Source organism: Endobacterium cereale, assembly GCF_009617585.1.
In the GTDB taxonomy this organism is placed as follows: domain Bacteria; phylum Pseudomonadota; class Alphaproteobacteria; order Rhizobiales; family Rhizobiaceae; genus Neorhizobium; species Neorhizobium cereale.
Genome location: NZ_WIXI01000022.1, coordinates 341,073 through 455,038 on the forward strand (window position 1 = coordinate 341,073; position 113,966 = coordinate 455,038).

The following is a 113,966-nucleotide window of genomic DNA, read 5'->3' on the forward strand; positions in this document are numbered from 1 at the left end:
TGTAATGCAGGCGGACGGTCTGGGCCTTGATGGTGATGCCGCGCTCGCGCTCGATATCCATCGAATCAAGGACCTGCTCGGACATGTCGCGTTCGGCAAGGCCGCCGGTCGTCTGGATCAGACGGTCGGCCAGCGTTGACTTGCCGTGGTCGATATGGGCCACGATCGAGAAGTTGCGGATATGGTCAAGCGGTGTGCGGGAATTGGTGCTCATGGTTCGCGCATATATCAGTGACAATCCCCGCCGCAAAGGGGGGACGATAACCTTTCGTTGAGTATGAGGCCCGGATTTATGCCTATGGCAGCTTGGTTTCCGGGGTGATGCCGCCTTCGGGATCGGTGATGATGGATGCGTTCGGCATCTGGGCCGTTTTCATGCCAAAGTTTTCGCGCTCGTCCATCGGCACCGGCTCGCGTTCCTTGAGGCGCCAGATGACGTAACCGCCATAGGCGGACGCCACTAGAATGATGGCATAAATAAACGTCTGCTGGCCGAGAACGGGGGCGAGAAAGGTGATGCCGAGCGGTACGATCGTCGCCGATGTGGACCATGCGACCAGCAGCGTCGATGACAGCGGCACGAAATCGCCGGGGTCGGCACGGTCGTTGGCATGGGCATTAGCGACCGAATAAACGGTTTCGATGGCACCGCCGAAGACGAGAAAGACGATCATCAGCAGCATGAAGGTTGTGAAGGAGACCATCAGCGCCGCCACGCCAGAAACGACGATGAGGCCGCAAGTGAACAGCAGGATGACGCGGCGATCGATGCGATCGGACATCAGGCCGAGCGGGTACTGGATGAACAGCAGGCCCGTCTGCATGACAAGCATGAGCAGTGCCACTTCGCCCTGGCTGACCCCGTTCAGCGTCGCATAGATCGGCGTAAACCCCTGCACGACCATGGACAGGCCGCCCGAGGCGAGAACGCCGATCAGGCCGACGGGGGAGATGCGCCATGCCATTTTGACATCAACACTGACGCTGGCCGGCGGCGGCGGGTTCGGCAGGCGGGTCAAGCCGATCGGGATGATGGAAAGGGCCGTAACAAAAACGACGATCAGTGGAGCGAGATTACCCTCCGCCGGCACCTGCCCGAACAGCCATGCGCCAAAACCCAGACCGAGGATAAAGCACATGTAGAAAAACGACATGGCCCGGCCGCGCCATTCATTCGATGAAGCGTGGTTGAGCCAACTCTGGCAGATGATGAAATTGACGTTGGAGGCGGCGCCATAGATAGCGCGGGCAAGCACCCACCAAACCGGCGGCAGGTCGGCCGCCACCAGCACGGCGCCGATGATGACCATGGCCATGGAGCAGGCGAACAGCCGCGCATGCCCGACGCGTCGGATGAGCGGCCCGGCCAGAACACAGCCGAGCAGGCCACCGAAGGCAAGCGCCGGCACCGCCAGCCTCGCGGCCCATGTGGCACCCTGGCTGGTGAGCACGAAGGGCACGTAGGTGGCCATGATGCCGCTGCCGATAGCGGCAATGGTCATGGATATTACGATGCTGGCGATGGAGAAGGGCGAAGCGGTTATGGCAGGCGTTTCGCTTGCCGTCGTGTTGGCAGTCGTGCTCGAAGTCATGCTCTGGCTCATTCCTTGGGCAGGCAACGTCATGCTTGGTATGTCCGGATGATCTCGACAGAAGCCCTCCGTCGCCGGCCTCCTTACAAAGCTGGGTGATATCGGAAAACTGCTTTGCGATTGTGGAAACATTAACGCAGGCTTGCGACGGAAAGCTATCCGGTGAGCGGCATTCGCAGCGCCAATTTCGAAATAATCTTCCGCGCGCTTTACCGCTTGATTCCTCTATAGGGGATAAGTATTCTCAAATGATGGAATTTCGTGATCAGCAGTTTGAAGGCGAGGTCGGCGAACGGGCGAAAACCCTGCGCAGTGGTGCGGGTTTGACGCTCGATGAACTCGCGAGACGCTCCGGTGTCAGCCGGGCAATGATCTCCCGCATAGAACGTGGCGAGGCAAGCCCGACGGCCGCCCTTCTTGCACGATTGTGTGAAGGGCTGGGACTTTCGCTTTCCGCCTTTTTTGCAACCGACGATGCTGCCCCCTCCCCGATATCCCGGCGCGAGCGGCAACGGCTGTGGCGCGATCCGCATGCCGGTTACCTGCGCCGCTCGGTCTCGCCGGCAGGCACGCGATCGAAGGTCGATATCGTCGAGGTGGAGTTTCCGGCCGGTGCGCGCGTTGCCTTTCCGCCGCGCGAGGAAAGCCGGGTGATGACCCAGCATGTCTGGCTGTTCGAAGGCGTGCTGGAAATGGTGTTTGAAACCGAAACGATCCGGCTGGAACCGGGCGACTGCCTGTTCATGGATATCGGCGACGCTTTCGAATTTCACAATCCGTCCGACAAGCCTGCCCGTTATGCAGTGATCCTTGATCGCGGCCGCTAGATATTGTCCTGTTTTCCTGAGGATTTTTCGATGACCGATATCCGCATTCTCGACGCCGAGGCAGCCCGGTCCGCCATTCCCGATCTCTGCGAAATTCTGTCCGACGGCATCAATAGTGGCGCATCGCTTGGCTTCATGCTGCCCTTTACGCCGGGTAACGCTGTGACTTACTGGCGCGAGATTGCCGATGCGGTGGCAGCGGGCAGCATCATCCTGGCGGTTGCCGAACATGAAGGCCGGATTGTTGGCACCGTGCAGGTGGGACTGGCTTCGAAACCGAACCAGCCGCATCGTGGTGACTTGATGAAACTGCTGGTGCATCGCTCGGCACGCGGGCTTGGCCTGTCGCGAAAATTGATGGCGGCAGTGGAAGAAGAAGCCGCAAGACGTGGCCGCACGCTGCTGGTTCTGGACACTGCGACGGGCAGCGAAGCCGAAGCGATCTATCCACGCTTCGGCTGGGAACGTGTCGGTGTCATTCCCGACTATGCGCTATGGCCGCAGGGCGGCTATTGCGGCACGACGCTGTTTTACAAGCGCATCGGATAGGGTGACGGGAGGTCTTCACCTCCCGCCCCGCCTTTTCAGTTGCCAGGCTTCAGATCGCGCTCGAAAGCGTCGATAATGAGCCGGCTCAGTTCTTCGTGGATTTCCGCGCGCGGCCGGGCGGTTTCCTCGCAGATCGGGTCGTTTTCTTCGAAAGACTTCAGGAATGCAGCCGCGTCCGGCTGGCAGACCGGCAAAAAGCTGTAGTGATCGGAATCCGTGACGCGGTGGAACGTGGCGTTGGGAAGCTCCTTCGACAACTGTTCGGCCTGTACCGCCAGCGGCACCTTGCCCTCGTTGCCAAGATTGATGAGCGTGACCGGAACGCCCACCTTCGCAACACTTTCAGGCTTCATCAGCGTACCGAGCCCCGGATCGACGGCAACCACTGCGTTGATACGCGGCTCATGGTTGGATTGCTCAAAAAGCTTACGGTCGATTTCGCGCAGATCGAATGGCTCGACCTTGACGAAGGCGCCGTCCGCATAACCACGACCGCCGCGGAACCAGCTGCAATCCAGAGCGCCCGGCGGGTGTTCATCGCAATAACGGATGAAGCCATCGAGGTCCGGTATCGCTCCTGCCAGCTCAAGCGCCGTGCTGCCGCCAAGGGAAAAGCCGAGAATGCCGATACGGCGTTGATCAATCGAATTCTGCCAACGCTGGTTCCTGGAAAAGGCGGTGATGAGCACGGACATATCCTGCGCCCGCTCCCAGATTTTTGGCGTGGCGGCAGGCAGGGAATCGCCGCTGGTCGTACCGGGATGGTTGGGAGCGGCGACGATGTAACCGGCCTTGGCCAGTTCGACGCCGATCCAGCCCATGCCTTCACCACGCGAACCCGAACCGTGCGACATCAGAATCAACGGAAAATGGCCTTCGCGGATGGTGGCACCGGTATTGGCGGTCGATGCCTGAAAAACCTTGTCACTGGTGGAAACGGCGGGCTGCCCGTCTCCTTTTGACGGATACCAAACTGTAACCGCCAATGGCCTCGGATAATCCTGCATAACCACGCTAATCTTCTGAACCCCCACCGGTTCGGCGGCGTGAAGTGCAGTAGCAACAGCGCAAAGAGAAAGCGTGAGAAGAAGTTTTGTCGGTCTCATAGAAAACCTCGTCGGGTTGAAGAACGAGGCGAGGATGAAACGGACAGGGCGTGGCATTCGACCTCGAACACGATCGAGGTCGTTTTTCTTTATGCGACCTTATCGTTGGCTTCGGATTTCCGCCAAAGCTGTTTCCAGCATCATGCTTGGCTGCCATTGCACGGCTGCCCAGCCGCATTGCCGGGCGGCTTCGATATTTTTGCCGGCATCGTCGATGAAACCGATATCGGCAGGATCGACGCCGGCCTGCCGAGTGGCGATTTCGAAGAATGCGGCGCTCGGCTTCTTGTGACCGAGTGCAGCCGAATAAAAGATTCCGTCAAAACGATCGACGAAGCCCAGATGCTGCATCAGCCAGCCAGCGCGGCGATGCTCCTGATTGGTGGCAAGGTAGAGTTTTGTGCCCGCCGCCCGAAGCGTTGCCAGATCATCGAGCAGGCGCCGATCCAGCCGACTGTCGTTTTCGAACCAGTAGCGCAGCACCTCTTCGACATCCAGATGTGGGGCCACCTCCGACAGCACGGCTCGCAAGCGTGGTTCGATCGGCTCACGACCGCTGACGATATCGGCCCAATAAGGCGTGAAGAAATGCAGCTGCAGTCTATTCATGTCGAGACCGAGATCGCGTTCTGCATCGGTAAAGGCCGGCTTGCCATCGGACGGACGACCGCTGACCAGAACACCATCGACATCGACCATAAGGATTTTCATCAGACTTGCGCCCCCGCAAATATCTGGATGGTTATGGCATGGTTCGACCGTGGCCGAGGAGAAATGCCGCAAAATCCTCTGAAAAATCTCGCCTCCCCTGTCGGCAACCGTCCAGCAAGCGCGTCCTTGTCGGTATCGACAACGTGGAGTAGCGTCGATCGCGGCGCTTTGGGAGGTTTGGCATGAAAACATCCTATCAATGGGTCATCGTGGCCGCGGGCGGCCTCATGGGCTGCGTGGCGGCCGGCGCCATGTTTTCGCTGGCGATATTTCTGCAGCCGATAGTAACGACGACCGGCTGGTCGCATGCAGGCGTTTCCCTGGCGATGACGCTGAATTTCATCGTCATGGGGCTCGGCGGCTTCATGTGGGGGATGGCGAGCGATCGTTTTGGCGCACGCATCGTCGTCTTGACGGGCAGCCTGCTTCTGGGGCTAGCACTGGTTCTGGGTTCTATGGCGACCAGCCTTCCGGCCTTTCAACTCATCTATGGCGGCATACTGGGGCTTGCAACCAGTGCATTTTTTGCACCGCTGATTGCGCTCACCATGGCGTGGTTCGACAAACATCGCAGCATTGCCGTGTCGCTCGTATCCGCCGGGATCGGCGTGGCACCGATGACGATATCGCCGCTGGCTCGCTTTCTCGTCTCCTATTATGGCGACTGGCGCCCGGCCATGCTGGCGATCGGTATCGGCTGCTGGATCATTCTGCCGCCTCTGGCGCTGTTGATGCGGCCGGCGCCGAAGACCGCCTCGGATGAGCAACGACCAGCGGAAACTGGTTCAGGCGGGCAGGAGTGGTCGCTGGCCAAAATCGTCAGCTCACCGAAATTCCTTGTCCTCGCCTTCACCTATTTCGCCTGTTGCGCCGCTCATTCGGGGCCGATTTTTCATATGGTCAGCTATGCCATGGCCTGCGGCATCGCGCCGATGGCAGCCGTCAGCATTTACAGCGTGGAAGGCGCAGCCGGGCTTGGTGGGCGTGTTCTTCTCGGGCTGCTCGGCGACCGGTTTGGGGCCAAACCGGTTTTGATCTGCGGGCTGCTGGTGCAGGCGTTGGTGATTTCCGCCTATACGCAGGCAAGCGCACTTCCCGGCTTCTATGCTTTAGCCATCATTTTTGGCGCTGCCTATGGCGGCGTCATGCCGCTGTATGCGGTGCTTGCGCATGACTATTTTCCGCCGCAGGTGATGGGCACCGTGCTCGGCGGCATCACGCTGTTTTCCTCGGCCGGCATGGCGCTCGGGCCGGTGGCAGGCGGTTGGGCCTTCGACCATTTTGCCGGTTACGAATGGATGTTCATAGGCTCTTCGCTGATTGGACTGGCGGCGGTGGCGATTGCACTCGCCTTTCCCAAACCGGGGAACACGCAGCCACCGGCAGTGCCGGCGGCTGCGTGAAGTATCAGGCCTTTGCCCGCTTTTCCGTGAGGAAATAGAGGAAGGCGACGATCGGTAGGGCAATGCCGATCGATGATGCCAGCGACCAGCCACCCTTCGCATAAGCCCAGGCACCGATGGCCGAACCGAGCGCACCGCCGACGAAGAAGGCTGCCATGAACAGGCCGTTGAGGCGGCTGCGCAGGCTGGGGTTGAGGCCATAGATAGCGCGCTGGCTGATGACCAAGGTGGTGGAGACCCCGAAATCGATCAGGATGGCGGCAAGCGTGAGCAACCCGAGCGCCAACCAGGACCCTTCCGGCGCGATATGCGTGATCAGGTAGCCCACGACCAGCGCGGCAATGCCGAGGGCCGTGGCAGGACGGCCGAGATCACGATCGGCGAGACGTCCCGCAATTGGCGAGGCAATGGCGCCAGCAACACCGGCGAGTGCAAACAGCGCGATACCGGCCTGGCTGAGCCCGAAGGCCGGGCCGGCCAGCAGGAGCGGGGTAACCGTCCAGAACAGGCTGAAGCTGGCGAACTGGCCGAACTGATAGGCGGCGCGCCGACGCAAGATCGGCTGAGTCAGTGCGAGCGAAACCATGGAGCCGAGCAGCGACAGATAGTTGAGACTGGTTTCCGGCCGGCGTTTGGGCAGTTTGATCGCCAGCACGACGCCGAGCACGACCATCACGGCAGCGGAGAGATAAAACACCGTGTGCCAGGAGGAAAACTGGGCGATGAAGCTGGAGACCGGCCGTGCCAACATGATGCCGAGCATCAAGCCGCTGACGACATTGCCGACGACACGACCACGGCTTTCATCCGGCGCAAGGCTGGCGGCGAAGGGCACGATCATCTGCACCGCAACCGAACCGAGGCCGATCATCAACGAGGCGGCGAGGAATGGAGCGGGCGTGGAGGAAACGGCGGCGGCAAGAAGCGCCACGGTAACGATGGCGATCATGATCACGATCAGCCGGCGATTTTCCACCAGATCACCCAGCGGCACGACAAAGAGAAGCCCGAGGCCATAGCCGATCTGGGTCAGCGTGACGATCAGACCGGTCGCTTCCGCCGGCAGACCGATGGCGGCGGCGATCGGGCCGGCGAGCGGTTGGGCATAATAGATATTGGCGCAGATGAGGCCCACGGCTGCGGCCATGAGAAAGGTCATGGCCGTCGAAATGCCGGCCGACTTTTGCTGTTCGTCCGGTTCGGAAAACGCGGTGTTTTCCTCGGTGGCTTGGAGGGTCATAAAAACTCCCGGGAGGCTGGAGGTATAAAAATCAATCGAGGATCTTCAGGGCGGCATCGGCGATCGACAGGGCGCGGGCAAAATCCTGCCCGCCCTTGCCGATGACACGCATGCCCTGGATGACGGCGTAGAGAAGACGGGCGGTGATCGGCGGATCGATATGTGCACCGATCGAACCATCGGTCTGGCCCTCGCGAACCAGACGTTCGAACAGCGTCTCGAACCCGGCCTGCGAGCGGGCGACGCGGGCATCGGCCTCGGCATCGAACAGCGCGAGTTCAACGGCTGCACCAACGACGAGGCAGCCACGGCGGCCCATCTCGCCATGGGCGCCATCGGCATAAAAATGCAGCAGCAGACGGATGCGTTCACGGCCGTTTCTGCCGGGCGCGATCGCTTCGTCACGACAGGCATTGCGCACCAGTTTGTAACGATCGAAGGCGGCGAGAAAGATCGCCTTCTTGTCGGCGAAGGCCTTGTAGAGGCTGCCGGAGGTCACGCCCATGGCGGTACTGAGATCACCAATCGAAGTGCCATGATAACCGCGCTCGGTAAAGACGACGATGGCCTTGTCGAGCGCGGCATCCATGTCGAATTCACGCGGCCGACCGACGGGGCGCTGCGTTGCCGGAGCTACATCTAAGGCGGTCATGATTGACGAAACCATATTCGGAAATGATCGTTCCCAAATATGCCTGATACCCGCCATGGTCAACCGGTTTGTTCGAAAAATTCGGAACATATGCCGCCGACATGGGTTGATTTCCTGCCACTACCCCAAAAGATGGAGGCAGATCATGAGCAAGAGTGACGTGGATAAAGCCATCAAACGCGCAAAGCGCCAGGTGGAAAACACCAGTTCAGGCGGCCACCTTGGCGGCACCTATTACGGTCAGGAGGCGGACGGCAAGACGTCGTCAACCAACAGCAAGGTCGGCGACAACCGCCCGAATACCTGAACCTGATGGTATAACGTCGCGTTTGCATTCGTGTGCTTGCGCACAATACGCGCGAAAAAGTTGCAATCACATAGGTTCTATTTAGTATTTCTACCTTTGAACTGGCGACTTGCGAACATTTTGAAGATCAAACGAAAGCCCCGCTCCCGCGCGGGGCTTTTTTTTAACGTTCTTTGGCTACCACAGCCATGTTTTGTGCGATTTGCGCCACAGAATCGCCCAGCCTGCCTGCTTGACGGATAGGCGAGCGGTTTCGCCAGGGGGCAACCCACAAGTTTATATTAGGACTTTGATTACGTCGCGACCAAGAGATGTGAACTGATGATCGACCCTTACGACATTCTTGGAGTGACCCGTGATGCCGATGGCACCGCCATCAAGGGCGCCTATCGCAAACAGGCAAAGACCTCACATCCTGATGCAGGCGGCGACGTGGAAACCTTCAGCAAACTGACCAATTCCTACGAACTGCTGATCGATCCGATCCGCCGCAAGGTCTATGACGATACGGGTTATGACCCAGCCCTTGCCGATACCAAAGATCTCGAAAGCGTACTGGTCCTCGAAACGCTGATGAACGAACTCATCCTCGATGAACGCGAGCCGGGCAGTTTCGATCCCGTTGCAGCCATGCGTCGCAAGCTGACCGACCAGATCGTCAGCGCCCGTTTCCACATTCTTGAAATGGAGCGCCATCGCGGCCGCATCCGCAACCATCTCGACCGTATCGGCAAGCGCCCAGAAGCTGACATTCTCGGCCGCATGTTCCGCGCCCGCACCGATACGATCGGCGAGGCCATCACCAAGTCCGAAGCACAGATAGACTCGATAGAACGCGCTTATGCGATGCTGGAGGGTTATTCCTACGAGATGGTGGAAATCGTGCAGAACGCCGCCGAGTAAGCGCCGATCGCAGCAAGTCCATTCAAACAAAAGCCCGCCGTTGATGAAACGGCGGGCTTTCGTTATTCGGCAATCGCCCGATCAGGCGCGCAGAACGCCACCGGTGGTCTTTTCAACATTGGCGACGATCTTCTTCGTCAGCGCCTCGAAATCTTCGTCAGTCAGTGTCTTGTCGACCGGCTGGATCAGCACTTCGATGGCGACCGACTTCTTGTCCTCGCCAAGCGATGCGCCGGCAAAGACGTCAAAAACGTTGACGCCGGTGATCAGCTTGCGATCGGCGGTCTGGGCCGCCTTGATGATGGCGCCGGCTTCGATGTCCGAACCGACCACGAAGGCAAAGTCGCGCTTGACCACCTGGAAGGGCGAAAGCTCAAGACCCGGCTTGGTGCGGGTGGCCTTCTTCTTCGGCTCGGCCATGGCATCGAGATAGATCTCGAAACCGCAAAGCGCGCCGGAGACATCGAGCGTATCCAGCGTCTTCGGATGGAACTCGCCAAACGTGCCGAGAATGATTTTCGGACCCATCTTGATCGTGCCGGAACGGCCCGGATGGTACCATGCGGGGCCGCCCTGTTCGATCTGGACATTGCCCATCGGCAGCCCGCAGGCTTCGATCACGGCAAGCGCGTCGGCCTTGGCATCATAAACATCGACCGGCTTGCCGCCGCCCTTGGCGGTGTTCGACCACATGCGGCCGGCACCATTGATGGAGGCGGTACCGCGACGAATGCCGCCGGCGACACGACGCTGGCCTTCCGGCGTATCGGTCTCGTAGGTGCCCGACACTTCGAAGATTGCCACATCGCCAAAACCCTTGTCGGCATTGCGCTGGGCAGCCGTCAGCAGACCCGGCAGAAGCGACGGGCGCATGTCGGACATGTCGGCCGCGATAGGGTTGGCCAGCTTCAGCGACGGCGAACCGCCGCCAAAAAGTTTTGCCTGATCTTCCGGGATGAAGGACCAGGTGACGGCTTCCAGCATGCCGCGCGAGGCAAGCGCACGCTTGGCAGTGCGGGTGCGGATCTGCAGTGTCGTCAGAATACGGCTGTTGATAGCAGACAGCTTTTCAAGCGGTTCCGGCTTGATCTGGTCGACGCCGTGGATACGCATGACCTCTTCGACGAGATCGGCCTTGCCATCGACGTCAGGACGCCAGGACGGCACCTTGACGGACACACGCTCGCCAGAACCTTCGACCGTGAAGCCTAGGCGGGTGAGGATGTCGCGGCTTTCATCGGTGGAGATGCCGAGGCCGGTGAGGCGCTTGACTTCGGCATAGGGGAAATCGACCGACTTGGCTTCGTAACCCTTGTAACCGACAATCTTGGCTTCCGCCGGGGTGCCGCCGCAGAGGTCCAGAACCAGCTGCGTGGTGCGGTCGAGGCCGGGAACCATGTATTCCGGATCAACGCCACGTTCGAAACGATAACGCGCATCGGTGATGATGCCGAGCGTGCGGCCCGACTTGGCGATATTGATCGGGTCCCAGAGCGCCGATTCAATCAACACGTCGACGGTGTTTTCGTCGCAGCCGGAATGTTCGCCACCCATGATGCCGCCGATCGACTCGACGCCGTTGTCATCGGCGATGACGACATTGTTCGGGCCCAGCTTGTATTCGCGGGTATCGAGCGCCAACACCGTTTCACCGTCAGTGGCGCGACGAACCACGAGATCGCCCTTAACCTTCGCCGCGTCGAAGACGTGCATCGGGCGGCCCTGGTCGAAGGTCATGTAATTGGTGATATCGACCAGCGCATTGATCGGGCGAAGGCCGATGGCCTTGAGGCGCGTCTGCATCCATGCCGGGCTCGGGCCGTTCTTGACACCGCGCACAAGACGCAGGCCGAAACCGGGGCAAAGTCTTTGGTCATCGAGATCGATCGTCAGGCTGACAGACGTCTCGCCTTCAAGCTTCAGCGCCGGGGCAACTGGTGCCTTCAGCGTGCCGAGACCGGAAGCGGCCAGATCACGGGCGATACCGTAGATCGAGGTACAGTCCGGGCGGTTCGGCGTCAGGTTGATCTCGATCATCGGATCGTCGATGCCGGCATAGGCCGCAAACGACGTGCCGATCGGCGCATCGGCCGGAAGATCGATGATGCCGTTATGATCTTCCGACATGTTGAGCTCTTTTTCCGAGCACATCATGCCATGGCTTTCGACACCGCGGATCTTTCCGACCGACAGCGTCACATCGATGCCCGGGACATAATCGCCCGGACGCGCCAATGCGCCGACCAGACCGGCGCGAGCATTCGGCGCGCCACAGACGATCTGTAGCGGCTTGCCGCCATTGACGTCAGGACCGGCATCGACCGACAGAACCTTGAGGCGATCTGCCTCGGGGTGTTTTTCCGCCGAGAGAACTTTTGCGATGACGAAAGGCTTGTAGGCCGCCTTATCGTCGACATCCTCGACTTCGAGACCGATCGCCGTCAGGCGCTCGCAGATCTGCTCGAGTGTGGCGTCGGTCTCAAGATGATCCTTGAGCCAGGAAAGCGTGAATTTCATTGGTTTTCTCCTGAAGGCCTCGGCACGGTCATGGTTTCCATCCGTGGGAGGCCGTCATCGACATGGAAGAAGGGAAGCTGCTCGCGCACATAGCCGTGCACGCGCGGCGGATAATTTTCCGGCGCATCCATGGCGCCGAGCATGAAGAAAATGCGGTCGGAAAGCCGTTCGTCCGTATAGGCGATCGGCGCACCGCAAGTGCCGCAAAAGCTGCGGTTGACGGGAGCTACGCCGTAAGTGGCGGCGCTTGCTCCTTCAAACGTCACATCTGCGGCATGAAAACCCACGAAAGCTGCAACAGGAGCACCGCTTGCACGCCGGCAATCACCGCAATGGCAATAGCTGGCATAGATTGGATCAGCCGTCGCCTCGAAGCGGATGGCGCCGCAACGACATCCGCCCCGATGAAGATTTTGCTGCTGCACTGCCATCTCGCTCATGGATGATCCTGTTCGCAAGCGCTCCGAATTACTGGCTCAAACCACCGAATAGCGTCGGCATGTCGAGCGGGCGGAAACCATAGTGGTTCATCCAACGCACATCGGCGTTGAAGAAATCGCGCAGGTCCGGCATGCCGTATTTCAGCATGGCGATACGATCGAGGCCCATGCCCCAGGCAAAACCCTGATATTCGTCCGGATCGAGACCGCCGGAGCGCAGCACGTTCGGATGAACCATGCCGCAGCCGAGAATTTCCATCCAGTCACTGCCCTCGCCGAATTTGACGATCGGGCCGGAACGGTCGCACTGGATGTCCACTTCGAAGGACGGCTCGGTGAACGGGAAGAAGGACGGGCGGAAACGCATGACGACGCTGTCGACCTCGAAGAAGGTCTTGCAGAATTCTTCCAGAACCCAGCGCAGATTTCCGACATGCGCCTTCTTGTCGATGACGAGACCTTCGACCTGATGGAACATCGGCGAATGGGTGGCATCACTGTCTTGACGGTAGGTCTTGCCGGGGATGACGATACGGATCGGCGGTTCCTGCGCTTCCATCGTGCGCACCTGAACCGGCGAGGTATGGGTGCGCAGCACCTTGCGCTCGCCCTTCTCGTCCGGCTGGAAGAAGAAGGTATCGTGCATTTCGCGGGCCGGGTGGCCTTCGGGGAAATTCAGGGCGGTGAAGTTGTAATAGTCGGTTTCGACATCCGGCCCTTCGGCGATTGAGAAACCCATATCGGCGAAGATGGCGGTGATTTCGTCGGTGATCTGGCTGATCGGATGGATACGGCCACGCTCGGCCGGCGACGAGCGCACTGGCAGTGATACGTCCAGCGTTTCGGCTTTCAGGCGGGCATTGATCGCCGCATCCTTCAAAAGCGTCTTGCGCTCGGTAATGGCGTCAGTGATCTCGGTCTTCAGCGCATTGATGGCCGCGCCACGATTTTGGCGCTCTTCCGGCGTCATCGAACCCAGCGTTTTCAGGAGCTCGGAAACCGACCCCTTCTTGCCAAGCGCCGAAACGCGGACAGCTTCGATGGCCGCTTCGTCGTCGGCACCGGCGATCTCGGCAAGGAGAGCGCTCTTCAGTGTATCGAGTTCCGTCATGATGTCCTGCTCTGTCGGCCACGTCAGCCGGGAAATACTGTTGTCAGATAGGCGGTGGCCAGAATGAATTGTCGCAAATCTCTACCCATGTGAATCCGGCCAATCAACCGGGCAAGCCATAAAAAGCGCCCGAGCTGCCGCGTCATGGCGTGCAGTTCGACAATCGCGGCCTGCGGCGCCGATGTGACCCATGCCGCATAGGCACGATCCTGCACTTGGGCACGCGCGATGGCGCGGTCGCTCAACTGCAGGAACAGCAGCCAGAGATCGCGCGCCTGGGCCGTGGCGAGCGGCATCACCGCTTCCGGTTCTTCCTCAAAATCGATATAGCCGAGGCGCCCGTCGTTCACGAAAATATCGCGCGGGAAAGGTCGGCCGTGACACAGACCTGCACGGTGAAGATGACCGAGTTCCGCGCTGCAGAAAACGAGAAGATCGTCATGCGCGGCCGGATCATGCTCTTTCAATTCCCGAAGGCGGCGCTCCACTGTCGGCGCAATATCGCTCAGCACGATGGCATTGCCGCATGTGTAGAGGATTGCGGCCGTCGGAATATTGCTGCCGGCAAAACGCGCCATGCGGCGCAAATCGCGCGACACCATGCCCTCGCCGGTTTCAGCCGGTGACGGGCGCATGAAGGATAGACGCAATACGCTCGCAAGTGCCGCCTGTACCGCGACGATCGCGCGGCGGCTCTTGTCGCCATGCCGCTTGATCCAGACCGTGCCGCAGGACAGAGAAACCACCTGCACGCGCGCGCGATCCGACACAAGTGCCGCCAGCAGCGGAGCGATATCTTCGGCGGGCAGGTTCGGCCCGCTCCTCATGTCGATAACGTCATCAGCCACCTCAGCGCTCCTTAACACCTCTGGGGTTCCGATCCGGTTCCGATAATAGGCCATAAGCCAAAAAAGAAAAAACCCGCGCAGCAACGCCGCGCGGGTCTTTTTTTGGTTCAGAAAAAGTCCAGCGCTTACTTAACGGCGCTTTCAAATTCGTTCTTGGTGCCGGCGTCCTTGAGGTAGGACAGAGCCTTTTTCGAGGCTTCAACCAGGGCGCCGAATGCTTCCGGCTCATGGATGGCCATGTCGGACAGAACCTTGCGGTCGACTTCGATGCCAGCCTTGTTGAGGCCGTCGATGAAGCGGCCGTAGGTCAGGCCGGATTCGCGGACGGCAGCGTTGATACGCTGAATCCACAGAGCGCGGAAATTACGCTTCTTGACCTTGCGGTCGCGGGTAGCGAACTGACGCGAACGATCAACAGCAGCCTTTGCGGCGCGGATCGTATTCTTGCGGCGGCCGTAGAAGCCCTTGGCTGCCTTGAGTGTCTTGGTGTGCTTGGCGCGGGAAGTTACGCCACGTTTTACGCGTGCCATGTCATGATCTCCTTAAAACTGTTCCAGGTCGTCGATTAGTCTTAAAGACCGTTCGGCAGGTAGTTCTTGATAACCTTCTTGCCGTCAGCTTCGGCCAGAACCATCGTACCGCGTGCATCGCGGATGAACTTGTTGGAACGCTTGATCATGCCGTGGCGCTTGCCGGCGGCAGCTGCGAGAACCTTGCCGGTCGCCGTAACCTTGAACCGCTTCTTAGCAGCGGATTTCGTCTTCATCTTGGGCATTTTGCTACTCCAGTTTTGTATCGAAACAGCAGACGAGGCTGTTTCAAGCATTAACAACGGCCACGGCATGCCCTGCCGGACCGTTCGGACGCGCGCTTATAATCATAGTCCGATTGAAAGCGCAATGGGGGAAACTGCCGAAAAGCCCACGTTTGCGGGCACGAGAGGCGAGAAACACCCCACTCATCGGCAAAAGAGCAGTGGCGGCGCCTTAACGGGGCGCCAACACCATCATCATCTGGCGGCCTTCGAGCTTGGGCTCGGCTTCCACCTTGGCGATCTCGGCCGTGTCTTCCTTGACCTGAAGCAGCAGCTTCATGCCGAGTTCCTGGTGGGCCATTTCGCGGCCACGGAAACGCAGCGTCACGCGAACCTTGTCACCCTCATCGAAGAAACGCAGGATCGCCTTCATCTTCACCTCATAGTCATGGGTGTCGATGTTCGGACGCATCTTGATTTCTTTGATTTCGACGACCTTCTGCTTCTTGCGAGCTTCGGCCGCCTTCTTCTGGTTGGCATATTTGAGCCTGCCCAGATCGAGGATCTTGCATACCGGCGGATCGTTGTTGGGCGAGATCTCTACGAGGTCAAGTCCCGCGTCCTCGGCCATCTTGAGGGCCTGGTCGGTGGGTATGTTACCGAGATTCTGGCCTTCGGCATCGATAAGCTGGACCCTGGGAACACGGATTTCCCGGTTTGAGCGCGGGCCCTCTTTGACAGGGGCATCGGCTTTGAAAGGTCTGCGAATGGTCGTGTACTCCTGAATTTTTTCAATTTGCGGTGGCGAGCATAAGCGTCGCAATTGCAATTGCGGGCCAATGTCGTCATCGACGCGGTGAAGTCAATAGCATATCGCGCCGGAAAGATCACCTGCCGTTGGCATGTCAGCTATATGTTTTATGACGGCGCAGCTATAAGCCCCGTACAATAGATAGGAATAAACGAAGGAGCAGACAATGGACGCGACGACACACAGCGAGATGGCTCGACTGACGGTCGGCACCGGCAGTCACGCACGTGAGATTGCCTATGTGCACCGCGCGGCAGCGCACAGGGATGCTCCGACACTCGTCTGGCTTGGTGGCTATCGCTCCGACATGGGCGGCACCAAGGCGCTGGAAATGGAAGCGCAGGCCGCGACACAGGGCGTGGCCGCTCTGCGACTGGATTATTCCGGCCACGGCCAGTCCGGCGGCGATTTCAACGACGGCACGATTTCACGCTGGCTGGAAGAGTCGGTTGCCGTCATCGATCATGTCGCGCCGCAGCGCGTGATCCTTGTCGGCTCTTCGATGGGGGGCTGGATCGCGCTGCGCATGGTGCAGGAACTGGCAAGACGCGGGAACACTCCCAAGGTCGACGGACTGGTTCTCATCGCCCCTGCCCCGGATTTCACCCACGACCTGATCGAACCGGCACTGAGCGAGAAGGAACGCCAGTCTTTGACCGAACGCGGCTATTTCGAGGAAATATCCGAATACAGCCCGGAGCCGAACATTTTTACCGCCAAACTGATTGAGGACGGTCGGACCAACCGCGTTCTGACCGGCATTATCGAGACCGGCTGCCCCGTACATATCCTCCAGGGTATGAAAGACGCCGACGTACCGTATCAACACGCATTGAAGCTGGTCGAATTCCTTCCGGCGGACGACGTGGTGCTGACACTCATCCGAGATGGTGACCACCGTCTGTCGCGCCCACAGGACCTGCAGAAAATGCGCTCCGTAATAGCCACTCTCGTAAATGAGGGCTGAAAATAAGCTGATGCTGAAATGCACCGATCTTAACCATAAGCGCCAATAGTTACATGTTTACGGATTGGTAATAATTGACTCTGTGCCCGCCTCGCTCTTAACCTTTCGTTAAGAATTTGAAGGACGGGCATATGACGATTGCAGTGAAGGTACGGTTCCTGGCCGTGATCCTCGGGGTCACCCTCGCGTCGGCAACCTCCGCCATTCCGGCGCCGAAAACCCTTGCCAGCATGGTCACGGGTTCGGTCACTTCCCAGCCGATCGGCCATTACGAATTCTGCCAGAGGCATAAAGACGAGTGTGGTATCAAGACACGTCCCGCTCCGGCACCAAAGGTGACGGAATACGGCTGGACTGCCATTCACGACATCAATTCCTCCGTCAACAACCGCATTATGGCCCGCACAGACATGCAGGTTTACGGTCGCGAAGAATATTGGGAATACCCGGTCGATGCCGGTGATTGCGAAGACTACGCCCTGCAGAAGCGCAAGGAACTTTCAGAACGCGGCTTTGCTCTTTCCGATCTGCTGATCACCGTGGTGCGCAAGCCCGACGGCGAAGGCCATGCGGTTCTGACCGTGCGCACCTCCAAAGGCGATTTCATTCTCGACAACCTGAACTCCGACGTGAAGCTGTGGTCGGATACCGACTATACCTTTCTCAAGCGCCAGGCATCTTTCGATACCGGCCGTTGGGTGACGATCGAAGACGGTCGCGATCTGGTGGTTGGCGCGCTGCGCTGATCGATCATGCACGGATCTGAAAGCGGCTCCCAACGAGCCGCTTTCCTGCATTCAGGTGGAAAGCAACACCGATCCTGACGTTACAGATGCTGTTCGAGAAAACTGCGGATCATCTGCGCGATTTCGCTGCAGTGTGTTTCCAGAGCAAAGTGCCCCGTATCGAGCAGATGCACATGTGCGGCCGGCAGGTCCCGCTTGTAGGCTTCAGCACCTGCAGGAATGAATGCCGGATCATGCCGCCCCCAAACCGCGAGTAACGGCGGCTGATATTTGCGGAAATAGGCCTGGAATTCCGGATAGCGATCAAGGTTGCTGCGATAATCGAGAATGAGATCGAGCTGGATCTCTTCCGCTCCCGGCCGCGACATCAAGGCGATGTCGAGCATGTATCCATCCGGGCCGAGACGTGTGGAATCCGCACCCGTCCGATATTGCCAGTTTTCGATTACATCGGCAGATAACGTGACCCTGCAGGCTTCGCGCGTTTCGGCGCTTGGATTGCGCCAATATTCCTCCCACGCAGTCCATTGATCGCTGAAGCCATCCAGATACGCGTTGCCGTTCTGACTGATGATGGCGGTTACCCTTTCAGGATGCGCCATCGCCAGACGATACCCCGTCGGCGCGCCGTAGTCGAAAACGTAAAGCGCGTATTTATTTAACGACAGGGCTTGCGTAAATTCATCAACGACGGCGGCTAGATTATCGAAGCTGTAATCGAATTCGCCACGCGGGGGCGCCTGCGTATAGCCGAATCCCGGCAAATCCGGAGCAATGACACGGTACGTGCCTGCAAGCTGCGGGATCAGATCACGAAACATGTGGCTGGATGATGGGAAGCCATGCAGAAGCAACAGGACAGGTGCATTTTTGGGTCCCGCTTCGCGGTAAAATACGTTCACCTTACCCACTTGCTGGTATTTGTAGCTGATTGTCATGGACAGTCTCCTGGACGTTTCCTTCCGCGGAAGGCGGCACAAAAACGGGCCACCGGTTCGCATCACAAAATACTACCGATCGGTCGTTTGTAAATAGTGCATAGTCGTGTTACTGCGAATTGTCGCATTCCAGAATGGGATCAAAGCGAACAAGATAGAGAGACTGCGATGAAGGTCAGCAAGGACGAGATCATCTTGGCGGCACGCGAGCTTTTTCGCGAAAAAGGCTATGCTGGCGCGTCGATGCAAGACCTTGCCGATCGGGTGGGCTTGCGAAAGGCCTCCCTTTATATGCGCTTCCCGAACAAGGAGGCGCTTGTTCCCGAAGTGCTGGAAATGACGTTGAACACGACGTTCTCCCAGCCGGGCATAAGCAGCCCTGACTGGAAGACCGCATATGAGGCCGTGATCCGTTCGATCGCCGCTGCATTGACGGATCGGCATCGCTGCGTCGGATTTCATCTCGCTTACGGGATAGGAGACGACACGCCACTGGCGAAGCAGGCCGTGCGCGATTTCTTCCGGTCTCACCTCGACCGCATGACCGACATTCTGGCAAGGGCGATGCCACGCGAAACAGCGACCATTATCGCAGCCGACGATCTTGCTCGTCTCGAAGGCGCAACACTGCATCTGGCTCTGTTCGATGATCCAACGTCCATGAAACGCGCTGTAGACCTTGCTCTGGGCCCTGTTCGATCACATTGAGCAATTCCAGCCCATCGACTTAGGATGAGACCAGGCTGCGATATGAAGCACCTGTCCCGCCCGTTCTCTTTGGCTCAGCGTTTTCCGGACTGCGATCGATTGACCGGATAGACTACTACAGCTTTGCCCGACCGCGCCTCAGCTATTACCGATCAAAATACCGGCGGCTAGGACCAGCGATCCGCCCAGAACGACCTGAAACACTGCCCGCAGAAACGGCGTTTCCATGTAACGGTTCTGGATGAAGGCAATCGCCCAGAGCTCGACGAAAACGACGATGGCGGCAATGGCGGTGGCCGTCCAGAAATCGGGAATGAGGTATGGCAGCGCATGCCCCAAGCCACCGACCGCCGTCATGATGCCGGACGCAAGGCCGCGCTTGACCGGCGAGCCGCGCCCGGAAATTTTCCCGTCGTCATGAGCAGCCTCGGTAAAGCCCATGGAGATGCCGGCCCCCACAGAAGCCGATAGTCCGATCAGGAAAGTCGACCATGTATCGCCGGTGGCGAAAGCGGCCGCAAAGATCGGCGCCAGCGTCGAAACGGAACCATCCATCAAACCGGCAAGGCCCGGCTGAACATAGGTCAGCACGAACTGGCGATGGGCGTTTTCATCCTCAGCGGATTTCACATTCTCCGGCACATGCTTTTCCTCCAGCATGGCGGCGATATCGCTGTGGCCCTGTTCAGCCAGAGCCAGATCGCCCAGCAATGCCCTTGTCGAGGCATCACCGACACGCTTTGTGGCCTCCGTGTAGAAGCGAAAGGCCTGCGCCTCCATCGCCTCGGCCTGCGCCCTGATCGTGTCCAGCGGCAGGTTCTTCACCAGCCAATCCGGTTGGCGTTCATAAAAACCACTGACATGTTCGCGCCTGATCAGCGGTATGCGCTCGCCAAAGCGCTGGCGAAACTGCGAGATCAGCATGTTGCGATGGCTTTGTTCGACTTCCGCCATATCCTCGAACACCTTTGCCGAGGCCGGAGCGTTGTCCCTGAGACCATCGGCATAGGCGAGATAGATGCGCGCATCCTCTTCTTCCGAGGCAATGGCAAGCGCGAGGATTTCTTCCTCGCTCAAGGAATTGAAGCTACGCTTACGTGAGAAGGAGAGACGCCAGAACATCTGAAAGACACCTTATCTAGAATTATTCTAATTCTAAATTCGTGCAATCAAAAAGCAACCATCTTTCTCTAAACATTACCATGAAAAACGGAAAAGCGGCTTTGGCGCAACTTTCGGAAACAAAACATCAGGTTTTGCGAAAGTTCAAAAAAGCCAAACTTGCATGGCGCGCAACAAACAAGTATGGCGCGCATCAGCATCTGGAGGATATGCGAACCCATGACCCAACCGACCGACAAACCGCACCTCGACCGCCGCTCGTTTTTCCGCAAGGCCGGTGCTGCCGGCGCCGGTGCGGCAGCGGCGGCCACGCTTGCTGCGCCCGCGATTGCTCAGGAAAGCCCACAGGTAACCTGGCGCCTGACCTCGTCCTTCCCGAAAAGCCTCGATATCATCTACGGTGCCGCGACCGATATCGCCGCCAGCGTCAACGAGGCGTCCGACGGCAAGTTCAGGATCGACAGCTATGCGGCCGGTGAAATTGTGCCCGCTCTACAGGCGGCCGATGCGGTAGCGGCCGGCACGGTCGAGATGGCGCATACCTGCTCCTACTACTATGTCGGCAAGGATCCGACCTTCGCGCTCGGCACAGCCATTCCCTTCGGTCTCAATGCCCGCCTGACAAATTCCTGGTTCACGGTCGGCGGCGGCAATGATCTGCTCAACGAATTCCTGTCCGGCCACGGTCTTTATGCGCTCCCGGCTGGCAATACCGGTGCTCAGATGGGTGGTTGGTTCCGAAAGGAAATCAAGACGATCGACGACCTCAAGGGCCTGAAGATGCGCATTGCCGGCCTCACCGGCCAAGTGATGAGCAAGCTCGGCGTGACCCCGCAGCAGATCGCCGGCGGTGACGTTTATGCGGCACTGGAGAAGGGCACGATCGACGCCACCGAATTTGTCGGTCCTTATGACGATCAGAAGCTTGGCTTCGTGAAGGTCGCAAAATTTTATTATTACCCGGCATGGTGGGAAGGCGGCCCGACGGTTCACGCCTTCTTCAACCTGAACAAGTTCAACGGCCTTCCGAAAGCCTATCAGCGCATGCTGAAAGATGCCTGCGCAAATGCCAACATGAACATGCTGGCAAAATACGACGCTCATAACGCCAAGGCATTGAAGCAGCTTGTAGCCGAAGGCGCGGTGCTAAAACCGTTCAGCCAGGACATTCTCGACGCCAGCTACAAGGCAGCCCAGGATACCTACGCGGAAATCTCTGCCAAGAACCCGGCCTTCAAGAAGATCTTTGACAGCCAGCAGGCCTTCAAGCGTGACGGTTACCTGTGGGCGCAGATCGCCGAATACAGCTACGACACGTTCATGATGATCCAGCAGCGCAACGGCAAGCTCTGAGCTTTATTCGCTGAGCACGATAAAGGCCCGACCGCATAGCGTTCCGGGCCTTTTCTATTGCAGTCCACCGCCTTACGCTTCCAACCACCAAAACGTTGCGGTGGCCGGAGGCAATCATGCGCAAGCCGAATTCGATGAAGGGTCTGGAAGATCTCGGCCGAGCGCGGCTGTCCCAAAACTTCTTCCTGCGCGACTTTCTGCATTCCGAAATTGCCGAATTCTATTGTATTCCGAATATTCCAGAGGACCCGGACCTCGCTATCGAAGCAGGACAACATCTGTGCAAGGAATTGCTGGAGCCGCTGCAAGACACGTTCGGGCGACTGCATATCCGCTCCGGTTACCGCTCGCCAGACGTCAACGAATTCGGCAACCGCAACAATCTCAACTGCTCCACCAACGCGGCGACCGCGGCCGACCATATCTGGGACCGGCGCGATGCCGACGGTTTTATCGGCGCGACGGCCTGTATCGTTGTGCCCTGGTTGATCGACAATCACGACCGCGAAGGCGACTGGCAAAAAATGGCGTGGTGGATCCACGACCACCTGCCCTATGCCTCGCTGTGCTTCTTCCCCAAATTATGGGCGTTCAACATCCAGTGGCACGAAAGGCCGGCGCGACGGATCATGAGCTATGTGGCGCCACGCGGCGTGCTGACGAAGGCCGGAATGGCCAACAATGAAGGTGACCATTCCGAACGGTATCAGGGATTTCCGGACTTGCGGCGTTAGTTACTTCTTCGGTGTCCAGGCCATGGCCTGCGCCGCGTAACGGGCACCGGCGATCTTTTCCGGTGCCAGCATGTCATCGAGCTTCTGCACCTCGTCCGCCGTCAGCTCAACATCAACCGCGGCAGCATTCTGCTCCAGATTGGGGATCTTTCGCGCACCAGGGATCGGCACGATGAAATCGCCCTTGGCGAGAACCCAGGCGAGTGCCAGCTGCGCGGCGGCGATGCCCTTCTGTTCGGCCATTTCTTCAACCAATCGCACGAGCGCCAGATTGGCCTCCATGTTTTCCGCTTCGAAACGTGGCAGGCCGCGGCGCATGTCGCCTTCCGACATGTCCGCCGTGCTCTTGATCTTGCCCGTCAGAAAACCGCGACCAAGCGGACTGAATGGCACGAAACCGATACCGAGCTCGCGGCAGGTATCGAGGATGTCGCCCTCCGGATCGCGGGTCCAAAGCGAATATTCGCTTTGCAAAGCCGCAATGGGATGAACCGCATGAGCACGCCGGAGGATATCTGCAGAGGCTTCCGAGAGGCCGAGCGCACGCACCTTGCCTTCCTTCACCAGATCCGCCATCGCGCCGACCGTCTCCTCGATCGGCACGTTCGGATCGACACGGTGTTGGTAGAACAGGTCGATGACCTCGATGCCTAGACGTTTGAGCGAGGCTTCGGCCACCTCGCGAACATGTTCGGGGCGGCTGTCGAGACCTGACATGGCGCTGGCGTCACGTTTTTCGAGATCGATCTTGAAGCCGAATTTGGTGGCGATGACGACCTTGTCACGGTGCGGTTTCAGCGCCTTGCCGACCAATTCCTCGTTGACAAAAGGACCATAAACTTCAGCCGTATCGAAGAAATTGACGCCAAGTTCGACAGCGTGATGCAATGTTCTGATCGAGGTTGCCTCATCCTGACCGCCATAAGCGTGGCTCATGCCCATGCAGCCGAGGCCGATGGCCGAGACGCTGAGTTCTTTTCCGAGTTTGCGTGTTTTCACGATCATCATCCTTGCTGAAATCGAAGAGCCGGGCGAACCGGCAACCTGAAAAACATAGAACGGTGCTAAGCCGGAGAAAACTGCTGCAAATCCAGCAAGCCTGTTCTAAAATTTAGAACAATGGACAGAACAAAGCTTTCCCAACTTGCTGTGTTTGCCGCCGTTGCCGAAGCCGGCAGCTTTCGCGGTGCGGCGCGCGAACTCAACATAGCACCCTCCGCGATCAGCCATGCCGTTTCTTCATTGGAAGCAAGCCTCAACCTGCGGCTTCTGTCGCGCACTACACGCAGCGTGGCGCCGACAGAGGAAGGCCAGCGACTGCTGGAAACGCTGGCGCCGGCGCTCGACAATATCAGCGCGGCACTGGGCAGCCTTGCCGAAAAGGCAGGCCGTCCGGCCGGACCGTTGCGGGTAACGATGACCCGGTTGGCGGCGGAAGATCTGATCGTCCCCCGGATAGGCGAATTCCTGCGGCTTTACCCGGAAATCGAACTGGATTTGAGGGCCGACGACCGTTTCGAGGATGTCGTTGCCGGCGGTTACGATGCCGGTCTGCGGTTGGGCGAGCATCTGGAACCGGACATGATCGCCGTGCGCGCCGGCCCACCGCTGAGCGGTGCCATTGTAGCGTCTCCGAGTTACTTCGAGGATCATCCGATCCCGCTCCAGCCGCAGGATCTTCTGAGCCACCGCTGTATTCGCCGGCGGTTTGGTAGCGGGCGCATCTACCGCTGGGAACTGGAAAAACAGGGCAAGACTGTCGTCGTTGATGTGCGCGGACCGTTGATCCTCAGCGATCAGACGCTGATCAGGACAGCCGCACTGGATGGCGCCGGATTGGCTTTCATTTTCGACGAACGCATCATGCAGGATGTGCGGCAAGGCCGACTGGTGCGTGTGCTGGAGGACTGGTGCGAGCCGTTCGACGGCTTCTACATCTATTACCCTTCGCGTCAGCAGATGCGGCCGGCGCTGCGGGCCTTCGTCGATTTTTTCCGCGTTAAGACCTGACCGACGAAAGACGCGTTGTCTCGCGCCTTTCGTCGGAGCCTTGATCAAGCGCTGGCGTCGTTCAACTGCTTCATCTGATCATCCGACAGTTTCAGATTGCCGGCGGCAATCATCGTATCCAGCTGGCGCAAACTGGTGGCGCTGGCGATCGGGGCGGTAACGCCGGGGCGCTGGGCGATCCAGGCAAGCGCGACCGAAGCCGGCTGAGAATGGGTTTCGGCTGCGACCTCATCCAGCGCCGACAGGATGCGGGTGCCACGCTCATCAAAATACCTTGCGACCATGCCGCCGCGATTTTTGTTGGATTCGGCATCCGCCTTGCTTTTGTATTTGCCGGTTAAAAAGCCTGAAGCGAGGCTGAAATAGGTAATGACACCGATATCCTTGGCCTTGCAGAGATCGGCAAGCGCACCATCGAAACCGGAGCGGTCATAGAGATTGTATTCCGGTTCCAGCACATCGTAACGCGGCAGGCCGGCCTTTTCGGCAGCGTCGAAGGACGCCTGCAACTGTGTAGCGTCATAATTCGAGCAGCCGATGGCACGGATCTTTCCCTGCTCTTTCAGAGTGGCGAAGGCAGCAAGCGTTTCCTCGTGAGGGGTTTTTGGGTCGGGCCAATGGGAGAGATAGAGATCGATATGATCGGTCTGCAGGCGGCGCAGCGACTCCTCGACCTTTTCGATCACGCGAGCCTTGGCGAGACCGCCTTCCATGGCAGAACCTTGCGGCGTAGAGCCGACCTTGGTGATGACGATTGCCTTGTCGCGCGCACGACCTGACTGCTTCAGCCATTTGCCGATGATGGCTTCGGACTCTCCGCCTGCATTGCCCGACACCCAGCCGGAATAGCAATCGGCGGTATCGATGGTGTTGAAACCGGCGTCAAAAAACTTGTCGAGCAATGCGAATGACGTTTTCTCATCAGCCGTCCAGCCAAACACGTTGCCCCCGAAAACGACGGGCGAGATGGAAAGTCCGGTGCGGCCGAGCGAGCGGTTGTCCATGAAGGTCTCCAATATCGGTAACGTGAAAAATCCGGCGAGTGCCGACTGGCTTTCATGTAGGCAGGACGACGCGAGCGTCAAACCGCGCCGTCCTTCAAAACAATGTGTCGCCCGAACCGTCAGCCGGCTTCGTTGAGCAGCTTCATCTGCGCATCGGAAAGCTCAAGCTTGCCGGCGGCGATGATGGCATCAAGCTGATTGAGGCTGGTGGCGCTGGCGATCGGCGCGGTGATGCCTGGCCGTTTGCCGGCCCAGGCAATGGCAATCGCGGCGAGGCTGGCACCGGTTTCCGCCGATACCTGATCGAGTGCCGAAAGAATTTTCAGCCCCTTGTCGTTGATGTAATCCGGGATGCGGTAACCACGTGCCTTGCCTTCAGCATCCTCCGGCTTGCGATATTTGCCCGTCAGGAACCCGGCGGCGAGCGCATAGTAACTGATCACGCCGATATCCTCGGCAATGCACAGATCAGCAAGTGCGCCCTCGAATTTTTCACGGGTATAGAGATTGTATTCCGGTTGCAGCACATCGTAACGCGGCAGGCCGTTCTTCTCCGCGGCCTCGAGCGAGGCTTTCAGCTGCTCGGCGCTGAAATTTGAGCAGCCGATCGACCGAACTTTTCCCGCATCCTTCAGTTTCTGGAACGCGCCGAGCGTTTCTTCATGCGGCGTGCTGTCGTCGGGAAAATGCGAAAGATAGAGATCGATATAATCGGTCTGCAGGCGAGAAAGAGACCTGTCGACGGCCTCGGCAATCCAGGCAGCCTTGAGCTTGCGATCATCCATGTTCGGATGGCCGACCTTGGTGACGATGACGGCCTTGTCGCGCGCAACGGTACCGCGCTTCAGCCATTTGCCTATGACGGTTTCGCTTTCGCCGCCGGAATGGCCGTCCACCCATTTCGAATAGACATCCGCCGTATCGATCGTATTGAAACCCGCCTCGAAAAACCGGTCGAGCAGATCGAAGGACGTCTTTTCATCCGCCGTCCAGCCAAACACGTTGCCGCCGAACACGACGGGGGAAATGGAAAGGCCTGTCCGGCCGAGTGTGCGCAACGCCATGGCATTCTCCAGATTTGCGGATTGTCTGTTCTCGGGTGGAAATTACAGGCTAACCGAATATCGATGGGATGCCATCCATTAGTTTGAGCAGGATCATGCTTTTTCCAGAATACCGGATAAGCCGCATTGAAGCCGAAAGAGCGCCACCCTAATCTTCGCCTTGCATTTCAAGAGGAGAGATCAATGCTGCGTTTCGGGATTCTGTCCACCGCCAAGATCGGCCGCGATGCCGTGGTGCCTGCCATTCAGGATGCCGAAAACTGCGTGGTGACAGCCATTGCCAGCCGCGACCTATCAAAAGCGCGGGCGATGGCGGATCGTTTCTCCGTGCCGCACGCCTTCGGCTCCTACGAGGAGATGCTGACATCCGATCTCATCGACGCCGTCTATATTCCACTGCCGACGAGCCAGCATGTGGAATGGACGTCCAAGGCGGCGGAATCCGGCAAACATGTCTTGTGCGAAAAGCCCATTGCTCTGAAGGCAGCGGATATCGAGCGCCTGATTGCCGCCCGCGATTCCAACAAGGTGCTGATCTGCGAAGCTTTCATGATCGCCTATGCGCCAGTCTGGCATAAGGTGCGCGAATTGCTGGCAGATGGCGCGATCGGCACGCTGAAACATGTGCAGGGCGCATTCACCTATTTCAACCGTGACGCCGGCAACATGCGCAACATCCCCGAACTCGGCGGTGGCGGGTTGCCCGATATCGGCGTCTATCCGGCGATGGCGACGCGCATGGTGACGGGCAAGGAGCCGGTCAGGGTGCAGGCGACAACCGAGCGCGACCCGGAATTCGGCACCGATATCTATTCCAGCGTGAAGGCGGATTTCGGCTCGTTCGACATGTCCTTCTACATCGCCACCCAGATGGGCAACCGGCAGGTCATGGTGTTCCACGGCACCGAAGGTTTCATCGAAGTGAAATCGCCCTTTAATGCTGATCGCTGGGGCGCGGAAGAAATCGAGCTGACCAACCAGAAACACACGGTTTCGCAGGTCTTCCGTTTTCAGGACAGCAGGCAATACCGGCGGCAGGCCGAAAGCTTTGCCCGCGCTGCCGTGGGAGAGAGCGCCGAGGTGGTGACGTTGGAAAATTCTCTTCTCAACCAGCGTTTCATCGATGCCATCTACCGGGCCAGCGACAAGGACGGCTGGGAACCGGTGTAAACCCGTCGCCTAGTGGCGACGACGGAAGACGAAACGGGCGTAGCCGAAATAGCTGTAGAGCGTGGCCGAAGCCGAGGCGAGGATCAGCGCAAAGATCGGCCGCAGCATCGGCATGCTCAATAGCAGGCCGGAATAGATCGCATAGTTCAGAAGTGACGAGGTAATGCCAACCGAACCGTAGAGCACACCTTCACGCACGACATGATGGCCGGACTTACCGAAGGTGAAATTGCGATTACAGAACCACGTGCACATAAGCGCCAGCACGATCGCCACCGCACGCGCCGTGAACGGGCCGAAAAAGCCCGTTGCCAAGAGACCGAGCGTGACACCGGCATCGACCACAAAGCCGATGCCGCCAACCATCATGAACCGCAAAAAACGTGTCATGCCGCCGATGCACCCGAACGCTTGTTTTCGGTCTCGACCACGTCATCCGGCACTTTCACGAAGGCCGGCGCATCGCGATAAAAACGCGGCGGGCGGGCGTGCAGGCCCATGTAATGGATACGCAACTGCTCGGCGCGACCACGCGATACGGAATCAAGGATAATGCCAGCGGTGAAGACCAGAAGCGACACCATCAGAAGCGACATGGACAACATCCATGTGGGCATGCGGCTGACGAGACCGGTCTCGAAATATTCGGTCAGGACCGGCGCCATGAACGCAAGGCTGACGCCGAAGATGGCGGCGCTGATGATGCCGAAAAACGCGAAAGGCCGGGTTTCCTTCATCAGCATGGCGAACATCCAGAGGATTTTTGCGCCATCACGATAGGTGGAGAGTTTCGAATGCGAACCTTCCGGCCGACGTCCGTAATCGAGTTCCAGCTCGATCACCGGAAGCTTGAGGCGCGAGGCGTGGACGGACATTTCCGTCTCGATTTCGAAACCACCGGAAACAGCCGGAAAACTTTTGACGAAACGGCGCGAGAAAACGCGGTAACCGGAAAAGATGTCGGTGAAATCGCGGCCGAACATCGAGCGGTATAGAATGTTGAAAAGGCGGTTGCCGGCGGCATGCCCCTGGCGACCCGCATCGTCATGCACACCACGGCGGGTGCCGACCACCATGTCGGCGCGCTCGGTCAGCATGGTGCGGATCAGTTCTTCGGCATCGGACGGTGCGTAGGTGCCGTCACCGTCGGCCATGATGTAGATATCGGCCTCGATATCGGCAAACATGCGGCGTACGACGTAACCCTTTCCCTGACGACGTTCACGCATGACATGCGCGCCCGCCAGCATGGCTTGCAGGGCCGTGCCATCGGTCGAATTGTTATCATAGACGTAGACTTTCGCGGTCGGCAGCGCCTCGCGGAAACCGCGGACGACCGACGCGATCGTGGTTGCTTCATTGTAACACGGCAAGAGAACAGCGATCTCAAGGTCACTGCTGATGGCTTCGTCCATGATTTCCACTCGATACACGGTAAATCATCGGAAAAACGCTCCGACGGCGGAGATTTTACTATTTCTTGAGAAGGTTAAATCTAGGTTTCGGCAAGTGAAAAACATGCGGGACGACTATGAAGACTTCGATGGCGAGCAAAGGCGGCGGTGACCTGACAGGACAGCCGGCGCGACCAGCACTGTTGCGACCTCTCCTGTTCTATTGCCTTGCCGTCGTCCTCGCCATCCTGGTCTCGACACTGCCGAATGCCGTCGACTATGTCGGCCAGGACAATGACGACATCATGCGTCTGGTGGAGATTCGGGACTGGCTTGGCGGTCAGCACTGGTTCGACATGCAGCAATACCGTCTGGGGCTTGATGGCGGCACATTGATGCACTGGTCACGGTTCGTGGACTTGCCGATCGGCGCGATGATCCGCTTCTTTTCGCTCTTCACGGCCAACCAGCAGGCAGAGGCGATTGCGCTTGCCATCTGGCCGCTGCTGATGGCCGTTGTCTTTCTTGCGGCTGTCGGCATCGCCGCCCGTCGCGTGGGCAATGGCGCAACCATGCATATCGCGCTCGGCCTTGCTTCGCTTTACGTCTACACCTCCATACGCTTCCACCCCGGCTCCATCGATCACCACAATGTCCAGATCGCCCTGATCATGATGATGGCCGCCATGCTGCTCGATCCGCTTTACCGGTCGCGAAGCTACATTATTGCCGGCCTTGCAGCAGCATTTGCCATCGCGATCGGCGCGGAAACGGTGCCGATGGTCGCCATCGCCTGCCTGTGCGTGACGTTACAATGGGTCTGGCACGGTCATGCGTTTCGATATGCCGCTCGCGCCTTCGGCCTGACCCTGGCCATGGCGATTACGGCAGCGTTCCTGATAACCGTACCGCCGCGTCTTTATTCCGCCGTCACCTGCGATAATCTTTCCCTCGGTTTCCTCGCTCCGACAGCGCTGGGAGGCGCCGGGCTGTTTCTCTGCAGCCTGTTGCCGGAACGGGCAGGCCTGCGCATGCGTATTGGCGCCATGATCATGCTTGGCATGCTGGTTCTGGTCGCAACGAAACTGATTGCACCGGAATGCCTTGGCAGCCCGCTCGCCAATCTCGACCCCATGCTTGTCAAGCTCTGGCTCAACAATGTGACCGAGGCACAATCCATCCTCGCGGAAATCCGCGGCGAACCCTACATGCTCGGCTATTTTTATGCCGTCGGCCTGTTTGCGCTCGCCGTTTGCGGTTTCGAAATCATGCGTGGCGAACGCACCGAGTTTCACCTGATCATGCTGGCATTGATCGCGACAGCCTGGGGAGTGGCACTGATCCAGCTGCGCTCGTCATTCTTTTCCAACGCGCTCAGCATCCTGCCGCTGGCCGTGGTGATTACCGGGCTCAGGCATCATGCCGGCAAGGAGCCGGAAAACATGAATGCCGGCGTTGCCTATATTCTTGGTGTTCTGGCCTCCGTGCCGGTCATCTGGGGCTTTGTCGGCATCGTGGCTCAGGAAGGCGTGCGCAATTCCTTCAATCTGTCAGCCATTTCCAGATCCGGCACGCCAAGCGCCGAGGTGGGCGAATGCGGCAGCCCTGCCGAATGGCAGGCTCTGGCGATGCTTCCGGCGGGCCTCGTCGTATCGCCATCCAACAGCGGCGCAGAAATCCTTCGCTTCACACATCACCGGGCCATCTCCGCGCCCTATCACCGCAATCAGGGCGGAATGCTGACCGAACTGCACATCGGCCTTGCAACCCCTTCTGAAGCCGAGGCATTTTTCCGCGGCTCCAATGCCTCGATCCTCGCCTTCTGCAAGAATGATCCGCAAACGGAGAACCTGATAGAGATGAAGCCCGACGGGCTTTACGCCGCCCTCGCCGCGGGCAAGGTGCCAACCTATCTCGAACCACTGCCCTCCCCAGATCCGAAAGGCTTCATGTTCTTTCGCTACGCCGGCCAATGATCGACAAACAGAAAAGCCCGCGAACTGATTACAGTTTGCGGGCTTTCGAACGGTATGAGGCAAATTCCACCCGCAGATCAGCGGGTGATATCGAATTCAGGCTTCGGCACTGCGGCGTGAAAACACCAGCATTCCGGCAACAAGCCCGAAAATCCCGATATTGTAACCACCGAGTACAATGGCGAGATCGATGAAGGACACCGGGCCCGTCAATGCCGCCGCGCCGAATGCGGCAACGATCAGGACGGCAACGAGTGCCATGGAGAAGGCCGAACGCAGCATGGCTGCACAAAGGCCCAAGCTTACAGCGGTCAGAAACAGCACCGATTTTCTCCTGTTACTTTCTTTTTATGTCCTCAAGCGTAAGGCGAACTTGCTAAGAAAGATTACCGAGACAATGTCCGACTTCTCATCGATTGAAACTAGGTTTAATCATTGCTGAACGGGTCGTTTCAATTTCTAGGCAGTCATCCTCTGGGGTCACGAGACTTGGTCACGAACATCTGACCTACAATGCGCCTGCCATACGCCCGGCGATTTGATTTGCGCTAAAAACCCACTAATTTCGCGGCATGAACAGAATGTCTGCTGGCGATTCGCCCTCCAACCTCACCGAGTTTTCGGTTTCCGAACTGTCCGGCTCGATCAAGCGGACTGTGGAGACGGCATTCGATCACGTGCGCGTGCGCGGTGAAATTTCCGGCTATCGCGGCCCGCACTCCTCCGGCCATGCCTATTTCTCGCTGAAGGATGACCGCGCCCGCATCGATGCGGTGATCTGGAAGGGTTCGTTCTCGCGGATAAAGTTCCGGCCCGAAGAGGGCATGGAAGTGATCGCCACCGGCAAGATCACCACGTTTCCGGGCTCCTCCAAATACCAGATCGTCATCGAGGCAATGGAGCCCGCAGGCGCCGGCGCGCTGATGGCGCTTCTGGAAGAGCGCAAGCGCAAGCTGGGCGCCGAGGGCCTGTTCGATCAGGCGCGAAAACGCCCCCTGCCCTTCATGCCGCAGGTGATCGGCGTTGTGACCTCGCCGACTGGCGCCGTCATCCGCGACATTCTCCACCGCATCACCGATCGGTTTCCGGTGCATGTCATCGTCTGGCCCGTGAAGGTTCAGGGCGAGGGATCGGGCGACGAGGTGGCCAATGCCATCCGCGGCTTCAACGCCGTTGATCCGAATGGCCCGATGCGCCGGCCGGACGTGCTGATCGTAGCGCGCGGTGGCGGCAGCCTTGAAGATCTCTGGAGTTTCAACGACGAGGCCGTGGTTCGCGCCGCTGCCGAAAGCGTTATCCCGTTGATTTCAGCCGTCGGACACGAGACCGACTGGACACTGCTCGATTACGCCGCCGATATGCGCGCGCCGACGCCGACAGGTGCCGCCGAAATGGCTGTGCCCGTCAAAGCCGACATGGAAGCGCAGCTTGCTGGGCTTGGCGCGCGGTTGCGCGGAAGTGCCTCACGCCAGATGGACAATCGCCGCCAGTTCCTGCGCTCGCTGATGCGCGCCCTTCCCTCGATTGACCAGTTGCTTGCCCTGCCGCGCCGCCGGTTCGATGAGGCGGCAAGCGGCCTTGGACGGGGACTGGAGCGCACGGCGATCGCCAAGCGCCGCACATTCGAGCAGGCAAGTGCAGGCCTGCGCCTCGACATCCTGACCAACCGGATCGCCACGCAGCGTCGACACATTGCCGAACAGGCCTTGCGCGCCGACAACATGCTGGAGCGACGTCTGCTCAAAGAGCATGGCCGCATTCAGCGGGCGTCTGCCTCGCTCGCAGCACTTCCCGCCCAGCTGCGCGGCCAGCTGCAACGCGAGGGCCAGCGAGTGCTGACGCTTTCGCAAAGGGCCGATTCTGCGGTCACCCATGCCATGGCGCGTCGTCATTCGGCAATTTCCGCACAGGACCGTGTGCTGCAATCGCTCTCCTACAAGAACGTGCTCAAGCGCGGTTACGCGGTGATCCGCGGTGAGGACGACATGCCACTGACGCGCGCCGCCGGCATAACGGCAGGCCAGGCGATCTCGGTGGAATTCGCCGATGGCCGTATTGCTGCCGTGACCGGCGAAGCCGGGCCTCCGGATACAGGTGGTTCACCGCAAAAGAAGCGATCCGCCACCAAACCTGCGATCGCGGATGAAAAAACCTCGGAGCCGCCCAAGCAGGGCAATCTGTTCTGACCGGCTGATGGGCAAGGATTTTTGACATGACCGATTCAACCACTGCCCCGACTCAAACCGCCCGCCCGCGCATCACCATCCTATACTGCACCCAGTGCAACTGGCTGCTGCGCGCCGCATGGATGGCACAGGAACTGCTGCAGACCTTTGGGCAGGATATCGGTGAAGTGGCGCTCATTCCCGGCACCGGTGGTCATTTCGAAATCCACTGCAACGGCGACTTGATATGGGAACGCAAACGCGATGGCGGCTTTCCCGGTCCGAAGGAATTGAAGCAGCGGCTGCGGGACAGGATCTGGCCGGAGCGCGATCTCGGGCATACCGACCGGACCTCGAATGTGGAAATCCCCGACGAAAAAGGGCCTTCCGAAACCCCTGCCTGACGCGCCGCACAATTTTTTTCGCAACTGACACAGAAACTTCAAAAACGCTGTTGACTTCCCCCGCCTGCCCCCGTACATCGCTCCTCGTCGCCCAGATGGCGGAATTGGTAGACGCGCCAGCTTCAGGTGCTGGTACCCGAAAGGGTGTGGAGGTTCGAGTCCTCTTCTGGGCACCATTCCCATTGAAAATCAGAGAGTTATCGGCCACTTGGCCGATATGACGCGAGACCGGTAAATACCGATCTGACGGCGCCTCTCTGATCTTTTCAATAGTTTTACCGAGAATTTCGGCAGGCCTCAACGAACGCGCTTGATGTTCCGCGTCTACGGCTGACGTTCCCTTTATGACGGCATTATTACGCGATCCTCAACCGATCTAGCCCCAAGTTCAGGAGCGCGTAGAGCAGGCAGATACCACTCTTCAGTTTTCGGGCAGGAATTGCGGATTGAGACCCGGCACCCAAGGGCGGTTGGGCGGCAGGTCGGTGCCCGTGTAGGTGAAACCGTTGCTTTCGCAACGATAGACCTGAGTCGGGAAGTCGCGGCCAAACGCGTCGTTGCGCCAGCCGCGATAGTTACGAACATAACCCACCCCGGATTCGCAGCGAACACTGTCGCCTTCACCACCATTATCCGCCGTCACACGGCTTTTTTCCGGAACGACACCCGGCAGATCTTTGAAAACAGGCGAACGGTCCTGCGCCATCGCAAGTGCCGGCAATAAAACCAGCACCATCACAAGCGGCAATATCCAGGCACCTTTAAACATGATCAGTCTCCGTATCCGCCCCTACAGATAAGGATGGATCGTCATCGATGCCATAGCGGTCGCGCCACGTTCACGTGATCGCTGTCCGCCCGGCGATCAGAGAATGCGGCGATAACCGGTGGGCTGTTCGTAAAGCCAACCGATACGTTTGACGGCCGCCTCGAAGTTTTCGCGCGCCACCGTCATCGTGTGGCCATTGGCATGCAGAAGCGTTTCGGCATCCTCCATGATGCCGACATGGCCTTTCCAGAAAACGAGATCTCCACGGCGCAAGTCTTCACGCGTAATCGCGGTACCGACCTTGGCCTGCATGTCGGTGTCACGCGGAAATTTCCTTCCCGCCATCATCAGCGCAAGCTGGGTCAGGCCCGAACAATCGATGCCGGTGCCGGAACGGCCGCCCCAGAGATAGGGCGTTTCGATGAAGCGTGTGGCAGCGGCTACATAGTCATCAAGATCCTCTGCAATCGGCTGGCAGTGGCTTGACATCACAGCCATGCCATCTGCGAGCACATGGTAATGATTGCCACGGGTTTCCGCCTTACCGACAATCTTCAGGCGACTGCCCATGGAAAGGACCGCGACATGCGGCTTGCGCAGTTCCGGCTCGGGATAGAGAAAACTGCGCGGAACGATGATGCGATGGGTCGGGGCATCGACCGGTCCGATATGCGTTTCGGGAAGGTATCCGACATAACCATCTTCATCCGCCTTCACCCAGGCCCAGCCGTTAGCACGATCGAAGACCTGAACGGTTTCGCCAATCAGCAATTCGGTATCGATGCCGCGCGCAGGATCGGGTGCCGGGCGCAGCGCCGCTATCGGCACGGTGATCTGTGCCGGTTCACCCGAAACGAACCGTTCAGCCTCGACCTGGCCCTGCAAGGTCACATCGGCGAGGTCGGGACGGAATGCATGGAGACGACGGTCGAGCGTGCTGGTCATGGTGCCTCAGACATTGAGCTTGCGGCCCTCGCCAATGACGAGGTCGCCGAATTTTTCCAGATAAAGCGCCCCGGCCAGCGTGCGCTTTATGACGACATTACGACGATCCCTGTCATCACGCACGCGGTCTATCAGCGTCATCGCGCCCATCGTATCGAGCGCGCGGGTAATGACCGGCTTGGTGACGCCAAGCGTTGCCGCAAGCCCCCGCACCGTATGCGGCGGCGGCACCATATAGACGTGCAACAGGATCGACAGTTGCCGCAGCGTCAGGTCCGGTTCGTCACGACGCACCTGTTCCAGCGTTACATTCTGCCACAGGCCCAGCGCCTCACTGGCCGTCATTTCTACAGGCATGCCTACTCCAGACCTCAGGGCATCCACTTTCCGCGCAAATGAAAACGGGCGCAAGAGAGCGCCCGTCCACATGGTTTATCGCCTTCTCTTTCCGAATCAGGCCTTTGTGGCGATTTCACGGATGTGAGTGTAAAGCGCGCGAATAGCCTGTGCTTCACCGCCAACGGGCGCATGCGGGCGCTCCGCCGGGCACCAGCCATAGATATCGAAATGTGCCCAGCTTTTGGCCTGCGAGACAAAACGCTTCAGGAAGAGGGCCGCGGTAATGGCGCCGGCCATGCCACCACCCGGCGCATTGGTGATTTCGGCTGCGCGGGAACGGATATCCTTTTCATAGCCCTTGAAGAGCGGCAGGCGCCAGATCGGGTCGTCGGCTTGCGCACTTGCCGCAGGGAGAGCAGACGCCAGCGCCTCGTCATCGGTGAAGAAGGGCGGCAGATCGGGACCGAGCGCCACACGGGCAGCACCCGTCAGCGTCGCCATGTCGATCATCAGGTCCGGCGCGTCCTCATCGGCATAGGCCAGTGCATCGGCAAGAACCAGGCGGCCTTCGGCATCGGTATTGTCTATCTGCACCGTAATACCCTTGCGGCTGCGATAGATGTCGCTCGGGCGAAAAGCATTTGCCGAGATGGAGTTTTCGACGGCCGGCACCAGCACGTGCAGATCGACATCGAGGCCGGCATCCATGATCATCAGCGCCAGCGCCAGAACATTGGCGGCACCGCCCATATCCTTCTTCATAAGCAGCATGGAAGCGGCCGGCTTGATATCGAGGCCACCCGTATCGAAGCAGACACCCTTGCCGACCAGCGTGATGGTTTTGGCGCCCTTGCGGCCCCAGCGCATTTCGAGCAGGCGCGGAGCCTGCGCGCTGGCGCGACCGACCGTGTGGATCAGCGGAAAATTCCGGGCCAGCAGATCTTCACCGACGATGGCCGAGACCTCCGCATCATAATGCTTGCCGAGCGCGCGGAAAGCCGCTTCGAGGTTTTCCGGCCCCATGTCGTTGGTCGGCGTGTTGATCAGATCGCGCGCAAGGAAGACCGCTGCAAGCTGGCGATCGAGATCGGCGGCATCGACATCCTGTCCAAGGGCAAGCTTTGCCTCCTGCGGCTTGTCCTTCAGGTAGCGGTTAAAGGAATAGCTCCCTAGACCGAAACCAAAAGCGAGCTTTTCGGCCGCAAGTGCGCTCGATTCGATATACCACTCCCCTGCCGGCAGCGAACGGGCCAGCTTGCCCGTCGCGTAGGGCGCATCGGCCGGCTCGCTGCCGAGGCCGAACAGCGCCGAGGCCAGTTCGCCGGATGCACCGGGCACCAGCAGGAAGGCACCTGATTCTGCCTTGAAACCTGCCGACCTTGCCCAGTTGCTCGCCTCCGTCGGCAGTGAACCGGCTTCCAGATCAGCGGGGGTTACCGCGTAGACAGGGCGGGAGGCGGCGGTTTTTGCGACAAAGGGAGAGGGGCGATCGGTGAATTGATAAGGGGACATGACTGCCTTCAGATGATGCTTAACGGTCTGTTAGGGTTAACAGACTATTGCTTGAGACAAGATTGCGCCACCCATGTTCGTAACCCTTTCAGTCGCAGGGGCGCCGGTTCTCGAGAGATTATCGCCATGCCCGCTTGCCTGTTCGTTTCCACCCACAAAAACCGCCTTGCCCGCACAGCAGCGCTGGTTCTCGTCACGCTTTCCGTTGCCGGCTGCAACAGCACCGGCCGCAACGCAGACCGCCTGACAACGGGCTCGATATCAAGCCAGAGCACGGCGCGTTCCGAATCCTTCGACGGCATGAATGCAGCTCAGCTTTCCGCAGCAGAACAGCGCATCGGCGCGGCTTATGAAAAGAGCCCGAAGGATCGCAATACCGGCCTGAACTACGCCAATATCCTGCGCATGACCGGCAAGGGAACGCAATCGCTCGCCGTCATGCAACAGGTTGCGATCGCCAACCCGTCAGATCGCGACGTGCTCGCGGCCTATGGCAAGGCGCAGGCAGCAGCCGGCCAGCTGGAGCAGGCGCTTAACACCCTTGCCCGCGCCCAGACTCCCGATCGGCCGGACTGGCGACTGTATTCCGCCGAGGGCGCGGTGCTTGATCAACTGGGCCGCTCGGAAGAGGCCCGTGCAAAATATCGCGATGCACTGGGCGCTCAGCCGAACGAACCGACCGTGGTCTCCAACATGGGCATGTCCTATGTGCTTTCGGGGGACCTGAAGACAGCCGAGAATTATCTTCGCAATGCATCCGGTCAGCCGACCGCAGACAGCCGTGTGCGCCAGAATCTCGCATTGGTCGTAGGGCTGCAGGGCCGCTTTTCGGAAGCGGAAGACATTGCACGCAAGGAGCTCTCGCAGACCCAGGCCGATGCCAATGTGGCCTATCTGCGCTCCATGCTGTCCCAGCAGAATTCGTGGGCGAAGCTCGCCGACAAGGACGGCAAGCCCAAAAAACAGACGAACTGAAGACACAGCTCTGATACACCAATACAAAATAACCCGGTTCCGCCATCACGGAACCGGGTTATTTCGTTAGCCTGTGCTTTTCGTTGTTCTGACTTGCGTCAGAAGCGGTCGGCGACCTGCATCATGGCCGGTCCGAGAATGACGGCGATCAGGACGGGCAGGAAGAACAGGATCATCGGAACGGTCAGTTTCGGCGGCAGGGCCGCAGCCTTCTTTTCGGCCGCGTTCATGCGTTCGTCACGGCCTTCCTGGGCCAGAACACGCAGTGCCTGCGACAACGGCGTACCGTAACGTTCGGCCTGGATCAGCGCCGTCGTCACCGCCTTGACGATATCGAGCTGGGTACGGATGCCGAGGTTTTCGAGCGCCACACGGCGATCCGGCAGGAAGGATAGTTCTGCCGTGGTCAAAACCATTTCCTCTGCCAGTTCAGGGGACTGGGCCGCCATTTCCTCTGAAACGCGGCGCATCGCGGCCTCGATCGATGTTCCCGATTCCACGCATATCAGCATGAGGTCGAGCGCATCGGGCCAGGCGCGCTTGATGGAAGCCTGCCGCTTGCCGATCCTGTTGCTGATGTAGATGTTCGGCGCATAAAACCCGATATATCCGACGACGATTGCCGCCAGCATACGGATGGCGAAAGAGTAATCCGCCAACTTGTCCAGGCCGAAAATATAAAGTGCGGCAAGGGCCAGAAACAGGAAGGGCAGAAGAAAGCGCGCGACGAGAAACATGTTCAGCGCATTGGCGGATCGCAAGCCCGCAGCCCTCAGCCTGTTGACGGTATTGTCGTCAACAAGTGCCTTTCGCAGGTTGAAACGCTCGACGATCTGCCGCACAGGCTGGTTGTTCTGGGCACGCAAACTGCCGCGCGACTGGTCCGCATTCATGCGCGAACGCTCGCGGGCGCGGATCATTTCGCGTTCGGTGGAGACCGCCTTCATGCGCTTGTTGAGATTGTCACCCTCGAGATAGGGGGCCGCCAGCGAATAGAATGTCGCAAAGACAGCCACTGCCACCAGCACGGCGATCAGCATTGTGGGGTCTGTCAGGGTGGCTGCAAGTTCCGACGACATTATCGCGACCTCATATGTCGAAGTTGATCATGTTGCGCATGACGAAAATACCGATCGACATCCAGATGCCGGAACCGAGCATGATCAGGTGGCCGCGCGGATCGGTGAACAGATGTGCCATGTAATCCGGCGAGGTTATGGAAACGAGCGTGGCCACGATGAACGGCAAGGCGCCGATAATGACGGCCGATGCCTTGGCTTCCATGGACAGGGCGCTGACCTTGGCCCTCATCTTGCGGCGCTCGCGCAGGACCTTCGACAGGTTGCCGATGGCTTCGGAAAGATTGCCGCCGGCCTGGCCCTGCAATGCAATAACGATGGCGAAAAAGTTGATCTCCGACAGAGGCATTGTCTGCGCCATGCGGGCGCAGGCTTCGGGAATGCTCAGGCCGACCTGCTGCGATTCGATCACGCGACGGAACTCGCCCTTGACCGGCTCCTGGCCATCGCTGGCAATCAAGCGCATCGCATCGTTGAGCGGCAGGCCGGACTTGATGGAACGGACCATCACATCAAGCGCATTTGGAAACTCTTCAAGAAATTTGTTCTGGCGGCGTTTGACGACGTAGCCTACCACCCAGCGCGGCAGGCCGGCACCGGCCACGAAACCGGCACCGAGCGCTGCGTAGATCGGCAGGCCGAAGACGATCATGATCAGCGACAGAAACAGGGCGAGACCAACGCTGATCATGTAAAACTGAGGTACAGTCAGCGACAGACCGGATTGCGCCAGCCTGCTCTTAACGCTCTTATCCGCTCTCTTGCGGGAATCTTCCTGCTGCTTCTTTTCCAGCTCTTTCAGAGAGTCCTGTACCGACTTGCGGCGTTTCGACATCTCCTGCACCCGGTCACGTGCGGCTTTGACACGTCCCATGTCCGTCTCTGCCGCCTTGACGCGATTGAGACGGGTGGCGGTCTTTTTCTCCGCTTCGAGTCGACCGAAGAGAACACCGTAGGCTACCGCTCCCGCCGCGATGGCGACAAGAGCGACGACGCCCAGCATCATGGGATCCAGACCGAACATATCAAGCCGACTTCTTTTCCATCTCGTCCAGCGCAGCGGCCAGACGACGATCCTCGTTGAAATAGCGGGCACGATCCCAGAAATGCGGTTTGACGATGCCGGTCGACATGTGACGGCCGATCAGGCGGCCATTCGCATCTTCGCCTTCGATCTCGTAGCGCATCAGATCCTGGGTGATGATGACATCGCCTTCCATGCCGATCACTTCGGTGATGTGGGTAATACGGCGCGAACCGTCACGCAGACGGGCGGCCTGCACGATGACGTCGATCGAGCCGGCGATGATTTCGCGCACGGTCTTGGCCGGCAGCGTGAAACCGCCCATGGCGATCATCGATTCCATACGGCTGAGGCATTCTCGCGGGGTGTTGGCGTGGATCGTACCCATCGAACCGTCGTGACCGGTGTTCATGGCCTGCAAGAGGTCAAAAACCTCCGGTCCGCGCACTTCACCTACGATGATACGTTCAGGGCGCATACGCAGGCAGTTCTTGACGAGATCACGCATGGTGACCTCGCCTTCGCCTTCGATATTCGGCGGGCGGGTTTCAAGACGCACGACATGCGGCTGCTGCAGCTGAAGTTCGGCCGTATCCTCGCAAGTGATGACACGCTCGTCGACATCGATATAACCGGTGAGGCAGTTCAGAAGCGTGGTCTTACCCGAACCGGTACCGCCGGAAATGACGACGTTGCAGCGGACGCGGCCGATAATCTGCAGGACAGTGGCGCCTTCCGGGCTGATCGAGCCGAACTTGACCAGCTGATCGAGCTTGAGCTTGTCCTTCTTGAATTTACGAATGGTAAGAGCCGGCCCATCGATGGCGAGCGGTGGGGCGATGACGTTGACACGCGATCCGTCCGGCAGACGGGCGTCGCAAATCGGCGACGATTCATCAACACGACGGCCAACCTGGCTGACGATGCGCTGGCAGATCGACAAAAGCTGCTGGTTGTCACGAAAGCGGATTTCCGACTCAATTGTCTTGCCGCCGACTTCGATAAAGGTCTGGCCGGAACCATTGACCATAATATCGGCGATGTCGTCACGCGCCAGAAGTGGTTCCAGCGGGCCGTAACCGAGAACATCGTTGCAGATATCTTCGAGCAGTTCCTCCTGCTCGGAGATCGACATCGCAAAATTCTTGATGGTGATGATGTCGTTGACGATGTCGCGGATTTCTTCGCGTGCGCTCTCACCATCCAGCTTTGCGAGCTGCGACAGATCGATCGTGTCGATAAGGGCCGAGAAAACCTGGCTCTTGGTGTCGTAATAACCCTCGGTGCGGTTTTGGCGCTTGCGGGCGGCAGGCGGCGGCGCGACCGGTGCACGCGTGATGGTATTGGTCGGGCTTTCGGCCAGAACCTCGGGAACGCTGGGGCGCACGGCTGCCGGCTCCGACTGAGCAACAAGTGGCGGCACAACCGGCGGCGGGCTGCTGCCCGCCTTGCCAAAGCCTTCGTTTCCGCGTTTTCCAAACATTCTACGATCCAGTCGTTACGACGTGTTACAGATCAACCGCGACGGAAGCGGCCAAGCACATTGCCAATGCCGCCTTTCTTGGCGCGTTTGACCGCAGCCCTGCCGGTGACGATGTGGGAGATCTGGGAAAAGGTTTCGGCTGCGGCCGACTTGGGATCGACCTCGGCAATCATGCGGCCACTGTTTGCTGCATTGCCGAACAATTGCGTATCGAACGGAATGATGGCGATCGGCTGCAGTTCGAGCGGCTCGACAAAATCCGCCGGAGCGATTTCCGGTCTCTTCAGCATGCCGACCTGATTGAGGACAAGATGCGGCGGGCGGTCATTGGGCCGCAATTTCTTCAACGCATCCAGCATGTTCTTGGTATTTCGCAGATTGGCAAGATCCGGAACCGCCGTGATGACGACTTCATCGGCCTCGGCCAATACTGAACGCGTCCACTCCGACCAGGCATGCGGTACGTCGAGAACAGCAACGGGAGCCGTCCGCTGCAAGACTTCCATGACCGGGCGGAATGCCGCACTTTCGAAATCATAGGCACGATCAAGCAGCGACGGCGCGGACAATAGCGACAGATGCTGCGAACATTTGGTCAACAGACGATCAAGAAACACCTCGTCCAGTCGCTCGGGCGCAAATACTGCCTCGGCGATACCCTGGGCCGGATCCTGGTCGAAATCGATATTGGCGGTGCCATAGGCCAGATCGAGGTCGGCGAGAATGGTTTCGGTCGAAAACAGCGACGAGATGCCGAATGCGCAATTATGGGCAATGGTCGACGAACCGGAACCACCCTTGGCACCAATGAAAGCGATCGATTTTCCCAGTGGCTCGGCATCCGGATCGACAAAAATTGCCGAAACCGCACCCAACAGGTCTGCCATCGAAACCGGCGCAACCATGTATTCCGAAATGCCGTTGCGGATAAGATCGCGATAAAGGCTGATGTCGTTGTAACGTCCAATCAGGATGACACGCGTCGACGGATCGCAGACTTGGGCCAGTGGAGCCAGTTCCTGCAGAAGGTTACGAGGCTCCGCCTGGGTTTCCAGAATGATGAGGTTAGGCGTGGGTGCCTGCGAGAACATCTGCGCCGCCGCATCGACACTGCCGCTGGTGATGCGCAGATTGACCTTTGCCATGCGGCGATCGTTGGCGAGGCGCTCCATGACACGGTGCAGGCCGTCGCTTTCACAAAAGACATGGATGGAGATGCGCGGCAGCGGCCGCATCATTTCGAGTTCAGACTCGCGCGTTGGCTCGTCTTCGGCCTGTGCCGAAGCCGAATTAACGCGATATTCCACGGACCCAATCATATTTTGGTCTCCCTCGTGACGCTCTTCGTCATCAATCGCCCATATCCTTCAGCTCGACATAGGCATCGCGATAGCGATCCATCGCCTTGCCCCGCTGCTCAGCATCCGGAGGCGTCATGCGGCGCGGTCCCAAAAGGTCATGCGGGTTGGCGATCTGAGCCGCGAGGTTACGTTGGCTGGCGCAGCCGAAGTTGTAATAATTGTCGTTCTGGCTGGTATTCAGCGTCATGTCCGCCGGCCATTCGCCGCACGGGCTGGTCTGAGCCGTCACGGCGCTGTAAGTCAGCCTAAGCGGCGCCGGCTCACCCGGACCCGCTGCGAAATTCACATGCAGGATCTTGCTTTTCGGCACGCCCATGCGGACCATGAGGCGACGGACCTCACCGGCTGCGGATGCTGCGGCGCCGTCATTGATCGAGCCTTTCGGCGTCATGATCTGAATGATCCCCGTCGATGCGCGGCGATACTCGTCCACGAAACCGGCGATAACCTCACGCTGTCCACGCGTCAGGCCGTCGTCGCTGCGGGCAACCGGAATATCGATGGACTTCTGGCCTTCGGCAACCACGATCGGATGACGGGTGCGATAGTCATCAGGTACGGATCCCGTGACGACGCGATCAGCGCAACCGGTCACAAGGATCGCCACGCCGAGAGCGGCGGCAACAACTGGAAGACGGCCTGCAAAAGCTGCGGGTGAAAAGGTTCTGGCCTTGGTCATGGATCGGCGTCTTTCCTGTGCGCTGCCTGCCGGGATGATTGGAGTGAAAAGCTTCTCGGTCATTTGTAAATGAACCCGACATTGCCGTGATAAGGTTCGCTCGGTGGTGCCGTCTCCCGGCGACCGTAGATCTTGTTTACGTGGCCGAGAAACACGCTTGCGGCATCGCTCGCCGGATTGAAATTGTCGTCCGGACGGGAGAGTTCGTTGCGCGCGACCGGGCGAACGAGATAGGGGGTGGCGATGATGACGAGTTCCGTCTCCGTGCGCTCCAGTGCCTTTTGGCGGAAAGCAGCACCAAGGACGGGAATTTTCGACGCACCCGGCGTGCCGTCCATGGTCTGTTGAATATCATCCCGGATCAGGCCGGCCAGCGCAATCGAACCACCGGAGGGAAGCTCCAAGACGGTTTCCGCTCTGCGTTTGCGGTACTCCGCCCCACCCGTTGCATTCGCGATCGGCTCGGACACCGTGGTCTGAATACGCAGGCTGATACGACCAGACGACAGGACCGTCGGCGTAAAGCCAAGGCCGATACCGTATTCGTAAGGGGTAACGGTGGTCACGCCATCGACGCCCGTGGTGGTGTAGAGTTTCTCACCACCGGAATTGAACGTGGCAGACTGACCGGAAATGGCGGTCAGTGTCGGTTCTGCGAGCGTACGGATGGCGTTGGCCCGTTCCAGAGCGCTCAGAACCATCTGGATGCTAAACTTGCCTATATTGCCGCTGACACCTCCGACAATGCCATCGGCATCAGTCACGGCCCGCAATACGTTCAGACCGGAACCGGAAGCCGACGCATCACGCTGAAAGACATTGTCGAAACCAAGCTGCTTGACCACTTCGCGACGGATTTCCGCAACGGTGATCTTCAGTGTCACCTGATCCTCACCTTCGACGGTGAGCAGGTTCTGAATCTGTGAATTCTGACGGCCTTCCGAAAAGATCGCGCGGTCACGTGTTGTGGCCTCGCCGCCCTTGAGGAAGATATCGGCAAGCTGTGCCGCTTTTGCGGCATCCTGCGGCGTTCTGACATTCCCCGTCAGGATGATGTTGTCGGAAATGATCTCGACCTTGATGCTGGAATCCGGCAGGAAACGACGAAGATTTTGCTCAAGGCCGGAAATGTCACGTTCGATTTCGAGGTCCAGGCTGACCACCTCTTCTCCGTTAGGTCCGAAGATGAAGATATTCGTCTGGCCGACCTTCTTGCCGAACAGGTAAATACGGCGCGAGGTGCGGGTGACGGCATCGGATACGGTCGGGTCTGCGACCAGAATATCGTGTGCATCCGTCGGGAGATCAACGACAACAGCCTTGTTGAGACCGACTTTCAGACGGCGATGAGCCCCTTTGCCGGTATTGCTGATGCGGATGATACTATCCTTGGAACTCTGAGCTGCAGCCGGTGTAAAGCCCGACATGCCGGAGCCGATCGGAAAACCTGAAAAGGCAATGCAGAATGACAGGCCCGCCGCCGCAGATGTGCGGAGTTTTTTCTTGAAGCTAACCACCTGAGCGTTCCTGTTCATTGTTGTACTGCCTGCTTGCCGGTAACGATCTGACCGGATTTGATGACCTGGACCTGCCCTTTGTCGCCGCCGGCGAGAAGATAATCGGGGACCGTCGTATCCGGCTCCTGTGCGTCGGCAACCGAGCGCAGAGCCAAGGTCAACCGGCTGGCCATCTGCTGTGCAACGGAAATCACCTTGGTCTGATCAGGCGTGAGTTCCAGCGTTGCAGTCGTACCGATCACCGCCTTGGAACCGTCTTCGTTTTCCTGAATCTGCTGATCGATCGCCAGCACGCGGACGTTGCTGAGAATCTCTTCGGTACGGAACGCGTCGTCATCGCCCTTGCGCACCATGATGACATCGACGCGATCATTCGGCAGGACGAAACCGCCTGCGCCGGTGGCAACAGATATTTCCGTTGCCACAGCGCGCTTGCCGGCAGGCAGCAGCGAGGACATGATACGGCTGGAGGAATCAGCTACTTTTTCAGCGCGGACCGGCTCGCCTTCGAACAGCGGCAGACGCACCACGGAACCGCTCAGCTCAGCGATGGCCTCGGGCCGCTCTCTATTCGTGATAAGTCCTTGGACAACGCCGCTCTCGGGCCATTCTGCCCATCGCAACGATTCCTCGTTCAGCCTGCTTCCGACCGGAAGATTAGCCGCAGAAACGAGAACGTTGACGGTTGGAGCCTGGCGGACGATTTCCTGAACGGTACCACCGCCCATTTGCATGGCCAGCAAGCCGGCCAATCCGGCTGCGACAACAGCAACTGTGAGGATGATTATACGGGCGGGTTTCATGGCGGTTTCCTGAAGGACTACTTAAGTCTTCGCGAAGAATGGCCGCCAATGGTGTAATTATGGTTAATGAGGGACTTACAATTTCGGTTAACGTCCCGTTTCTGAAGTAAAACCGAAGTTAACCCGCCTGACGCATCGCGATTGCAACGATAGGTGCATATTCGTAGGTGATGAAACCGGCCACAGCGATCGCGATCCCGTATGGGATCTTATTGGCGGTGGTCAAAGACGTCGGGAGAGCGACACCCATCGCCAAAACCGAATTTGCGTGGGCACGGATCATGAGGATGGCAATCGTCAGCACACCTCCAAGGAAAGCAGTCGCGACGACAAAAATCAGCAGTGACTGGTTGAAGCCGAACCAGCAGGCAGCAGCCGTCAGCAACTTGGCGTCGCCGCCACCCATGACATTGGCGGCAAAAAGCGAAAAGCAAACTGCGAAGACCGCCAAGCCGGCGACAAGGCTCATACCGATTTCCGGCCAGCCAAGGCCGATAAACGGCGCCAGCACGAAAAACGTGACCAGGAGAATGGCCGGAATGGCGTTGGGGATTGTCATTCGCGTCAGATCGCTGATCGCGGCCAGAGCCAGACCTGCAGGTAGGGTGCACAGAACCAGATACGCGACAATCATGCTTGCCATAACATCCCTCAGGCCGAGCGATACGCCGGCATCACCGGCTTTCAAAAACAAACGAAGCCGCCCTTTCAGGCGGCTTCGCGAAGATATCAGCGAGCAGAGTAAGCCAGTGGCTTACTTGACGCCGGCCGCTGCAGTGTTCATCTTCGTCGAGATGTTGCTGAACGTGGTGTTCAGAGCGCCACCGAGGGTGGTTGCACCAGCGATCAGGGCGACGGAAATCAGGGCTGCGATCAGGCCATACTCGATGGCGGTCGCACCAGATTCGTCTTTCATGAAACGAGCAAAAATCTTGGACATTCTTCTCTCCTAATTCTACGTTGTTCTTCAGCACTACCGACAACTGTTGTCCGCTGTTCGGATGAGCAGAAACTACTCGCTGGCGATTTCAATCCGCTTAACGAAAGCAGTTACCAGACAATTAATTCTTCAATGCCAACAGCTTGGTAAACAACACGGAAATAAAACGGTGAAGATGCCGCATGAATTTTGGTCTCTTATATTCCAGGAGAACATGCATTTTCGGCAGGTCGCTATATTACGAAATACTATCATATTGAAGCAGACTTCCGTGAAGCCCCGCGCCTTGTAATACTATCGCTCCAACAGTGGCACGAGATTAACCGGCCATTCACCATTCGCGATCATGCTTGCGCCAACTCGCACGCGTAAAGGCGGTTTTGAATATGTCGCGCATTACTACCCTTGTTTTATCAATTGCCTTTTCCCTTTCTTCGGCGCCTTTGGTTCGAGCCGATGATGGCGACATCCTGCGGGTTTATATGAATCACGCGCGCGTGCTGAAACTCGACCGGCCGGTGGCAAAGGTTATTGTCGGCAATTCCGCAGTGGCTGATGCAACCGTGGCTGATCCGAAGACAATTGTCCTGACAGGACGCAGCTTCGGCACGACCAATCTCGTCCTTCTGGACAAGGACGGCACCGCGATCGCAGACGAGCGCGTTCTCGTATCCATCGATGAAGGCAATACGGTTCGCATGTTCCGTCAGACGGATCGCTCGATCCTTTCCTGCACGCCCAATTGCGAGCAGCACTCCGACCTCAAGGCAAATAGCAGCCGACCCTGATATAGTCTAACGGGACATTCGAATGTCCCGTTATGGTGCTTGATGGATCCGCGCAGGACCGGACCTGAAGTGAAGCGCAATGAGGGCAGCGATTCACGTCGATACACATCGATCGAACTGTCCATAAACCCGCAACCAAATTTCAACACAAGAACCTTACCATCCCGCGCATCCGAATTATGTTTTGCGTGTGGACATGTGCACAGATCGTCATACCGAAGAACAAGGTCCTCCGAAGACCCGATCAAGAAAAAGACCTATCTTTCGCCGATTCGCACGTTCACAGGATGGTGCAGCCGCGATCGAATTTGCGATTCTGGCACTTCCCTATTTCCTGATCGTCTTTGCCATTCTGGAAACATTTATCGCCTTCATCGGCGAACAGGTGGTCTCCAACGGCGTCGAGGTCATGGCCCGAAAGGTGAGAACCGGTGAAATCCGGTCCACCTCTGCGAATGACCCTGCTTTCAAGGCCACTTTCCGGACCGCGTTCTGCAACGAGATTTCAGTTATGATCTCATGCTCGGCGGAAGAGATTGCCACCCCCAAAAGGCTTTATATCGATCTTCGGTCGTTCAGCAGTTATGCCGATATTCCAACCGCGGTACCGAGACAATCCTCGGCGCAATATGCTGACCTGAAGACTTCGGACTTCGGCTACTCTCCAGGCGGGGCCAAGAGCATCAATATGCTGCGTGCCTATTACCGTTGGCCTGTCCTGACCGATCTCGTGCGCCCCATGCTGACGAGCGTGCGCTCTTCAGACGGTACCGGTGACTTCCTGATCGTCGCAACAGCAACATTCCAGAACGAGGATTACCCGTGAGCGACACCTTGCCGGTGGCTGCAGTTGACCACAATCACGCCACGCCTCCCATTTGCGCGAAGAAGATGAAGCATTCAGGCGTTTTTCTGCGTTTTCGCGATTATCTTCGTGATCGGCGCGGTGTTGGTGGCGTTGAATTCGCCATTCTGGCACCGATCCTCATCGCCACCTATTTCAGCTGTTTCGAGTTGACGATCGGCTTCAGCTTCGCAAAACGCGCAGCTCGAGCAACAGGTACGGTCGGCGACCTTGTGGCGCAGCAGTCCACGGTCAATAAAGCGTTTCTCACGACCATGACCAATGCCGCGAAAAGTATTTTCGCGCCCTATGATGTCGATGGACTGACGGCGACCGCAAAAAATCCGCTGAACCTTAAGATCACCGGTATTCAGATCGATGATGCCGGCACTGCAAAGGCTCTTTGGTCCTGGCAGCGAACCGGCTCCGCTCCTTATACGGCGGGCTCTTCCGTTACCGTCCCGAAGGAACTGAAGATCGCCGGTACATTTCTGATACGCACGGAGCTGACGGCATCCTATCCCCTCATGCTTTTCCTGCCAACGACCTTCTCCCCCGAAAACCGCGCGATCTCGATGAACCGCGAGATTTTTTACCAACAGAGAACGGGTGACAAGATTACCTGCAGCGATTGCTGATCAGACCGATATCACGGACAAGGCCCGTGCCTTTGCCAACTCGAACGTCAGGCTGTATGTAGCGACAATCATACCGGATCGCCGACGAGGCGTCCGGTGCTACAGCTGCCGGAGGATCGATTGGCGCGCGCTTTCCTTTTCGTTCTGGATTCCTTTGGCGTCGGCGGCGCCCGCGATGCCGCAAAATATAATGACGAAGGCGCCAACACGCTTGGCCATATTGCGCAATTTTGCGCGGCAGGTGCAGGCAACCATGCCGGCCTGAGAGAAGGCCCCCTGAAACTGCCGAACATGTCCTCTCTCGGCCTGCTGCATATCGCCAAGATGGCAAGCGGCGAGTTTCCAGCTGGAATGCCCATCCCGGAGCGGGTTTTTGGACTGCATGGTGCCGCAGGTGAAGTGTCTCGCGGCAAAGATACGCCATCCGGTCACTGGGAGATTGCCGGCACGCCCGTCATGTTTGACTGGGGCTATTTTCCAGCCGAGGGAGATGCTTTTTCCGAGGAACTGGTCACGGCGATCTGCGAGGAAGGCCGCGTACCGGGCATTCTCGGAAATTGCCATGCCTCCGGCACCGATATCATCCTCAAACATGGCGTGGAACATATCCGCACCGGCAAGCCGATCTGCTACACCTCAACCGACTCCGTGTTCCAGATCGCCGCACATGAAAAATACTTTGGCCTGGAGCGGTTGCTGGAACTGAGCAATACCGTCAGAAGGCTCCTCGATCCGCTCAATATCGGCAGGGTCATCGCGCGACCTTTCATCGGTGAAACGCCTTCGACATTCGAGCGTACAGGAAACCGTCGCGACTTTTCCGTACCTCCACCGGAAGACACGCTTCTTGACCGGCTTATCGCTGCCGAGCGCAAGGTTCTGGCCGTTGGCAAGGTGGGCGACATCTTTGCACATCGCGGCGTCAGCGAGGTCATCAAGGCCAATGGCAATAAGGCACTGATGGACCGGACGCTGGAAGCCATCGACCGGGCCGGACATGGGGATCTGGTGTTCACCAATTTCGTCGATTTCGACATGCTCTACGGACACCGCCGCGATGTTGCAGGCTATGCGGCCGCGCTGGAAGAGTTCGACAGGCGACTTCCGGAAGTGCATGCCAGAATGAAACCCGGCGACCTGCTGATCATGACCGCCGACCATGGATGCGACCCTACATGGCGCGGCACCGACCATACACGTGAACGCGTGCCGGTGATGGCGCTCGGCCCCGGGATACGTGCCCGCGATATAGGCATTCGCCACACCTATGCCGATATCGGTGAGACGATTGCCGCCCACCTTGGAATTGCATCCGGCAAATACGGACGGAGTTTTCTGTAATGGTATTTGAGACGGCGAACATGCTGAAGGCGGAAATTCATTGCCATATCGAGGGTGCGGCATCGCCGGAACTGACCTTGAGCCAGGCGCAAAAATACGTGGTCGATATCAGCAACATCCTGCGTGACGGCAAATATGTCTGGTCGGATTTTGCCGAGTTTATCGTCTGTTACGATGCAGTGGCATCGCTGTTTCGCACGCAGGCGGATTATGCACTGCTGACAGAAACCTACATGACCGAACTTGCCTCCATCAACACGATCTACAGCGAGATCATCGTTTCGCCCGATCATGGTGACCGCATCGGCCTTGGCGCCGACGCCTATATCGCCGGCATCTGCGACGGCATTTTCGCCGCCAAGGAAAAGACCGGGATCGAGGCGCGTATCATCGTGACCGGCGAACGCCATTTCGGCGTCAACCGGGTGGTCGGTGCCGCTGAATATGCCATGCGGGCAAAAAATCCACTGGTGACCGGGTTCAACATGGCCGGCGAGGAACGCATGGGAAAGGTCGCCGACTACGCGCGCGCCTTCGATATTGCCCGCGATGCCGGGCTTGGCCTGACCATCCATGCCGGCGAGGTCTGCGGTGCCTTCAGCGTCAGCGATGCCCTGAACATCATCAAGCCATCGCGGATCGGACACGGCGTGCGCGCCATCGAGGACGAGAGCCTGGTGGAGCGGTTGGCGGAAACCGGTGTCGTACTGGAGGTCTGCCCGGGATCGAATATTGCTCTCGATGTCTATCCCGATTTCCAGGCGCATCCGCTGCGTCGCTTGAAGGATGCCGGTGTTCGGGTGACGATCAATTCCGATGATCCGCCATTCTTCAAAACCTCGCTTGCGCGGGAATACGACATCGCATCGAACGAAATGGGCTTTGGCCGCGAAGAGATCGATGCCATGACCCGAACGTCGCTGGAGGCTGCCTTTGTCGATGACGCGACACGTGACGCCCTGCTGGCACGTTTTGACGCATATGTGCAAACCGGTGTGAAAGCGGCGGTGAAAGACACGTGAACGCTTGGATTCCGTTTTCGTCCGTGACAGAAGAGGAAAACACCAACATTCCCGGAAGGCACTCCCATGAACGGCGTCACCGTCATTGACCATCCGCTCGTCCAGCACAAGCTCACCATCATGCGCAAGAAGGAAACCTCGACGGCCGGTTTCCGCCGGTTGCTGCGCGAGATTTCCATGCTGCTGTGTTACGAGGTCACGCGCGATCTCGAGCTGACACTCGAAACCATCGAAACGCCGATCACAGAAATGCAGGCGCCGATCGTCGAAGGCAAGAAACTGGTTTTCGTTTCGATCCTGCGCGCCGGCAACGGCCTGCTTGAAGGCATGCTCGAGCTGGTGCCATCGGCCCGCGTTTCGCATATCGGCCTTTATCGCGACCACGATACGCTGCAGCCGGTCGAATATTATTTCAAGGCACCGGACAGTCTCGACGAGCGCCTGATCATCGTCGTCGATCCCATGCTGGCGACCGGCAATTCTGCCATCGCTGCGATCCAGAAGCTCAAGGAACGCGGCGCGAAAAACATCCGTTTCCTTTGCCTTCTCGCCGCTCCAGAGGGCGTCAAGAATTTCCAGGAAGCCCATCCGGACGTGAAAATCTATACGGCCTCGATCGATAGCTACCTTAACGAGAAGGGCTATATCGTGCCCGGTCTCGGCGATGCCGGCGACCGTATGTACGGCACCAAATAAGCCGTCATGTTTTCTTAACCGCGTTACCAGATTGGCGGCTCGCAGATCATTCTGCGGGCCGTTTTTTATTGTTTCGAGCGCTATCCTCGACACCAAATTTGATCAGGCAGAAACAGACATGCTCCTGCGTACGACTATATTTGCCTCCGTCGCCGTCGTGGCCGCCACGCAGGTTCCGCGCCTGTTCGAGCATATGCAGCAACGCCAGCCGGAAATCAGTGCCAAGCAGAACGTGGTCACGCCGCAAGTGCAGAAAGCCGCCTTGCCCAACGGCCGGATCAGCCTCAAGGCGGACGGGCGTGGGCATTTCTTCGGCACATTTCAGATGAATGGCAAGTCCATTGAGGGTTTGGTCGATACCGGTGCTTCGACGATCGCTATCAATGAAACGACGGCGCGCCGGCTGGGCTTTACCGGAAATGGGCTCGATTTCCGTTACAAAGTCGATACTGCCAATGGCCGGACGGATGCTTCAAGGATCATCCTCGACCGGGTCGAGATCGGCACGGTTCGTGTGCGCAATGTCGAAGCCATGGTTCTGCGTGACAAGGCTCTGAGCGGCACGCTTGTCGGCATGAGTTTTCTGTCGAAGCTTCGATCCTATCAGGTCCAGGATGGCGGTCTGACACTGGTGCAGTGATCAGCCGATCCGCTTCAGAACCGTCTGCGTTTCTGCCGGCGCGTCATCCGTGATCATGAATAGCCGCGCCACCTCACCCGCAATACGTTCCGCATCCTCTTCGTTGGCGGCATGAACAAACGCGATGGGTTGGCCTTTCACAACCTTCGTCCCGAGCGGCAGAAGGCCATCAAGACCGACACGGTGATCTATTGCATCCGATGCGCGGCGACGCCCTCCCCCCAGTTCCACCACCGCCATGCCGAGCGCTCGCGTCTGACACTGGGCAAGATAGCCGTCGCGAACTGCAGGTACAAAAACCTTCACCGGGGCAGCCGGGAGATAATTGTGTGAGCGCTCCAGAAAATCCGATGGTCCACCCAGTGCATGGACCATACGGCCAAACACCTCTGCCGCGCGGCCGCTCTGTAGCGCCGACCTTGCGGCCTGCTCGCCGTCGGACAGGCTTGCTACAGCACCCGACTGCACCAGCATTTCCGCAGCAAAAGCGAGAACCACTGTCTCCAGTCGGGTACCCGCCTTGGAGCCCTTCAGGAAATCAACACAATTGACGATTTCCAGCGCATTGCCGGCAGCATCCGCCAGCGGCTGATCCATGTCGGTGATCAAGGCTGAAGTTGGGACACCTGCGCCAATGGCGACATCGACAAGGGAGCGGGTAAGATTTTCGGCGTTCGCCAAATTGCTCATGAAGGCGCCACTACCAACTTTCACGTCCATCACCAGCGTCTGCAGCCCGGCCGCGAGCTTCTTGGACAGAATGGAGGCGGTGATCAATGGTACGGATTCTACAGTCGCCGTGACGTCACGAATGGCATAAAGCCGCCGATCGGCTGGGGCGAGATCGGACGTCTGGCCGATGATGGCGCAACCGATCTCATCCACCGTACGGCGCAGCAGCTTCTCATCCGGCATGATGTTGTAGCCGGGTATGGATTCCAGCTTGTCCAGCGTGCCACCGGTATGACCGAGGCCACGGCCGGAAATCATCGGCACCGCCAAGCCGCAGGCAGCAGCGATCGGTGCCAGCATCAATGAGACATTGTCGCCGACACCGCCGGTGGAGTGTTTGTCGGCAATCGGCCGGGTGACATCACCCCAGGACAGCACATCACCGCTGTCACGCATGGCAAGTGTCAGCGCTATGGTTTCATCCCGCGTCATGCCGCGAAAGAACACGGCCATGGCAAAGGCCGCCACCTGCCCCTCGGAGATGCGGTCCTCGCTCATGGCGCGAATGAAGGCGGCGATCTCGTTGGCCGAGAGCACCTCGCCATCACGCTTGCGACGAATGATCTCCTGCGGGATCATGCCAGCTCAGTAACCGCCGGATACGCGGGCCGACCCACTGCCCGACAGAACCGCGAGAATGTCGTCCAGCAGGCTGGACGCGCCAAACCGGAAGGTCGACGGCATGATCCAGTTAGCACCCATGATGGTTTCGGCGGAACGCAGATAAAGGTCTGCATCGGCAACCGTGCCAACACCACCGGCCGGCTTGAAGCCAACGCGCTTTTTCGAATCGCGGATGACCTGCAGCATGATATCGGCCGCTTCCAGCGTGGCATTGACGGCGACCTTGCCGGTCGAGGTCTTGATGAAATCGGCACCGGCCTCGATGGCCAGTTCCGATGCCCGGCGGATGAGCGCACGTTCCTTCAACTCGCCGGTCTCGATGATTACCTTCAGGCAAGAATTCGGGCACGCACTTCGCACGGCCTCGACCATGGTTGTCACGGCAGCTTCATCGCCAGCGACGAAGGCGCCATAAGGGATAACCAGATCGATTTCGTCGGCACCATCGGCCACGGCCTGTTCGGTTTCCTTCACGACTTCGGCGACCGGCAACGCACCGGACGGGAAATTCACGACGGTGGCGATGCGCACCATGTGCCCTTCACCCAGAATGGAGCGGGCATGCGCAACAAAACGCGGCCAGATGCAAATGGCGGCACTGTTACCATAAGGTGTCTGCGCGCGCAGGCACAGGTTTTCGATTGCGGCATTGTCGCAATCGTCGCGCAGGTTGGTGAGGTCGAGAAGCGAAAGCGCAAAAGACGCCGCCTCGCGTGGGCTTTTAAGCTCCATGGTCAGTACCTCCGAAGTTCATGCATGGGCCCGAAAATCGAAGCTGATTTCGGACGGCGAGATAGGCAGATTCTAAGTCTTACAGCGGCGTTGATGCGTCCTTTATGACGCATGGCAATGCAAACGGCGGAAATCTGTTGGGAAGCCATATTTACCACCCGATCGCCGGCTGGCAACCCGGTGAGGCCATCCATTTCCAAGCAGTTGAAATCAATCAATGATTGGGAATATCAAACCGGTTGCTGAAACATTTCGGCTAGGATGGATGCAAGGCGCGCACCACCGATCGGTGCCGTATCCTTGGTTTCCTCATGGCTCAATTCGGCGCCCGTCATGCCGGCCGCAAAGTTGGTGACCACGGAGGCGGCTGCAACTTTCAAACCGAAATAACGCGCGAGAATGACTTCCGGCACGGTGGACATGCCCACGGCATCCGCACCCAGAATACGCGCCATGCGGATTTCCGCCGGTGTTTCGAAACTCGGGCCGGAAAACCACATATAAACGCCGGAAAACAATTGCGCACCGCGGCGGATTGCAGCGTTGCGCATGGCAGTGGCCAAATCCGCATCATAGGCGTTGGTCAAGCCGACGAAACGGCGATCGCTGGCTTCACCGATCAGCGGGTTCATGCCGGAATAGTTGATGTGGTCGGTGATCTGCATGACCGAACCGGGCGGCATGTCCTCGCGCACCGAACCTGCCGAATTGGTGAGGATCAGCGCCTGCACGCCGAGACCCGCCAGAATCTCGATCGGCGCACGCATGGCATTGGCATCGCCATGTTCGTAATAATGGGTGCGACCGGACAGCATGATGACAGGCTCGCGGCCGAGATAACCGGCCACCAGTTCGCCCGCATGACCGCTGACGCCGCCCTTCGGAAAGCCAGCCAAATCCTCATAAGGAATGCGGATCGGATCCGTCACTTCATTGACGATCGGCCCTAGGCCGGACCCAAGCACGATCGCATGGCGAGGCACGAGGCCGTTCAGGCGCTCGACGAGAAGATCGATGACGCTGTTCAAACCCTCGGTCATTACCTGCCCTCTTTCAACCGATGACGTCGGTCTTGAAGGAAAAGGGCAGCAGTTCTTCCATCGTCATGGTCTTCTGCACGCCCTGTTCGTCGCAGAGATAAACGCGGGTATCGGGACCGGCAAATTCGGCGATCTTCTGACGGCAACCGCCGCAGGGCGGGCAGAGCGCCAGTTTTTCGGCAATCACGGCGATTTCCCTGATGCGGCGACCACCGCCCATGACCATGGCACCGATTGCCGTCGGTTCGGCGCACCAGCCCTGGGGAAATGACAGGTTCTCGATATTGGCGCCGACATAGACCTTTCCGTCCTCGGCGCGGATGGCCGCGCCGACGGGAAATTTGGAATAGGGCGCGTAGGCACGGCCCATGGCATCGCGTGCTGCTTCGAACAGATCATGCGCCATATCAACGCTCCTTCACATAAGGCACGCCACCAGCCTTGGGCGGGTGGGCGATGCCGATGAAACCGGCCAGAAGAACGCAGGTGAGAACATACGGCATGACCTGAAAGGCCTGCACGGGAACTTCGCCGATGCCCGGCACCGGCTTGCCCTGCATGAAGTTTCCAACGGCATCGAGGAAACCGAACAGAAGGCAAGCGAACATCACCGGCACCGGCTTCCACTTGGCAAAGACCAAAGCGGCGAGCGCGATATAACCCTTGCCGGCCGACATGTTGTTGATGAAAGCAGCGGACTGGGCAATCGAAAGATAAGCGCCGGCAAAGCCACCCAGAAAACCGGTAACGACCAGAGCGCGGTAACGCAGCCATATGACCGAGATACCGGCCGTATCGACCGCCGCCGGATTCTCGCCGACGGCGCGCAGGCGCAAGCCGAAGCGCGTGCGATAAAGCACCCACCAGGACAGAGGGACTGCGGCAAAAGCCAGATAAGTGAGAATATTGTTGCCCGAAATGACATTGGCATAAAGCGGACCAATGATCGGCACATCTCTCATGACATCAACGCCGGGCAAAATGATCGGCAGAAAGCGCGCTTCACCTGCAAGGCTCGGTGTGCGCCCCCCCTGATTAAACCAGGCCTGGGCAAGAACGACCGTCAAACCTGCGGCGATGAAGTTCAGTGCCACGCCGGAGACGATCTGGTTGCCGCGATTGGTGATCGAAGCAAAGCCGTGAATGAGCGAAAACACAATCGAAATGCCAATGCCGCCGAGCAGGCCGATCCAGGCATTGCCGCTGACATAGGCGAGACAGGCGGCAGCGAAAGCGGCGGCCAGCATCTTGCCTTCAAGACCGATGTCGAAAATGCCGGCCCGCTCGGAAAACAGGCCTGCAAGTGCCGTAAAGATCAGCGGGATCGACAGCCGGATGGTGGAGCCGAGAATGCTGACAAAGATATCGAAATAATCCATGGCCTCACTTCCCCCCCGATTTCTGGCCCGCAAACTGCTGGTAGATCCGCACCATGGCCGGGCGGAACATATATTCGAGCGCACCGGCAAACAGGATGACGAGACCCTGGATCACGACGATCATTTCGCGGGTGATATTGGGCATTTCAAACGAAAGATCGGCACCGCCCTGATACAGAATACCGAACAGCAGCGCGGAAAAGATTATGCCGAGCGGATGGCTGCGTCCCATCAATGACACGGCAATACCGACGAAACCGGCACCGGCCACGAACTCCACCTGCAGGCGGGCAGACGCCCCCATGACCGGATTGAGCGCCATCATGCCGGCAAGACCACCGGAAATCAGCATGGCGATGATGACCGTGCGCGAATAGGGAATACCGGCATAAGCGGCGGCCGACGGCGAGATGCCGAGCGTGCGCATTTCATAGCCGAGCTTGCTGCGCCAGATCAGCAGCCAGACGAGATAAGACATCACAAGCGCGATGATGAAGGACACGTTGAACGGTGCTGGACCGAGCTTCATGCCGAACAAGGCCATCAGCCAGTCCAGCTTCGGCAATTGTCCACCGGGAAGGAATGTCCGGGTTTCCGGCGCCATCTTGCCGGGCACGATGAACACGTTGACCAGCAGATAGACCATCAGCCCGGCGGCGATGAAGTTGAACATGATCGTGGTGATGACCACGTGGCTGCCACGCTTGGCCTGCAGCCAAGCAGGAATGAAGGCCCAGCCGGCACCGAACAGCGCTGCACCGATGACCGCGAACGGCATGGTCACGTACCATGGCACGTAATGATCGAGCGCCAATGCCACGAGAGCAGCACCGAGACCACCGACATAGGCCTGGCCTTCGGAGCCGATGTTGAACAGACCGGCATGGAAGGCAACCGCGACCGACAGGCCGGTGAAGATGAAGCTTGTCGTATAGAACAGTGTGAAACCGATGGCCTCACCGCGACCAAGCGCACCCTCGATCAGGAGTTTCAACGCCTCGAACGGATTTTCGCCTATCGACCAGACGACAAGGCCGGAAATGAAAAATGCGACAGCCAAATTCAGCAACGGCAGAACACCGTAACTGATCCAGTTGGGTAGGGGCACGGACGCTGTACTCATGATTTCCTCACACCGCTCCGGCCATCATCAGACCGAGCGTCTGTTCACCGGCGTCCGGCGTTTCTTCACCCACCACCTTGCCGGCGAACATGACGATGATGCGGTCCGACAGGGAGCGGATTTCGTCTAGTTCGACCGATACCAGCAACACGGCCTTCTGCGCTTCACGCATCTCGATGATGCGCCGATGGATAAATTCGATGGCGCCAATATCGACGCCACGCGTGGGCTGGCCGATGATCAGCATTTTTGGGTCGCGCTCGATTTCGCGGGCCACCACGATCTTCTGCTGGTTGCCGCCTGAAAAATTAGCCGTCTTCAGACGCGGGTTCGGCGGGCGAATGTCGTATTTTGCGATCTTTTCCTCTGCATCCTTGCGGATGGCATCGAGATCGAGAAGAGCGCCACGGCCGTAACGCGGCTCGCGGTGATAACCGAGCACGGAATTTTCGTATTCCTCGAACTTGAGGACGAGACCCATATGGTGCCGATCTTCCGGGATATGCGCCAAACCGATCTGGCGCAGCTGCGCAGGATCGAGACCGGCGACCGGCTGGCCGTCGATGAGGATTTCACCCGAGGTCGGCTTGCGGATACCGGCTATCGCTTCCAGCAGTTCGGACTGACCATTGCCCGCCACACCGGCAATACCGAGGATCTCGCCTTCGCGCACATCGAAGGATACGTTGTCGACCATGGTGACGCCACGGCCGTCCTTGACCGTCAGGTTCTTCACCGACAGCAGCACCTTGCCCGGCTGCGCCTCGCCCTTTTCGACCCGGAGCAGAACGCGGCGACCAACCATCAGTTCGGCCAGTTCTTCCACCGTCGTTTCCGCCGTCCTGCGTGTGGCCACCATTTCACCGCGGCGCATGACCGAGACTTCATCGGTGATCGCCATGATCTCGCGCAGCTTGTGGGTGATCAGCAGGATCGTCTTGCCCTGATCGCGCAGGACTTTGAGGATGCGAAACAGGTGATCGGCCTCGGCCGGCGTCAGCACGCCCGTCGGCTCGTCAAGAATGAGGATTTCGGCGCCACGATAGAGCGCTTTTAGAATTTCGACACGCTGCTGCTTGCCGACCGGCAGTTCCTCGATCACCGCATCGGGATCGACGTCGAGCCCGTATTCGGCCTCAAGACGCTTCAATTCCTTGCGGGCACCGCTCACGCCCTTGGCCAGCAACTGCCCGCCTTCAGCGCCGAGCATGACGTTTTCCAGCACGGTAAAATTTTCGACCAACATGAAATGCTGGTGCACCATGCCAATACCCGAGGCGATCGCCGTCTGGCTATCGCGGATCGTCACGGCCTTGCCATCGATACGGATCTCGCCGCGATCTGCCTGGTAAAAGCCGTAGAGGATCGACATCAGGGTCGACTTTCCGGCCCCGTTTTCACCGATAATGCCGTGGATCGAGCCCTTGGCGACGGTCAGATTGATATTTTTATTGGCATGAACGGCACCGAAACTTTTATCGATGCCCGCCAGTTCGATCGCGGGATGCGGGGTCAAGCGCAGCCTCTCCTTCGCACAAGGGCGGAATCAAGATACGACTAGGGCGCATGGCGTCTCCACCATGCGCCCCGGATATTCAGATTACAGCGGGCACTTATTGTCCGTCATGTAATCGTGGACCTTGACGGTACCGGCAATAATGTCAGCAGTCGCCTTGTCGGCAGCAGCCTTCATTTCCGGCGTGATCAGCGCCTTGTTGTTGTCGTCGACAGCGTAAACAACGCCGCCATCCTTGATACCGTTTGACTGAACGCCGGCGGTGAACTTGTCTTCAGCCAGGTCCTTGTAGGCGTTGTAGACGGCCAGATCGACGCGCTTGACCATCGAAGTCAGAACCGAACCCGGATGAACGTGGTTCTGGTTGCTATCCACGCCGATCGAGAACTTCTTGTTATCGGCAGCGGTCTGCAGAACGCCGAGACCGGATGCGCCGGCTGCCGCGTAGATCACGTCGGCGCCCTGATCGATCTGGTTCTTGGTGAGTTCGCCGGCGCGAACCGGGTCATTCCATGCGGCACCGGTCGTGCCGACCATGTTCTGGAACACCTGCATGTCGGACTTCACCGACTTGGCGCCCTGGGCATAACCGCAGCCGAACTTGCGGATCAGCGGAATGTCCATGCCGCCGACGAAACCGACCTTGCCGGTCTTGGATGCCATGCCGGCAAGAAGACCAACGAGGTAGGAACCTTCTGCTTCGTTATAAACGACCGAGCGAACGTTCGGCAGCTCAACAACGGAGTCGACGATCACGAACTTGGTGTCAGGATATTCGGCAGCGACCTTTTCCATGGCCGAGGTCCAGGCGAAGGACACGGCGATGACCGGACTGAAACCCTTGCTGGCGAAGTTGCGGATCGCCTGCTCGCCCTGCGTATCGCTGGTCGGCTCGAAATCGCGGTATTCGGTGCCGAATTCCTTCTTGTACATTTCAGCGCCGTTATAGGCTGCTTCATTGAAGGATTTGTCGAATTTGCCGCCCGTACCATAAACCAGCGCCGGCTTGATCTCCGCAGCAATCGCGGTGCTCGACAGCATGGCTGTGGCAATGAGGGTCAGAAGGGTTTTCGTCATCGTGCGCCCTGTTTTCTTAAGTTTTTGATCTCTTATGGTTCCCCCCGCACTTCCTGCCGATCAGAACACGGCGGATAGTCTGCGGCACCGATGCCTTTATCTTTGGGCTTGCGGCAAAATTATAGTTGCATGCCCGGTGCAAAATTTCACGGGAAATCTTTCACACCGTCGAATGTGACACATATTTTTCAATTTTCTTGATCGTGGCGCAAAAAAATCGAGATGATTCGACTTAAGCCGAAAAACGTCCAAATGGCTTTGGCCGCCGGTAACCGGCGATCCAGAGAACAAGCGCCATCACCAGAAATACGGCACATGCCGGCTGCGTCAGCAAAAAGGCAGCGCCCTGCTGCCAGGCGTCAGCATGGATGTAGCGCTCCACCATATCTTCGGCGGCGACCAGCGTTCCCGGACTGAGCGCAATCCAAAGATCCCCCATGCTTGCCAACGAGACAGACGAAGAAGCAACGGACTGAATGGAATCCAGCGTGCCGGCTCCGATTGCAGCGACCAAAGTCAGCAGGCTGAGAAAATGAAAGATAAGAGACATGGCCGCCGGAGTGATTGAGAAGCTTCAACAATCCTAGAGTAAATGGCGCTTGGCGGCTTGGCAACGGAACAGAGTTTTGCAAACCGTCATCCAACCGTCAGATTTCGGTTGATCCTGAAAAAATCATAGGTATATATCGCGCCGACCGCTGCTTCGGGAACTTCCCCAGCAGCCCTTCCCGGAAGGACAGGTGGCCGAGTGGTTTAAGGCGCACGCCTGGAACGCGTGTGTGCGTGAAAGCGTACCGTGGGTTCGAATCCCACCCTGTCCGCCATCTCTCCCTACTCCAGATTCGAAAACGTCAACCAATCATACGTCGAGCACGATGCGCGTGTTCCCGCATTTTTCGCATCGGAAACTCGACCGCTCAGGCGTAAAAATCGTCTTCCGAAGTTCTCGTCGAAAAATAAGCCAGAAGGGCAAATGGCAACGCTATAAAAAGCAAAAGCCATGTTTTGATGCGCGAGAAGAATGGCTGCGGAAGATGCGTATCGACCGGCTCGGCCGTCGTCGGCTTGAGGCTGACCTTGTTTTGCAAAAGCAGTTCGGTCAGCTGGCGGTTGTCTTCTGCCTTTGTCCCATCGGCATTGGGCTGGCGTGTGGACTTTGTCCTGCTGAGATCAGGCATGGTATGCTCCAGACGGCCAATCAATAGCAATTTAATGAATATTCAGGCTAATTGTTAATGGTTAACAATTCAAGCGCGGTGGCTCAGACGGTACCTTGACGCAAACAAGGAGCGACCATGATCGATCACCCCTTGTTCGACGTTCATGACGTCAGAAAGCATGAGGCCTTCAATCAGCCCCAAGCGCCAGCTTCTTCCTGCTCGGCGAAAGCGGCCTGCAATTCCATCTGCACGGCATTCATGAACAGTGCCGCCTGATGCGAGATTTCCACGTCCGACACGCCCTGCGTTTTCAGACGCAAGGCAAAACCTGCCATTTCCTGACGCCAGAAGCGGTTGGCTTCCTCTCCATGCAGATGGGTCAGGGCTTCGCTGCAACGGCGGATATCGGCCATGCGGCGGTCGGCAGGAAATTGGACGAGGGTCATGCGGTCTCCACTCAACGCGACGCGGGCGAATCGCCCAGGAACTGTCGCCAGAATCGGGCCTAGTTCTTCACAAATGTTGAACGAAACCCCTGAGAAACCAGGATCGCTACAATTTTAGCGAATTTTCGCGGAAACAAATCCGAGCGACGCTCGTTACACCTCCAACACTATGTCCGGTGAAGATCTGGCCTGCGCCCTTTTGGCGCCGGGACGATGCGTCGTTTCCGTGATGGAGGAATGCCATGCAGAAGCCCATGTGGAACAGCGCCGTCACGATCGGAGCCGTCGAGATCGCCGGGCCTTTCGAGGCCTTGTCCTTCCTCGACCACGGCTGGCCGAACCACAAGGGGCCGCGCTTCGTTGATGCCCGGTTCGCCTGTCTGGCAGCCCTGGATGAACGCACCGACCCCGAAGATGCCAAGGCGCGATTTGCCGAGGCGCTTCAGGAAGCACAGCTGCACTGAGCGGTCGAAAAGACCCGAACAGACGATTTTCGCATGCCGATTAGCGACGGTCCGAAACGGATCGACGCACTACGCCAACACCGTAGACACGTCAGGATCTGCCATGAACGTCTATTCCCGTTTCACCGATGCCGCATCCACCCTGCCACCAGCGCGCATCTATTACGTCCATCCGCTGATGCTGCGGGGAATTTCAGCGTGGCGCGAGGTGTTCGAACATGCGCGTACGCTCGGCTTTGATACGATCCTAACGGCACCGCTATTTCGCCGCGCGGAAGGTGCGAGCGTTTTCGTTTCCGACGATTACGAGCAGGCCGATCCGCAATTCGAACTTGGCGACGGGATCGATGACGCCATCGGTCAACTGTCACGTCTGGCGAAGGACAATGGTCTTTCGCTGATGATGGATATTGTGCCCGGACGCATGACGGACACGGCAAACGTCGCGACCGCTGCAACGGACCCGCGCCAGACGCCCACCCTTCGCGGCAGCCGCGCCGTCGATCCATCCGAGCAGCTCAACGAATGGCGGCAGCGGCTGATCCGGCTCGGCGAAGTCGGCCTTTCCGGTTTTCGTTGCCTGGAACTCGAAACCCTGTCCGCCGACGCATGGCGCTCCCTCATCTCGGGCGTCAAACAGCAAAAGCCGGACCTGCGCTTCTTTGCCTGGACGCCGGGTACCGCCTTCGAAACACGGCGTGCGCTCGGGCAGGCCGGCTTCGATGCCAGCTTCTCGTCGCTCGCATGGTGGAATTTTCAGGAAGGCTGGTTTGCCGAGGAATATGATGCCCAGATCGGCTTTGGCCGCGAGATCGCCTTTCCCGAAGGTCCGTTTTCGAAACGCGTGGCGCATGGCACGGACAGCGCCGAAGTGCTGGAACGCCGAGCCGAACGTGCCCTGAAACTGGCAGCCTCGCTCGGCGGCGGGTTGATGGTGCCGATGGGTTTCGAATATGGCGCCGCCACGCCGCTCGACCCGACCTATGGCAATGGCGGCGGTCTGCGCATCTTGCGCGATCGCCCGACATTCGATCTGTCCGGCGCGATCCGCACGGCCAACGAAACCCTCAAACAATCCGGCGATTTCGAAAAACAGCCACTCGGACTGATCGCCTCCAGCCATTCGCCGGCTGCCGCCATCGTGCAAGGCGATCGTGGCGATCTCCGCATTTCCGACAGCGTGCGGGTGATCCTGTTCAACCGTGACCTGCGCCGCAGCGCCACCCCTCCCCTCCACGCCATCAGCGAAGCGGCATCCGCCTTCCTGCCGCTCACCGACATGTCCGCACGCGGTGAACCGCTGACGGAAAAGCTGCGGCTTAAACCCGGTGAACTCAGGATTTTCGAGGGACATGTTTCCGATCCCATCCTGCCGACCGCCAAGGTCGAACCGGCAGCCAAAGCCGCATTGTCGCCTCGCCTCGCCATCGAAAAGGTAACCCCTGCGGTCGATGACGGGCGTTTTGTCGTCAAGCGCGTGGTTGGCGAAACCGTCATTGTCGAGGCCGATGTGTTCGGCGATGGCCACGATCCGCTTTCCGCTGCCCTTCTCTGGCGCACTGCCGACAGCGACAACTGGAACGAAGTGCCGATGGCGCTGGTGCTGAACGACCGCTGGCGGGCCGAATTTCCGCTGAAACGCATGGGCCGCCACGAATTCGTGGTCGAAGGCTGGCGCAACCCCTTTCAGATCTTTCGCTACGAGTTCACCAAGAAACACGAGGCGCGGCTCGATCTGCGGCTGGAAATCCAGGAAGGTATCAACCTCGTTCTCGATGCTCTCGACAATGCCGACGGCAACCTAAAGACCGAGCTGAAAGTGCTTTTCGATCACCTGACGGCGGCCGAGGACGAACAGCGCATCAAAACCCTTCTGGCGCTGGAGACCGCTGACCTGATGGCGGAAGCCGACCGGCGTCCGCACAAGGTGCACTCCAACACCATCCCGGTCGATGCCGAACGCACCGCCGCCGCTTTTGCCAGCTGGTACCAGATCTTTCCGCGCTCCCAGAGCGGTGATCCGAACCGTCACGGCACGTTCGATGATGTGATCGCCCGCCTGCCGGCGATCCGCGCCATGGGGTTCGATGTTCTTTATTTTCCGCCGATCCACCCGATCGGCACGACCAATCGCAAGGGCAAAAACAACACACTGACGCCAGGTCCCGACGATCCCGGCAGCCCCTACGCCATCGGCTCGCCGGACGGCGGCCATGACGCCATCCACCCGCAGCTCGGCACATTCGACGATTTCGACCGGCTGGTGGATGCGGCCGCCGAACACGGGCTTGAGTTGGCGCTCGACCTCGCCATTCAGGCCTCGCCTGATCATCCGTGGCTAAAGGAACATCCCGGCTGGTTTGACTGGCGGCCGGACGGCACGATCCGTTACGCCGAAAATCCGCCGAAAAAATACGAGGACATCGTCAACGTCGATTTTTATGCCGGCGAAGCGATCCCCTCGCTTTGGACGGAACTGCGCGACGTGGTGCAGAAATGGGTCGATCACGGCGTCAAACTGTTTCGCGTCGATAATCCGCACACCAAACCGTTTCCCTTCTGGGAATGGCTGATTGCCGATATCCGCTCACGCCACCCGGACGTGGTGTTCCTGTCGGAAGCTTTCACCAAACCGAAGGTCATGTACCGGCTGGCAAAAGTCGGCTTCTCGCAGTCCTATACCTATTTCACCTGGCGAAACGCCAAGTGGGAACTCGAAGAATATATGCGCGAGATCACCACAGAAGCGCCAAAAGATTTCTTCCGTCCGCATTTCTTCGTCAATACCCACGATATCAACCCGGATTTTCTGCAGAACGCGCCGCGCCCGGCCTATCTGATCCGCGCGGCACTGGCGGCAACACTGTCCGGTCTCTGGGGCGTCTATAACGGCTTTGAGCTTTGCGAAGGCCGACCGGATGTCAAACGCAAGGAATATGCGGACTCGGAAAAATACGAGATCCGTGCCTGGGACTATGATCGTCCCGGCAATATCAAGCCCGAGATCACGCTTCTCAACCGCATCCGTCGCGAAAATCCGGCGCTGCATTCGCATCTCGGCCTGCAGCTTCTGAGCGCTTCGAACGACAACATCCTGTTTTTCGAGAAATCGAGCCCGGGGCATGAAAATGTCGTGCTGGTGGCGATCAGCCTCGATCCGCACCAGCCACAGGAAGCCGATGTCGAAATCCCGCTCTGGACTTTTGGCCGGCCCGACCACGCCACGCTCGACACGCAAGACCTGATCACCGGCCAGTCATTCGGCTGGACCGGAAAATGGCAGCACATCCGGCTCGAACCCGGCAGGCCATTCGCCATCTGGCGCGTGCGATAAACCGGGACGATGGGAGGAGAAAAACAATGGATATCTCACGCACGCAGGCGAAAATGAAAAACGAAGCACAGCCGGAAGCCGAAACAGTGTCGTCGGATCCCTTGTGGTACAAGGATGCCGTCATTTACCAGTTGCACATCAAATCCTTCTTTGATGGCAATGGCGATGGCATCGGCGATTTTCATGGCCTGCATGAAAAGCTCGACCATATCGCCTCGCTGGGCGTCACCGCCATCTGGCTCCTGCCCTTCTTCCCCTCGCCCCGCCGCGATGACGGTTATGACATTGCCGATTACAGCAACGTCAGCCCCGACTACGGCACGATGGAGGATTTCCAGAACTTCGTCGAAGCCGCCCATGAGCGTGGCATCAAGGTCATCATCGAGCTGGTCATCAACCACACATCCGACCAGCATCCGTGGTTTCAGCGCGCCCGCAATGCGCCGGAAGGCTCGCCGGAGCGCGATTTTTATGTCTGGTCCGACAGCGACCAGAAATTTCCCGAAACCCGGATCATCTTCATCGATACCGAAAAATCCAACTGGACCTGGGATCCGGTGGCCGGTGCCTATTATTGGCACCGCTTCTATTCCCACCAGCCGGATCTCAACTTCGACAATCCCGAAGTGATGAAGGAACTGCTGGTGATCATGCGGTTCTGGCTGGAAACCGGCATCGATGGTTTCCGCCTCGACGCCATTCCCTACCTCATCGAGCGGGAAGGCACCAACAACGAAAACCTGCCGGAAACCCACGATATCCTGAAGCGCATCCGTGCGGCACTCGATGAAACACATCCCGGCAAAATGCTGCTGGCCGAGGCCAACCAATGGCCGGAGGACACGCGCGATTATTTTGGCGATGGCGACGAATGCAACATGGCGTTCCACTTCCCGCTGATGCCGCGCATGTATATGGCGATCGCCAAGGAAGACCGTTTTCCGATCACCGACATCATGCGGCAGACCCCGGAAATCCCCGAAAACTGCCAATGGGCGATCTTTCTTCGAAACCACGACGAACTGACGCTGGAAATGGTGACCGACGAGGAGCGTGACTACCTCTGGAACACCTATGCAGCCGATCGCCGTGCCCGCATCAATCTCGGCATTCGCCGCCGCCTCGCGCCGCTGATGGAACGCGACCGTCGCCGCGTCGAGCTGATGAACGGCCTGCTTCTCTCCATGCCCGGCACGCCGGTTCTCTACTACGGCGACGAGATCGGCATGGGCGACAATATCTATCTGGGTGACCGCGACGGCGTGCGCACGCCGATGCAATGGTCGCCCGACCGCAATGGCGGATTTTCGAAAGCCGATCCGGCTCGGCTCGTCCTGCCGCCGATCATGGACCCGCTTTACGGTTACGAGGCGTTGAATGTCGAAGCGCAGGGCGCCGACGCGCATTCGCTTCTCAACTGGACGCGTCGTATGCTGGCACTGCGCAACAAGCACCCGGCTTTCGGACGTGGATCGCAGCGTTTTCTGAGCCCCGGCAACCGCAAGATCCTCGCCTATCTGCGGGAATATCAGGGCGAGACGCTGATGTGCGTCTTCAACCTGTCGCGCCTGCCGCAGGCGGTTGAGCTCGACCTCTCGGAATTCAACGGCCGCGTCCCGATCGAACTCACCGGCATGTCGCCCTTTCCGCCGATCGGCCAGCTGACCTATCTTCTCACCCTGCCCCCCTACGGCTTTTTCTGGTTCCAGCTAGCGCCGGAATCCGAAGGCCCGGCATGGCGGACCGCACCGCCCGAGCAGATGCAGGACATGGTCACCATGGTTCTGCGCAACGACCTGCAGGAACTGATCGACCAGCCACGGCTGGCGACGGCTCTTTCCAACGACGTGCTGCCCTCGTACCTCGGCAAGCGCCGCTGGTTCGGCTCCAAAGGTGCTGTGCTCAACTCGGCGCAACTGGTCACCGCAACGCCGGTCGCCTTTGCCGACAATGTCGTGCTTGGCGAACTGGAAGTCGATCTCGACGGCCACAAGGACACCTATCTCCTGCCGCTATCCATCGCCTGGGATGATACGCAGCCGAGTGCGCTGGCGCATCAACTGGCCTTGGCGCGAATCCGTCAGGGCCGCCGCGTCGGTTTCCTCACCGATGGTTTTTCGGCTGAAGCGCTGGGGCGTGGCGTCATAAAAGGCCTGTGCGAACGCACGACGATTTCCGGCCGCACCGGCACGCTGGAATTCGTCGGCACCGACAAGCTCGACTGCATGGCCTTTGCCGATGATCTGCCGGTGCACTGGCTTTCGGCGGAACAGTCGAACAGCTCGCTTATCCTTGGCGATCTGGCGATGATAAAGCTCATCCGCCACGTCTTTCCGGGCATCCACCCGGAAGTGGAAATGACCCGTTACCTGACCAAGGTCGGTTACGCCAACACGGCGCAGCTGCTTGGCGAAGTCGCCCGCATCGACCCGGACGGCAACCGCTTCACGCTGATCATCGTACAGAGCGCCATCCGCAATCAGGGTGAAGCCTGGACATGGATGCTCTCCAACCTGCGCCGCGTCATCGATCAGGTGGTGGTGACGGGGCTGGACGGCGATGCCGCCGACGACCAGTTCCAGCCGCTGGTGGATTTTGTCGCGACCGTCGGTCAGCGCCTCGGCGAATTGCATGTGGCTCTGGCCCAGCCGACCGATGATGCCGATTTCAAGCCGGTCGAGGCCGATAGCACCGACGCCACCCGCTGGCGCGATGCAACGGTCAAACAGATCAGCGACAGTCTGCGCATTCTCGAAACCGGCATCGACGATTTCGAGGAGCATATCGCCGCCGAAGTCTCCGATCTTCTCAAGCACCGCGACGAATTGCTGGATCTGACCAAAAAACTCGCCGCCTCCATCGACGGCACGCTGATGACCCGCAATCACGGCGATTTCCATCTCGGCCAGATCCTCGTGGCCGAAAGCGATGCTTACATCATCGACTTCGAGGGCGAACCGACCCGCGATCTGGAAGAACGCCGCGCCAAAAGCAATCCGCTGCGCGACGTTGCCGGCCTTCTGCGGTCGCTGAGTTATCTCGGCGCCTCCGCCGATCTCGACCGCGAGATCGTCAGCGAGGTGGACGATGCCCGCCATGGCGAACTGGTGGATCGTTTCATGAAATTGGCGGAACCGGCTTTCCTGCGCGCCTACCTGACAGTGGCGGATGGCTGCGAACTGCTGCGCATGCCCCAGTCGCAGCGCGAAAACATTCTCGACCTCTTCCTTCTGGAAAAGGCAGCCTACGAGATTGCCTATGAAGTCCGCAGTCGGCCGCATTGGCTGCCACTGCCTCTGGCCGGCTTTTCGGCCATCGCCAATCGTCTCCTCAAAACATCCCGAGCGGAGAACAACCGATGAGATATGAGCGCACCGACCTGATCATCGGCACCGTCACGGAAGGGTTGAACGCCCTTGTCGACGGCCGGCACGGCGATCCGTTTTCCATTCTCGGCCGCCATCATTATGGCGAACTGACCGTGGTGCGGGCGCTTCTGCCCGGCGCCGTTTCCGTGGAGGTGGTCGAGCGCGACAGCGGCCGCATCCTCGCCACCCTCGACAACATCCATGCCGGCGGCCTGTTCGCCGGCGTGGTCGGTTCGACGACGCCTTATCTCTTTCGCATCCAATGGCCGGACGCAGTGCAGGAAACCGAAGACCCCTATTGCTTCGCCCCTCTGCTCGGCGATCTCGACCTGCACCTGATTGCGCAAGGCACCCATTACGATCTTGGCCGCACGCTCGGCGCCATCCCCATGGAGGTCGATGGCATATCCGGCGTCCGTTTCGCTGTCTGGGCACCGAATGCGCGGCGTGTCTCAGTGGTCGGTGATTTCAACGCCTGGGACGGCCGCCGCCACCCGATGCGGCAACGCCCGCAGGCCGGCGTCTGGGAATTGTTCCTGCCGCGCCTGACCGCCGGTGAACGCTACAAGTTCGAGATCATCGATGCGCATGGCAATGTGCTGGCCCAGAAGGCCGATCCGGTTGCCCGCGCCTCCGAAGCCGCCCCGTCGACAGCGTCTGTGGTGGCCTCGTCGCGTCCCTTTGCCTGGACCGACGATGCATGGATGCAGCGCCATGACGCCCGCGCCGGCGAAGGCGCGATGTCTGTCTATGAAGTGCATCTCGGCTCATGGCTGCGGATTGCCGAGGAAGGCAACCGCTCGCTCGATTGGGTCGAGCTCAGCCAGCGCCTCGTGCCTTACGTCAAAAGCCTCGGTTTCACCCATATCGAAATGTTGCCGATCATGGAGCACCCGTTCGGCGGCTCATGGGGTTACCAGCCGCTTGGCCTGTTCGCACCGACCGGCCGTTACGGCACGCCGGAGGATTTCGCCTATTTCATCGACCGCTGCCACGCGAGCGGCATCGGCGTCATCCTCGACTGGGTGCCGGCACATTTCCCGACCGATGTCTGGGGGTTGGCCCGTTTCGATGGCTCCGCGCTGTACGAACACGAAGACCCTCGCGAAGGTTTTCACAAGGACTGGAACACGCTGATCTACAATCTCGGCCGTAACGAGGTGAAAGGTTTTCTGATCGCCTCGGCGCTGGAATGGCTCGAACATTTCCATATCGATGCGCTGCGCGTCGATGCAGTCGCCTCCATGCTCTACCGCGATTACAGCCGCAACGAAGGCGAATGGATCCCCAACCAGTATGGCGGCCGGGAAAACTGGGAAGCCGTCGAATTCTTCAAGCACCTCAACAGCATCATCCATGACCGCTGCCCGCATGCCTTTACGGTGGCGGAGGAATCCACCGCATGGCCGGGTGTCACCAAGGCGCCGGAAGACGGCGGATTGGGTTTCGATTTCAAATGGAACATGGGCTGGATGCACGACACGCTGCATTACATGTCCGACGATCCGGTCTACCGAAAATACCACCACGGCATGCTGACCTTCGGGATGATCTACGCCTATTCCGAACGGTTCATGCTGCCGATTTCTCATGACGAGGTCGTGCACGGTAAGGGATCGCTGTTCGGAAAGATGCCGGGGGACCACTGGCAGAAACTCGCCAACCTGCGCGCCTATTTCGGGTTCATGTGGGCGCATCCAGGCAAAAAATTGCTTTTCATGGGTTGCGAGATTGCCCAGGAAAGCGAATGGAACCATGACGGCTCCGTCGTCTGGGATCTGCTCGACCGGCCCGATCACGCCGGCATGCAGCGGCTGATCGGCGATCTCAACCGGCTTTATTCGGCAGAACCGGCTCTGCAGTTCGGCGATCTCGATCCGGCCGGCTTCGAATGGGCGGTATCGGACGATGCCGAAAGCTCGGTGCTTGGGATGTTGCGCAAATCACGCGACGGATCGTCCATGGTTCTGGCGGTATCAAACCTGACGCCGCTGCCACGCCATGGCTACCGGGTCGGCGTGCCGATGGAAGGACGTTGGCAGGAGGTCTTGAACACCGATGCCGACGTCTATGGCGGCTCCAACCTCGGCAATGTCGAGGCCTGGACAAGCGCAGACCAGTCACACGGCCGACCCTATTCGGTGACGCTGACATTGCCTCCGCTCTCGACCATCTATCTCAAATGGTCGGCGGCCTGATGCCCATCGGCCTCAGGCGAACAGTTTCAGCCGTGCCGGAGGTGTGCCGGTGCGGCCGCTCTTGCGATCCACGGCAAACTGGATCAGGTCTCGCGAGGCCTGATCGGTTAGCGGTTTCGCCATGACGCCGACTACGCCCGGGACGCCTTGGACGACGACACCCGGATTGCCGGTGACCATGATCACCACGATACCGGAATCGGCCAGCATGCGGGCAATCTCGGGGCCTGTCTCGCCATCGGCAAGGCGCACATCGACAAAAGCGATATCGGCGTCCCGACTGTAATTCAGCGCCACCTTCATGTCCGGTGCGATGCCGACAACCTTGTGGCCGCTGCGCTGCACCGCATCCTCGATATCCATGGCGACCAGCAAGCTGTCTTCCACGATCAGAAAACGATATTCCAAGATAAGTCCTCCATGCTCGCCAACGAAGATAGGTTTCAAGCGCGAGGCGGCAATAGAGCGTTTGGCCAACAAATGGAAGCGGACCCAAAACCAGTGTCCGATAGCGGACCGGCTGAAGACAAACTTAACCGAACACATTTTTTGATATTCAGTCGGAACAAAACTGATCCCCTGTCGTTTAAGCCTTTGCTTTGGGTTCTGGGGATTATCATGGCTGGTACATTCAGGCAGCTTTGCTGCGCGTCGTCTTGCATGGCTCTGCCTGCGCGAATGAATGCTTCGCCTCATGCTCGCCATATCTACCTCTGATTACCAATCACAATTCATCTCCGACGATTCGCGTGTTTCGTCAGACCGCAATGCCGCAAGGAACCACCGCCCCATGACACCCGAATCCAGGCGGGCGCTCGTCGAAAGGATTTTCGACAAGGCGCGAAAAAGCGGCCAGACGATCGATGATGATGCCCGGTTCATCGGCTGGATCGAGAACTGGATCGAAGGCGATATCGAGATAGCTGATCTCAGGGAAAAATATCGGGAGCTTCTGCTGTCGCGAAGACACACGAAAAAAGGAGAGTAAGGTCGGATTATTCCCGGCCCTACTCTTCTGATTGCCTATTTGAACAGCATCTTGAACTGGCGCGGCTGGCACCTGAGATATTGTGGCGCTGCCCGTACGCTTTCTCCAAAATGCGCGGCGGCATGCCAGGGCCAGCGCGGATCATAGAGAGCTGCCCGAGCGATCGCCACCATATCGGCATCACCAGTCACCAATATGGCTTCGGCCTGCTCGAATTCGGTGATCAGACCAACGGCGATGACCGGTACCGAGGTCTCGGCCTTGATGGCGCGTGCGAACGGAACCTGATAATTCGGTCCAAGCGTGATGTTCTGATGTGCCGCTAGGCCGCCGCTCGACACGTGAATGGCGCCGCAGCCACGCTTTTCCAGTTCTTTGGCAAAAGCGATCGTCTGACCGACATCCCATCCGCCTTCTGCCCAATCGGTCGCGGACACACGCACTGTCACTGGCCGCTCGGCAGGGAACGCCTCACGCACGGCATCGAATACTTCCAGCGGAAAACGCATGCGGTTTTCCAGTGAACCGCCATAGTCGTCCGTGCGCTGGTTCGAAAGCGGGGACAGGAATTGATGCAGCAGATAACCGTGGGCAGCGTGGATCTGCACGGCATCGATATCGAGCCGCGCCGATCGACGCGCCGCATCTACAAAGGCATCGCGAATACGGATCATCCCTTCGCGATCAAGCGCCGTCGGGCGATCATAATGCGGCTGGAACGGCGCGGCACTGGGTGCAACGGTCTTCCAGCCCCCCTCTGCATCTGGCCCGATCTGCGAACCACCCTTCCACGGAACCTCGGTCGATGCCTTGCGGCCGGCATGAGCCAGCTGAATGGCAATCGGCATATCGGACATGCGCCTGATACCTTCGAGAACACGGCCCATGGCCTGTTCGTTCTCGTCAGAATAAAGACCGACATCCGCATAGGAAATTCGGCCCTCGGGCGAAACCGCCGTCGCCTCTATCGTCAGGATGCCGGCACCCGATGTGGCCAGCATCCCGAGATGCATCATGTGCCAGTCGGTCATGCAGCCGTCCACGGCAGAATAGGTGCACATCGGTGCAATGACGATGCGATTGCCGAGCGTCAGTTCGCCAAGCGTGACGGGCGAGAACAGTCTTGTTGCGCTCACGGGAAAAGTCTCCAATAAAATGGTGAAACACAGGTGATACCATGCACCCGCGTGAGAGGATCACACAAGCGCGTGTTGGGGTGCGGGATCGGCAGCAAAAAGCCGCCCTCCTGAAAAGGGCGGCCTGATATCTTTTGTGAGATCAACGGTTGGTGTTGCGCGTGATCTCAAACAGGAACCAGACGCGGCGTTCGCCTTCATCGATCCAATTTTCCAGAAGGCTGGCAGTACCAACATCGTTATATTCGTCGCAGAGGTCATGCAGCTCACGCATGCTGGCGACCAGCGATCCGTTGTCGTCGCGCAACTCGGCCAGCATTTCATGGGGATGAACGAAGTCGGCATCATTGTCCGAAATGCGCTGGAGACGGGAAATTTCGCCGATCGAGCGCAGCGTGCCGCCGCCGATCTTGCGGGCGCGTTCGGCCAGCGGATCGGTCATTTCAAACAACTGGTCGCCGTGCTCATCGAGAAGCAGGTGGTAATCGCGAAAATTGGCGCCGGACATGTGCCAGTGAAAATTCTTGGTCTTCAGATAGATGGCAAAAACATCCGCCAGAAGCTTGGTGATGCCTGCGGAAATGTCGCGCACACCATCTTCGGAAATGCCGCTCGGCGTCCTCAACGGAGCTTCGCGATGGGATTTGGTCGAATTGTCCATGGAAAATCATCCATTCATGTTGGTCTGCAGACGCGAATGGCCTGCCGGCGGGGAACGTTCTGTCGTGTGGCGTCAGGTCGTGAAACCGGAAGCGGGTGGATCGCTGGCCGGAAAACTTTCCTCCAGACTTTCATCGATATCCGCTTCAGTCTTGTGGGCGCCGTGAGGATGAACGGATGGATGGGCCGACGGTTCCGGCGTCGGCAAATCAACCGGTTCGGGAAGAGTTTCCTTGCCGTCACGCAAACCGTTTCCAAGATCGTTTCCGGCATTCATCGACGCTCTCCTTCGTGGCAAGGTGTAGATCAAAGGCCATGAGTTTCATGTGGGTCACGACATATGATCTACAAGACACAACAAGCGATCATCAATCACATTGAAGAGATCAAGGATATGGATAAGACACCTCGTGTCTTGAAGGATCGCATCCGCATTGGAACAAAACCAACCTGCAGGATATGACCACGCCGACAAATGGATTGACCCGAAAAGCCCACCGCGTATCTTGGCGGCCGATCGAAACGAGGAAAACCGATGCACCGAACCTTGCGGAATCTGGCCCTGACAGCCTCCTTCATCGCCTGCGCTGCGCCTGCATTTTCAGCCGAAAACAAGGGCCGTATCCGCAATGCGACGGCAGCAGAAATCCGCGCACATCTGAACGAGGGCTCGCAGGAAGCCACGACTGACCGCAGCGGTTACACCTACCGCAAGGGTTCCAAGCGCGGTTACAAGATCTCGACGGGCAAGATCTGCATACGGTTTGAGAACAAGCAAACGGACTGCGCCGACATCAAGACCGACGGCTCGAAATTTCACATGATCACCAATGACGGCACCCGCACCCGCTTCTGAAAAACGGAAGTCGTGCCGTTTTTGTACGACTTCAGTAAAATGCGAATGATTGAATGAGGCCTGATTTTACGAGCCTCCGGCATCTTGCCTCCGAAGAAAAAGGAGGCTGCCATGCACCGGATCGCCGTTTCATCCCGCCTGATCGCCGAAATTGCCTATGACCCGGACCTGAAATATCTGGACGTGACGTTTCAGGATGGTGTGGTCCGCCAATTGGCGGACGTGCCGACGGAGACCGTCAGCGGCCTTCTGACCGCCACTTCCCCCGGCAACTATTACATGACCTATATCCGCAAGGTGTTTCCCCGCCGCGACGGCACGACCGTTTCACAAAACGCCCGCACCGCCTAAGCGGACAAAAAATCACTTCGAGACGTCGATCACCACACGGCCGCGGATTTTTCCGGCCAGAATATCGTCCGCCAGTTCCGGCAGTTTCGACATCGGCTGCATCTGCGTGATCCTGTCGAGTTTTGCGCGATCGAGATCACGCGCCAAACGCGCCCAGGCAGATTGACGCTGCATCTGCGGCGCCATCACCGAATCCACGCCGATCAAAGCCACCGAGCGCAGGATATGCGGAATGACCGTAGCCGGAAGATCCGCCCCGCCCGCAAGACCGCAGGCGGCGATCACACCGCCCCGCACAGTTTGAGAGAGGGCATTGGCAAGCGTTGTCGAACCGACGGAATCGATGCCGCCCGTCCAGCGCTCCTTCTGCAACGGTCCGCCCTTTTCCTGCAGCACCGCACGATCGATAAAGGCACTGGCACCAAGCGAGCGCAGGTAATCATGCGTCTCCGGCCGGCCGGTGGAGGCAGTGACATTGTAGCCGGCAGCCGCCAGCAATGCGATCGCCACCGATCCGACACCGCCCGCCGCACCGGTCACCAGTACCTCACCTTCACCCGGCTTGATCGTGCCCCATTTTTCCAGCGCATCGACGCAGAGCGCTGCGGTATAACCCGCCGTGCCGATGGCCATGGCCTGCGCTGGCGAAAACACATCGGGCAGACGGATCAGCCATTCCGGCTTCAGCTTCGCAAACCGCGCATAACCGCCGAATTCCGTTTCAGACAGGCCCCAGCCATTGACCATGACACGATCGCCGGCCTTCCATTCAGGGACACGGGATTCCACCACCGTGCCGCAGAGATCGACACCGCCGATGAGCGGCGTGCGGCGAGCAATCTTGCCCTTGCCGGAGACGGCGAGCCCGTCCTTGTAATTGAGCGTCGAATAGGCGACCTCGACCAGCACACCGTTATCCGGCAGGTCGGAAATCGTCATCTCGCGGAAGGCGCCTTTCGGCTTGCCGTCGACCGTATCGATGACCATGGCGGTAAAGGTTTCGCTCATTTCTCGCTCTTTCCTGTGCTGGCGATGCTTGAAAAACCATCGCAATTTTCACCGGCAAGCATATATGGCCCGCTTCATTCGCGGCGATGACTTAAGGTCGCAATTTGCGCTGACGCAAGTCCATAAATGCAGGCTTGCGTCGGCTCGCTGCTTCGCGTAGCCCGGAGACACGTTTCATTTCACATGTTTTGGAGGAGTGTCCCATGGCGGAAAAGATTATCATTGATACCGATCCCGGCCAGGACGATGCCTTGGCGATCCTGCTAGCACTCGCCAGCCCGGAACTGGAAATCCTCGGCATTACCGCCGCCGCCGGCAATGTGCCGCTGACGCTGACGGAAAAGAATATCCGCAAGATCTGCGAACTGGCAGGGCGCACCGACATCAAGGTTTTCGCCGGCTGCGACAAGCCGATGGAAGGCGCACTCGTCACCGCCGAATATGTGCATGGCTGGACCGGCATCGATGGCGCTACGCTGCCTGATCCGACCATGCCGCTGCAGGAAAAACATGCCGTCGATTTCATCATCGATACGATGATGGCCGAGGCGGAAGGCACCGTCACCATCTGCACTCTCGGACCGCTGACCAATCTCGGCACCGCTCTGACAAAGGCGCCCGAGATCGCCAAACGCATCCGCCGTATCGTCTCCATGGGTGGCGGCTTGTTCGAAGGCGGCAACATCACGCCGGCTGCCGAATTCAACATCTATGTCGACCCGAAGGCTGCAAAGATCGCCTTCGGTTGCGGTGCGCCCGTGGTCATCCTACCGCTGGACGTCACCCACAAGGTGCTGACCACCAAGCCGCGCGTCGCCGCATTCCGCGATTTCGGCACGCCGGTTGGTGATGCGGTCGCCGGGTGGCTGGAATATTTCGAGCGTTTCGACGTGGAGAAATACGGCAGCGAAGGCGGGCCGCTGCATGACCCGAACGTCATCGCCTATCTGCTGAAGCCCGAGCTTTATGCGGGCCGCCAGTGCAATGTCGAGGTGGAGACAGCCTCCGAACTGACCAAGGGCATGACCGTTGCCGACTGGTGGGGCGTGACGGATCGCCCGAAAAACGCGCTGTTCATGGGCAAGGTCGATGCCGACGGCTTTTTTGCGCTGCTGACCGAACGGCTTGCGACACTGCGCTAAGCTCCTGAAATGCAAAAGGGCCGCATCGAGCGGCCCTTTGTTTTTCCGTATACGGACCTAGCTTAACGTCCAGCCCTCAAAGGTGCATAGGCAACTGCCATGCGTGCAGCAAGCGCTGCATTGTTGCGCACCAGCTGAATGTTCGCCTTCAGGCTTTCGCCGCCCGACAGTTCGTTGATGCGGGCAAGCAGGAAGGGCGTCAGCTCCTTGCGGCCAATGCCGCGCTCATCGGCTTCCCTCACCGCATCGGCAATCGTGCCATCGATGAATTCATGCGTCAGCGCTGCCGCTTCGGGGATCGGGTTGGCGATCAGCAGGCCGGTGCCGGTGCCAAGTTGATGGTGCAGAAACATGGCGCGGGCAATCTCTTCCGGTGTATCGAGACGGTGATCCGCCTTGAATCCGCTCTGACGGGTAAAGAAGGCCGGAAACTCTTCCGTTCCGTAGGCAATGACCGGCACGCGCTGGGTTTCGAGATATTCCAAAGTCTTGGCAATATCGAGAATGGATTTCACACCGGCGCAGACGACGGCGGTCTTCGTACGGCCAAGCTCGGTCAGGTCGGCGGAAATATCAAAGGTCTGCTCGGCACCGCGATGTACGCCGCCAACGCCGCCGGTGGCAAAAATGTCGATGCCTGCAAGATCGGCCATCAGCATGGTGGCGGACACGGTCGTGCCGGCCGACTGGCCACGCACCATCGCAACGGCAAGGTCACGGCCCGAGGCCTTGACGACATTTTCAGCCTTTGCCAGCGCCTCCAGCTCGTCCGGCTCCAGACCGACGCGAAGTTCGCCATTCACAACGGCGATGGTCGCGGGCACGGCACCGTTTTCACGGATCACCTGTTCGACGCCGAATGCGGTTGCGAGATTGTCCGGAAAAGGCATGCCATGAGTGATGATGGTGGATTCCAGTGCCACGACCGGGCCACCCGAAGCCAGCGTATCGGCCACTTCCTGGCTGAGCTTTGGTTTGATGAGGGACATGAGAATTCCTTTCAGCGATCGAGGCGATGCATGTTGGCGGCGAGAAAACGTTCGGACAGTTCTGTGTGAACGCTGGCCGGGCTTTCCGTTGTGAGTGTTCCAAGAAGCGCGCCGGTGCGGGCGGCGCGATAGAGATCATCACCTTCCAGCAGGCGATGCAGGGTGCCGGCGATCATCGCGTCGCCCGCGCCGGTCATGTCGACCGGGCTCGCTTCGACGGCCGGGAAAAATTTCAAGCCTTCGCGGGCTGCAACGGCGATACCGCGCCCACCCATTGTGACTACGGCTTCCGATGCGCCGGCAGCCTGCAGTGCAAGTGCTGCTTCGCCAGCATCCGTGATCACCTGATCGAGACGCAGCACCGCATTGGCTTCGTCGATATTCATGAAGATCAGGTCGATACCGGTCAAATCGCGCGGCAGACGCGCCGCTTTGGGTGTCGAGACGGCATCGATCGCCAACCGAAAACGGGCATCACGACGTTTGGAAATCAGGAAGGCCAGTGTCTCCGCAGGCAGGTTGCAATCGGCAAACACCCAGCTGGCTGCCGCCATATGCGACCATGCCTTCTCGACCTGTGCGGGTTGAATGAGATCGAAAATGCTCATGTCGGAAATGCCGAGCACGAGATCACCGGCCGGATCGAGGATCGCCGCATATTCCGCCGTGGGGCGCTCCGCCGTCATCACCACCTGACTAATATCGACGCCGCAATCCTGCAAATCATGAAGAATGGCGCGTCCTGTCTCGTCATCTCCGACCATGGAGACAAAGCCGGTGGCAGTGCCGAGCCGAGCCAGATTTTCCGCGACATTGCGCGCAACACCACCGAAGGAGCGACCGCTATCAACCGGGTTGGAGGTTTCCATCACCAGCGGCGCACGGGCATTGTATTTGCGATCCAGCACCGCGCCGCCGACACAGATGGCCCGCTGGCCGCTTGCCAGAACATAACCGCGACCGAGGATATGACCCTTCTGCACCAGCTGAACGATATGCGCAGCTACGGTGGAGCGGGCGAGACCGAGCTGATCGGCGACTTCCTGCTGGCCGACAAACGGATTAGCCTTGATGATTGCCAGAACCGCCGCTTCCTGTGGTGCAAGTTCGTCCATATGCATGAAGCCTTTTGAAACCTGTTTCATCGTCATTAAAACTTTTGACTATTATGTCAACAGATGTTTACAAGAGCGACAGACATACTTGATCGCAAGTCCGGCCTTACATTTGCCCGCACCCTGCCGGGAAAAAGCCGGCTTTGATTGTGCGGCACAGACGCGTGCTTCCAGCCTGAAGCGCTCCGACGTGATCTGCGAAAGTCAACCTTATAATCCATAAAAATCAACAGCTTGAGCGCCCTTCAAAAGCAAATCCAGTCGTCTTCTGTTTTCAGATTTTTACGATTCGTTATCAGCAAGCCGGAACGGAAATCCGCCATCCGTGTTCTTTCGCCATTGGTGAACCCAAAAGGAGAAGACCAATGCGTAAGATCATCATGACGTCTGCGGCCGCGCTGGCCACGGTGTTTGCTACCGCCGCCTATGCCCAGGAAGGCACCGCAAGTGGCGCAGCCGGCGGCGCCGTCACCGGCGCCATTGTTGGCGGTCCGGTTGGTGCAGCAGTCGGCGGTGTTGCCGGCGCCATCATCGGTACAGCCATCGACCCGCCGCCGCCGGAGGTTGTTACCTATGTCCAACAGCAGCCTGCCCCGGCACCTGTGATGGTGCAGCAGGAAGTGGTTGTCGGCAAACGTATTCCGGAAACCGTGATCCTGACACCGGTGCCGAGCAACGAACGCTACGGCTATGCCATCGTCAACGAACAGCGGGTTATCGTGGATCCGGGCACCCACACGGTCGTTCAGGTCGTCCAATAAACATTCGCCTATGCGAAAAGGCCCCATGCACAGTCGCATGGGGCCTTTTTGTCTTCGGTGGAAATCAAACCAGAACGGCTTGTTCGACCCGGTCTTCCTGACCGAAAATCTTCAGGTAACGCTGAACTTCCGAGGGTTCGCCCGTCGCCTTGTGCGGATTGTCGGACAGTTTTACCGCCGGCCGACCGTTGGCATCGCTGACCTTGCAGACCACCGAGATCGGGTTGAGGCCATCGATTGCCGTTGGCGCGCAGCCCATGAAATCGTTGGTGAGGTTGGTGCCCCAACCAAAACTCATGCGCACGCGGCCTTCGAAATGGCGGTAGGTGTCGATGATCGCATCGACGTCGAGACCATCAGAGAAGATCAGCAGTTTCTGGCGCGGATCGCGCCCCATCTTTTGCCACCATTCGATGATCTTTTCACCACCTTCGATCGGCGGGGCGCTGTCCGGGCGGAAACCGGTCCAGTCGGCCACCCATTCCGGTGCATCACGCAGGAAAGCTGCGGTACCGAAGGCATCCGGCAGCGCGATCAGCAGATTGCCGCCATAAAGCCGATTCCAGTCCTTCATGATATTGTAAGGCGCAGCGCGAAGCTCATCGTCGGTATCGGCGAGAGCTGCCATCACCATGGGCAATTCATGCGCATTGGTGCCGACGGCTTCGAGATCGGAATCCATAGCGAGCAGAACGTTGCTAGTGCCGGTGAAGCCCGGACCGATGCCTTCCTTCAGCGCCTCGACGCACCAGCGCTGCCACAAAAAGCTGTGGCGTCTGCGGGTGCCGAAATCAGAGATGCGCAATCCCGGGAGCTCGCGCAGGCGCTGCACCTTTTCCCACATTTTTGCCTTGGCGCGGGCATAGATCACGTCCAGCGTGAAATAACCCAGCGAGCGCAGGGCGGCACGCGAGCGCAATTCGTTGATGATGGCAAGCGCCGGAATTTCCCACATCGTGGTATCAACCCACCGACCGTGGAAAGTCAGCTCATATTGGCCATCACGTTTCGAAAGCTCGTATTCTGGCAACTGATATGCGGCGAGCCAGGTCAGAAATTCGGGTTCAAAGATCTGCTTGCGGCCATAAAACGTGTTACCCGCCAGCCAGATCATTTCCTTCTTGGTAAGACGTAGCGAGCGGGCGTAATCCAGCTGGTCGCGCAGCTCACCTTCATCGATTTCATCTGCCAGACGCACACGTGTGGTGCGGTTGATCAGGGAGAACGTTGCATCCGTTTGCGGATACAGTTTCCAAATCATCTGCAACATCAGCAATTTGTAGAAATCCGTATCGATCAGACTGCGAATGATCGGATCGAGTTTGAAGGCGTGGTTATAGACCCGGGTTGCGATATCGGTCTTCGTCATGCCTGCCCCTGCGGCGCACCCCGAAATCGGGAGAAAACGCCCTTGCCTGCCTAAGGTAAGAGCGTGTTTTCACGCTCGCGGCACAATTTATCGGCAAAACATATGACAAAGTCCAGATGCGGGCGCATCAAATCGATTGATGTGTGCCGCATCTGGATTGAACCTTGAGTCAGGGAGTGTTGGCAGGTGCCGGAGCTTCACTCGGCTTTGCGGGTTCAGCAGGGCCGGCAGGTGGTGTCGCCGTCTGTTCGGCGGGTGGCGCCGTCTTGGCACCCCACCATTCCGCACCACCCCATCCCAGCAGCGCCAGAACGATACCGGCCAGCAGCACTTTCAGAACCGGCTTCCCCTTGGCGCCCTGGCGGGCATCCGTCGGCGTCAGGGGCTGTTCGATTTCCTTGACCGTATCGCGCGTGCCAAAAGGTGGTGGCACTGTATCGATCGGCCGAGCGTCCTTTGGATCGAAACGGCTGTTCATCGTCTCCTCCTTCAAAAATCTGCCGCCTAGCGACGACAATCATGAGAGGAGAACCGATTATCCGCGCAAATGTTCCGGGCTGATGACGCCGCTACTGACTGTCCACCGTCACCTCGGCCGCCTCTATCTTGAAGGCAGCCGCCATCAGTGCGCGCGTGTAATCATTCTGTGGCGCCTTGAAAATCTGCTCCGATGGACCGGCTTCCATGACTTTTCCGAGCCGCATGACGATCATTTCATTGGCCAGCGCCTTCACCACTTTCAGGTCGTGGCTGATGAACAGGTAAGCGAGTTGATGTTTCTGCTGCAGATCACGCAGAAGGTCGACTACCTGCGCCTGCACGGTCATATCCAGCGCCGAGGTCGGCTCATCAAGCATGACGAAACGCGGCTTCAACACCATGGCGCGGGCAATGGCGATACGCTGCCGCTGGCCGCCGGAAAATTCGTGCGGATACCGCCAGCGGGTGGCCGGATCGAGGCCGACTTCATCCAATGCCGCTGCGACGCGGTGGTCGCGTTCCGCTGCTGAAAGCGACTTTTCGTGCACCTTCAGGCCCTCGGCAATGATTTCGCCCACCGACATACGCGGGCTGAGCGAGCCGTAAGGATCCTGAAACACTACCTGCAGCCGGTCGCGATAAGGCAGCATGCCCTTGAAGGACAGGCCATCGATCTCGTTGCCGATAAAGCTGATACGCCCCTTGGACGAGATCAACCGCGCCAAAGCAAGGCCAAGCGTCGTCTTGCCGGAGCCGGATTCACCGACAACACCCAGCGTCTCACCCGCCCTCAGCGTCAGGTCGACGCCATCCACCGCCTTCACATGATCGACCACCTTGCGGAAGAAACCGGCCTTGACCGGAAACCAGACTTTTATGTCCTTGCCTTCCATCACCACCGGGCGGGTCGGATCGGTCACCGGCGGCTCGCCACGCGGCTCGGAAGCCAGCAGATGGCGGGTGTATTCATGGCTCGGATTTTCAAAAACGTCCTCAACCGCGCCGGTCTCGACGATCTTGCCCTTGGTCATCACGCAGACACGATCGGCAAATTTGCGGACAATGCCGAGATCATGGGTGATGAACAGGATCGACATGCCGTAATCGACCTTCAACCGGCTCAGAAGCTCGAGAATCTGCGCCTGCACGGTGACATCAAGCGCCGTCGTCGGCTCATCGGCAATCAGCAGTTTTGGACGGTTGGCGAGCGCCATGGCAATCATCACACGCTGGCGCTGGCCACCGGACAATTCGTGCGGAAAAGCCTTCAGCCGCTTTTCCGGCTCGCGAATGCCAACTTCATTGAGAAGTTCCAGCGTGCGAACGCGGGCAGAGGCAACATTCATGCCCTGATGCAGCGCCAGAATTTCACCGATCTGCCGCTCGATCGAGTGCAGCGGATTAAGCGAGGTCATCGGCTCTTGGAAGATCATGGTGATGTCGTCACCACGAACATGCCGCAGCTCAGTATCGCTGGCCTTCAGCATATCCTTTCCGCCGAACAGTATTTCTCCCGATGGATGGCTCGCCGCCGGATAGGGCAGAAGGCGCAGGATCGAATTGGCAGACACCGATTTTCCGGAGCCGGATTCACCGACCAGCGCCATTACCTCGCCCGGCGCGATATCAAAGGACACGCGATCGACAGCAAGCGATGTCTTGCCGCCCTGATGGAAGGCAACCGACAGGTCTTTGACGGAGAGAAGCGGTTCGATCCTGGTGCTCATTTAAATGCCTTTCGCGGATCGAATGCATCGCGCACGGCCTCGCCGACGAAGATCAGCAGTGACATCATCACCGACATGGCCATGAAGGCGGTGATGCCGAGCCAAGGCGCCTGCAGGTTATTCTTGCCCTGCGCGATCATTTCACCCAGCGACGGCGAACCAGGGGGCATGCCGACGCCGAGGAAATCGAGCGAGGTCAGTGTGGCAATCGAGCCGGATAGGATGAAGGGGAGAAATGTCAGTGTCGCCACCATGGCATTGGGCAGAAGGTGGCGGATCATGATCGTCCAGTTGCCGACACCAAGCGCTCTTGCCGCCCGCACATATTCGAAATTGCGAGCACGCAGGAATTCGGCTCGCACCACGCCGACAAAGCCGACCCAGGAGAACAGCAGCATAATGCCGAGTAGGATGAAGAAACCCGGAGGCAGGATGGCCGCAATAATGAGCAGGATGTAGAAGACCGGCATGGCCGACCAGATCTCGATGAAGCGCTGCATCAGCAGATCGGTCCAGCCGCCGAAATACCCCTGCACGGCACCGGCGAGTACGCCGATGACGGCAGACGCAAAGGTCAGCGCCAGCCCGAACAACACGGAAATACGGAAACCGTAGATCAGTCGGGCCGCAACATCGCGTGCCTGATCATCCGTGCCGAGCCAGTTCAGGTTGCCGAGGTGGCAATTCGGATCGGCATCCTTTTGGGCATAGGCGCTGCAGCGATCAGCCTTGTTCATCAGCCAGAACGGCTCGGTCGGCGCCGAATGCGGGATCTGCGAATTGACCGTCTGATAGGAATAGCGGATCGGCGGCCAGATCATCCAGCCGTTGGCTTCGATCTCCTGTTGGATGAACTCGGAACGGTAATCGGTGGTAGCCAGAAAGCCGCCGAATTTTTCCTCCGGGTAATCGACCAGAACGGGATAGAGAATTTCGCCTTTGTAGGAGGCGATGATCGGCCGATCGTTGGCAATGAACTCTGCCATCAAAGCGAGAAAGAACAGGAAGAGAAAAATCCAGAAGGACCAGAAACCTCGGCCATTGGCGCGAAAATTCTGCCAGCGTCGCAGGCTGGTGGGCGACCAGAAACCTTTCGGTGGAGCCGAAGCGTTTGCGGCGGCTGTCGTTACGGAAGCGTCAGCCATCAGACGTCCCTCCGCTCGAAATCGATGCGCGGGTCGATCCACGTATAGATCAAGTCGGATACGAGACTGATGACGAGGCCCATCAGAGAGAAAATATAGAGCGTGCCGAACACGATCGGATAATCACGGTTGATGATGGCGAGATAACCCAGACGCCCAAGACCATCGAGCGAAAAGATGTTTTCGATCAACAGCGAGCCGGTGAAAAAGGCCGAGATGAAGGCGCCCGGGAAACCGGCGATGACGATCAGCATCGCATTGCGAAAAACGTGACCGTAAAGCACCTGTCGCTCGTTCAGTCCCTTCGCACGCGCGGTCGTGACATACTGTTTCTTGATCTCATCGATGAATGAGTTCTTGGTCAGAAGCGTGGTGGTGGCAAAGGCTGACAGCGACAGCGCGATCAGCGGCAGGGTCAGGTGCCAGAAGTAGTCGAGTATCTTTTCCCACCAGGACAGGTCGGCAAAATTGTCGGAGACGAGGCCACGCAACGGGAACCAGTCGAAGAAGGAACCACCGGCAAACAGAACGATCAACAGGATGCCGAACAGAAAGCTCGGCACCGCATAACCGACGATAATGATGCCGGATGTCCAGATATCGAAAGCCGATCCGTCAGTGACGGCCTTGCGGATGCCGAGCGGGATGGAAATGATGTAGGAAAACAGCAAAATCCACACACCCAGCGACAAAGAGACCGGAAGCTTGTCGAGGATCAGATCGATGACTGGCGTATTGCGGAAGAAGCTCTCGCCGAAATCGAAACGGGCATAGTTCCACATCATGTCGAGGAAACGCGTCAGCGGCGGCTTGTCGAAGCCGAACTGCTGCTCGAGTTTCTTGATGAATTCCGGATCGAGACCCTGTGCACCGCGATATTGCCCTTCATCCCCACCCTGCGTGGCAAGATCATTGCCGCCACCGGACAGACGATCGCCGGCATCGGAACCTTGCAACTGGGCAATGACCTGCTCGACCGGCCCACCGGGCGCGAATTGGATGACGATGAAGGAAACCGCCATGATACCGACCAGCGTCGGGATCATCAGCAGAAGGCGGCGGAGAATATAGGCGCCCATCAGCGCTCCCTGATCGTCGTTGTGTGCGTTTCACCAGAGGCGGGTGAAAACGGCATTGCGGCGTGCATGCGAATCATCGGCCATTTGGACCAGTTGGGCTTGCATGAAGCAAGCCCCCGGACCGAAAGCTCATTTCTCCGCCTGTTTGTCGAACCAGATCTGCGGGAAGCCGATTTCATATTCCGGCAATGTCGCAGGATGCGCGATGCGGTCCCAATAGGCGACCTTTTCCTCGCCCGAATAGAACATCGGCACGACGTAATGATTGGCGAGAAGGACGCGGTCCATGGCCTTGATCGCTGCCACCTGCTCGTCGCGATTGGGGGCGAACACGATCTTGCGGATCAGGATGTCGACCGCTGGGTCGGCGATCCCGGCGTAGTTTCGCGATCCTTGTCGACTGACGGAATCTGATCCCCAATATTCGGTCTGCTCATTGCCGGGGTTCATAGACTGTGCCCAAACGCTATAGAGCATGTCGTAATCGAAGCTGCGAACACGGTTGATGTATTGCGATGAATCGACCGTGCGGATGCGGGCATCAATCCCGATCTTTTTGAGGCTAGCCACATAGGGAACGACGGTCCGCTCCTGCGCGGCGTTGCTGAGCAGGATTTCAAAGCTCAATGGCTTGCCGGTCCGAGAATTGACCATGCGGTTTCCCTTTAGCTCCCAGCCAGCCTCCTTCAAAAGACCAACTGCCTTTCGCAGGTTATCGCGAACCTTGTTCGGATCCCCCCCCACTGGGTTCGTGTAGGGTTCTGTAAAGACACGCACCGGGATCTTGTCCTTCAACTCCTGCAGAAGCTCAAGTTCACGCCCCTGTGGCAGACCGGAAGATGCCAGTTCCGTTCCCCAAAAAAAGCTGTCGACGCGCTTCAAGCCGCCAAAGGCGAGGTTCTTGTTGAGATCCTCGAAATCATAGGCGTAGTTGAGTGCTTCGCGCACTTTTGGGTCCTTGAAGATGTCACGCCGCATATTCGGAACGAAGGCTTGCATCACACCGAGCGCCTTGAACGGATTGGTCAGCGCTTCCCGTTTTACACGCCCGTCCTTCACCGCATCGAAATCGTAACGGGTTGCCCAGCGGCTGGAACTGTTTTCACGGCGATAATCGATCGTGCCCGCGCGAAATGCTTCGAAGGCCACGTCACTGTCGGAGAAATAGGAATAGCTGATCGTGCGAAAATTGTTCTGCCCAAGATTGATCGGCAGATCCTTGCCCCAATAATCGTCGCGCAATTCGTACCGGATCGAGGATCCGGGCTGGATGGCACCAACCTTGTAAGGCCCCGACCCCATGACGGCAGCCAGCGTCGTCTTGGAAATATCGCGCTGTTGGCCCTTGTCGTCCTTACCCTCCCACCAGTGTTTGGGCAGGATCGGAAAATCGCCGACGATCGACGGCAGTTCCTTGTTGTCCTTCTCATCGAAGCGGAACGTCACCTCGAGTTCGCCGGTCTTTTCCACGCTCGCAACGTGACGATAGTACCCGGAATACATCGCGCTCAATTCCTTGAGCTTTTCCATGCTGAAGATCACGTCATTCGGTGTCACCGGCTGGCCATCTGCCCATTTTGCCTCGGCACGCAGGCGAAAAGTCGCCGACGACATGTCATCCGGATAGGATACCGCCTCGGCCAGAAGACCGTAGGTGCCAAAAACCTCGTTTTCCGAACGTTTCATCAGCGTGTCGTAGATCATGCCGAGACCGAGCACCGGTGATCCCCGGTCGATAACCAGATTGAGGTTGTCGAATGTGCCTTCCGCAGCCAGCCGCAACTGACCCGATTTGGGCGCATTCACATCGACGTAAGGAAGCTGCTTGAAATCCGCCGGCAATTCCAGATCGCCGATCACGGCCATACCATGCCGCCATTTCTGCTCCTGCCCCGCATCCTGCGCCTGCACTCCCGACACTGTGGCGACCGTTGTTGCCATAACGATTGCCAAACCTGCCTTCAGCCGGGACCAAGCCATTCGAAACCTCTTTCTGCATTATCGCGTTGCGGCGAAGCATAGGGCAAAACAGGGCGAAAAACAGGAGCGTGGCTCTCACAAGCGTATTATCGACGAGATAATCGCCGCCACCACGCATCTCCATTTCACCAAAATCCGGTTTCACGGTAAAAACGGATCAACTGAGTGATTTGCGACGGATAACCATGGCAACGATTTCCCGAAGTGTTTTGGCCCTGACGGCAGCAGCGATGCTTTGCGGGGCGCTTGCCGACCCCACCATGGCGCAGGAAGGAACACCGGCAAAACAGTTGTTCGGTAATGTTGCCCTTCCTTCCGATGGCGCATCGACCCCGATCGGCTCTTATGCCAAGGGTTGCCAGATGGGCGCAGTTGCGATGCCCGAGGACGGGCCGACCTGGCAGGCCATGCGGCTGTCGCGCAACCGTCGCTGGGGCCAGCCACAGTTGGTCGCACTTCTTCAGCGTTTTTCGATGGATGCGGCCCGGCTGGGCTGGGGTTCGGGTATCCTCATCGGCGACATTTCCCAGCCACGCGGCGGCCCAATGCTGTTTGGCCATGCTTCGCACCAGATCGGTCTGGATGCTGATATCTGGTTCACGCCCATGCCTGAACGCCACATGACCGCGCAGGAGCGTGAAAAACTGCCCTTCACGTCCATGCTCGACAAGAGCAAGTTCCTGACAGTCGATCAGCGCCGCTGGACCTTCACGCATGCCAAACTCGTCATGCAGGCAGCAAGTTACCCGGATGTAGAGCGGGTGTTCGTCAATCCTGCCATCAAAAAGAAGCTATGCGACACCTGGACCGGCAACCGATCGCTGCTTGGCAAGGTCAGGCCGATCTATGGCCATGACGAGCATTTTCATATCCGCATGCGCTGCCCGACAGGCGATGCGAATTGCAGGCCGCAGGCATCAGTACCGGCTGGCGACGGCTGTGACAAATCGCTCGCTTGGTGGTTCACCCCCGAACCCTGGGCCAAGCCCAAAAAGGACCCGAGCGAAAAACCGGTCAAACCGCGTCAGGTCATGCTGTCGGACCTGCCAAGGGCCTGCGCGGCCGTGCTTTCGGCGCCGGATGACCCGGCGATCACGGCAGCTACCAGCGGCATTACGCGCGTCGCCCCCCGCTCATCCGCCGTTCAACCGGATGATGATGCGGCGGCGATCGTCAATGCACCGCCTGCCGACGTCCCCCTACCGCGTGCACGCCCTTCCAACTAACTGACGAAGCCCGTTGGCAAAAACCTGATCTCCAGTCTAGAAATCCATAGCCTCTTGCCAAAGCAGGCAGATGCTATGGAAATCGCAGGCAAAAGCCCTATAAGTTCCACGGGCGAGGAGAGATCATGTCGGACACACAATGTATTGCGCTGATCGCGCATGACCTGAAAAAGGACGACATGGCGGATTTCGCCCGCGTTCATCAGGCATCACTTGCGAAATTCAGGATCGTCGCCACAGGCACGACCGGCGGCAGGGTTCTTGAGGCTGCACCGGGTCTCGACGTGACACGTTTGAAAAGCGGTCCGCTTGGCGGTGACCAGCAGATCGGCGCAATGATTGCGACCGGCGAGGTCGACATGTTGATCTTCTTCATCGACCCGCTTTCCGCCCTACCTCATGATGTCGACGTGAAGGCACTGACCCGTCTTGCCACCGTCTATGACATCCCGATGGCGCTCAACCGCGCGTCCGCCGAAAAATTTATCGACTTCCAGAAAGGCTGACATTTCTTATGGCCGACAGCATGAAAACCGAAGCACTGCCCTTCCCTATTCTTCTCGGCGATATCGGCGGCACCAATGCCCGTTTCTCCATTCTTGCCGATGCGACGGCTGAAGCCACACCTTTCGTCAGCGTCAAGACTGCGGATTATGCGACGATCGACGACGCGATCCAGAAGGTTGTACTGGACGGCAACGATCTGAAGCCGCGCTCGGCCATCCTCGCCATTGCCGGCCCGATCGACGGCGACGAGATCGATCTCACCAATTGCGACTGGATCGTCCGGCCGAAGAAGATGATTTCCGAACTCGGTTTCGATGATGTTCTGGTCGTCAACGATTTCGAGGCCCAGGCTTTGGCGGCTTCCGAACTCGGCCCGAAGCACCGGGAAACCCTCGGCCCTGAAGATCAGCCACACATGGCATCGCGCGTGGTTCTCGGCCCCGGCACGGGTCTTGGCGTTGCCGGCCTCTTGCATGCCCGCGACATGTGGTTCCCGGTTCCGGGTGAAGGTGGACACGTGGATGTCGGACCACGGTCGGAGCGCGATTTTGCCATCTTCCCGCACCTCAAGCGCATCGAAGGCCGTGTTTCGGCTGAAGAGATCTTGAGCGGACGCGGCGTCGTCAACATCTACCAAGCGATCTGCAAGGCTGATGATATTGACGCATCACTGAAGGAGCCTGCAGATGTGACGGCTGCCGGTCTTGACGGCTCCAATCCGCAGGCGGTCGAGACACTGTCGCTCTTTTCTACCTATCTCGGTCGTGTCGCTGGCGATATGGCGCTGATTTTCATGGCGCGCGGGGGCGTCTATCTGGCCGGGGGCATCTCACAGAAAATCCTTGCGGCACTGAAGAAACCGGAATTCCGTACCGCATTCGAGGACAAGGCACCGCATAATCAACTGCTGGCCACCATCCCAACCTTCGTCGTCACTCATCCACAGGCAGCACTGGCCGGTCTTGCAAGTTTTGCACGCAAGCCTTCGGCCTATGGTGTTTCCATGGACGAACGCCGCTGGCAGCGGTAAATGGCTGCTTCTGCTGGCACGTTTAAGCGTGCCCGGTCGGCCTGCACAAATGCAACAAGGTTTTCGAATCTCTTGGCTCGGCTAGCCAAAACGCTACCAACTGGTTAAGACGCGCGTCCAACAGGGGCGCTTTTGCGTCAAAGTTTTGGTGATTGGAAGGCTTGTTGAAAGCGCACAAGAACAGAAAATCCGAAGTCAGTTCCTCGACGGTGGCAGGCACGCTGAAGCGCGTCATCGCTGAAAACGGGCGTGATCATATCGGCGGTTATGCCTTTGCGATTAGCTGTCTGATCTTGGTTGCCGCCAGCACCGCCTTTACCGCCTGGATCATGGAAGCCGTTGTCAACGAAGCCTTTGCCAACAAGCGCGCCGATCTCGTCATCCTGATCTGCAGTGCCATTTTCGGTGTCTTCGTTCTACGCGGTTTCGCCAGCTACTTCGAAGCCGTCACGCTTGCCAAGATCGGCAACAATATCGTCGCCCGCTACCAGCGCCGCCTCTATACGCATTTGATGGGCCTTTCGGTCGGTTTTTTCAGCGAGGCGCGTTCGGCTCACCTTGCCGCTCAGATCAGCCAGAACGTCACCGGTATCCGCGACGTGCTGAACTTGACCGTGACCTCGACCGCACGCGATTTTCTGACCCTCATCGCCCTGATCGGCGTGATGATCAGCAAGGATTGGGTTCTGTCACTGATCGTCTTTGCCGTGGCACCGCCGCTTCTTTATGCGCTGCGTTATGTGTCACGCCGTCTGCGTGTGGCCACCAAGGATGCGATCGAGGTCAACAGCCACGTGCTGGGTGCCATGCAGGAAACCATCCAGGGCATTGCCATCGTCAAGGCGTTTACGATGGAACGGCAACTGGATGACAAGGTTACAAACATCATCGAGACGGCGGAAAAGCGGGCGAACCGCATTGCCCGCCTGTCGGAACGCACCTCGCCGCTGACAGAATCCTTTGCCGGTCTCGCGATCGCCAGCGTTCTCGCTTATGCCGCCTTCCGCTCGATCTACGACAATGTTCCGCCAGGTGCCTTTTTCTCCTTCGTCACAGCGCTGTTGATGGCCTATGACCCGGCACGTCGCCTTGCCAAACTGCAGGTGCAGATCGAACGTGCCGTCGTCAACGCCCGCATGATCTACGCGCTGCTCGATCTTCAGCCTCAGCAGCGTGAAGTGCCGGACGCTGCTGAACTCGTCGTGACGGAAGCAAAGATCGAGCTCAGAAACGTCGGTTTCGCCTATGGCGAAGGCGTGCCCATTCTGAAAGGCGTCGATATCGTCGCCGAGGGCGGCAAGACCACCGCGCTGGTCGGCCCATCCGGCGCAGGCAAATCGACGATCATTGCGCTTGTTCCGCGTTTCTACGATCCGACCGAAGGTGCGATCCTGATCGACGGACAGGATATTTCCAAGGTCACGAAGTCCTCACTGCGCCGCCAGCTCGCTTACGTTTCGCAACAACCTTATCTGTTCGAGGGCTCGATCCGCGACAACATCCGCTACGGACGCCCCGAGGCGACAGATGTGGAGATCGAGGAAGCAGCCCGTCTTGCCCATGCGCATGATTTCATCCTGTCGCAGCCCAAGGGTTACGACACACCTGTCGGTGAAAACGGCATCACGCTTTCCGGCGGCCAGCGCCAACGACTGTCGATTGCACGGGCTCTGGTTCGCAACGCACCGATCCTCCTGCTCGATGAAGCAACCTCTGCACTCGACAACGAATCGGAAGCAGCCGTACAGAAGGCGCTTGATGTCGCCATGAAGGGCCGCACCGTTGTCGTCGTTGCGCACCGCCTGTCGACCGTCGTCAAGGCCGACAAGATCGTCGTCATGAGCGACGGCCATGTGATCGAACAGGGCTCGCATGAGGAGCTTGCTAAGCGCCCGGACGGGCTCTACGCTCGCCTCAACAATCTGCAGGCGTCGCCGATCGAAAAGCCCGCGGAAGAAGACTGATCGACTGCATCAATACGGAGCCTGCCTGAATGCCTGCGACACCCAAGACCGAAACAGACATGAAGCTCGTGGTCGTGGGTGCAGCCGGCAGAATGGGTCAATCGCTGATCCGTATCATTCAGGAAACAGAAGGTGTGCGCCTGCATGCAGCGATTGGCCGTGAAGGTTCGTCGTTTATCGGCAAGGATGCCGGAGAACTGGCCGGTGTCGGTTTTCTTGGCATTCCGCTGACGGCCGATCCTTTGCAGGCCTTCCTGAATGCCGATGGCGTTCTGGATTTCACCACGCCGGCAACCTCCGTCGAATATGCGGGTCTCGCCGCTCAGGCGCGCATCGTGCATGTATGCGGCACGACCGGTTGCTCCGAAGCAGACAATGAAAAGATCATTGCGGCCGGCCGTCATGCGCGTGTCGTCAAATCCGCCAATACAAGTCTCGGCGTCAATCTTCTCGGCGTGCTCGTCGAGCAGGCGGCAAAGGCTCTGCCGGCATCGGGCTGGGATATCGAAATCATGGAAATGCACCACAAGCACAAGGTCGACGCACCTTCAGGTGCCGCCCTTCTGCTCGGCGAATTTGCCGCCCGTGGCCGCGACATCGCACTTACCAACCATTCGGTGCGGGTGCGTGATGGCCATACTGGCGCACGCGAAGCCGGCAAGATCGGCTTTGCCACCCTGCGCGGCGGCTCCATTGTCGGTGATCATTCTGTGCTTTTTGCCGGCGAAGGCGAAATGCTCACCCTTTCTCACACCGCCCGCGACCGCAGCATATTTGCACGCGGTGGTGTTGCTGCGGCACTTTGGGCCCGCGACAAGAAGCCGGGTTTCTATTCCATGCTCGACGTGCTTGGACTTTCAAACTGACAAACACACACATACTTGGAGGTAAGATCATATGAGCGGCACCCTCGTCCTCGTTCGCCACGGGCAGAGCGACTGGAATCTCAAGAACCTGTTCACCGGCTGGCGCGACCCGGACCTGACCCCGCTCGGCATCGAAGAAGCCGAAGCCGGCGGCAAGGCGCTCGCAGAAACCGGCATCAAGTTCGATATCGCCTTCACCTCCGACTTGAAGCGCGCCCAGAACACGTTGAAGATCGTACTCGACAAGCTCGGCCAGTCCAGTCTCGAAACGATCCGCAACCAAGCGCTCAATGAGCGCGATTACGGCGATCTGTCCGGCCTCAATAAGGACGATGCCCGTGCCAAGTGGGGCGAGGAACAGGTACATATCTGGCGCCGGTCCTACGATGTACCGCCTCCGGGCGGCGAAAGCCTGCGCGACACCGGTGCCCGCGTCTGGCCCTATTACCTGACGGAAATTTTGCCGCGCGTGCTCAAGGGCGAGAAGGTTCTGGTTGCCGCGCACGGCAATTCGTTGCGTTCGCTGATCATGGTTTTGGACCGCCTGACGAAGGAACAGATCCTTGACGTCAATCTCGCGACCGGCGTTCCGATCGTCTACACGGTCAACGCCGATTCGACCGTCGCTTCCAAGGCCGTTCTGGGCGACATGTCCAAAGCGCACTGAGCCACGGAACGGGCATAAATACAGAAAAAGCCGCGTCAGTGACGCGGCCTTTTCTGTATGAATAACAATATGCCAAATAATCGGCAATCAATCGTGATGACGGGAATACCAATAGGCCGACAATACACCGCTGGCTGCAAAGACTGCCATGACGGTGCCGATCATGATGCTTGCTTCTTCCATTGTACTGTCTCCTTATTACGCTGTGGAAACGTGCAAAGAGCCGAAAAGGTTTCATCGGGCGCGACGCAGTTGTGTCACGAGCCTGTGAAATGGTGCCGAGACAACCAAGCCCTGAGCGCCTATACCCTTGGCGAAGCAACGATTTCGAGGACCTCACCATCATGCGTTACGCGATCTATTTCACCCCCGCCAAGGATGATCCGCTAACGCAGGCAGCCTCCATATGGCTCGGCCGTGATGCCTACGAAGGCCGCGACCTTGCCGTCCCCATAGATACCGGCCTTGCCGAAGATGAGTGGCGCACGATGACGGCCGACCCACGCCGTTACGCTTTTCACGCTACACTGAAGGCGCCTTTCACGCTTGCGGAGGGCAAGGATGAGGCCAGCCTTATCGCTACCGTGGACGCTTTCGCAGAAAAGACCGATGCCTTCGACATTCGCGAACTGATCGTCGCAGGTCTCGGGCCGTTCTTCGCGCTGGTTCCAGGCGCCCCCGATCCAACACTTCAGAATTTCGCCGGCAGCATCGTTGAACATTTCGAACCTTTTCGCGCACCACTTTCTGACGCCGACATCGTCCGGCGCAAGCCAGAAAAGCTCAGCGAACCGCAGCGCAACTACCTGCATCGATACGGCTACCCGTATGTGATGGAGGAATTCCGCTTCCACATGACGCTGACGGGCCCTGTGCCTGAAGAGCGCCGTGAGGCGATGCATGCGCTGCTGACCGAGCGCTTCGCCACCTTTGCCGGCAAGCCGCGCAGGGTCGACGCTTTGACGGTGTTTGTGGAACCGCAGCGCGGCGCGCCATTTTCCGTACTGCATCGCGCGCCATTGAAGGATGATCTGGGGCGGAGGGTTTTTGCCTGATGGAAAAGGTTCTCAGCAATGCCCGCATCGTTCTCGAAGACGATATCCTGCACGGGTCCGTGCAGATCCGTAACGGGCTGATCACGGATGTTTCCGAGGGAGTTTCCACCGCAGGCGAAGACCTCGAAGGAGATTACCTTCTGCCGGGCCTGGTGGAACTGCATACCGACCATCTTGAAACCCATTTCTCGCCGCGCGCCGGGCTGAAATGGAATGCGATCGCCGCTATCCAGGCGCATGACACGCAGGTGGCCGGTTCCGGTATTACCACCGTGCTCGATTGCCTGCGGATGGGGTCCGGCGAGGAAGGCGGCTTTGCGCGTGGCGAGATGCGTGAACTGGCCAACTCGATCGAGAGGGCCGGCCGCGAGGGGCGTTTGCGTGCCGAACATCTGCTTCATCTGCGTTGCGAAGTTTCGACACCGGACGTAGTCGAACAGTTTTCCGACTTCGAAAGCGATCCGGCCGTTCGGATGGTTTCGCTGATGGACCACGCACCCGGCCAGCGCCAGTTCCAGACGATGGACCAGTACATTTTCTACTACAAGATCAAGCGCGGCCTGAGCGACGAAGCGTTCGAAGCTTTCGTGCAACGCCGGCTGGAAGCATCCGAGCGTTTCGCCGCTCCTCACCGCGATGCGCTGGCCGCTCATTGCGCCGAGGCAGGTATTGCCCTGGCAAGCCATGACGATGCCACGCTCGATCATGTCGAGGAATCTATCGGTCATGGTGTGCAGCTGGCGGAATTCCCGACCAGCATCGCCGCCGCCGAAGCCTCCCACAAGGCCGGCCTTGCCGTGCTGATGGGTGCGCCGAACGTGGTGCGCGGCCAGTCGCATTCCGGCAATATCGCCGCCAGCGACCTCGCCCGCCTCGGTGTGCTGGATGTGCTGTCGTCAGACTACGTGCCCTTCAGCCTGCTGCACGCACCATTCATTCTCTCGGACGAAATCGAGACTGTCAGCTTGGCCAAGGCAATTGCCATGGTCAGCGCCACGCCGGCCCGCACCATCGGCCTTGATGATCGTGGCCGCATTGCAACCGGCTTACGCGCCGATCTCGTGCGTGTTCATCGAGAAAGCGGCGTCCCGGTCTGCCGCGCTGTGTGGCGGCAGGGAAAGCGGGTCGCATGAAACGTCATGACCGTTTTCTCACAGTCACGCGAGAACAAAAATCTTCGGTCATTTCGCTTTAAAGTTTCAGATAACGCTCTAGTTCCCCTTTCATATTAGGGGAACGCAATATGAAACAGACAGCCAGAACCACGCGAAACGCCGAGGATGCCGCCTTCGATCTGGAAGCACGCATGGTCGTGCTCGAGATCGTATCCATGACGAGCCTTGCCTTGGCGCTCGACACGTCCGACAACGGCAATACCGAACAGGCCCGTGGCATCATGAGCTTGATTGTCGAAACCGTACAGCAACGCTGCTCCGAGATGGGCCTATCGAGCATGGCTTCGCAATCGGCCGAACGTTACGCCCAGCAACTGCTGTCGACCGCTCTCCTCTCGCTTTACCCGGACACACACTGACCGGCACCCGCCCGGCCTTACCGCGGCATGCAGATCATCAATGCGCCTCATCCCAGTTGCTGGCCGCACGCGCATCCACCTTCAGAGGCACACGCATGGAAAGCGCCGGCATGGTGGCGTTTTCCATCACCGAGGTGACCACCGGAATTGCCTTGTCGACATCCGCATCCTCAACCTCGAAAATCAGTTCGTCATGTACCTGCAAAAGCATGCGTACGCGCTCGCCGAGGCCTGCCTTTTCAAGGGCCGGCTCCATCTGCACCATGGCGCGACGGATGACATCGGCAGCAGATCCCTGGATCGGCGCATTGATGGCCGCACGCTCATTGAACGCCCGCACCGACGGGTTGGACGACTTGATCTCCGGATAATTGATGCGCCGGCCAAAGATGGTTTCGACGTAACCGTTTTCACGCGCTTTCGCCTTGGTGCTGTCCATGTAATCACGGATGCCCGGAAAACGTTCAAAGTATTTCTTGATGTAGTCCCCGGCTTCCGAACGCTCGATCGACAGCTGATTGGCAAGACCGAAGGCGGAAATGCCGTAGATGATGCCGAAATTGATCGCCTTGGCGCGACGGCGCACCTCGGCCGGCATGCCTTCCACCGGCACGCCGAACATTTCGGATGCGGTCATGGCATGGATGTCGATGCCATCCTCGAACGCCTTGGTCAGTTGCGGGATTTCAGCAACGTGGGCAAGCACGCGCAGTTCGATCTGGCTATAGTCGGCGGAAACCAACTTGTGGCCGGGCGTGGCGATGAAGGCCGTGCGGATTTTGCGGCCTTCAGCATTGCGCACCGGAATGTTTTGCAGGTTTGGCTCAGACGAGGACAGGCGCCCCGTCGTTGTCGATGCCAGCGAATAGGACGTGTGCACGCGCTTGGTTTCGGTGTGAACATATCCCGGCAGCGCGTCGGTATAGGTGGATTTCAGCTTGGTGAGCTGGCGCCAATCGACGATTTTTCGCGGCAGCTCCGCGCCTTCGGCCGCAAGATCCTCGAGCACGCTGGCTGAGGTCGACCACTGGCCGGTCTTGGTTTTCGAACCGCCGGGCAGGCCCATCTTGCCGAACAGGATATCGCCGAGCTGTTTTGGTGAACCGACGTTAAAGCGCTCGCCGGCCAACTCATAGATTTCATCCTCGAAAGCCGCAGCCTTCTGGGCAAGCTCGCCGGAAAGACGCGACAGGATCTGTCGGTCGACGGTTATGCCACGTTCTTCCATATCGGCCAGAACCGACACGAGCGGGCGCTCCAGCCGCTCATAAACGCGATTGAGACCGGCGGCGGCCAGCTGCGGTTTCAGCACCATCCAGAGACGCAGGGTCACATCGGCATCTTCCGCCGCATAGGCAGTTGCCTTGTCGATAGCGACAAAATCGAAGGTAACACTGCTCTTGCCGGAACCGGCAACGTCCTTGAAGGCGATCGGCTTGTGGTTCAGCCAGCGTTCAGAAAGCCCGTCCATGCCGTGGTTGGCCTTGCCGGCTTCCAGCACATAGGACATCAGCATCGTATCGTCGTAATTCTCGACGGTAATGCCATGGCGTTTCATCAGCAGATAATCGAACTTCAGGTTCTGCGCGACCTTCAGGACCGAAGGGTCTTCCAGCAGCGCCTTCAGGCGATCGAGCGCCTTGCGCGGATCAATCTGGTTTTCATCCAGACCACCACCCAGAAGATCACCGACACCGGTCTTGTGCGTCAGCGGCACATAGGCGGCGCGGATCTTCTGGCCCGATGGGTTTTCGGCATTATCGGCAATGGCGAGCGAAAAGCCGACAAGCTCGGCCTGCATAGGGTCGAGCGAATTGGTTTCCGTGTCGAATCCGACCAAGCCGGTTTCGCGGGCTGCCGCAATCCAGTCGTCGAGCACTTCGACATCGCGGATCGTCACGTAAGCCGTCGTATCGATCTTGGCATTGCCGAAGGCAGCGATACGCTCCTCGGCCAGCGAAACCGGCGTCGCTTCACCCGTGCCCTTGGCAACCGCCGCCTTTGCCGGGTTGGTGGGCGCATCGGCTGCTGCCTCGCCGGTATCAGGCGCTGCTGCACCGGCATCCAGATCCGGTCCACGGGCAGCCTCACCCCACTCGACGGTTACTTCGACAGGCTCGATCTCATCGGCATTGCAATCGCAGGCAGAGGCCACGCGACGCGTCAACGTGCCGAACTGCAAGGCTTTGAGGAAGCCGATCAGCTTTGGCCCATTCTGAGGCTCCAGCACGAGAGCATCGAGATCGAGGTCCAGCGGCACGTCGGTGCGCAGTTCCACCAACTGGCGCGACAGACGCGCCTGATCAGCAAAATTGATGATGCTTTCGCGGCGTTTGACCTGCTTGATCTCGCCGGCACGCGCCAGCAGTGTTTCGAGATCGCCGTATTCTTCCAGCAGCTGCGCCGCCGTTTTCGGACCGATGCCCGGAATGCCCGGCACGTTATCGACCGAATCGCCGACCAGCGCCTGCAGGTCGATCATCTTTTCCGGCGGCACCCCCCACTTCTCGACAACTTCCGCCAGACCGATCTGCTTGTCCTTCATGCTGTCATACATGTGGACCATGGGCGTCACGAGCTGCATCAGGTCCTTGTCCGACGAGACGATCGTAACATCGGCGCCGGTCGCCTCCGCCTGCCTTGCATAGGTGGCGATGATGTCGTCAGCTTCGAAACCTTCGGTCTCGATGCAGGGCAGGTTGAAGGCGCGTGTCGCCTGGCGGATCAACCCGAATTGCGGCACCAGTTCTTCCGGCGGCGCCGAGCGATTGGCCTTGTAGGCGTCATAGATTTCCTTGCGGAACGTCTTCGAAGAATAATCGAAGATGACCGCGAAATGCGTCGGCGTCACCCCGACCGAGGTATCGCGCGCATCGGTCAGCAGCTTCCACAACATATTGCAGAAACCCGACACCGCACCGATCGGCAGGCCATCGGATTTGCGCGTTAGCGGAGGAAGCGCGTGAAAGGCCCGAAAAATGAAACCGGAGCCGTCGACTAGGAAGAGATGATCGCCTTTTTTCATGGTCATGAGATATCGTGCGATGCGAGTTGCGTCCAATGAAACTTGGCAGGATATCCGCCTTTGCAGACCGCCTGCGCAAACATGCAGCAAGGTATTATTACGGATTTGTAATTTCTTTCTCCCTTGAAAAGCCGCAATCGGGCTCACATTTCAGAACCAACGGCGCCTGATCACGCCGTCGTCTGAAAGCCGGCTCGTCCCCCGCCGCTTCAGACCGGGCAAGGGCCTTTCCCCCTCTCCGGGCCTTTGCCGCTTATAAGAGCCGCCATGACCGATCCCCCTCCCGGTCATGGCGGTTTCGCTTTATGCGGACATATTTTCGAATTCACTCACATATCTTGCCTGCGCAGGTTTCACAAAAGCATGGCAGGCTATACAATTGATCTGTCCCGCGCCCTCGCATCCGGAAGGATGATTCTCCCATGGCCTTTGATCGTTCGAATTCGGCGACCTACCTGGCAGGCCAACTGGCCAAGGGCTTTGCACGATCACTGCAGCAGCGGGCCGCGACGCTGGGCTTTTCGCCCGGCCAGTTTCCCGTTCTCGTCGAACTCTGGCAGGAAGACGGGCTGACGCAGAAACAGATTCTTGATCGCCTCGACGTCGAACAGGCGACACTTGCCAATACGCTTTCGCGGATGGAGCGCGACGGCCTGATTGCCCGCACACCGCACCCAACCGACCGACGCGCGCAAATCGTTTCCCTGACCGAACGCAGCCGGGCGCTGGAAAGCGAAGCGATCGATGCGGCTTCCGATGCGGAAAACGCCCTGCTCGGCGGCTTTCGCAGTTTCGAAAGGCAGTTGATGCTGGAATATATGCGCATGGCGGTCGAGAACGCCCGCAAGATCTGAGAAGAGCATTCCAATAGCTGAGGGTGTTTCCAAATCAGCGTGAAAGGGATTAGGGTCCGGCCAGTCTTTCAGAATGCAGGATCTTTTCCATGACCGATCTTTCCCCAGTGCTTTCGCGCGCCGACGAGAACCTTCCGGCAGCACTTGATCGCCTGTTCGATCTCGTCCGTATCAAGTCCATCTCCACCGATCCGGCCTACAAGGCCGATTGCGCCAAGGCAGCCGACTGGCTGGCAAATGAACTGACGGCGCTCGGCTTCGAAGCCTCGGTACGCCCGACACCTGGCCATCCAATGGTCGTCGGCCATCACGCCGCCTCCACCCCGGACGCACCGCATGTGCTGTTTTACGGCCATTACGACGTGCAGCCGGTCGATCCGATCGAGCTTTGGGAAAACGACCCGTTCGATCCGGCCATCAAGGACCTCGGTAATGGCCGCAAGGTTCTGACAGGCCGTGGCACAGCCGATGACAAGGGCCAGTTGATGACCTTTGTCGAAGCCTGCCGCGCCTACAAGGATGTGCATGGCTCGCTGCCGATCAGCGTCACCATCCTGTTCGAAGGCGAAGAAGAGTCCGGCTCGCCGTCGCTGAAACCGTTCCTCGAAGCCAATGCGGAGGAACTGAAAGCCGAATTCGCACTGGTCTGCGATACCGGCATGTGGGACAGCAATACGCCGGCGATTGCTGCGGCACTTCGTGGTCTCGTAGGTGAAGAGATCACCATCATTGCTGCCGATCGCGACCTGCATTCCGGCCTTTATGGCGGCGCTGCCGCCAACCCGATCCACATCCTCACCAAGGCCATTGCCGGCCTGCGTGACGAGACGGGCCGCATCACTCTTCCGGGCTTCTATGACGGCGTTGAGGAAACACCGGAAAACATCAAGGCAAGCTGGGAGACGCTTGGGCGTTCTTCGGCAAACTTTCTCGGCGAGATCGGCCTGTCGGAGCCGGCGGGGGAAAAGGGACGTTCGGTTCTGGAACTGACCTGGGCGCGCCCGACCTGCGAGGTTAACGGAATCTGGGGCGGTTATACTGGCGACGGCTTCAAGACCGTCATCGCCGCCAAGGCCTCGGCGAAAATTTCGTTCCGCCTCGTTGGCACGCAGGACCCGCAAAAAGTCCGCGAATCGTTCCGCGCCTACATCCGCTCGCTGATCCCGGCGGATTGCTCGGTCGAGTTCCATGAGCATGGCGCCTCGCCGGCGATCCAGCTCTCCTACGATTCACCCGCACTGACCAAGGCGAAGAACGCGCTCTCGGACGAATGGGCAAAGCCTGCCGTCGTGATCGGGATGGGCGGATCGATCCCGATCGTTGGCGATTTCCAGACCATGCTCGGCATGGATTCGCTGCTGGTCGGTTTTGGCCTTAACGATGACCGCATTCATTCGCCGAACGAAAAGTACGAGTTGAAGTCGTTCCACAAGGGTATCCGCTCGTGGGCACGCATCATCGAGGCACTTGCCAAGCGCTGATGGCCTTTGCGGCTTCGGCACTCCTCGCCGGAGCCACCACCATTTTCAGAATTTAAGATTGAGCCGCAAAAGCAAAAAGGTCGGGCAAGCCCGACCTTTCGTATCCCGTTTCCTGCCTGCCATTACATCCGTGGTCAAACGAACGGGATCGGCACTTCTCAATCCAACGGGCTGTTGACCCGCGGCTATGAAGCGATCCTAGGTTGAAATGGTTAATATTTCGTTAACAACTAAAAAAGCGTTTTGGATCGATACAGACAGCGGCATGCCATGCTCCAAAATGCAAAACGCGCCCACGAGGAGCGCGTTTCAATTTCGTCGATCTTCGGTCTCTGCCGGAGATGGCGCCAATCAGGCAGCCTGAAGATTGTCAGCCGAAACGCGGCCCGAACGCTTGTCGGTGACCAGTTCGAAGTTGATCTTCTGGCCGTCCTTGAGACCGTTCATGCCGGCGCGCTCAACAGCCGAGATGTGCACGAATACGTCCTGTGCGCCGTCATCAGGCTGGATGAAGCCGAAACCCTTGGTCGCGTTGAACCACTTTACAGTACCGCTAGCCATTACGAAGTCCTTTCACTCGCAAATATAAGCATGCTCGTCGCCTCAGAGAGACAATGAGCGTCGAATTCTCGTATTTGAAGGAAAGGTCTCGTAGCGTCGTGACGCCGTAGGTGCCGCTTGCAAACAAATATCGATGCGAAGGCAGGTATCTTTGAGCAGGCTGGATGTCAAGATAGAGTGGCGCCGCAGGCACAATCTTAAATTGCACCGAACATCACCTGATCAACTGGCTTTTCTCTCCTCAAAAGTCGAAAATAAGAAACCCGGCGCGGGAGGAGGTGCGCCGGGTTCTTAAAACTGACTAGCAACCGGGAGGAGGAGGTGTTGCCAGTCCAATCGGGCGACGCTGGGAGGAGGAGTGCGTCGCTTCGATGTTTCTAACTTACGTGAAATGAGCCCAAAAAACAGACAAAGTTTCGCAGCGCAGCTATGCATCAAACGCATATCTATTGATGGCTTGTCGCTGCAATGCATTCACATTAGGCTGCATTCATGTCGCTATTATCCGTTCAGGCGTATTTCGCCACCCAGGCTCCCGACATTCGCGTCATTGAAACCGAAACAAGTTCGGCAACGGTGGCGCTTGCCGCGCAGGTACACGGCGTCGAGCCGGACCAAATCGCCAAAACGATATGCCTTCGTGCCGGGGACACTATTCTGCTGCTGGTGACGGCCGGCACGCGTCGCCTCGACAACCGTAAATTCCGAGATCATTTCGGAGTAAAGCCGCGCATGCTCGGTGGCGAAGAGGTAACGGACATCACCAGCCATCCCATAGGCGGGGTCTGCCCTTTCGGGCTTCCCTCTCTGATTCCGGTCTATTGCGATGTTTCGCTCAGGGATCACGCGGTTGTTGTTCCGGCCGCAGGCGCCACCAATTCGGCGGTTCGCATTGCACCCTTAAGGATGGCGGAACTGGTATCCGCCATCTGGGTCGATGTCTGTGACATGCCGAAGCAGCCTACTGATTAATGTGGTCAGTAATAGCGGCGGTACCACGCCTGCTTCTGCTCGGCCGTGGTCGAGGCAACGAGATAACCGATGCCGAAGCCGATGGCACCAATCAACGTGAACAGGGTTGTCGCAGCCGCCGGGTGCTCGCGGATGGCGCCTGCAGCCGACACCGCTTCATCCTGCACGTAGTGCGCTGCATTGCTGGCGCGACGCGATACGTTTTCGTAAGCCTCACCGCTTTTCTCCGCCAGCTTCTCGCGAATTGTCGCGATTTCAGCACGCAAAGTGGCGACTTCGCTCTTGAATGTATCATTCATGTCATCGGCGCTCGGCAGATCATCCGAGATGTCGGCCGTGCGAACGGATTTTATTCCAATTGCCTCAGGCATGGGTGCCTCCAACTTGCTAGTGTTCAACGTATGGGAGCACGGTCAACCGACGAGCCGCAGATAGGTTCCCGATATGAACAATAAAGCTGATGCCTCCCAGAACACATGTAACTCCGACAACAATCACGATTTCGCCGCAATTGATTCGGGAGGATGATTGTTTGTTCAAAGAAAAAGCCGGCTCAACAGCCGGCACCCGTATCGCACAGGAAAACGCAAAGCGCTTTCTGTCTAGCGGCTTTGGGCCAGAGTTTCAGCCAGATGCGAAAGCGCCTCCTTTTCACTCATACCCTTCTGCAATGAATTGACCAGAATCAGCGCAAGCGCCTCGCCGTCCGGGCTATCCTTGTTGATGCGATGTTCCGTGCAGGCATTATCGAAGACCTGCTGAAGAAGGCTGAGCTGATCGGGATTGACCGGCTGTCGAACTTGTGTGCGCATGAAAATCTCCATCGCTCCCGGCTTCCCCTGCCGGGCGTTGGCTACAGTGCATACGTTCTTTACGTCTGCGAGGCGTGGTCACCTTTCCCCGAAATAAAGGCACCAATTGGACTGATCTCCGCTCCACTTACCAGAGATAGTCTTCGTGCAAAAGCACAGCCTCTACGGGAATTACCTTGAGGCCAAAATCATTGCCTATGCAACTACAACTAATCATGGATGATTTAGCATATTATTTTACTCTTAATTGTAATGTGAGCCATAAAAAAGGGGACGACCGCCCCCCTTTAAAAAATCAGTTTGACGAAACCCGCGCTTCGCAGATGGCCTGCTCGAACTGTACGCGCGCCTCTTCGACCGTTTTGCGGCCATCGAGAGCGGCGCGGCAAAGGCTGCGAGCACGAACGAATTCTGCCCCGCGAATAAATGGCCACTGTTCCGTCATCAGGGCTAGCGCATCATGCGGCCCCTTGACCAACTGCTCACCTGCATCACCGAATGTGATGCAGACCGGCTTTTTCCATTGAGATTTGCTGATCTGTACGTCGAGCATCGGACATTCCCCTTAAACGGCTAGCCTAAACTCGTGAACCGGTCGATCGGTTCCACGAAAAATGATCTGAAATAGATCATGTATCACTTTTAAAGCGAAAACCAGATGAAAGTGAAAGGTTCTGCCGAGGCGGGAGTGCCGCCTGGGCCATTTATCACGAAGACGTGCTGTCAATTTGCATTGCTTTTCGCAGGTGCAGCAAACAAAGGGATTCGTTATCATTTTTCCTCCCGGAGTCATCTTCATGCAGAATAATCTCAACAGCGCGCAGCCCGCACTTCTCAGCGCATTGCGCATCGCGCTCGGCCTCGTCATCTTTTCCTACGGCATGGCCAAGATCTTTCATTTTCACGCCGGCAATTTCACTCCGCCGACCGGCTCCCTGCCCTGGATCGCCGGCCTTCTTGAACTGACGCTTGGCTTCCTGTTCCTTGTCGGCTTCCAGACCCGTATCGCCGCCTTCGTTCTGTCCGGCCTGATGGCTTCCGCCTATTTCATCGGCCACTTTCCGAAGAGCTTCTTCCCGACAGAAAACGGCGGCGGCGCGGCAGCGGTCTATTGCTTCGTCTTCCTGTATTTCGTCGCGGCCGGCGCCGGCCCTTTCAGCCTCGATGCCAAGCTTTTTGGCGCCCGCACCGCCAAGACTGCCTGAACCACACCCGAAAGCGGACGCGGCCGGTTAAGCCGCGTCCAATACCCGGCCGGACACCCTTAATGCCTCGTTAAATCGCCGCATTTACAATTCATTGGCAATATCGGGCGAGGAACAGTGCGCGCCGCCGGACGCATAGTCATCGGCAGGCGCCCGACACAATTGGGGTATTACCGGTCCGCATGGCATCCAGATCAAAGTCAAATGAACGCGTCGAGCCGTCCTTCGAGGATGAAGCAGAGCAGGATTCCGACTTCCGTCTGGAAGCTGACGACCGCGTTTCCGGCAGGAACAAACCCGGCAAGGGCAAAACCAAACCCGCCGCGTCTTCCCCAAAAGCCTCCCGTAAGACCAAGCCCCCCCGCCAGACCGGCGGCTTCTTCGGCTTCATCCGTTCGATGGTCTACTGGTGCATCGTGCTCGGGATCTGGGCCGGTATCGGCGTTGGCGGTATTGTCATCTATTATGGCTCGAAAATGCCGAGCGCCAGTTCGTGGACGATCCCCGACAGGCCTCCAAACATAAAGATTACGGCACTGGACGGACAATTGATCGCCAACCGCGGCACGACCGGCGGCGAGGCTTTGGCGCTCGAAGAAATGTCGCCCTATCTGCCGCAGGCTGTCATCTCCATCGAGGATCGCCGTTTCTATTCGCATTTCGGTATAGATCCAGCTGGCCTCGCTCGCGCCTTTGTCAATAACCTGACCGGACAGCCGATCCAGGGCGGCTCGACAATTACCCAGCAGTTGGCCAAGAATCTGTTTCTTTCGCCGGACCGCACATTCGAGCGCAAGATCCAGGAAGTGCTGCTCGCCTTCTGGCTTGAACAGAAATTCACCAAGGACCAGATCCTTGCCATGTACCTGAACCGTGTGTTCCTCGGTTCGAATGCCTACGGCGTGGAGGCAGCATCGCGGCGCTATTTCAACAAATCTGCGCGCGACGTGAACCTTGGCGAGGCGGCGACCCTTGCAGGCCTGCTGAAAGCCCCTTCCCGCCTTTCTCCGGCACGCGATCCCGAAGCCGCCGAAGCGCGTGCGCAGATCGTGCTCAGCACGATGCAGCAGGAAGGCTACATTACCGAAAGCGACCTGAAGACCGCGATGTCGCAGCCACCAACCAAGGCCAAACGCTACTGGTCCGGTGCGCAGCACTATGCCGCTGATATGGTTGTCGACGAAGTGAAGCGCCTGATCGGCGACATAAAGACCGACGTCAATGTCGAGACCACGATCGACATGGCCCTGGAGGAAAAGGCTGAAAAGGCACTGACCGATGTTCTCACCAAAGAGGGCAGCAAGGTGAATGCATCGCAGGCAGCACTGGTGTCCGTCGATGCCACCGGCGCCATCCGCGCCTTGGTCGGCGGAAGAGATTACACCGAAAGCCAGTTCAACCGTGCAGTCACTGCCAAGCGCCAGCCCGGTTCCGCCTTCAAGCCTTTCGTTTATGCCGCAGCACTCGAAGCCGGCGCGCGACCGGATACCGTCTATAACGATGGACCGGTAAAGATCGGCAACTGGACGCCGGAGAATTTTGACCAGAAGTATCGTGGCCCTGTCACGCTTTCGACGGCGCTGACCAATTCGCTCAATACGATTGCAGCGCAACTGGTGAACCAGGTCGGTCCTGCCAACGTGATCCAGCTTGCTCATCGTGTCGGCATCGATTCGGAGCTTCAATCGAACGCCTCGATCGCGCTGGGAACCTCGGAAGTCTCGCTTCTGGAGCTGACTTCGTCCTATGCGCCGTTCATGAATGGCGGCTTCAAGGCGGTCCCGCATATCGTGACCCGCATTACCGACCCGGACGGTAAAGTTCTCTATCAGTCAGATTTCCAGAAGCCACCGCGTGTGCTGAGCGAAACCGTCGCGGCCACGATGAACAACATGATGAGCCGCGTCGTGTTGGAAGGCACCGGCAAGAATGCGCGCCTGAAGAACTGGCAGGTAGCCGGAAAATCGGGCACGACCCAGTCCTTCCGCGATGCGCTTTTCGTTGGCTATACCAGCATTCTGACCACCGGCATCTGGTTCGGCAATGACGACGGCGCACCGATGAAAAAGGTGACCGGCGGCGGCCTGCCCGCCAAGGCCTGGAAGGAATACATGACGGCGGCGATGAGCGGCTATACGCCGACGCCGCTTTATGGCAGCGGTGCCGGCTTCATCCTTCCGCCCGCAGCAGAACAGCCGCCGCAGCAGACGACGCTTGGCGACCTGATCTCCGGTGTTCTGCCGGGCGCCGGCGGTGATCCGGCACCGATTGATGATACCGGTGAGTTTCCGCCTGCACCGACGCCGGCCCAGCCCGCACAAAACCAGCAGGACCTCAATCCATATCCGCAGAGCCAGCCGGCACCGAACCCGCCCATGCAAGCGCAGCCACAGCAGCAGGTTCGCCCGCAACAGCCTGTTCAGCAAACACAGCCACGCCCGCAGCAGCAGTTACCCAGGCAGCAGGCACCCGCTCCGGCCAATGTGCGGCCGAGCGATCGCGGTTATGCGCCCCCGGGCAATGTCCCGGCAGATCGCTACGACCAGCGCGAATACAGGCCCGAATATCAGCCCGGTTACGAACCGGAGTATCGCCCGCGAGACCGCGAAGTCCGGGACTATCGTGAATATCGCGGCGGTTACGATGGCCAAGGCGGCGCTCCCGTACCTCCGGGCGATGTCGGCGGCGACTACGGAAATTATGTCCCGCCCGGTGACGTGGGCGGGGACGGCTATATTCCGCCGGATAACCGGGGTTATGAGCAGCCTCACCCGATGCCGCGCCGGACCACGCTTTTCGACATCCTGACGGGCGGCTGACGGCTGTTTGCGGCCCCATCAGCAACAGGTGCCGCAAACTCCTATTTTTGCTGACATTCGCGTGAATTCCCGCCTTGCAGTCGGAAAAACCCGTCCTTATATACGCCGCATGTCCGCAGCGCAGACTGCGGAAAACCATCCCAGTCGAGGAACTGTCAGTGGAATGCCTGAACGGGGTTCCGATGGTTCGCTTAAAGGAGAGAAGAAAACATGGCTAAAGTTATTGGCATCGACCTTGGTACCACAAACTCCTGCGTCGCCATCATGGATGGCAAGGACGCGAAGGTAATCGAGAACGCCGAAGGCGCTCGCACGACCCCTTCCATGGTTGCATTTTCAGACGACGGCGAACGCCTCGTCGGCCAGCCGGCCAAGCGCCAGGCGGTCACCAACCCGATCAACACCCTGTTTGCCGTCAAGCGCCTGATCGGCCGCCGTGCGGACGAACCGGCAGTTGAAAAGGACAAGGCACTCGTGCCGTTCGAAATCGTCAAGGGCGATAACGGCGACGCATGGGTACAGGCACAGGGCAAGGGTTATTCGCCTGCCCAGATTTCCGCGATGATCCTTCAGAAGATGAAGGAAACCGCCGAATCCTACCTCGGTGAAAAGGTCGAGAAGGCCGTCATCACCGTTCCGGCCTACTTCAACGACGCGCAGCGCCAGGCAACCAAGGATGCCGGCCGCATTGCAGGTCTTGAAGTTCTGCGCATCATCAACGAGCCGACTGCTGCTGCTCTCGCTTATGGCCTCGACAAGAAGGACGGCAAGACGATCGCCGTTTACGACTTGGGTGGTGGTACCTTCGATATCTCGGTTCTGGAAATCGGCGACGGCGTCTTTGAAGTGAAGTCGACCAATGGCGACACCTTCCTCGGCGGTGAAGACTTTGACATGCGTCTGGTCGAATATCTTGCGGGCGAGTTCAAGAAGGACCAGGGCATCGACCTGAAGAATGACAAGCTCGCTCTGCAGCGCCTCAAGGAAGCTGCCGAAAAGGCCAAGATCGAACTGTCCTCCGCTCAGCAGACCGAAATCAACCTGCCGTTCATCACGGCTGACGCTTCCGGTCCAAAACACCTGACGCTGAAGCTGACCCGCGCCAAGTTCGAAACGCTTGTCGACGATCTCGTCCAGCGCACGATCGCACCGTGCAAGGCAGCCCTCAAGGATGCCGGCGTCACCGCAGCTGAAATCGACGAAGTGGTTCTGGTCGGCGGCATGAGCCGCATGCCGAAGGTACAGGAAGTCGTCAAGCAGCTGTTCGGCAAGGAGCCGCACAAGGGCGTCAACCCGGATGAAGTCGTCGCTCTCGGCGCCGCCATCCAGGCCGGCGTTCTGCAGGGCGACGTCAAGGACGTTCTGCTTCTCGACGTAACCCCGCTGTCGCTCGGCATCGAAACGCTCGGTGGCGTCTTCACCCGTTTGATCGATCGCAACACGACGATCCCGACCAAGAAGAGCCAGACCTTCTCGACCGCCGACGACAACCAGTCTGCCGTCACCATCCGCGTCTCGCAGGGCGAGCGCGAAATGGCACAGGACAACAAGCTGCTTGGCCAGTTCGACCTCGTTGGCCTGCCGCCGGCACCGCGCGGCATGCCGCAGATCGAAGTCACCTTCGATATCGACGCCAACGGCATCGTGCAGGTTTCGGCCAAGGACAAGGGCACCGGCAAGGAACAGCAGATCCGCATCCAGGCATCTGGCGGTCTCTCCGACGCCGACATCGAAAAGATGGTCAAGGACGCCGAAGCCAATGCCGAAGCCGACAAGAAGCGTCGCGAAGGCGTGGAAGCCAAGAACCAGGCTGAAAGCCTGATCCACTCCAGCGAGAAGTCGCTGGCCGAATACGGCGACAAGGTTGGCGAGAGCGATCGCGCCGCCATTCAGGATGCCATCACTGCCCTGAAGGGTGCAGTCGAAGCTTCCGAGCCGAACGCCGAAGACATCCAGGCCAAGACCCAGACCCTCATGGAAGTGTCCATGAAGCTCGGTCAGGCCATCTATGAGGCTCAGCAGGCCGAAGGCGGCGCTTCCGAGGGCGGCAAGGACGACGATATCGTCGATGCCGACTACGAAGAAGTCAAGGACGACAAGAAGTCGGCTTGATCGCGTGTTTGCCAATAGGCAGACAAGCATGCATAGCTGATACAAATCCGGCTGCCATCGTGCAGCCGGAATACTTTCGGGAGCCGGTTAAATCTCCATGGCAAAAGCAGACTTTTACGAAACGCTGGGTGTGTCTAAGACCGCCGACGAGAAGGAGCTGAAAAGCGCCTTCCGCAAGCTTGCGATGAAATATCATCCCGACAAGAACCCGGGCGACGCGGAAGCCGAAAAGAAGTTCAAGGAGATCGGCGAAGCCTATGAAACCTTGAAGGACCCGCAGAAGCGGGCCGCCTACGACCGTTTCGGCCACGCAGCCTTCGAACATGGCGGCATGGGTGGCGGTGGCGGCATGGGCGGTGGCGCCGGCGGTTTCTCCGACATCTTTGAAGACATTTTTGGCGAGATGATGGGGGGCGGCCGTGCCCGCCGTTCGTCCGGCGGTCGCGAACGCGGTGCCGACCTTCGATATAATATGGAAATCAGCCTGGAAGAGGCCTATGCCGGCAAGACGGCGCAGATCAGGGTTCCGACCTCGATTACCTGCGATGTCTGCTCCGGTTCGGGCGCAAAGCCCGGCACGCAGCCAAAGACCTGCGGCACCTGTCAGGGTTCCGGTCGTGTGCGTGCATCCCAGGGATTCTTCTCGGTCGAACGCACCTGCCCGACCTGCCACGGTCGCGGCCAGACGATCACCGACCCCTGCGGCAAGTGCCACGGTCAGGGCCGCGTGACGGAAGAGCGTTCGCTGTCGGTCAACATTCCGGCCGGCATTGAAGACGGCACACGCATCCGCCTGCAGGGCGAAGGCGAAGCCGGTGCTCGCGGTGGCCCATCGGGTGACCTCTACATCTTCCTGTCTGTGACGCCGCACCAGTTCTTCCAGCGTGACGGAGCGGACCTGTATTGCGCCGTGCCGATCTCGATGACCACGGCAGCGCTTGGCGGCACGTTCGACGTCACCACACTCGATGGCACCAAGTCGCGCGTGACGGTGCCGGAAGGCACGCAGGCCGGCAAACAGTTCCGCCTGAAAGGCAAGGGCATGCCGGTGCTGCGTTCGTCGCAGACGGGTGATCTCTACATCCAGATCGGCATCGAAACCCCGCAGAAGCTGACCAAGCGCCAGCGCGAACTGCTGCAGGAGTTCGAGGAACTATCGTCGAAGGAAAACAATCCGGAATCGACGGGCTTTTTTGCCCGCATGAAGGAATTTTTCGACAACTGATCGATCAGCACTGATCTGTAAAAAAGCCGCCTCTCAAGGGCGGCTTTTTTGTTGGATGATTTATGCCAGTGACTGGATCGACGAGCTGGCGAGAATGATCGCGAACAGTAGCAGGCAGACGGCGGCGACACGGCGGATCACAACCGGCTTGATTTCAAAACCGCGTGCGCCACGCATCAGACTACCGACGATGATCCAGCCATTGGCGGCAAACAGGACCAAGCCGGCAAACAACAGAAGCCACGGTGACAGCGTCATCAGGTTTCCGTGGGGCATGATCACCAAGGCTATGATCAGTGCCTTGGGATTAAGCACTGTCGTGACAAAGACCTGCCGTATGGAAATTTGACCGCTGGCTTCATCCGTTTTTTTCGTCGAAGCCCAGAGGCGGATGCTGAGATAAAGTACCCAGAGCACGGCCGCGATCTTGGCGATCAGCGACGCCTGCGGATAAGCCTGGAAAAACGGTGCAGCCAGCGTCGCTACGGGCACGATCACCAGAAGATAACCACCGAGCTCGCCGCCGATCAGCGGCAACGCCCTTGCCCAGCCACGCGCATAACCACCAAGTGCCATCAATGTGTTGGTGGGGCCGGGAGTGCAGAGCAAAAGAAGGATGGCGAGGGTGAATTGAAGCGGCGTCAAGGAAAATCCTGAAAACAATCACCGGAACCGCCGGCGCCCTCACACCTACCATGACACGCGTTGCTTTCCTTGACATCGGTCAACACCTCCGTGGCGCGGAATTATCTGCATGCCGGCACGATATCGCGGCTTCTCCCCCTACCCTTTTGTCTGGACGCGCTAGATTGCACCTTCCGCGCCCGCCGCATCACCGGAAAATATTCATGGCCGAAAGCAAGCACCACTGGCTCCGCAAGGACGACAAGGATTCGACCAAGGCCAGTTTTCCGGAACTGTTCTTCGATCTGGTTTTTGTGTTCGCGCTGATCCAGCTTTCAGAAACGCTGGCTTCAGATTTTTCCTTCGGCATCGCTGCCGAGGCCGTGTTGTTCATCTTTGCACTCTGGTGGGTGTGGATCCATACGACCTGGGTGACCAATCTGCTGGATGCGGAAATCGAGCCGGTGCGAATTCTGCTGTTCGTGCTGATGTTTTTCGGCGTGGTGTTGGCAATCGCGCTGCCTAAG

113 protein-coding genes and 2 tRNA genes (2 of these 115 cut by a window edge) are annotated in these 113,966 nt (G+C 58.6%); 51 read left to right on the top strand and 64 right to left on the bottom strand.

Annotated elements, in window-relative coordinates:
• Both lepA and GAO09_RS01885 read right to left on the bottom strand, forming a co-directional pair.
• A protein-coding gene (lepA, locus tag GAO09_RS01880; protein WP_153352353.1) for a translation elongation factor 4 crosses the window boundary here: on the bottom strand, positions 1 to 214 show its 5' end (the start). Its footprint begins 1,610 nt before the window's first position; only the first 214 of its 1,824 coding nucleotides appear in the window; it begins with the start codon at positions 212 to 214; its stop codon lies off the left edge, out of view.
• 82 nt (positions 215 to 296) lie between these two features.
• Positions 297 to 1,592 (bottom strand): MFS transporter, encoded by a 1,296-nt coding sequence (locus GAO09_RS01885; RefSeq protein ID WP_153352354.1) that lies wholly within the window; start codon positions 1,590 to 1,592, stop codon positions 297 to 299.
• A gap of 248 nt (positions 1,593 to 1,840) precedes the next feature.
• On the opposite strand from GAO09_RS01885, the gene GAO09_RS01890 reads away from it, so the two are divergent.
• Positions 1,841 to 2,419 (top strand): helix-turn-helix domain-containing protein, encoded by a 579-nt coding sequence (locus tag GAO09_RS01890; protein WP_235937880.1) that lies wholly within the window; start codon positions 1,841 to 1,843, stop codon positions 2,417 to 2,419.
• Between the two features lie 30 nt (positions 2,420 to 2,449).
• Positions 2,450 to 2,968, top strand: coding sequence for a GNAT family N-acetyltransferase (locus GAO09_RS01895; RefSeq protein WP_153352355.1), 519 nt, complete (start codon positions 2,450 to 2,452; stop codon positions 2,966 to 2,968).
• A 35-nt stretch (positions 2,969 to 3,003) separates the two neighbouring features.
• Here GAO09_RS01895 and GAO09_RS01900 read toward each other — a convergent pair whose 3' ends face one another.
• The gene (locus GAO09_RS01900) at positions 3,004 to 4,074 is read right to left on the bottom strand and encodes an alpha/beta hydrolase family protein (RefSeq protein WP_153352356.1); all 1,071 of its coding nucleotides are present in this window, start codon (positions 4,072 to 4,074) and stop codon (positions 3,004 to 3,006) included.
• 99 nt (positions 4,075 to 4,173) lie between these two features.
• Positions 4,174 to 4,785 carry an HAD-IA family hydrolase gene (locus GAO09_RS01905; RefSeq protein WP_153352357.1) on the bottom strand — a complete coding sequence of 204 codons (612 nt, stop codon included), beginning with the start codon at positions 4,783 to 4,785 and terminating at the stop codon, positions 4,174 to 4,176.
• 182 nt (positions 4,786 to 4,967) lie between these two features.
• On the opposite strand from GAO09_RS01905, the gene GAO09_RS01910 reads away from it, so the two are divergent.
• Positions 4,968 to 6,188 (top strand): MFS transporter, encoded by a 1,221-nt coding sequence (locus GAO09_RS01910; protein ID WP_153352358.1) that lies wholly within the window; start codon positions 4,968 to 4,970, stop codon positions 6,186 to 6,188.
• Positions 6,189 to 6,192: 4 nt separating this feature from the next.
• Here GAO09_RS01910 and GAO09_RS01915 read toward each other — a convergent pair whose 3' ends face one another.
• Together GAO09_RS01915 and GAO09_RS01920 are read right to left on the bottom strand one after the other, a co-directional pair.
• A complete protein-coding gene (locus GAO09_RS01915; RefSeq protein WP_153352359.1) occupies positions 6,193 to 7,428 on the bottom strand; it encodes an MFS transporter in 1,236 nt (411 codons plus the stop codon).
• A 31-nt stretch (positions 7,429 to 7,459) separates the two neighbouring features.
• Entirely contained in the window at positions 7,460 to 8,080 is a 621-nt protein-coding gene (locus GAO09_RS01920) for a TetR/AcrR family transcriptional regulator (protein WP_153352360.1), read from the bottom strand.
• Between the two features lie 145 nt (positions 8,081 to 8,225).
• Between GAO09_RS01920 and GAO09_RS29510 the strand changes: the two genes are divergently transcribed.
• Both GAO09_RS29510 and GAO09_RS01925 read left to right on the top strand, forming a co-directional pair.
• On the top strand, positions 8,226 to 8,387 hold the full coding sequence (locus GAO09_RS29510; RefSeq protein WP_209018571.1) for a hypothetical protein: 162 nt from the start codon (positions 8,226 to 8,228) through the stop codon (positions 8,385 to 8,387).
• Between the two features lie 321 nt (positions 8,388 to 8,708).
• Positions 8,709 to 9,290, top strand: a complete 582-nt coding sequence (locus GAO09_RS01925; protein ID WP_153352361.1) for a J domain-containing protein — start codon at positions 8,709 to 8,711, stop codon at positions 9,288 to 9,290.
• A gap of 81 nt (positions 9,291 to 9,371) precedes the next feature.
• Here GAO09_RS01925 and pheT read toward each other — a convergent pair whose 3' ends face one another.
• The 7 genes from pheT to infC form a co-directional block, all read right to left on the bottom strand.
• Positions 9,372 to 11,807 (bottom strand): phenylalanine--tRNA ligase subunit beta, encoded by a 2,436-nt coding sequence (pheT, locus tag GAO09_RS01930; protein ID WP_153352362.1) that lies wholly within the window; start codon positions 11,805 to 11,807, stop codon positions 9,372 to 9,374.
• Positions 11,804 to 12,247, bottom strand: a complete 444-nt coding sequence (locus GAO09_RS01935) for a GFA family protein (RefSeq protein ID WP_235937881.1) — start codon at positions 12,245 to 12,247, stop codon at positions 11,804 to 11,806. The genes pheT and GAO09_RS01935 overlap by 4 nt, the downstream gene beginning before the upstream one ends.
• Before the next feature lie 28 nt (positions 12,248 to 12,275).
• Entirely contained in the window at positions 12,276 to 13,358 is a 1,083-nt protein-coding gene (pheS, locus tag GAO09_RS01940) for a phenylalanine--tRNA ligase subunit alpha (protein ID WP_153352363.1), read from the bottom strand.
• A gap of 23 nt (positions 13,359 to 13,381) precedes the next feature.
• A complete protein-coding gene (locus tag GAO09_RS01945) occupies positions 13,382 to 14,206 on the bottom strand; it encodes a BUD32 family EKC/KEOPS complex subunit (RefSeq protein WP_153352364.1) in 825 nt (274 codons plus the stop codon).
• A 125-nt stretch (positions 14,207 to 14,331) separates the two neighbouring features.
• Positions 14,332 to 14,736, bottom strand: a complete 405-nt coding sequence (gene rplT, locus GAO09_RS01950) for a 50S ribosomal protein L20 (protein ID WP_112729594.1) — start codon at positions 14,734 to 14,736, stop codon at positions 14,332 to 14,334.
• A gap of 41 nt (positions 14,737 to 14,777) precedes the next feature.
• Complete coding sequence (gene rpmI, locus GAO09_RS01955; RefSeq protein WP_112729593.1) at positions 14,778 to 14,981, bottom strand: 50S ribosomal protein L35; 204 nt, start codon at positions 14,979 to 14,981, stop codon at positions 14,778 to 14,780.
• A gap of 211 nt (positions 14,982 to 15,192) precedes the next feature.
• Entirely contained in the window at positions 15,193 to 15,729 is a 537-nt protein-coding gene (infC, locus tag GAO09_RS01960; RefSeq protein ID WP_324184998.1) for a translation initiation factor IF-3, read from the bottom strand.
• Between the two features lie 208 nt (positions 15,730 to 15,937).
• On the opposite strand from infC, the gene GAO09_RS01965 reads away from it, so the two are divergent.
• On the top strand, positions 15,938 to 16,738 hold the full coding sequence (locus GAO09_RS01965) for an alpha/beta hydrolase (protein WP_153352366.1): 801 nt from the start codon (positions 15,938 to 15,940) through the stop codon (positions 16,736 to 16,738).
• A 131-nt stretch (positions 16,739 to 16,869) separates the two neighbouring features.
• Positions 16,870 to 17,484: a transglutaminase-like cysteine peptidase gene (locus GAO09_RS01970; protein ID WP_153352367.1), complete on the top strand. Its 615-nt coding sequence runs from the start codon at positions 16,870 to 16,872 to the stop codon at positions 17,482 to 17,484.
• 80 nt (positions 17,485 to 17,564) lie between these two features.
• On the opposite strand, the gene GAO09_RS01975 is transcribed toward GAO09_RS01970, so the two are convergent.
• Entirely contained in the window at positions 17,565 to 18,422 is an 858-nt protein-coding gene (locus GAO09_RS01975) for an alpha/beta fold hydrolase (protein ID WP_153352697.1), read from the bottom strand.
• A 168-nt stretch (positions 18,423 to 18,590) separates the two neighbouring features.
• On the opposite strand from GAO09_RS01975, the gene GAO09_RS01980 reads away from it, so the two are divergent.
• A complete protein-coding gene (locus GAO09_RS01980; RefSeq protein WP_153352368.1) occupies positions 18,591 to 19,130 on the top strand; it encodes a TetR/AcrR family transcriptional regulator in 540 nt (179 codons plus the stop codon).
• 138 nt (positions 19,131 to 19,268) lie between these two features.
• Here GAO09_RS01980 and mbfA read toward each other — a convergent pair whose 3' ends face one another.
• On the bottom strand, positions 19,269 to 20,252 hold the full coding sequence (gene mbfA / locus GAO09_RS01985) for an iron exporter MbfA (protein WP_153352369.1): 984 nt from the start codon (positions 20,250 to 20,252) through the stop codon (positions 19,269 to 19,271).
• A gap of 219 nt (positions 20,253 to 20,471) precedes the next feature.
• On the opposite strand from mbfA, the gene GAO09_RS01990 reads away from it, so the two are divergent.
• A complete protein-coding gene (locus GAO09_RS01990) occupies positions 20,472 to 21,605 on the top strand; it encodes a TRAP transporter substrate-binding protein (protein ID WP_153352370.1) in 1,134 nt (377 codons plus the stop codon).
• A 116-nt stretch (positions 21,606 to 21,721) separates the two neighbouring features.
• On the top strand, positions 21,722 to 22,339 hold the full coding sequence (locus GAO09_RS01995; RefSeq protein ID WP_153352371.1) for a hypothetical protein: 618 nt from the start codon (positions 21,722 to 21,724) through the stop codon (positions 22,337 to 22,339).
• Here the strand turns inward: GAO09_RS01995 and GAO09_RS02000 are convergent, their stop codons facing one another.
• The gene (locus GAO09_RS02000) at positions 22,340 to 23,338 is read right to left on the bottom strand and encodes an aldo/keto reductase (protein ID WP_324184961.1); all 999 of its coding nucleotides are present in this window, start codon (positions 23,336 to 23,338) and stop codon (positions 22,340 to 22,342) included.
• 120 nt (positions 23,339 to 23,458) lie between these two features.
• Here GAO09_RS02000 and GAO09_RS02005 point away from each other — a divergent pair, with 120 nt between their 5' ends.
• The gene (locus GAO09_RS02005; protein ID WP_153352373.1) at positions 23,459 to 24,349 is read left to right on the top strand and encodes a LysR family transcriptional regulator; all 891 of its coding nucleotides are present in this window, start codon (positions 23,459 to 23,461) and stop codon (positions 24,347 to 24,349) included.
• Between the two features lie 44 nt (positions 24,350 to 24,393).
• Here the strand turns inward: GAO09_RS02005 and GAO09_RS02010 are convergent, their stop codons facing one another.
• Positions 24,394 to 25,353 (bottom strand): aldo/keto reductase, encoded by a 960-nt coding sequence (locus GAO09_RS02010; RefSeq protein ID WP_153352374.1) that lies wholly within the window; start codon positions 25,351 to 25,353, stop codon positions 24,394 to 24,396.
• A 119-nt stretch (positions 25,354 to 25,472) separates the two neighbouring features.
• Positions 25,473 to 26,417 carry an aldo/keto reductase gene (locus tag GAO09_RS02015; RefSeq protein ID WP_153352375.1) on the bottom strand — a complete coding sequence of 315 codons (945 nt, stop codon included), beginning with the start codon at positions 26,415 to 26,417 and terminating at the stop codon, positions 25,473 to 25,475.
• 183 nt (positions 26,418 to 26,600) lie between these two features.
• On the opposite strand from GAO09_RS02015, the gene GAO09_RS02020 reads away from it, so the two are divergent.
• The gene (locus GAO09_RS02020) at positions 26,601 to 27,587 is read left to right on the top strand and encodes a Gfo/Idh/MocA family protein (protein ID WP_153352376.1); all 987 of its coding nucleotides are present in this window, start codon (positions 26,601 to 26,603) and stop codon (positions 27,585 to 27,587) included.
• A gap of 9 nt (positions 27,588 to 27,596) precedes the next feature.
• Here GAO09_RS02020 and GAO09_RS02025 read toward each other — a convergent pair whose 3' ends face one another.
• Both GAO09_RS02025 and GAO09_RS02030 read right to left on the bottom strand, forming a co-directional pair.
• Complete coding sequence (locus tag GAO09_RS02025; protein WP_153352377.1) at positions 27,597 to 27,977, bottom strand: GtrA family protein; 381 nt, start codon at positions 27,975 to 27,977, stop codon at positions 27,597 to 27,599.
• Complete coding sequence (locus GAO09_RS02030) at positions 27,974 to 29,002, bottom strand: glycosyltransferase (protein WP_153352378.1); 1,029 nt, start codon at positions 29,000 to 29,002, stop codon at positions 27,974 to 27,976. Before GAO09_RS02030 ends, GAO09_RS02025 begins: the two co-directional genes overlap by 4 nt.
• 116 nt (positions 29,003 to 29,118) lie before the next feature.
• On the opposite strand from GAO09_RS02030, the gene GAO09_RS02035 reads away from it, so the two are divergent.
• Positions 29,119 to 30,957, top strand: a complete 1,839-nt coding sequence (locus GAO09_RS02035) for a hypothetical protein (protein WP_410768010.1) — start codon at positions 29,119 to 29,121, stop codon at positions 30,955 to 30,957.
• Between the two features lie 96 nt (positions 30,958 to 31,053).
• Here the strand turns inward: GAO09_RS02035 and GAO09_RS02040 are convergent, their stop codons facing one another.
• Complete coding sequence (locus tag GAO09_RS02040) at positions 31,054 to 31,281, bottom strand: hypothetical protein (protein ID WP_153352380.1); 228 nt, start codon at positions 31,279 to 31,281, stop codon at positions 31,054 to 31,056.
• Positions 31,282 to 31,529: 248 nt separating this feature from the next.
• On the opposite strand from GAO09_RS02040, the gene xseA reads away from it, so the two are divergent.
• The 3 genes from xseA to GAO09_RS02055 all read left to right on the top strand — a co-directional run bounded on the left by xseA (position 31,530) and on the right by GAO09_RS02055 (position 33,702).
• A complete protein-coding gene (xseA, locus tag GAO09_RS02045; protein WP_153352381.1) occupies positions 31,530 to 33,143 on the top strand; it encodes an exodeoxyribonuclease VII large subunit in 1,614 nt (537 codons plus the stop codon).
• A gap of 26 nt (positions 33,144 to 33,169) precedes the next feature.
• On the top strand, positions 33,170 to 33,526 hold the full coding sequence (locus GAO09_RS02050; RefSeq protein WP_153352382.1) for an Rdx family protein: 357 nt from the start codon (positions 33,170 to 33,172) through the stop codon (positions 33,524 to 33,526).
• An 89-nt stretch (positions 33,527 to 33,615) separates the two neighbouring features.
• Positions 33,616 to 33,702 (top strand) — tRNA-Leu (locus tag GAO09_RS02055).
• 245 nt (positions 33,703 to 33,947) lie between these two features.
• On the opposite strand, the gene GAO09_RS02060 is transcribed toward GAO09_RS02055, so the two are convergent.
• The 4 genes from GAO09_RS02060 to GAO09_RS02075 form a co-directional block, all read right to left on the bottom strand.
• Entirely contained in the window at positions 33,948 to 34,295 is a 348-nt protein-coding gene (locus GAO09_RS02060; RefSeq protein ID WP_153352383.1) for a hypothetical protein, read from the bottom strand.
• Positions 34,296 to 34,391: 96 nt separating this feature from the next.
• Positions 34,392 to 35,240 carry a C40 family peptidase gene (locus GAO09_RS02065; RefSeq protein ID WP_153352384.1) on the bottom strand — a complete coding sequence of 283 codons (849 nt, stop codon included), beginning with the start codon at positions 35,238 to 35,240 and terminating at the stop codon, positions 34,392 to 34,394.
• 6 nt (positions 35,241 to 35,246) lie between these two features.
• Positions 35,247 to 35,597: a MarR family transcriptional regulator gene (locus GAO09_RS02070; RefSeq protein ID WP_153352385.1), complete on the bottom strand. Its 351-nt coding sequence runs from the start codon at positions 35,595 to 35,597 to the stop codon at positions 35,247 to 35,249.
• A 96-nt stretch (positions 35,598 to 35,693) separates the two neighbouring features.
• The gene (locus tag GAO09_RS02075; protein ID WP_153352386.1) at positions 35,694 to 37,091 is read right to left on the bottom strand and encodes a leucyl aminopeptidase family protein; all 1,398 of its coding nucleotides are present in this window, start codon (positions 37,089 to 37,091) and stop codon (positions 35,694 to 35,696) included.
• 126 nt (positions 37,092 to 37,217) lie between these two features.
• Here GAO09_RS02075 and GAO09_RS02080 point away from each other — a divergent pair, with 126 nt between their 5' ends.
• Positions 37,218 to 38,066, top strand: a complete 849-nt coding sequence (locus GAO09_RS02080) for a tetratricopeptide repeat protein (RefSeq protein ID WP_153352387.1) — start codon at positions 37,218 to 37,220, stop codon at positions 38,064 to 38,066.
• Between the two features lie 98 nt (positions 38,067 to 38,164).
• Here GAO09_RS02080 and GAO09_RS02085 read toward each other — a convergent pair whose 3' ends face one another.
• From GAO09_RS02085 to GAO09_RS02125, 9 genes are all read right to left on the bottom strand, one after another.
• A complete protein-coding gene (locus tag GAO09_RS02085) occupies positions 38,165 to 39,145 on the bottom strand; it encodes a type II secretion system F family protein (RefSeq protein WP_153352388.1) in 981 nt (326 codons plus the stop codon).
• A gap of 10 nt (positions 39,146 to 39,155) precedes the next feature.
• The gene (locus GAO09_RS02090) at positions 39,156 to 40,169 is read right to left on the bottom strand and encodes a type II secretion system F family protein (protein ID WP_153352389.1); all 1,014 of its coding nucleotides are present in this window, start codon (positions 40,167 to 40,169) and stop codon (positions 39,156 to 39,158) included.
• Position 40,170: 1 nt separating this feature from the next.
• Positions 40,171 to 41,652, bottom strand: coding sequence for a TadA family conjugal transfer-associated ATPase (locus tag GAO09_RS02095; protein WP_153352390.1), 1,482 nt, complete (start codon positions 41,650 to 41,652; stop codon positions 40,171 to 40,173).
• A gap of 32 nt (positions 41,653 to 41,684) precedes the next feature.
• Positions 41,685 to 42,968: a CpaE/TadZ family protein gene (locus tag GAO09_RS02100; protein ID WP_338015041.1), complete on the bottom strand. Its 1,284-nt coding sequence runs from the start codon at positions 42,966 to 42,968 to the stop codon at positions 41,685 to 41,687.
• Positions 42,969 to 43,002: 34 nt separating this feature from the next.
• Positions 43,003 to 43,692, bottom strand: a complete 690-nt coding sequence (locus GAO09_RS02105) for a CpaD family pilus assembly protein (protein WP_153352392.1) — start codon at positions 43,690 to 43,692, stop codon at positions 43,003 to 43,005.
• A 59-nt stretch (positions 43,693 to 43,751) separates the two neighbouring features.
• The gene (locus GAO09_RS02110; RefSeq protein ID WP_209018572.1) at positions 43,752 to 45,227 is read right to left on the bottom strand and encodes a type II and III secretion system protein family protein; all 1,476 of its coding nucleotides are present in this window, start codon (positions 45,225 to 45,227) and stop codon (positions 43,752 to 43,754) included.
• On the bottom strand, positions 45,224 to 46,012 hold the full coding sequence (gene cpaB / locus GAO09_RS02115) for a Flp pilus assembly protein CpaB (RefSeq protein ID WP_153352393.1): 789 nt from the start codon (positions 46,010 to 46,012) through the stop codon (positions 45,224 to 45,226). The genes GAO09_RS02110 and cpaB overlap by 4 nt, the downstream gene beginning before the upstream one ends.
• A 118-nt stretch (positions 46,013 to 46,130) precedes the next feature.
• Positions 46,131 to 46,646, bottom strand: a complete 516-nt coding sequence (locus tag GAO09_RS02120) for an A24 family peptidase (RefSeq protein WP_153352699.1) — start codon at positions 46,644 to 46,646, stop codon at positions 46,131 to 46,133.
• A 120-nt stretch (positions 46,647 to 46,766) separates the two neighbouring features.
• Complete coding sequence (locus tag GAO09_RS02125; protein WP_153352394.1) at positions 46,767 to 46,952, bottom strand: Flp family type IVb pilin; 186 nt, start codon at positions 46,950 to 46,952, stop codon at positions 46,767 to 46,769.
• A gap of 350 nt (positions 46,953 to 47,302) precedes the next feature.
• On the opposite strand from GAO09_RS02125, the gene GAO09_RS02130 reads away from it, so the two are divergent.
• The 7 genes from GAO09_RS02130 (at position 47,303) to GAO09_RS02160 (ending at position 52,921) form a co-directional block, all read left to right on the top strand.
• Positions 47,303 to 47,740, top strand: a complete 438-nt coding sequence (locus tag GAO09_RS02130; protein WP_410768017.1) for a pilus assembly protein N-terminal domain-containing protein — start codon at positions 47,303 to 47,305, stop codon at positions 47,738 to 47,740.
• Positions 47,741 to 47,936: 196 nt separating this feature from the next.
• Entirely contained in the window at positions 47,937 to 48,566 is a 630-nt protein-coding gene (locus tag GAO09_RS02135; protein WP_153352396.1) for a TadE/TadG family type IV pilus assembly protein, read from the top strand.
• A complete protein-coding gene (locus tag GAO09_RS02140) occupies positions 48,563 to 49,222 on the top strand; it encodes a TadE/TadG family type IV pilus assembly protein (protein ID WP_324184962.1) in 660 nt (219 codons plus the stop codon). Before GAO09_RS02135 ends, GAO09_RS02140 begins: the two co-directional genes overlap by 4 nt.
• Before the next feature lie 120 nt (positions 49,223 to 49,342).
• Positions 49,343 to 50,563: a phosphopentomutase gene (locus GAO09_RS02145; RefSeq protein WP_153352397.1), complete on the top strand. Its 1,221-nt coding sequence runs from the start codon at positions 49,343 to 49,345 to the stop codon at positions 50,561 to 50,563.
• Positions 50,563 to 51,585: an adenosine deaminase gene (locus GAO09_RS02150; RefSeq protein ID WP_209018573.1), complete on the top strand. Its 1,023-nt coding sequence runs from the start codon at positions 50,563 to 50,565 to the stop codon at positions 51,583 to 51,585. Before GAO09_RS02145 ends, GAO09_RS02150 begins: the two co-directional genes overlap by 1 nt.
• Before the next feature lie 66 nt (positions 51,586 to 51,651).
• Positions 51,652 to 52,281, top strand: a complete 630-nt coding sequence (gene upp / locus GAO09_RS02155) for a uracil phosphoribosyltransferase (RefSeq protein ID WP_153352398.1) — start codon at positions 51,652 to 51,654, stop codon at positions 52,279 to 52,281.
• A gap of 118 nt (positions 52,282 to 52,399) precedes the next feature.
• A complete protein-coding gene (locus GAO09_RS02160) occupies positions 52,400 to 52,921 on the top strand; it encodes a TIGR02281 family clan AA aspartic protease (RefSeq protein WP_153352399.1) in 522 nt (173 codons plus the stop codon).
• On the opposite strand, the gene deoA is transcribed toward GAO09_RS02160, so the two are convergent.
• The 9 genes from deoA to GAO09_RS02205 all read right to left on the bottom strand — a co-directional run bounded on the left by deoA (position 52,922) and on the right by GAO09_RS02205 (position 61,694).
• On the bottom strand, positions 52,922 to 54,232 hold the full coding sequence (deoA, locus tag GAO09_RS02165; protein WP_153352400.1) for a thymidine phosphorylase: 1,311 nt from the start codon (positions 54,230 to 54,232) through the stop codon (positions 52,922 to 52,924).
• Positions 54,233 to 54,238: 6 nt separating this feature from the next.
• Positions 54,239 to 55,009, bottom strand: coding sequence for a deoxyribose-phosphate aldolase (deoC, locus tag GAO09_RS02170; protein WP_153352401.1), 771 nt, complete (start codon positions 55,007 to 55,009; stop codon positions 54,239 to 54,241).
• Between the two features lie 230 nt (positions 55,010 to 55,239).
• Entirely contained in the window at positions 55,240 to 56,049 is an 810-nt protein-coding gene (locus GAO09_RS02175) for a purine-nucleoside phosphorylase (protein ID WP_153352402.1), read from the bottom strand.
• 13 nt (positions 56,050 to 56,062) lie between these two features.
• Complete coding sequence (locus tag GAO09_RS02180; protein WP_153352403.1) at positions 56,063 to 56,455, bottom strand: cytidine deaminase; 393 nt, start codon at positions 56,453 to 56,455, stop codon at positions 56,063 to 56,065.
• 1 nt (position 56,456) lies between these two features.
• Positions 56,457 to 57,428, bottom strand: a complete 972-nt coding sequence (locus GAO09_RS02185; RefSeq protein ID WP_153352404.1) for an ABC transporter permease — start codon at positions 57,426 to 57,428, stop codon at positions 56,457 to 56,459.
• Between the two features lie 4 nt (positions 57,429 to 57,432).
• Positions 57,433 to 58,551, bottom strand: a complete 1,119-nt coding sequence (locus tag GAO09_RS02190) for an ABC transporter permease (protein ID WP_153352405.1) — start codon at positions 58,549 to 58,551, stop codon at positions 57,433 to 57,435.
• Positions 58,552 to 58,558: 7 nt separating this feature from the next.
• Positions 58,559 to 60,067: an ABC transporter ATP-binding protein gene (locus tag GAO09_RS02195; protein WP_153352406.1), complete on the bottom strand. Its 1,509-nt coding sequence runs from the start codon at positions 60,065 to 60,067 to the stop codon at positions 58,559 to 58,561.
• An 84-nt stretch (positions 60,068 to 60,151) separates the two neighbouring features.
• Positions 60,152 to 61,144, bottom strand: coding sequence for a BMP family lipoprotein (locus GAO09_RS02200; protein ID WP_153352407.1), 993 nt, complete (start codon positions 61,142 to 61,144; stop codon positions 60,152 to 60,154).
• 232 nt (positions 61,145 to 61,376) lie between these two features.
• Complete coding sequence (locus tag GAO09_RS02205) at positions 61,377 to 61,694, bottom strand: hypothetical protein (protein WP_153352408.1); 318 nt, start codon at positions 61,692 to 61,694, stop codon at positions 61,377 to 61,379.
• 184 nt (positions 61,695 to 61,878) lie between these two features.
• Between GAO09_RS02205 and GAO09_RS02210 the strand changes: the two genes are divergently transcribed.
• A tRNA-Ser gene (locus GAO09_RS02210) sits at positions 61,879 to 61,968 on the top strand.
• Between the two features lie 93 nt (positions 61,969 to 62,061).
• Here GAO09_RS02210 and GAO09_RS02215 read toward each other — a convergent pair.
• Both GAO09_RS02215 and GAO09_RS02220 read right to left on the bottom strand, forming a co-directional pair.
• Positions 62,062 to 62,322: a hypothetical protein gene (locus GAO09_RS02215; RefSeq protein WP_153352409.1), complete on the bottom strand. Its 261-nt coding sequence runs from the start codon at positions 62,320 to 62,322 to the stop codon at positions 62,062 to 62,064.
• A gap of 173 nt (positions 62,323 to 62,495) precedes the next feature.
• Positions 62,496 to 62,750: a DUF6074 family protein gene (locus GAO09_RS02220; RefSeq protein WP_153352410.1), complete on the bottom strand. Its 255-nt coding sequence runs from the start codon at positions 62,748 to 62,750 to the stop codon at positions 62,496 to 62,498.
• Between the two features lie 242 nt (positions 62,751 to 62,992).
• On the opposite strand from GAO09_RS02220, the gene GAO09_RS02225 reads away from it, so the two are divergent.
• The 4 genes from GAO09_RS02225 (at position 62,993) to glgB (ending at position 72,114) form a co-directional block, all read left to right on the top strand.
• On the top strand, positions 62,993 to 63,214 hold the full coding sequence (locus GAO09_RS02225; protein WP_153352411.1) for a DUF982 domain-containing protein: 222 nt from the start codon (positions 62,993 to 62,995) through the stop codon (positions 63,212 to 63,214).
• 103 nt (positions 63,215 to 63,317) lie between these two features.
• Complete coding sequence (locus tag GAO09_RS02230) at positions 63,318 to 66,548, top strand: alpha-1,4-glucan--maltose-1-phosphate maltosyltransferase (RefSeq protein WP_153352412.1); 3,231 nt, start codon at positions 63,318 to 63,320, stop codon at positions 66,546 to 66,548.
• 53 nt (positions 66,549 to 66,601) lie between these two features.
• The gene (gene treS / locus GAO09_RS02235) at positions 66,602 to 69,910 is read left to right on the top strand and encodes a maltose alpha-D-glucosyltransferase (protein WP_153352702.1); all 3,309 of its coding nucleotides are present in this window, start codon (positions 66,602 to 66,604) and stop codon (positions 69,908 to 69,910) included.
• The gene (glgB, locus tag GAO09_RS02240; protein WP_153352413.1) at positions 69,907 to 72,114 is read left to right on the top strand and encodes a 1,4-alpha-glucan branching protein GlgB; all 2,208 of its coding nucleotides are present in this window, start codon (positions 69,907 to 69,909) and stop codon (positions 72,112 to 72,114) included. Before treS ends, glgB begins: the two co-directional genes overlap by 4 nt.
• Positions 72,115 to 72,126: 12 nt before the next feature.
• Here the strand turns inward: glgB and GAO09_RS29515 are convergent, their stop codons facing one another.
• The gene (locus GAO09_RS29515) at positions 72,127 to 72,522 is read right to left on the bottom strand and encodes a response regulator (RefSeq protein ID WP_209018574.1); all 396 of its coding nucleotides are present in this window, start codon (positions 72,520 to 72,522) and stop codon (positions 72,127 to 72,129) included.
• Positions 72,523 to 72,904: 382 nt separating this feature from the next.
• Between GAO09_RS29515 and GAO09_RS02250 the strand changes: the two genes are divergently transcribed.
• Entirely contained in the window at positions 72,905 to 73,102 is a 198-nt protein-coding gene (locus tag GAO09_RS02250; RefSeq protein ID WP_153352415.1) for a hypothetical protein, read from the top strand.
• 35 nt (positions 73,103 to 73,137) lie between these two features.
• Here the strand turns inward: GAO09_RS02250 and GAO09_RS02255 are convergent, their stop codons facing one another.
• From GAO09_RS02255 to GAO09_RS02265, 3 genes are all read right to left on the bottom strand, one after another.
• On the bottom strand, positions 73,138 to 74,238 hold the full coding sequence (locus GAO09_RS02255) for an NADH:flavin oxidoreductase/NADH oxidase (protein WP_324184963.1): 1,101 nt from the start codon (positions 74,236 to 74,238) through the stop codon (positions 73,138 to 73,140).
• 142 nt (positions 74,239 to 74,380) lie between these two features.
• Positions 74,381 to 74,899 (bottom strand): Dps family protein, encoded by a 519-nt coding sequence (locus GAO09_RS02260; protein ID WP_153352417.1) that lies wholly within the window; start codon positions 74,897 to 74,899, stop codon positions 74,381 to 74,383.
• Between the two features lie 72 nt (positions 74,900 to 74,971).
• Positions 74,972 to 75,175 carry a hypothetical protein gene (locus tag GAO09_RS02265; protein WP_153352418.1) on the bottom strand — a complete coding sequence of 68 codons (204 nt, stop codon included), beginning with the start codon at positions 75,173 to 75,175 and terminating at the stop codon, positions 74,972 to 74,974.
• A gap of 258 nt (positions 75,176 to 75,433) precedes the next feature.
• On the opposite strand from GAO09_RS02265, the gene GAO09_RS02270 reads away from it, so the two are divergent.
• Both GAO09_RS02270 and GAO09_RS02275 read left to right on the top strand, forming a co-directional pair.
• The gene (locus tag GAO09_RS02270; protein ID WP_153352419.1) at positions 75,434 to 75,754 is read left to right on the top strand and encodes a hypothetical protein; all 321 of its coding nucleotides are present in this window, start codon (positions 75,434 to 75,436) and stop codon (positions 75,752 to 75,754) included.
• A 111-nt stretch (positions 75,755 to 75,865) separates the two neighbouring features.
• Complete coding sequence (locus GAO09_RS02275; protein WP_153352420.1) at positions 75,866 to 76,105, top strand: KTSC domain-containing protein; 240 nt, start codon at positions 75,866 to 75,868, stop codon at positions 76,103 to 76,105.
• A 12-nt stretch (positions 76,106 to 76,117) separates the two neighbouring features.
• On the opposite strand, the gene GAO09_RS02280 is transcribed toward GAO09_RS02275, so the two are convergent.
• Positions 76,118 to 77,113: an MDR family oxidoreductase gene (locus tag GAO09_RS02280; protein ID WP_153352421.1), complete on the bottom strand. Its 996-nt coding sequence runs from the start codon at positions 77,111 to 77,113 to the stop codon at positions 76,118 to 76,120.
• Positions 77,114 to 77,316: 203 nt separating this feature from the next.
• Here GAO09_RS02280 and GAO09_RS02285 point away from each other — a divergent pair, with 203 nt between their 5' ends.
• Positions 77,317 to 78,255: a nucleoside hydrolase gene (locus GAO09_RS02285; RefSeq protein WP_153352422.1), complete on the top strand. Its 939-nt coding sequence runs from the start codon at positions 77,317 to 77,319 to the stop codon at positions 78,253 to 78,255.
• 62 nt (positions 78,256 to 78,317) lie between these two features.
• On the opposite strand, the gene GAO09_RS02290 is transcribed toward GAO09_RS02285, so the two are convergent.
• Together GAO09_RS02290 and GAO09_RS02295 are read right to left on the bottom strand one after the other, a co-directional pair.
• Positions 78,318 to 79,244, bottom strand: coding sequence for a pseudouridine-5'-phosphate glycosidase (locus GAO09_RS02290; protein ID WP_153352423.1), 927 nt, complete (start codon positions 79,242 to 79,244; stop codon positions 78,318 to 78,320).
• 11 nt (positions 79,245 to 79,255) lie between these two features.
• Positions 79,256 to 80,359: a carbohydrate kinase gene (locus tag GAO09_RS02295; RefSeq protein ID WP_153352424.1), complete on the bottom strand. Its 1,104-nt coding sequence runs from the start codon at positions 80,357 to 80,359 to the stop codon at positions 79,256 to 79,258.
• Positions 80,360 to 80,724: 365 nt separating this feature from the next.
• On the opposite strand from GAO09_RS02295, the gene GAO09_RS02300 reads away from it, so the two are divergent.
• The gene (locus tag GAO09_RS02300) at positions 80,725 to 81,120 is read left to right on the top strand and encodes a DUF1236 domain-containing protein (RefSeq protein ID WP_153352425.1); all 396 of its coding nucleotides are present in this window, start codon (positions 80,725 to 80,727) and stop codon (positions 81,118 to 81,120) included.
• A gap of 64 nt (positions 81,121 to 81,184) precedes the next feature.
• Here the strand turns inward: GAO09_RS02300 and pncB are convergent, their stop codons facing one another.
• The 6 genes from pncB to GAO09_RS02330 form a co-directional block, all read right to left on the bottom strand.
• Positions 81,185 to 82,489 (bottom strand): nicotinate phosphoribosyltransferase, encoded by a 1,305-nt coding sequence (gene pncB, locus GAO09_RS02305; RefSeq protein ID WP_153352426.1) that lies wholly within the window; start codon positions 82,487 to 82,489, stop codon positions 81,185 to 81,187.
• Positions 82,490 to 82,658: 169 nt separating this feature from the next.
• Positions 82,659 to 82,967 (bottom strand): flagellar basal body-associated FliL family protein, encoded by a 309-nt coding sequence (locus GAO09_RS02310; RefSeq protein WP_153352427.1) that lies wholly within the window; start codon positions 82,965 to 82,967, stop codon positions 82,659 to 82,661.
• A gap of 91 nt (positions 82,968 to 83,058) precedes the next feature.
• Positions 83,059 to 84,696, bottom strand: a complete 1,638-nt coding sequence (locus GAO09_RS02315) for an ABC transporter ATP-binding protein (protein WP_153352428.1) — start codon at positions 84,694 to 84,696, stop codon at positions 83,059 to 83,061.
• On the bottom strand, positions 84,693 to 85,841 hold the full coding sequence (locus GAO09_RS02320; RefSeq protein WP_153352429.1) for an ABC transporter permease: 1,149 nt from the start codon (positions 85,839 to 85,841) through the stop codon (positions 84,693 to 84,695). Before GAO09_RS02320 ends, GAO09_RS02315 begins: the two co-directional genes overlap by 4 nt.
• Positions 85,841 to 86,920, bottom strand: a complete 1,080-nt coding sequence (locus GAO09_RS02325) for a microcin C ABC transporter permease YejB (RefSeq protein ID WP_153352430.1) — start codon at positions 86,918 to 86,920, stop codon at positions 85,841 to 85,843. The genes GAO09_RS02320 and GAO09_RS02325 overlap by 1 nt, the downstream gene beginning before the upstream one ends.
• 129 nt (positions 86,921 to 87,049) lie before the next feature.
• A complete protein-coding gene (locus GAO09_RS02330; RefSeq protein ID WP_153352431.1) occupies positions 87,050 to 88,900 on the bottom strand; it encodes an extracellular solute-binding protein in 1,851 nt (616 codons plus the stop codon).
• Between the two features lie 230 nt (positions 88,901 to 89,130).
• On the opposite strand from GAO09_RS02330, the gene mepA reads away from it, so the two are divergent.
• The 9 genes from mepA to GAO09_RS02375 all read left to right on the top strand — a co-directional run bounded on the left by mepA (position 89,131) and on the right by GAO09_RS02375 (position 97,749).
• Positions 89,131 to 90,126 (top strand): penicillin-insensitive murein endopeptidase, encoded by a 996-nt coding sequence (gene mepA, locus GAO09_RS02335; RefSeq protein WP_235937914.1) that lies wholly within the window; start codon positions 89,131 to 89,133, stop codon positions 90,124 to 90,126.
• Between the two features lie 125 nt (positions 90,127 to 90,251).
• On the top strand, positions 90,252 to 90,632 hold the full coding sequence (locus GAO09_RS02340) for a methylglyoxal synthase (RefSeq protein WP_153352433.1): 381 nt from the start codon (positions 90,252 to 90,254) through the stop codon (positions 90,630 to 90,632).
• Positions 90,633 to 90,640: 8 nt separating this feature from the next.
• Positions 90,641 to 91,663: a glucokinase gene (locus GAO09_RS02345; RefSeq protein ID WP_153352434.1), complete on the top strand. Its 1,023-nt coding sequence runs from the start codon at positions 90,641 to 90,643 to the stop codon at positions 91,661 to 91,663.
• A 164-nt stretch (positions 91,664 to 91,827) separates the two neighbouring features.
• Complete coding sequence (locus tag GAO09_RS02350) at positions 91,828 to 93,627, top strand: ABC transporter ATP-binding protein (RefSeq protein ID WP_153352435.1); 1,800 nt, start codon at positions 91,828 to 91,830, stop codon at positions 93,625 to 93,627.
• Between the two features lie 29 nt (positions 93,628 to 93,656).
• Entirely contained in the window at positions 93,657 to 94,493 is an 837-nt protein-coding gene (gene dapB, locus GAO09_RS02355) for a 4-hydroxy-tetrahydrodipicolinate reductase (RefSeq protein ID WP_235937883.1), read from the top strand.
• 31 nt (positions 94,494 to 94,524) lie between these two features.
• Complete coding sequence (locus GAO09_RS02360) at positions 94,525 to 95,160, top strand: 2,3-bisphosphoglycerate-dependent phosphoglycerate mutase (protein ID WP_153352436.1); 636 nt, start codon at positions 94,525 to 94,527, stop codon at positions 95,158 to 95,160.
• 344 nt (positions 95,161 to 95,504) lie between these two features.
• Positions 95,505 to 96,215 carry a DUF1045 domain-containing protein gene (locus GAO09_RS02365; protein ID WP_153352437.1) on the top strand — a complete coding sequence of 237 codons (711 nt, stop codon included), beginning with the start codon at positions 95,505 to 95,507 and terminating at the stop codon, positions 96,213 to 96,215.
• Complete coding sequence (locus GAO09_RS02370) at positions 96,215 to 97,348, top strand: alpha-D-ribose 1-methylphosphonate 5-triphosphate diphosphatase (RefSeq protein WP_153352438.1); 1,134 nt, start codon at positions 96,215 to 96,217, stop codon at positions 97,346 to 97,348. Before GAO09_RS02365 ends, GAO09_RS02370 begins: the two co-directional genes overlap by 1 nt.
• Positions 97,349 to 97,458: 110 nt before the next feature.
• The gene (locus GAO09_RS02375; protein ID WP_153352439.1) at positions 97,459 to 97,749 is read left to right on the top strand and encodes a hypothetical protein; all 291 of its coding nucleotides are present in this window, start codon (positions 97,459 to 97,461) and stop codon (positions 97,747 to 97,749) included.
• A 37-nt stretch (positions 97,750 to 97,786) separates the two neighbouring features.
• On the opposite strand, the gene polA is transcribed toward GAO09_RS02375, so the two are convergent.
• The gene (gene polA / locus GAO09_RS02380) at positions 97,787 to 100,774 is read right to left on the bottom strand and encodes a DNA polymerase I (RefSeq protein WP_153352704.1); all 2,988 of its coding nucleotides are present in this window, start codon (positions 100,772 to 100,774) and stop codon (positions 97,787 to 97,789) included.
• Between the two features lie 422 nt (positions 100,775 to 101,196).
• Between polA and GAO09_RS02385 the strand changes: the two genes are divergently transcribed.
• Together GAO09_RS02385 and GAO09_RS02390 are read left to right on the top strand one after the other, a co-directional pair.
• Positions 101,197 to 101,628 carry a MarR family winged helix-turn-helix transcriptional regulator gene (locus GAO09_RS02385; RefSeq protein WP_153352440.1) on the top strand — a complete coding sequence of 144 codons (432 nt, stop codon included), beginning with the start codon at positions 101,197 to 101,199 and terminating at the stop codon, positions 101,626 to 101,628.
• Between the two features lie 89 nt (positions 101,629 to 101,717).
• Positions 101,718 to 103,109 carry a dipeptidase gene (locus tag GAO09_RS02390; protein WP_153352441.1) on the top strand — a complete coding sequence of 464 codons (1,392 nt, stop codon included), beginning with the start codon at positions 101,718 to 101,720 and terminating at the stop codon, positions 103,107 to 103,109.
• A gap of 351 nt (positions 103,110 to 103,460) precedes the next feature.
• Here GAO09_RS02390 and GAO09_RS02395 read toward each other — a convergent pair whose 3' ends face one another.
• Positions 103,461 to 103,670, bottom strand: a complete 210-nt coding sequence (locus GAO09_RS02395; RefSeq protein WP_112729523.1) for a cold-shock protein — start codon at positions 103,668 to 103,670, stop codon at positions 103,461 to 103,463.
• A 492-nt stretch (positions 103,671 to 104,162) separates the two neighbouring features.
• On the opposite strand from GAO09_RS02395, the gene GAO09_RS02400 reads away from it, so the two are divergent.
• The gene (locus tag GAO09_RS02400) at positions 104,163 to 104,642 is read left to right on the top strand and encodes a YbaK/EbsC family protein (RefSeq protein WP_153352442.1); all 480 of its coding nucleotides are present in this window, start codon (positions 104,163 to 104,165) and stop codon (positions 104,640 to 104,642) included.
• 5 nt (positions 104,643 to 104,647) lie between these two features.
• Here the strand turns inward: GAO09_RS02400 and GAO09_RS02405 are convergent, their stop codons facing one another.
• From GAO09_RS02405 to GAO09_RS02415, 3 genes are all read right to left on the bottom strand, one after another.
• Positions 104,648 to 105,013: a hypothetical protein gene (locus tag GAO09_RS02405; protein WP_153352443.1), complete on the bottom strand. Its 366-nt coding sequence runs from the start codon at positions 105,011 to 105,013 to the stop codon at positions 104,648 to 104,650.
• A 231-nt stretch (positions 105,014 to 105,244) separates the two neighbouring features.
• A complete protein-coding gene (locus GAO09_RS02410) occupies positions 105,245 to 105,454 on the bottom strand; it encodes a hypothetical protein (RefSeq protein ID WP_153352444.1) in 210 nt (69 codons plus the stop codon).
• A 295-nt stretch (positions 105,455 to 105,749) separates the two neighbouring features.
• Positions 105,750 to 106,007 (bottom strand): DUF982 domain-containing protein, encoded by a 258-nt coding sequence (locus GAO09_RS02415; protein WP_153352445.1) that lies wholly within the window; start codon positions 106,005 to 106,007, stop codon positions 105,750 to 105,752.
• Between the two features lie 244 nt (positions 106,008 to 106,251).
• On the opposite strand from GAO09_RS02415, the gene GAO09_RS02420 reads away from it, so the two are divergent.
• The 4 genes from GAO09_RS02420 to dnaJ all read left to right on the top strand — a co-directional run bounded on the left by GAO09_RS02420 (position 106,252) and on the right by dnaJ (position 112,815).
• On the top strand, positions 106,252 to 106,659 hold the full coding sequence (locus GAO09_RS02420) for a DoxX family protein (RefSeq protein WP_153352446.1): 408 nt from the start codon (positions 106,252 to 106,254) through the stop codon (positions 106,657 to 106,659).
• 182 nt (positions 106,660 to 106,841) lie between these two features.
• The gene (locus tag GAO09_RS02425; protein WP_209018575.1) at positions 106,842 to 109,478 is read left to right on the top strand and encodes a transglycosylase domain-containing protein; all 2,637 of its coding nucleotides are present in this window, start codon (positions 106,842 to 106,844) and stop codon (positions 109,476 to 109,478) included.
• Positions 109,479 to 109,688: 210 nt separating this feature from the next.
• Positions 109,689 to 111,590, top strand: coding sequence for a molecular chaperone DnaK (dnaK, locus tag GAO09_RS02430; RefSeq protein WP_153352447.1), 1,902 nt, complete (start codon positions 109,689 to 109,691; stop codon positions 111,588 to 111,590).
• Between the two features lie 97 nt (positions 111,591 to 111,687).
• The gene (gene dnaJ, locus GAO09_RS02435) at positions 111,688 to 112,815 is read left to right on the top strand and encodes a molecular chaperone DnaJ (protein WP_153352448.1); all 1,128 of its coding nucleotides are present in this window, start codon (positions 111,688 to 111,690) and stop codon (positions 112,813 to 112,815) included.
• Positions 112,816 to 112,875: 60 nt separating this feature from the next.
• Here dnaJ and GAO09_RS02440 read toward each other — a convergent pair whose 3' ends face one another.
• Positions 112,876 to 113,460, bottom strand: coding sequence for a LysE family translocator (locus GAO09_RS02440; RefSeq protein ID WP_153352449.1), 585 nt, complete (start codon positions 113,458 to 113,460; stop codon positions 112,876 to 112,878).
• A 203-nt stretch (positions 113,461 to 113,663) separates the two neighbouring features.
• On the opposite strand from GAO09_RS02440, the gene GAO09_RS02445 reads away from it, so the two are divergent.
• Positions 113,664 to 113,966 carry the beginning of a low temperature requirement protein A gene (locus tag GAO09_RS02445; RefSeq protein WP_153352450.1) on the top strand. 876 nt of this gene lie beyond the right edge of the window, so the window shows 303 of its 1,179 coding nt (coding positions 1-303); its start codon is at positions 113,664 to 113,666; its stop codon lies beyond the right edge, outside the window.

Coding starts and splice junctions, on each gene's coding strand:
- GAO09_RS02425 (WP_209018575.1), top strand. CDS start 106,842: ATGGCATCCAGATCAAAGTCAAATGAACGCGTCGAGCCGTCCTTCGAG.
- GAO09_RS02325 (WP_153352430.1), bottom strand. CDS start 86,920: ATGGGCGCCTATATTCTCCGCCGCCTTCTGCTGATGATCCCGACGCTG.
- GAO09_RS02415 (WP_153352445.1), bottom strand. CDS start 106,007: ATGCTCGACGTACAGATCAGCAAATCTCAATGGAAAAAGCCGGTCTGC.
- GAO09_RS02320 (WP_153352429.1), bottom strand. CDS start 85,841: ATGGCTGACGCTTCCGTAACGACAGCCGCCGCAAACGCTTCGGCTCCA.
- GAO09_RS01910 (WP_153352358.1), top strand. CDS start 4,968: ATGAAAACATCCTATCAATGGGTCATCGTGGCCGCGGGCGGCCTCATG.
- GAO09_RS02375 (WP_153352439.1), top strand. CDS start 97,459: ATGAAACAGACAGCCAGAACCACGCGAAACGCCGAGGATGCCGCCTTC.
- GAO09_RS02205 (WP_153352408.1), bottom strand. CDS start 61,694: ATGTCTCTTATCTTTCATTTTCTCAGCCTGCTGACTTTGGTCGCTGCA.
- GAO09_RS02065 (WP_153352384.1), bottom strand. CDS start 35,240: ATGACCAGCACGCTCGACCGTCGTCTCCATGCATTCCGTCCCGACCTC.
- GAO09_RS02080 (WP_153352387.1), top strand. CDS start 37,218: ATGCCCGCTTGCCTGTTCGTTTCCACCCACAAAAACCGCCTTGCCCGC.
- GAO09_RS01980 (WP_153352368.1), top strand. CDS start 18,591: ATGAAGGTCAGCAAGGACGAGATCATCTTGGCGGCACGCGAGCTTTTT.
- GAO09_RS01975 (WP_153352697.1), bottom strand. CDS start 18,422: ATGACAATCAGCTACAAATACCAGCAAGTGGGTAAGGTGAACGTATTT.
- GAO09_RS02220 (WP_153352410.1), bottom strand. CDS start 62,750: ATGACCCTCGTCCAATTTCCTGCCGACCGCCGCATGGCCGATATCCGC.
- glgB (WP_153352413.1), top strand. CDS start 69,907: ATGAGATATGAGCGCACCGACCTGATCATCGGCACCGTCACGGAAGGG.
- GAO09_RS02005 (WP_153352373.1), top strand. CDS start 23,459: ATGGACAGAACAAAGCTTTCCCAACTTGCTGTGTTTGCCGCCGTTGCC.
- GAO09_RS02260 (WP_153352417.1), bottom strand. CDS start 74,899: ATGGACAATTCGACCAAATCCCATCGCGAAGCTCCGTTGAGGACGCCG.
- pheS (WP_153352363.1), bottom strand. CDS start 13,358: ATGACGGAACTCGATACACTGAAGAGCGCTCTCCTTGCCGAGATCGCC.
- deoC (WP_153352401.1), bottom strand. CDS start 55,009: ATGGAGCTTAAAAGCCCACGCGAGGCGGCGTCTTTTGCGCTTTCGCTT.
- GAO09_RS02270 (WP_153352419.1), top strand. CDS start 75,434: ATGCACCGAACCTTGCGGAATCTGGCCCTGACAGCCTCCTTCATCGCC.
- GAO09_RS02390 (WP_153352441.1), top strand. CDS start 101,718: ATGACCGATCTTTCCCCAGTGCTTTCGCGCGCCGACGAGAACCTTCCG.
- GAO09_RS02370 (WP_153352438.1), top strand. CDS start 96,215: ATGGAAAAGGTTCTCAGCAATGCCCGCATCGTTCTCGAAGACGATATC.
- polA (WP_153352704.1), bottom strand. CDS start 100,774: ATGAAAAAAGGCGATCATCTCTTCCTAGTCGACGGCTCCGGTTTCATT.
- GAO09_RS02150 (WP_209018573.1), top strand. CDS start 50,563: ATGGTATTTGAGACGGCGAACATGCTGAAGGCGGAAATTCATTGCCAT.
- GAO09_RS02230 (WP_153352412.1), top strand. CDS start 63,318: ATGAACGTCTATTCCCGTTTCACCGATGCCGCATCCACCCTGCCACCA.
- dnaJ (WP_153352448.1), top strand. CDS start 111,688: ATGGCAAAAGCAGACTTTTACGAAACGCTGGGTGTGTCTAAGACCGCC.
- GAO09_RS01995 (WP_153352371.1), top strand. CDS start 21,722: ATGCGCAAGCCGAATTCGATGAAGGGTCTGGAAGATCTCGGCCGAGCG.
- GAO09_RS02315 (WP_153352428.1), bottom strand. CDS start 84,696: ATGAGCACCAGGATCGAACCGCTTCTCTCCGTCAAAGACCTGTCGGTT.
- GAO09_RS01890 (WP_235937880.1), top strand. CDS start 1,841: ATGATGGAATTTCGTGATCAGCAGTTTGAAGGCGAGGTCGGCGAACGG.
- GAO09_RS01895 (WP_153352355.1), top strand. CDS start 2,450: ATGACCGATATCCGCATTCTCGACGCCGAGGCAGCCCGGTCCGCCATT.
- GAO09_RS02200 (WP_153352407.1), bottom strand. CDS start 61,144: ATGACGAAAACCCTTCTGACCCTCATTGCCACAGCCATGCTGTCGAGC.
- GAO09_RS02215 (WP_153352409.1), bottom strand. CDS start 62,322: ATGCCTGATCTCAGCAGGACAAAGTCCACACGCCAGCCCAATGCCGAT.
- GAO09_RS02175 (WP_153352402.1), bottom strand. CDS start 56,049: ATGACCGAGGGTTTGAACAGCGTCATCGATCTTCTCGTCGAGCGCCTG.
- GAO09_RS01885 (WP_153352354.1), bottom strand. CDS start 1,592: ATGACTTCGAGCACGACTGCCAACACGACGGCAAGCGAAACGCCTGCC.
- GAO09_RS02180 (WP_153352403.1), bottom strand. CDS start 56,455: ATGGCGCATGATCTGTTCGAAGCAGCACGCGATGCCATGGGCCGTGCC.
- dnaK (WP_153352447.1), top strand. CDS start 109,689: ATGGCTAAAGTTATTGGCATCGACCTTGGTACCACAAACTCCTGCGTC.
- GAO09_RS02365 (WP_153352437.1), top strand. CDS start 95,505: ATGCGTTACGCGATCTATTTCACCCCCGCCAAGGATGATCCGCTAACG.
- GAO09_RS01915 (WP_153352359.1), bottom strand. CDS start 7,428: ATGACCCTCCAAGCCACCGAGGAAAACACCGCGTTTTCCGAACCGGAC.
- GAO09_RS02035 (WP_410768010.1), top strand. CDS start 29,119: ATGAAGACTTCGATGGCGAGCAAAGGCGGCGGTGACCTGACAGGACAG.
- cpaB (WP_153352393.1), bottom strand. CDS start 46,012: ATGAAACCCGCCCGTATAATCATCCTCACAGTTGCTGTTGTCGCAGCC.
- GAO09_RS02075 (WP_153352386.1), bottom strand. CDS start 37,091: ATGTCCCCTTATCAATTCACCGATCGCCCCTCTCCCTTTGTCGCAAAA.
- GAO09_RS02085 (WP_153352388.1), bottom strand. CDS start 39,145: ATGTCGTCGGAACTTGCAGCCACCCTGACAGACCCCACAATGCTGATC.
- GAO09_RS02295 (WP_153352424.1), bottom strand. CDS start 80,359: ATGGACGAACTTGCACCACAGGAAGCGGCGGTTCTGGCAATCATCAAG.
- xseA (WP_153352381.1), top strand. CDS start 31,530: ATGAACAGAATGTCTGCTGGCGATTCGCCCTCCAACCTCACCGAGTTT.
- GAO09_RS02280 (WP_153352421.1), bottom strand. CDS start 77,113: ATGAGCGAAACCTTTACCGCCATGGTCATCGATACGGTCGACGGCAAG.
- GAO09_RS29510 (WP_209018571.1), top strand. CDS start 8,226: ATGAGCAAGAGTGACGTGGATAAAGCCATCAAACGCGCAAAGCGCCAG.
- GAO09_RS02330 (WP_153352431.1), bottom strand. CDS start 88,900: ATGGCTTGGTCCCGGCTGAAGGCAGGTTTGGCAATCGTTATGGCAACA.
- deoA (WP_153352400.1), bottom strand. CDS start 54,232: ATGATCCCGCAGGAGATCATTCGTCGCAAGCGTGATGGCGAGGTGCTC.
- mbfA (WP_153352369.1), bottom strand. CDS start 20,252: ATGTTCTGGCGTCTCTCCTTCTCACGTAAGCGTAGCTTCAATTCCTTG.
- GAO09_RS02285 (WP_153352422.1), top strand. CDS start 77,317: ATGGCGGAAAAGATTATCATTGATACCGATCCCGGCCAGGACGATGCC.
- GAO09_RS02090 (WP_153352389.1), bottom strand. CDS start 40,169: ATGTTCGGTCTGGATCCCATGATGCTGGGCGTCGTCGCTCTTGTCGCC.
- GAO09_RS02110 (WP_209018572.1), bottom strand. CDS start 45,227: ATGAACAGGAACGCTCAGGTGGTTAGCTTCAAGAAAAAACTCCGCACA.
- GAO09_RS02290 (WP_153352423.1), bottom strand. CDS start 79,244: ATGTCCCTCATCAAACCAAAGCTCAGCCAGGAAGTGGCCGATACGCTG.
- GAO09_RS02420 (WP_153352446.1), top strand. CDS start 106,252: ATGCAGAATAATCTCAACAGCGCGCAGCCCGCACTTCTCAGCGCATTG.
- GAO09_RS02385 (WP_153352440.1), top strand. CDS start 101,197: ATGGCCTTTGATCGTTCGAATTCGGCGACCTACCTGGCAGGCCAACTG.
- GAO09_RS02275 (WP_153352420.1), top strand. CDS start 75,866: ATGCACCGGATCGCCGTTTCATCCCGCCTGATCGCCGAAATTGCCTAT.
- GAO09_RS01935 (WP_235937881.1), bottom strand. CDS start 12,247: ATGAGCGAGATGGCAGTGCAGCAGCAAAATCTTCATCGGGGCGGATGT.
- GAO09_RS02060 (WP_153352383.1), bottom strand. CDS start 34,295: ATGTTTAAAGGTGCCTGGATATTGCCGCTTGTGATGGTGCTGGTTTTA.
- GAO09_RS02410 (WP_153352444.1), bottom strand. CDS start 105,454: ATGCGCACACAAGTTCGACAGCCGGTCAATCCCGATCAGCTCAGCCTT.
- GAO09_RS01900 (WP_153352356.1), bottom strand. CDS start 4,074: ATGAGACCGACAAAACTTCTTCTCACGCTTTCTCTTTGCGCTGTTGCT.
- upp (WP_153352398.1), top strand. CDS start 51,652: ATGAACGGCGTCACCGTCATTGACCATCCGCTCGTCCAGCACAAGCTC.
- GAO09_RS02395 (WP_112729523.1), bottom strand. CDS start 103,670: ATGGCTAGCGGTACTGTAAAGTGGTTCAACGCGACCAAGGGTTTCGGC.
- GAO09_RS02190 (WP_153352405.1), bottom strand. CDS start 58,551: ATGAGTACAGCGTCCGTGCCCCTACCCAACTGGATCAGTTACGGTGTT.
- treS (WP_153352702.1), top strand. CDS start 66,602: ATGAAAAACGAAGCACAGCCGGAAGCCGAAACAGTGTCGTCGGATCCC.
- GAO09_RS02015 (WP_153352375.1), bottom strand. CDS start 26,417: ATGGCGTTGCGCACACTCGGCCGGACAGGCCTTTCCATTTCCCCCGTC.
- GAO09_RS02185 (WP_153352404.1), bottom strand. CDS start 57,428: ATGGATTATTTCGATATCTTTGTCAGCATTCTCGGCTCCACCATCCGG.
- GAO09_RS02030 (WP_153352378.1), bottom strand. CDS start 29,002: ATGGACGAAGCCATCAGCAGTGACCTTGAGATCGCTGTTCTCTTGCCG.
- GAO09_RS02020 (WP_153352376.1), top strand. CDS start 26,601: ATGCTGCGTTTCGGGATTCTGTCCACCGCCAAGATCGGCCGCGATGCC.
- GAO09_RS02250 (WP_153352415.1), top strand. CDS start 72,905: ATGACACCCGAATCCAGGCGGGCGCTCGTCGAAAGGATTTTCGACAAG.
- rpmI (WP_112729593.1), bottom strand. CDS start 14,981: ATGCCCAAGATGAAGACGAAATCCGCTGCTAAGAAGCGGTTCAAGGTT.
- GAO09_RS02105 (WP_153352392.1), bottom strand. CDS start 43,692: ATGACCAAGGCCAGAACCTTTTCACCCGCAGCTTTTGCAGGCCGTCTT.
- GAO09_RS02360 (WP_153352436.1), top strand. CDS start 94,525: ATGAGCGGCACCCTCGTCCTCGTTCGCCACGGGCAGAGCGACTGGAAT.
- GAO09_RS02300 (WP_153352425.1), top strand. CDS start 80,725: ATGCGTAAGATCATCATGACGTCTGCGGCCGCGCTGGCCACGGTGTTT.
- GAO09_RS02340 (WP_153352433.1), top strand. CDS start 90,252: ATGTCGGACACACAATGTATTGCGCTGATCGCGCATGACCTGAAAAAG.
- GAO09_RS01905 (WP_153352357.1), bottom strand. CDS start 4,785: ATGAAAATCCTTATGGTCGATGTCGATGGTGTTCTGGTCAGCGGTCGT.
- GAO09_RS02400 (WP_153352442.1), top strand. CDS start 104,163: ATGTCGCTATTATCCGTTCAGGCGTATTTCGCCACCCAGGCTCCCGAC.
- GAO09_RS02160 (WP_153352399.1), top strand. CDS start 52,400: ATGCTCCTGCGTACGACTATATTTGCCTCCGTCGCCGTCGTGGCCGCC.
- GAO09_RS02345 (WP_153352434.1), top strand. CDS start 90,641: ATGGCCGACAGCATGAAAACCGAAGCACTGCCCTTCCCTATTCTTCTC.
- GAO09_RS01965 (WP_153352366.1), top strand. CDS start 15,938: ATGGACGCGACGACACACAGCGAGATGGCTCGACTGACGGTCGGCACC.
- GAO09_RS01925 (WP_153352361.1), top strand. CDS start 8,709: ATGATCGACCCTTACGACATTCTTGGAGTGACCCGTGATGCCGATGGC.
- GAO09_RS02070 (WP_153352385.1), bottom strand. CDS start 35,597: ATGCCTGTAGAAATGACGGCCAGTGAGGCGCTGGGCCTGTGGCAGAAT.
- GAO09_RS02095 (WP_153352390.1), bottom strand. CDS start 41,652: ATGTTTGGAAAACGCGGAAACGAAGGCTTTGGCAAGGCGGGCAGCAGC.
- GAO09_RS01920 (WP_153352360.1), bottom strand. CDS start 8,080: ATGACCGCCTTAGATGTAGCTCCGGCAACGCAGCGCCCCGTCGGTCGG.
- GAO09_RS01990 (WP_153352370.1), top strand. CDS start 20,472: ATGACCCAACCGACCGACAAACCGCACCTCGACCGCCGCTCGTTTTTC.
- GAO09_RS02225 (WP_153352411.1), top strand. CDS start 62,993: ATGCAGAAGCCCATGTGGAACAGCGCCGTCACGATCGGAGCCGTCGAG.
- rplT (WP_112729594.1), bottom strand. CDS start 14,736: ATGGCACGCGTAAAACGTGGCGTAACTTCCCGCGCCAAGCACACCAAG.
- GAO09_RS02025 (WP_153352377.1), bottom strand. CDS start 27,977: ATGACACGTTTTTTGCGGTTCATGATGGTTGGCGGCATCGGCTTTGTG.
- GAO09_RS02050 (WP_153352382.1), top strand. CDS start 33,170: ATGACCGATTCAACCACTGCCCCGACTCAAACCGCCCGCCCGCGCATC.
- GAO09_RS02120 (WP_153352699.1), bottom strand. CDS start 46,646: ATGATTGTCGCGTATCTGGTTCTGTGCACCCTACCTGCAGGTCTGGCT.
- mepA (WP_235937914.1), top strand. CDS start 89,131: ATGCTTTGCGGGGCGCTTGCCGACCCCACCATGGCGCAGGAAGGAACA.
- GAO09_RS02310 (WP_153352427.1), bottom strand. CDS start 82,967: ATGAACAGCCGTTTCGATCCAAAGGACGCTCGGCCGATCGATACAGTG.
- GAO09_RS02125 (WP_153352394.1), bottom strand. CDS start 46,952: ATGTCCAAGATTTTTGCTCGTTTCATGAAAGACGAATCTGGTGCGACC.
- pheT (WP_153352362.1), bottom strand. CDS start 11,807: ATGAAATTCACGCTTTCCTGGCTCAAGGATCATCTTGAGACCGACGCC.
- pncB (WP_153352426.1), bottom strand. CDS start 82,489: ATGACGAAGACCGATATCGCAACCCGGGTCTATAACCACGCCTTCAAA.
- GAO09_RS02135 (WP_153352396.1), top strand. CDS start 47,937: ATGTGCACAGATCGTCATACCGAAGAACAAGGTCCTCCGAAGACCCGA.
- GAO09_RS01970 (WP_153352367.1), top strand. CDS start 16,870: ATGACGATTGCAGTGAAGGTACGGTTCCTGGCCGTGATCCTCGGGGTC.
- dapB (WP_235937883.1), top strand. CDS start 93,657: ATGCCTGCGACACCCAAGACCGAAACAGACATGAAGCTCGTGGTCGTG.
- GAO09_RS02405 (WP_153352443.1), bottom strand. CDS start 105,013: ATGCCTGAGGCAATTGGAATAAAATCCGTTCGCACGGCCGACATCTCG.
- GAO09_RS02010 (WP_153352374.1), bottom strand. CDS start 25,353: ATGGACAACCGCTCGCTCGGCCGCACCGGACTTTCCATCTCGCCCGTC.
- GAO09_RS02265 (WP_153352418.1), bottom strand. CDS start 75,175: ATGAATGCCGGAAACGATCTTGGAAACGGTTTGCGTGACGGCAAGGAA.